Here is a 114,404-nt window from a genome sequence, read left to right on the forward strand (position 1 = left end):
AGATTTGGATGAAAATTATTGCCTCAAAGGGGTCAATTCTGGGTGACATTCAACAAGAAAACTGACTTTTGTCATTGCGGTGGCGGCGCTCATTTCCGTCGGTATCGCGTATTGGTCGACATCATTGCCCTTTGCTCACAATTTGATTCGAATCCAGGCGGAGAAGAAGCTGGCCGCAATTGACAAGCGCATCGTTGATGCTCCTTTGGAGACTCAGGCACTGCTCCTAGACTACGCTGGGGATGAAGACATAGATGCCAAGAGCCCACGTGGCGAACTTGTGCTGAAGGCCTGGATTGCGTTCTCAAAATATCCTGAGCAGTCTCCCGAAGTCTTCCGGCTGTACGGCTCAGACCCCGCCTTCCAGAAAATTCTCAGAGCATATGGAGAAGTCGTCGTTCCAATCATCAAGTATTTTTTGGACAATGATGTGACTTCCGTGCATGTCAGGGAAAGCGCAGGCAACGCGCTTCAAGCCACCAAGCAAGTTGTCCAGAGCGCCAAGAATGCATTGATGAATTTAATCGGCACGGGCCAAGGGAATCCACAGCCGCAACCCCAACCTCCTAAGCAACCTCTTGGCCCCACGGAAAGGGGGTCGTATGCCATTGGCTTCATTGGAGCAGAGGGGCACAAATTGTTAGGGCAATTTGTATTGGATTCAAAAGGACAAGTCCAGTGGAATACAACAGACAGAGTCGTGGGAGGATTGGTCAATTTCCTTGTCGGTGGCGTTAGCAACTTGGAGTCAAAATATCGACGCGATGAAGAGCTCGAAAAAAGTGACTACTTCTTCGCCGCTCTCGATGTAGTTCCCTTCGTGGCATCAGTCAAACTGCTGAAGATGGGAAAGATGGCTGCAACCTCGGAGAAGGAATTGAGCCTCGTCAGCAAGACCAGACTATATGGGGCTCGCCTGATTCCAAAAAGTGAAGCTCTTCAGAAACTGGGAAAGTACGGTGTTATCGCCGCGACCGGATATGTCATCGTCACGCATCCAAGTCTTCTCAATAGCGTATTTTCGGGAATCGCAGAAATGCTTGTACTGAACCCGATGCTCGTTAAGTTTATCGGTTGGTTCGCATTAATTTCGGTTGCACTGTATCCATTCATGGGTGCCCTCAAGCTGATTGTTCGTCTCCTGCTGTCATTCTTTTCATGGTTGCAATCATCACTAGGAGTACAGCGATGCAATATGCAGGCGAGCTAGGCGGCATTGAGCTGCTTTCGAAATTTGCAATGAACAAAGTGCAAGAGAAATAGGGAGGTTCAAATGGCTGGTAGTGAAGACTAGCGCGGGACTGGTCTACCGCAGTGGACATCCAAAGAAGAGACAAACGGTCTCGACCCCTTGGGCATGCAAACGACCAGCATTGCGCTTTACCAGCAGTTGCTGCCCGGTATAGGCAATGTGACCGTCCGAATGCGCTATTACGGGTTCTACACATGGCTTGCAGACACTTACGCCAAAGAAGTCGGCTCAATTGACGTTGAGCGGTGGTGCATCTATGTCAGGCGCGTCGAGGCTCTTTACGCTCTGGCCGCCATCCACATCACGGGGGAAACGGGTGTAGCTGGTGCTGAGTGGACTACCGCAAAACTGAGCGACTCAGATGCTGAAATCATCGAATTCCATTTGAATACCGACCGCGAAGGCGACCACCGGCAATACCTGAAGCAAAAGTTCGGCGTCTTTGGTGCTGCGTACGGGGCACAACTCGTGGAAATTGGCCTTCTGGAGTATTTGAAATACAGCCATGAAATTCCAGTGCCAACCCTTGGCGCCGCTTCCAAAGTAGTGCCTTTTGGGTGTCTCTTTAGGCGCTATTTTCTTGTCGAAAGCGATTGCAGCACTCAATGCAGTCCACCCATCTTTCACCAGTTCCGCATCTCCCCGTCTTAGGAGTTCAACGAGCATTGGCAACGCAGCTTCACGCTGAGCAATCGAGGGCGATAGTTCCGCGAGCGAAAATCCTTGCATTAAAGACTCTCGATGAGCGCCGCCATGAAACGATTTGCCTCGTTTGACGAAGCAGCCCAGTCTTACAAGGCAACTGCTTGATAACTCCTAGCGAGCAATATTTCAATGCAGCGACGGGAGACAAATAGCTGCCAGAAATGGCAAAAACCCCCATGAGTTTCTCAACTTATGGGTACAGTTTCTCAGGTTATGGTCCTGCCTACACACAAACTTAAATATCAATATTGCCAGCGCGCAAGGCATTGGTTTCAATGAAGTCGCGGCGGGGTTCCACTTCATCACCCATCAGCATGGTGAAGACCCGATCTGCTTCAATGGCATCATCGATCTGAACGCGCAACAGGCGCCGCACGGTGGGGTCCATGGTGGTTTCCCACAACTGCGAGGGATTCATCTCGCCCAAGCCTTTGTAGCGCTGGCGTGAGGTGGCGTGCTCTGCCTGCGCGATGAGCCAGGCCATGGCTTCGCGGAAATCGGAAACCTTTTCTTCCTTCTGGCGCTCACCTTCGCCACGCATCACTTTGGCCCCGTCGTTGAGCAGGCCCTTGAAAGTGCTGGCAGCCTCTGCCAGGGCGGCATAGTCGGCACCGTGCACGAAGTCCTGGGTGAGCACGCTGCTCTTGACGTTGCCGTGGTGGCGACGGCTGATGCGCAGGATCGGCTTGTCGGTGCGTACATCAAATTCGCCGGCGACTTCCGCGTCAGGCAGCTTGGCTTGCAGTGCGGCGGCCGAGGCTTCTGCATCGGCTACGGTGTCCAGATTCAGGGCGACACCGTCGGCCACCGAGCGCAGGGCTTCTGCATCCATGAAATTCTTCAGGCGTGCAATCACGTTTTGCGCCACCTGGTGCTTGCGCGCCAGTTCAGCCAGGGTGTCGCCGGAAATGGTCGTGCCGTTGTCGCCACCAGTGTGAACCGAGGCGTTGACCAGCGCAATGCGCATCAGGAAACTGTCCAGTGCAGGGGCGTCCTTCAGGTACAGCTCTTCCTTGCCCGCCTTGACTTTGTAAAGCGGCGGCTGGGCGATGTAGATATGGCCCCGCTCGACCAGCTCGGTCATCTGGCGGTAGAAGAAGGTGAGCAGCAGCGTACGGATGTGCGCACCGTCCACGTCCGCGTCGGTCATGATGATGATGCGGTGATAGCGCAGCTTGGCGACGTTGAAATCGTCATTGCCAGTGCTGCCACCCGCTTTGCCAATGCCGGTACCCAGTGCGGTGATCAGCGTCAAGATTTCGTTACTGGTCAGCAGTTTTTCATACCGTGCCTTTTCCACGTTCAAGATCTTGCCGCGCAAGGGCAGGATGGCCTGGAATTTACGGTCGCGGCCCTGCTTGGCAGAGCCGCCGGCGGAGTCACCCTCGACGATGTAGATTTCGCACATCGCCGGGTCTTTTTCCTGGCAGTCCGCCAGCTTGCCGGGCAGGCCCATGCCGTCCAGCACGCCTTTGCGGCGCGTCATGTCGCGCGCCTTGCGAGCGGCTTCGCGGGCGCGAGCGGCTTCAATGATCTTGCCGACGATGATCTTGGCATCGGCGGGGCGCTCCTGCAGGTAGTCATACAACAGCTTGCTCACGATGTCTTCCACCGGGCCGCGCACTTCGCTGGAAACCAGCTTGTCTTTGGTCTGGCTGCTGAATTTGGGTTCGGGTACTTTGACGCTCAGCACGCAGGTCAGACCTTCGCGCATGTCGTCGCCGGTGACCTCGACCTTGGCTTTTTTGGCCACTTCGGTATCGTCAATGTATTTGTTGATCACGCGCGTCATGGCGGCGCGCAGACCGGTCAGGTGGGTACCGCCGTCGCGTTGGGGAATGTTGTTGGTGAAGCACAGCACCTGCTCGTTGTAGCCGCTGTTCCACTGCATCGCCACTTCGACACCGATGTTGGTGTTCTGGTCGCTCTGACGGTCACCCATGGCGTGGAAGATGTTGGGGTTCAACACCGTCTTGCCCTTGTTGATGAAGTTGACAAAGCCCTTGACACCACCAGCGCCCGAGAAGTCGTCCTCCTTGCCGCTGCGTTCGTCCTTCAGGCGAATCTTCACGCCGTTGTTCAAAAAGCTCAGTTCGCGCAAGCGTTTGCTGAGGATCTCGTAGTGGAAGTCGTTGTTTTCCTTGAAGATATCGGTATCGGGCAAAAAGTGCACCTCGGTGCCACGCTTTTCCGTCTCGCCAATCACTTTCATGGGGGAGACTTCAACGCCGCCTTGCGTCTCCACGATGCGATTCTGGACAAAGCCCTTGCTGAATTCCATCACATGAACCTTGCCGTCGCGGCGGATGGTCAGGCGCAGCATTTTGGAGAGCGCATTCACGCAACTCACGCCCACGCCGTGCAGTCCACCGGACACCTTGTAGCTGTTCTGGTTGAACTTGCCGCCGGCGTGCAACTCGGTCAGGGCGATTTCGGCAGCCGAGCGCTTGGGCTCGTGCTTGTCGTCCATCTTGACGCCGGTCGGAATGCCGCGACCATTGTCGACAACGCTGACCGAGTTGTCGGAGTGGATGGTCACCAGAATGTCGTCGCAGTGGCCGGCCAGCGATTCGTCAATCGAATTGTCCACGACTTCGAAAACCAGATGGTGCAAGCCGGTACCGTCGGAGGTATCGCCGATGTACATGCCGGGCCGTTTGCGCACCGCTTCCAGGCCTTCCAGGATCTGGATCGATCCTTCGCCATAGGCCTCAGTGGCACCGGCCTGGTTGGTGTCGATGGTGGGCTGAAAGTTGGAGCTGTCGGAAGTTCCCTCTCCCGTGTGAACGGCATCCCCTGTATTTTCCGGGGCTTGAACTGGCTTGTTTTCTTCGGTCATGGCTAACTTCTCTAACGATTACTCAAACTCTTGAAAGACCAAACCCGCAATGAACTTTTCGTCCAGCGCGGGTTCGGGTTTTGTACTGCTACAAATATTGCGGCATCAAATTCGCATCGGCATCACGACGTATTTGAAAGTGGCGTTCTCGGGAATGGTGAACAAGGCGGAACTATTGCCATCGGACAATTCCAGCATGACCATTTCCTGGCTCATGTTGGCCAGTGCATCAATCAGGTAGGTCACATTGAAACCGATTTCGATGCTGTCACCGTTGTAGTCGATGTCCAATTCGTCCACCGCTTCTTCCTGCTCTGCATTGTTGGATGCGACCCGCAGTGTGCCGGGATCAATGTTCAGTCGGACGCCCTTGAACTTGTCGCTGGTCAGGATGGCCGTGCGTTGCAGGGTGGCAAGCAAGGCGGCTCGGCCCAGCGTGATACTGTTCTTGTGGTTTTTCGGGATGACACGGTTGTAATCGGGGAACTTGCCCTCGACCAGCTTCGTGACGAACTCCATGCCCGCAAAGCTGAACTTGGCCTGGTTGTTGGCGAATTGCATTTCAATCGCGCCCTCGGTGTCCGACAGCAGGCGCTGCAATTCGATCACCGTCTTGCGCGGCAGAATGACTTCTTGTCTGGGCACTTCAATGTCCAGTGTGGCCGAGGCGAAGGCCAGCCGGTGACCGTCGGTGGCAACCAGGCTCAGCTGCTTGCCTTCGGCCACAAACAAAATGCCATTGAGGTAATAGCGAATGTCATGCACCGCCATGGCAAACGACACCTGACCGAGCAGATCCTTCAATGTTTTTTGCGGTACGCTGAACACCGGGCCGAAGTTGGCAGCCTCCTGCACCAGGGGGAAGTCTTCTGCCGCCATGGTTTGCAGTGTGAACTTGCTTTTGCCCCCTTTGAGGATGAGCTTGGAGGCGCTTGACTCCAGGGAAACCGTTTGATCCGCCGGCATGGTGCGCAGGATGTCAATCAGCTTGCGAGCGCCTACGGTGGTGCTGAAGTTGCCGGTGTCGCCATCCAGTTCGGCGGTGGTGCGGATCTGGATTTCAAGGTCACTGGTGGTGAGTTGCAGTGATGTGCCCGTTTTGCGGATCAGCACGTTGGCCAGGATAGGCAGGGTGTGACGGCGCTCAACGATACCCGCTACCGATTGCAAAACCGATAAAACTTTGTCTTGTGTGGCCTTCAGGACGATCATGTCAACCTCTTGTGTAATGTCTTTAGTTCAAATCAGTAACGGACGGGGGCGCAATTTTTCTCAAACACGGCTATTTTCCCCTTTTTATGCTGGCTATCAGCCCTTCAACGTCTGTTCCAGCACGTGAAGTTGCTGGTTCAGCTCGGTCATTTGCTGGCGCTCGCCGCCAATTTTGCGCACGGCGTGCAACACGGTGGTGTGGTCGCGCCCGCCAAACAGCTCGCCAATTTCGGGAAGACTCTTTTGCGTCAGTTCCTTGGCCAGGTACATGGCGATCTGGCGCGGCCGGGCAATGCTGGCCGGGCGCTTCTTGGAATACATGTCCGCAATCTTGATCTTGTAGTAGTCCGCAACTGTTTTCTGGATGTTTTCCACCGAAATCTGACGATTCTGGATCGACAGCAGGTCCCGCAGGGCTTCCCGTGCCAGCAGAATTGAAATCTCTTTTTGGTTGAAGCGTGAGTACGCCAGAATTTTGCGCAATGCGCCTTCCAGCTCCCGCACGTTGGAGCGGACATTTTTGGCGACAAAAAACGCCACTTCCTCAGGCATGTCGATGCCCTCCACCCGCGCCTTGTTGATCAGGATGGCAACGCGCATTTCCAGTTCGGGCGGCTCAATCGCCACGGTGAGCCCTGAGTCGAAGCGCGATACAAGGCGTTCGTGAATATCAGTCAAACCCTTGGGGTAGGTGTCGCTGGTCATCACAATGTGTGATTTCTTGGCCAGCAAGGCTTCGAATGCATTGAAAAACTCTTCTTGCGTACGTTCCTTGTTGGCGAAAAATTGAACGTCGTCAATCAGAAGCAAGTCAAGGGAATGGTAGCGATCCTTGAACTCGTCAAAAGTCTTGCGTTGGTAAGCCTTAACCACATCTGAAACAAATTGTTCCGCATGGATGTAGAGAACTTTGGCAGACGGCCTGTCGGCCAGCAAGCGGTTGCCGACGGCATGCATCAAATGGGTTTTGCCAAGGCCGACGCCGCCGTAAATGAAAAGCGGGTTGTACAGGTGGCCCGGCATGCCCGCCACGTGCATGGCTGCTGCACGCGCCATGCGGTTGGCCGTGCCTTCAATCAGGGTGTCAAAAGTCAGGGCTGTGTTGAGACGGTTTTTGGGGCCATTTTGACCGCGCTCTTCACCCAGTTCGTTTGCCTCCTCAATTGGGATCGATTCGGTTGATCGTCTCGGCGTTTGGCTTTTCACAATGATTTCTCGCGGAGCGAGTGCTAACTCCATGTGAATGCTTTGACCTGAAATTTTTTCCAGAAGATGAGAGATCCGGCTGCTGTACTGGGCTCTGATCCAGTCGAGTTTGAACCGGTTGGCAACAAAAACGGTGACTTTCGAGAGATCATCGGTAACCTGTGCAGACAGCGGCTTGATCCAGGTGTTGAACTGTTGTTCAGGCAGCTCCTGGGCCAACTGATCGATGCAGGCCTGCCACAGGCTTTGCCCCTCGCCATGGCCCGTGGATCCAGGCTGGCTGGCGTATTGTCCCTCTGTCATTGTGGGTATCGAATTCTGTGGATAGATGCAAATTGCTGCGTTGAGAATTGTAATTTATCAAGAATTTATCCACAAGGCGAAATTCTGGCAAATCAGCGGACTATTTGCCAAGTTGGCATCCCGTTCATGCGCAAGGTATTGCCGGGACTGAGAAAGTTTGCGATAATCGCGGGTTCCCCTGATTGTGTTGGGGGAGACAAGACAAGCGGCCGGTTGTCTGTTAACTGCTGTTAACGCTGATGGGTCGTCACTGAGCTCTATAGGATTTCCAAATGAAACGCACTTACCAACCCTCCAAGATCAAACGCGCCCGCACTCATGGCTTCTTGGTCCGCATGAAAACCCGTGGCGGTCGCGCCGTGATCAATGCTCGCCGCGCCAAGGGCCGCAAACGTCTGGCTGTCTGATTCCGGCAGCCTGCTTAGCGCGCAGTTGATTGGCCGTCTTGGCGCCGCTCCAAATTGCAGCGACTGAAAACGCGAAGCCAGTTTCAGGCAGTTCTGGCTGGCGGTACCGTGGCCCGGACTGCGCATTTTGCTTTGCATCGCGTAGCGCTGGATGCGCCTGTGCCTAAACAGGACAAGTCTGAACCTTCAAGTGCGCCTTCGTTGGCGCTTTTTGTCGTGCCGGGCGTATGGATGGGGGCCATGGTGCCCAAGCGCTGGGCCAAACGCGCAGTCACGCGCAACAGCATCAAACGCCAAATCTACAGCGTGAGCAACGATTTTGAGTCAGCGCTTCCTGTCGCCGCGCACGTGGTGCGTTTGCGCGCCGGGTTTGATCGCGCGAAATTTCTCAGTGCCACCTCTGAATTGCTGAAAGCTGCTGTCCGTCAGGAGTTGCAGCAGCTGTTTGAAGGCGCGGCACGACGTCAACCTGTGGCCGGGCTGTCTGGCGGCGCGGCATGATCAAGTTCCTGTTGATTGGTTTGGTCAAGGGGTATCGCCTCTTGCTCAGTCCGTGGCTCGGCTCTTCGTGTCGTTTCGAACCTACCTGCTCCCTGTATTCACTGGAGGCGCTGCAGACCCATGGCGCTGCGGCTGGCAGCTATTTGACGCTCGCCCGGCTTGCGCGGTGCCATCCTTGGTGCGCGGGCGGGCATGATCCCGTTCCGCCTGAAAAACCCCGGCTCTTTACCCAGCTGATTCCCTCTCCCACTCAAAAGAAGTCTTCATGAACGATATTCGCCGCACCATTTTGTGGGTGATTTTTGGTTTTTCCATGGTCATGCTGTGGGATAACTGGCAGGTCCACAACGGCAATAAAGCCACCTTCTTCCCTGGCCCACCCAAAGCGGCGGCAACGGCTGGTTCGCCGGCTCCTGCTTCCAGTGTGCCCGCGACCTCCGTTGCTCCCAGTTTGGTAGCGCCGAATGCTCAGGTGCCGGGGGGCGCGGTCGTCAATGTGCCTGCACAAGCGGCACCGGCGGCACCACGCGAGCGCGTGGTCGTGGCGACAGATGTACTGAAGCTGACTTTCGACACAGAGGGGGGATCTCTGGTCAAGGCCGAATTTGTCAAGCATGTGGATATGGCCGACAAGTCCAAGAGCTTTGTCTTGCTGGATGAAAGCAAAGACCGTATTTACATGGCGCAAACGGGCCTGATCGCCGGCGCGAATGGCGGAGTCTTCCCGACACACAAGACGGTCATGAACCTGGCGAGCGCTGAGCGCACCCTTCGTGACGATGGAAAAGAGTTGGTGGTTCGGTTTGAGTCGCCCGAGTTGGGTGGCGTCAAGCTGGTGAAGACTTTCACCCTGACCCGTGGCGCTTACGCCGTAGCGGTCAAGCATGAAGTGATCAATGCCGGCACTACCGTGGTTTCGCCGCAGTTGTACCTGCAGCTGGTTCGCGATGGCAACAAACCACCGGGCGAATCATCGTTTTACTCCACATTCACGGGGCCAGCGGTTTATACCGAAGCCAAAAAATACCAGAAAGTGGAGTTCAGCGACATTGAAAAGAACAAAGTCGACATTGAAAAAGCGGCTGAAAATGGTTACGTGGCCATGGTGCAGCATTACTTCGCCAGTGCCTGGGTGCTGGGCGACGGCATCAAGCGCGACCTGTTCATGCGCAAGGTCGATACCAATTTGTACGCGGTGGGCATGATCACTGCGCTGGACAACATCGCACCGGGCACCAGTAAAACGGTGGAATCAAAATTCTTTGCCGGTCCGCAAGAGGAGAAAGTGCTCGAATCGCTGACGCCTGGCCTTGAATTGGTCAAAGACTATGGCTGGCTCACGATTCTTGCCAAGCCGCTTTACTGGCTGCTCGACAAGCTGCAAAGCTTTATCGGCAACTGGGGTTGGTCCATCATGGCCTTGGTGCTGTTGCTGAAAGCGGCCTTCTACTGGCTCAATGCCAAGGCGTACGCGAGCATGGCCAAGATGAAAGCCATCAATCCGAAAATCATGGAAATGCGGGAGCGTCTGAAGGACAGTCCGCAGCAAATGCAGCAGGAGATGATGCGCATCTACCGGGAAGAGAAGGTCAACCCGATGGGGGGCTGTTTCCCGATCATGGTTCAGATTCCGGTGTTCATAGCCTTGTACTGGGTGCTGTTGTCCAGCGTCGAAATGCGCAATGCCCCTTGGGTGCTGTGGATTCATGACTTGTCTTCACCGGATCCCTTCTATATCCTGCCACTGGTCATGACCCTGACGACCGTGCTGCAAACCGCGCTCAATCCAGCGCCACCGGACCCGATGCAGGCCAAGATGATGTGGTTCATGCCTTTGGCTTTCAGCGTGATGTTCTTCTTCTTCCCGGCCGGCCTGGTGCTTTACTGGATTACCAACAACGTCTTGTCGATTGCCCAGCAGTGGATCATCAACACCCGCATGGGCGTGCCGCCGCAATTCAACCTGCCCAAGTTCAAGTAACGAATCGGGCAACGGACTAGCTGTGTCGCTGCCGCGCCATCAGGATCCGATTGTTGCGATTGCCACCGCCCCCGGTCGGGGTGCGGTGGGGATTGTGAGGATCAGCGGGAAAAACCTGGAGGCTTGGGTCACTGCGGTTTGCGGGCGCCGACTGAAGGCCCGGGAGGCCACCTACCTTGCTTTTCTGGATTGTGCCGGGCAGGCCATAGACCGGGGCTTGGCCATCTTCTTTCCGGGCCCCCATTCATTCACCGGCGAAGATGTGCTGGAACTGCAGGCCCATGGCGGCCCGGTCGTGTTGCAACTTCTGCTGGCGCGTTGCCTGGAGGCTGCGGCGGAACTTGATCCGCAACGCCTGGCGGCACGCTTGCCGGGTCTGCGGGTTGCGTTGCCGGGAGAGTTCTCTGAGCGCGCGTTTCTCAATGACAAGATCGATCTGGCCCAGGCCGAGGCCATCGCCGACCTGATTGATGCCAGCACCGAGGCTGCCGCGCGCAGTGCCAGTCGGTCCTTGTCGGGAGCCTTTTCCAATGAAATCCATAGTCTGAGGGATGCGCTGATTCATCTGCGCATGCTGGTCGAGGCCACCCTGGATTTTCCGGAAGAAGAGATTGATTTCTTGCGCAAGGCGGACGCGCAAGGGCAGTTGTCCAGGCTGCAGAGTTCGCTTCACGCGGTGCTCGCAAGAGCCCGGCAGGGTGCATTGTTGCGTGAAGGTATCAAGGTGGTGATTGCCGGGCAGCCGAATGCCGGCAAATCGTCCTTGCTCAATGCCTTGGCTGGCGCGGAGCTGGCCATCGTGACCCCTGTGGCCGGTACTACCCGTGACAAGGTGCAACAGACCATTCAAATCGAGGGTGTGCCGGTCCATGTCATCGACACTGCTGGACTGCGTGACAGCGAAGACGAGGTCGAGAAAATTGGTATCGAACGCGCCTGGGATGCGATTGAAACTGCCGATGCCGTGCTCTTTTTGCACGATTTGACACGGCTGGATGCTATGGATTATGTAGCTGATGATGCAGATATTGCGAGGGCCTTAGCCGCAAAACTCCCATCGTCCGTTGCGGTCATCGATGTCTGGAACAAGGCGGATACCACGGCGGCACCGCCCTCGTGCGCGGACCGTGGCGTCACGCTGTCGGCCAAGACCGGTGCCGGCCTGGATGCCTTGCGTCGTACCTTGCTGCAGGTCGCCGGATGGCAATCGGTCCCGGAGGGGGTTTACATTGCCCGGGAACGTCATGTGCAAGCGCTGCATCAAGTGGAGTTGCATTTGACCGAAGCGGCAAGCCACTTGGCGGCCCATGCGCAATCGCTGGATCTGCTGGCCGAAGAGCTCCGGCTGGCCCAAAACGCACTGAGTGAGATAACCGGCGAATTTTCTTCAGATGACCTGCTGGGGGTGATATTTTCCCAATTCTGTATCGGAAAATAACAAGAGGTGACTTGACCGGGAGCAATTCTCTGGTAACACTCGCGGACTGACTGATTAAACAAGGTTGAGGTGCGCGCGTCATGATTGCAAATCCCCAGTTCTCCAACAAGCAGGATATTCAAGGCTTGATTGAGGCGTTTGTGCACAACCATGGTGAAGACGCGCTCAGCAGGTCCGTGACGCCTGCGCAGTGGGAGGCACTGGCAAATTACATGCAGCCGTTTACGCTGGCACAAAGCCAGGTCCTGATCATGCAGGGTTCGCAGGACCGTACTTTGTATTTTGTGGAATCCGGTAGCTTGAGTGTTCACTATGAGGATGCTGCAGATCGCATTCGGCTGGCGATTGTGGGTGCTGGCTCAGTGCTGGGCGAGGGTGGATTTTTCTCGCACATGCCGCGCAATGCGACGGTGCAGGCGGCTACCGAATGCCGGATGTGGAGCATCACGCCGATGCGCTTTGCCGAACTCTCTCAGCGTGTGCCCTCTGCCGCGCTGGCTTTGGCCATGGCTCTGGGCGCTATTGTTTGCAAGCGCATGCAAGACCGGCGCCGGCGTGTGGCGGTTACCTAGACATGGCCATGATTTCGCATGCTTGCAACACCGGCTGATCATTGATCTTTTGGCGAATCAATAAGTTACAAAATACCGATTTCGAGAATCCATGATTTCAAGATAATTACAACTTATGTCCATATTTAACTGGTTCACCAGCAAGCCACCCGTACAGACTGCCTCTGTGCCCGACAGTTCAGGCTTGGGGCATGTGGATGCAACGGTTCCCTTGATGCCGTCCGACAGACTTCGCGTGAAGCAGGCGCCCGTGCCCGTCAGCAACGCGGCCAATCGCAAGAATGAGCGGCTTGAGCGTCGCGAACTGCTTTACGCCGTGGTTCGCGATTCGATGATTCGTGCGGGTGTACTGGCGGCCAGTTACAAATTCAAGGTGTTGTCGCTGGATGCGCATGGGCGGCAATATCTCATCATGATGGATTTGGCCAACCAATCTGCGGGTGATACCGGTCGCCTCGCGGACATAGAGGCCATGATTGCCCAAGCCGCCAAGGCCCGGCATGACATTTTGGTGACCGCCGTTTATTGGCGAGTTAATGAGCATGTAGCGGCAGGCGCTTTGCGCACTCCCGCCAATCAGCCGGGCAGCGCGGCCAAGCCGGTGCCTGCAGAGCCAGTACAGCAACCGCCCCCGACGGCTGTCCCCGCTGTCAAGCGGGCGCAGCCGTTTGAACCCTTGCAGCAGGATGAAGTGGTCGCATTCAAGCGGGCTTTGGCGGGCACTGCACCCGCCGCAGCATTGTCGGCACCTGGTCAGATTGTTACGTCGGGGCGCCGCAATCCGGCGCCACCGGTTGAATTCGAAGAAACTCAAATGATCGATCCCGGCGACAGCGCATCCCCATTGGGCGGCACTCAGTACGGCGATTTGAACTGAATGCCCTAGGCTTTTAGTGGCCAGCAAATTCAATCAGCGTAAAAAGCGGCAGGCCTGATGCCCTGAGTTTGTCGGAGCCACCAAGTTCAGGCAGGTCCACGATGGCGGCCCCTTCCATGACCTGGGCGCCGAGTTTCTCAAGTAGTTTTTTGCCCGCCATCATGGTGCCACCGGTTGCGATCAGATCATCAATCAGCAGGACACGGTCCCCTGGTTTGACGGCATCTGTATGCAACTCCACCGTAGCGCTGCCGTATTCCAGTTCGTAGGTTTCTTCCACGGTCGTGAAGGGCAACTTGCCTTTTTTTCGCACCGGCACGAAACCAACATTCAGTTCATAGGCGATGACCGAGCCCAAAATGAAACCCCGGGCATCGAGCCCTGCCACCACATCGGGCCGCATCGGCGCTTCCATGTAGCGATGCACGAACGCATCAATCAGGACCCGGAACACCTTGGCGTTTTGCAGCAAGGGTGTGATATCCCGAAACTGGACGCCGGGCGCTGGCCAGTCGGGTACGGTGCGGATGTGATCACTGAGGTACTGGCTGACGGTGAGGTTTTGCATGGGCATCGGGTTCCGGTTTGGAGTCCTATTGTGCCTCGTACAGCTCTCAGGCTGGAACGGCGCAGGTCAGCCGCGGAGCAACTTTTGTTCGGCTGCGGCCAGCGCCTCGGCCTTGCCCGACAGGACCAGGGTATCGCCTGTTTCCAGCAGAAGCTCATCTGCAATCGTCATGACTTTGCCGCTGTTGCGTCGCAAGCTGACAATGCGAACGTTCAAGGCATGCAGTACCAGATGGCTCACTGATTTGCCAATGGACTTGGCGCCCAGGGGAAGGGTCAATGACGTGAGACGTTCCTGCTGGACTTCATCTGCCGAGCTATCGTCTGCGCCGTGGAAGTAACCGCGCAGCAGGTTATACCGCGCATCACGCTGATCCTGCACAATGCGAATCACGCGCCGCATGGGCACACCCACCAATGCCAGCGCATGGCTGGCCAGCATCAGGGAGCCCTCAATTGCCTCAGGGACCACTTCGGTGGCACCGGCTTCCTGCAGCAGTTCCAGGTCATGGTCATCCTGGGTGCGGACAATGACCGGAACCTGGGGCGCGTGGGTCCGGATATGTGCCAGTACCTTCAGTGCGCCAGGGACCTCAAGGTATGTGATGACTACAGCACTGGCACGGGCCAAGCCTGCTGCCATCAGAGCCTGTAGACGGGCGGCATCCCCAAATACGACGGAATCCCCGGCGGCGGCGGCCTGGCGCACACGGTCGGGGTCCAGGTCCAGCGCCATGTAGGGGATGTCTTCCCGCTCCAGCATGCGGGCCAGATTCTGGCCGCATCGACCGTAGCCGCAAATGATGACATGCTTGTTGACATTGATGGACTTGCGGGCGATGCTGGTCATTTGCAGGGATTGTTGCAGCCATTCGCTGCTGACCAGTTTCATCACCAGAGGGTTGCTGTACATGATGATGAACGGCGTGGCCAGCATCGAGATCACCATGCTGGCGAGTATCGGATTCAGCAGCGCAGGCGGGACCAAGGCGTTGCTCTGGGCGAGGGTCAGCAGCACGAAACCGAACTCGCCTGCTTGTGCGAGGTAAAGGCCGGTTCGCAGTGAAACACCTTCGGTGGCGCCCAGCAGGCGTGCCAGCAAGGTGACGATGGCTGCCTTGAACAGCACGGGAATCGTCACCAATATCAGGACCAGGGGCCAGCGCTCCAGGACCAGTCGCCAGTCGAGCATCATGCCAATGCTGATGAAGAAAAGACCCAGCAGGACGTCGTGAAAAGGGCGAATGTCGGTTTCAACCTGCTGCTTGTATTCCGTCTCCGAGATCAGCATGCCTGCAATGAAGGCCCCCAAGGCCAGACTCAGTCCGGCCAGCTCCGTGAGCCAGGCCAGCCCCAATGTGATGAGCAGCAAGTTCAGTACAAACAGTTCTTCACTCTTGCGTCGGGCCACCAGGGTCAACCACCATCGCATGACGGCCTGGCCACCCACCAACAGTACCGAGATCAGCGCGATCGCCTTGACCGAGGCAATCAACAGGGTTTCGAACAGTTGCTCGGCAGAGGCGCCCAGTGCTGGAATCAGGACCAGCAGCGGGACCACTGCCAAGTCCTGAAACAGCAAAACGCCCATGACGCGTTTGCCGTGCTCTGACTCCATTTCCAAGCGCTCCACCATCAGCTTGACGACGATGGCCGTGCTGCTCATGGCCAACGCCCCGGATAGCGCCAGGGCCGTCTGCCAGCTCATGATCCATTTGTCCGGCGCGATGAATGTCAAACCCAATGCCGCGGCGGTGGCGATGATCATGGTGACCAGGACCTGAAAAAATCCCAGCCCAAACACATGGTTGCGCATGGCTCGGAGCTTGGGCAGGTTGAACTCCAGACCAATGACAAACATCAGGAAAACCACGCCAAACTCCCCCAGGTGGCGAACGCCTTCTGCGTTTTTGGCCAGTGCGAGCGCATTCGGACCAATGACGACACCGACGGCCAGGTAGCCGAGCATGGGTGGCAGCTTCAGGGAGCGACAAACCACCACGCCCAGCACAGCAGCGAGCAGATAAAGAAGCGTGAGGGCAAGAGGGCTCATGCCTGCATATTAGCAAGGGATGGGCGCATCGATAAAATGCAGCGATGACATCTCAACAAACTCAGTCTGCGTCATTGGATGCGGCGCAGGCTATTCGGCTGGCACGGGACACTCTGGACATCGAGGCGGCGGCCGTCACGGGTCTGAAGCAGCACATCGGAGATGCATTTGTTCGTGCCGCCACGTTGATGCTGGGTATGCGCGGGCGCGTGGTGGTCATGGGCATGGGCAAGAGCGGACATATCGGACGCAAAATTGCCGCCACACTGGCGTCCACGGGTACGCCGGCCATGTTTGTCCATCCGGCCGAGGCCAGTCATGGCGATCTGGGCATGATCACGCCCGGCGACTTGGTGCTGGCCATTTCAAACAGCGGTGAGTCCGAGGAGTTGACTGCCATTTTGCCCGTGCTCAAGCGGATGGGAACTCCTTTGGTTGCCATGACCGGCAAGGCGGAATCGACGCTGGCACGTCATGCCAGTGTGTTTTTGGATTGCGGTGTCGAGAAAGAGGCTTGCCCCTTGAACCTGGCCCCGACGGCCAGCACGACGGCGCAACTTGCCATGGGCGACGCCCTGGCGGTGGTCCTGCTGGATGCGCGAGGATTCAAGGCCGAAGACTTTGCGCGTTCCCACCCTGGCGGAGCGTTGGGCCGCAAGTTGCTTACCCATGTGACCGATGTGATGCGATCAGGCGATGATGTGCCCAAGGTTGGGCCGAATGCCAGCTTTAGCGAATTGATGCGGGAGATGAGTGCCAAGGGCTTGGGTGCTACAGCGATCGTGGATGAGGATGCGCGCGTACTGGGTATATTTACCGATGGTGATTTGCGCCGACTGGTGGAGAAGGGCGTTGATTTGCGGTCCACGGTGGCGCAGCAGGTTATGCACCCCCGGCCCAGCACCGTAGCCCAGGATGCGCTGGCGGTGGAGGCTGCCGAGTTGATGGAGCACCGGTGTATTACCAGCGTCCTGGTGCTGGATGCACAGGGCCGGCTGTGCGGGGCGCTCAATAGCAACGATTTGATGCGTGCAAAGGTAATTTGATGACTTCGATTTCACTCAATTTTCCTGCCGAGCTGCTGCTGTCGGCGCAAGGCATTCGCGTGGCATTCTTTGATGTGGACGGCGTTTTGACCGATGGGGGTTTGTACTTCACGGAAGCGGGGGAAACGATCAAACGTTTCAATACGCTGGACGGACACGGACTCAAGCTCCTGCAGCGTGCGGGTATTACCCCGGCCGTCATCACGGGGCGCGACTCGAAGCCCTTGCGTTTGCGGCTCGCTGCTTTGGGAATTGAACATGTTCACTATGGCACGGAGGACAAGCGCCCCGCTGCGGAGCAGACACTCAAGACCCTGGGGCTGGACTGGTCGCAGGCGGCGGCCATGGGTGATGACTGGCCGGACCTACCTGTCATGCGTCGTTGCGCACTGGCTTGTGCGCCGCATAACGCCCATACGGAGGCCAAGGCGGTTTCGCATTACGTGACCACTGCACCGGGTGGCTCTGGGGCCGTGCGGGAGCTCTGTGACCTGCTGCTGGTTGCCAGTGGCAAGTACGCCGGCCTGCTGCAGGAAAGCTTGTTGTGATCAAGCTGATTCTGATTCGCGCAGCCTGGGATCGCCTCTCGCTCTATCTTCCCGTCATCCTCATGGCGGTCCTTGCCTTGGGAACCTACTGGCTGGTTCGAAGCACACCCATGCTGATGGTCCCCGAGCCGGAGGCGCCGGTGCGGCATGAGCCAGACTACTTCATGCGCAAGTTCTCGGTCAAGACCTTTGATGGTGCCGGGCGATTGAAGAGCGAAGTCTGGGGAACCGATGCCCGGCACTTCCCGGATACGGACACGCTGGAAATTGACATGGTGCGCATCCGTTCGTTCAACGAGGAAGGGCGCCTGACTACGGCGACTGCCAATCGGGCGTTGACCAACGGCGATGCCACTGAAGTGCAATTGTTTGGCAATGCGCGGGTGGTGCGTGAACCGGTGGTGGATAAATCCGGGCAGACCCAGTCGCGCATGGAGTTTCGGGGCGAGTTCCTGCATGCCTTTATGGATACTGAGCGCGTCAAGTCGCACAAGCCGGTGGAGTTGGTGCGCGGCAGCGACCAGTTCACGGCGGACACCATGGACTTTGACAATCTCGATCGGGTGATGCAACTCAAGGGGCGTGTCAAAGGCATACTGGTGCCTTCTACTGCCAAATAGTTCCTAAGGCCGGGAGGGCAAGATGTCCAGACTCGCGTTCATCACTGGTGCGTCCAGTGGTATTGGCCAGGCTTTGGCCTGGCGTTTTTACCAGGCTGGCTATTCCCTCGCGCTGGTGGCGCGGCGTACCGGGGAAATCGAAGCCTGGATGCTGTCCCGACAAATAGATCCCCGTCGCTGTCATATCTACAGCGCGGATGTGTCGATTGTGGCCAATATCGTGGCAGCCGGACAAGCCAGCATCGCGCAGCAAGGCGTGGCTGATGTTGTGATTGCCTGTGCAGGCATCAGCATTGGCGTGGACACGGCCGAGCGTGTTGATCTGGATGTGATGGCCAGGACTTTTGCGACCAACAACGTGGGTACGGCGGCAAGCTTTCATCCGTTCCTGGCGGCCATGCGTCAACGCGGCTCAGGCATTCTGGTGGGTATTGGCAGTGTGAATGGCATCCGGGGCTTTGCCGGTCATGGTGCGAACTGTCCGAGCAAGGCGGCCCTGATCAGCTATTGCGAATGTCTGCGGGGCGAGTTGCGGGGAAGCGGCGTGAAAGTGGTGACCATTTGCCCTGGTTACATTGATACGCCGTTGACGCAGAAGAATACGTATTCCATGCCGTTTCTGATGAGCCCGGATGACTTCGCGGACAAAGCCTTCAAGGCGATAGATGCGGGCGTCAGTTATCGCGTGATTCCATGGCAAATGGGTGTGGTCGCCAAAGTGCTGCGTCTTTTGCCCAATTGGCTATTTGACATGGCGTTCGCAGGGCGGCCTCGAAAGCCACGCAGCCAGGACTGAATAAATCTGAGGGCATGAAAAAAGGGCCGTGAGGCCCTTTTGTTTTCGATTGGCGCAAGGCCAATCAAGTGCTTAGTAGCTGCTACGGCCACCGCCGCCGCCGTAACCACCGCCGCCGCCACCGCCGCTACGACCACCGCCGCCGCCGCCGTAACCACCGCCGCCGCCACCGCCGCTACGGCCACCGCCGCCACCGCCGTAACCACCGCCGCCGCCAGCACCGCCACCAAAGCCGCCGCCACCAGTGCGGGGGGGGCGTGCTTCCATTGGACGAGCTTCGTTAACCACGAGACCGCGGCCACCGTATTGCTGACCATTCATGCCATTGACGGCAGCTTGCGCCTCAGCGTCACTGGCCATTTCCACAAAGCCGAAGCCCTTGGAGCGGCCGGTGTCACGTTCCATCATGACCTTGGCGCTGGTGACTGTGCCGTGCTGGGAAAATGCCTGCTGCAGGTCTTCATCACGGAAAGAATAGGGCAGGTTGCCCACGTAAAGTTTGTTGCCCATGAAAGGACTCCTCAAAATAACTCAAAACGCGATGGAGTCCAAAACCGCAAATCACCGCAATCAACAAACCAATGAAGACTTAAAGCAGACGCGAAACTGACTAAACACCGCAAACCCGTACCGCCGTTTTTTCGGCAATACAACTGCATTATGCGTCAAGTTTTATATTTGCACAATTTTTTTGCAAATTGAAGAAATCGGTGCTAGATATTCCCCGTCCGCCGGGGTCGCCTGCCCTCTCAAAGCTGGGAGGCATGTAAGAATTTTCTGGTCAGCGTGACCAACGCTCAACCAGCAAATCTGTTATTTCTGCTGGTTGGAAATTTACCATTTACCCAGGAGTTTTCAAATGAATCAACGTGCCATGATCGCTGCCGCAGCAGCTTCCCTGATGTCCCTGACCTTCGTGGCAGCGCCGGCCCACGCTGCAGACGAGAAGGAAAAATGCTTCGGTATTGCCAAGGCCGGTCAAAACGACTGCGCCAGCATTTCCGGCGTTCACTCTTGCGCCGGCCAGTCCAAGGTGGATATGGACAAAGGCGAGTGGAAGTATGTGGCCAAGGGAACCTGCAAGAGCATGATGGGTCTTTCCATGGACGAAGCCAAGGGCATGAAAAAGGGTTGAGCCAGTCAGCATGCCTGATCGATTGACGGACGCCGCCAGCGCATCGCCGCCGATGGGGATTGGCTGGCGGCATCCCCATTACCGCGAGTTGCTGGAGCGCCGCCCCGAGCTTGGTTTTCTGGAGGTGCATTCGGAAAACTTCTTTGCGCAGGGCGGCGCAGCCTTGGCGGTGTTGGAGCAGGCCCGCGCCCACTATCCTCTGAGCTTGCACGGCGTGGGCTTGTCGCTGGGGTCGGTGCAGGGGGTGGACCCCTGGCATCTGGCGCAGCTTGAACGGCTGGTGAGGCGCGTGGAGCCGGTGCGCGTGAGCGACCACGCCAGTTTCGCCCGGGGCCCGTTCAGGGGGGCCAGCGTTCATGCCGCAGATCTGTTGCCGATTCCTTTGACCCGAGAGGCGCTTGATGTGCTGTGCGCCAATGTGCAGCAGGTGCAGGAACGCCTGCAGCGGCGTTTCATGGTGGAGAATCTTTCAAGCTATTTGTCCTGGAAAGCTGATCCGGTCGATCCCCCTCTGCTGGAACCTGATTTTTTGTCACAGCTCGCGCAACGCACTGGCTGCGCCTTGCTGGTCGATGTGAACAATTTGTATGTCAACGCCTTGAATGCACGAGCAGCCGGCGCGCCCGGCGACCCGTTGCAGCGTTGTCTGAATTGGCTGGACGCCATTGCGCCGGCCCACGTAGGCGAAATTCACCTGGCCGGTCATTGCCGCGCGAGCGATGAATTCGGCGACATCGTGATTGACGACCATGGCAGCCGGGTGTGTCCGGACGTCTGGCGTCTCTACGCGTATGCCGTGGCACGGTTCGGCCCCGTGCCTACCCTGATTGAGTGGGACACCGATATTCCTGCGCTGGATGTGTTGCTGGACGAGGCCGCACGTGCCAGAGCCCTTGCTGCGTCCAGGGATGGGGTGTCTGCATGACGACTCTTGCGGCGCAGCAACAGGCCCTTCTGGAGGCGCTGTTCGCTTGGCCAACGACGGATGCTATCAATAATATAGCTAATTATGCAGATGGTTCATGGGCCAGAGGGCTAAAAGCTTACCAAAGCAACGGCCATGCGCTGGCCGAGCGGGCTATGCAGGCCACGTATCCTGTGTTGACTCAATTGTTGGGTGGCGAGAGCCTGGGTGCCTTGGCCCGGGCTTTCTGGCATGCGCATCCTCCGGTGCGGGGCGATCTGGCGCAGTGGGGCGGTGATCTGGCCGATTTTGTGCGCGCCAGTGAGCAACTGGCTGACGAGCCTTATCTGGCTGATGTGGTGCGTGTGGAGTGGGCGCTTCACTTGGGGGCGAGCGCCGCCGATGCATTCACGGACCGGGCCAGTTTCGCCCTTTTGACACAACATGACCCCGGTGCATTGCAACTGAAACTGGCGCCGGGGTGTGTCGTGGTGCAAAGCCCATGGCCCGTGGCCAGCATCATGGGCGCACATTTGTACAACCGGCCAACACTGGACGAAGCCGGCCAGAGCTTGCGCGACGCCGTGGGCGAATGTGCGTTGGTCTGGCGCCGGGGTCTGGTGTCCCAAGTGGCGCCATGCAGCCACACAGAGGCGGAGTTTCTGCAGGCCGTGCTGTCAGGGGCTTCCTTGCTGGCGGCGCTGGAGCATGTTGATGGCTTCAGTCTTGACCTATGGTTGCCATCCGCCGTGCAAAGCGGTTTGGTGCTGGGGGTCGGTCTGCTCGCCACGCCATCGGGTTTTCGGTGAAGGTATTCCGAGCAATTAAAGTCGTAAACACATTCAATTTACTGGATATCAATACGGTGTCAAGGCTGAAAAACGTATGCCCGTTTCAGGCCCAAAGGAGTCGGTCGCTGAAACAGATTGACTGTCTCAAACCGACCCAAAGCGGAATTCGATCACTTTCGACTTACTGCCTTATAGCGGACATTCGATTGCGTGGCGTGGTCGACTACTGAGGACAGCTGAGATGTAGCGGCAAACCTGCGCCGGAACGGGAAATATCCAGTCAAACGCCGTCGCATGCAGTCCGATAGCGAGGTTCGTTTTCCAATACGTGTTCACGCAGCAGCGCACAAGCAGCATCTATATCATCGTCAACGATGGCATCCACCAGAATTTGGTGGCTTGGAACCGCATTTGAGATTGGAGAACGATGGCGTAAGGCTATCAGCTGGTAGCGCAAAAGTTCGTAGCCAGAGCGCAAATAGTGGTTGTCACACGATTCGATAAATGACCAATGAAAACTCATGTCGATTTGTGCAAGAGCCTTCAGGTCTTTGGTCCGCTCAGCCGCCTTCATCTCCTTCACGCACTGAGTTAGCCGTTTGAGTAGGTCTGCTCGGTGTTCTTGCATGCCTTCACACAGAGCCGCGACCTCAATCATGGCGCGGAAGTGGCACAAGTGTGCAACTTCACTCGCAGACAGGCGAAAAACAAAAGTGCCACGTTGCGGATGAATCTCCACAAGCCCTTCTGCTTTGAGGTGCAACAGTGCCTCACGCACAGGAGTCTTGCTCACCCCCATCCGTTGGGCAAGTTGCGCCTCCGAGACTTGCTCTCCTAGCTTGAGATCACCATTGACGATCGCCTCGCGGAGGCGCTCGCCTACTACATCGGTCAGAAGTCTGGGGCGCTGCAAATCTAGGTTCTGTTTCATGGGTCACCACAAGGTTGTGCTGCGAGTATAGGGTTTACGATGATTGGAAATCTAAGATATCAGATACGATACATTCAATTAAACAAATTTACTCAACAGGAAACCAACGTGACTGAAGCAAAGCCGGAAAGCCGGCCGCATTTTCTTGAAGCCGCCTTCATCGGATTGAACCGCTGGGTGTTGATTGCTTTGCTCGCAGCCATGGCAGTTCTTGTCATCGGAAATGTTATTTCGCGGTATGTATTTGGGCATTCCTTCTCTTGGGTCGAGGAGGCGACGCGCTACATGATGATTTGGGTGGCGTTTCTGGGGGCTGGCCCCGCTTTGCGAGTGGGCGGACACATCGCGATTGACACTTTGCAAAGTGCATTACCAGTAGCTGCCGCTCGATGCTTGCGCGGTGTGATCGTGGCCATCGTCGGGATCACACTGCTCATCTTGGTGTGGCTGGGAATTGATTACGCAAGTTTTGCCTGGGAGCAGGAGTCGCCTGTATTGGGGTGGTCGCTTGGGAAGGTTTACATAGCCTTGCCTCTGGGGGCCGCATTGATGTTTGTGCATTTGCTACTGGTTGCCCGTCGATGGGTGGTAGCCGGCGAATGGGAACACATTGAGGGTTTCGACCCCCAGGCACTCTGAGGTACATGAAATGAGCGCTGTACTTGGATTGGTGTTTCTGGGGCTAATGGTGATCGGTGCCCCCATCGCGTTTGCCATGCTGATTGCCGGATTGGTAGCGGTATGGATGAAGCCTGGAATGCCTGCACTAGTGGTGATGCAGAACCTCTTTAGCGGACTGGACAGTTTCCCGTTACTGGCGATTCCGTTTTTCATCTTGGCAGCTGAACTGATGTCAGGTGGTGCCCTAACGGATGTGCTGCTGAAGTTTGCAGCTCGCTTGGTTGGCATGAGAAGAGGAGGCCTGGGTCACGCCAATATCCTTACTTTGACTTTCTTCTCAGGCATCAGTGGATCGGCCTTGGCGGATGCCGCAGGGCCTGGTTCCATGCTGATCAAGATGATGCGTCAAGCCGGATACAAGGATGCATATGCGGCAGCGCTGACTGCCAGTACAGCAATTGTGGGTCCCATCATCCCGCCTTCAATCATCATGATCGTCTACGCGCTGACAGACAACAGCGTGACCATAACCGGGCTCTTCCTCGCAGGTGTTCTGCCTGGTCTGTTAATCGCTGTGTCTTTGGCGCTGGTCAATCATTGGGTAAGTGTGCGACGCAACTACAGATCGTCGCCGGAGCTGTTGGATCCCGCGCCCATGTGGAAGCTGTTCTGGCGTGCCATCCCTGCCCTGATGCTGCCGGTCATCATCTTGGGCGGCATTCACTTCGGAGTTTTCACTCCAACAGAGGCGTCAGCTGCAGCGGTACTTTATGCACTCATTGTCGGACGCTTTGTTTACGGAACTCTGCGCATGAACATGCTGCCAGCGATTCTCTTTCGCACGGTGCTGATGACTGCCTCGATTCTGTTCATTGTGGCTACGTCAGCGGTGTTCGCTTGGGTACTGACAGTGGGGCAGATTCCTCAACTGGTTGCCACTTGGATCGCGGGCATGGGTCTGGGGCCTACCGAGTTGTTGGTTGCCATCAACGTACTACTGCTCCTGGTTGGGATTTTCATCGAACCACTGCCTGGCGTGATGATCATGGTGCCAATTCTTGCACCACTTGCCGATGCAGCAGGACTCAATCCTCTGCACTTCGCCATCGTAGTGATTGTGAACCTCACGCTCGGAATGGTGACTCCCCCGGTGGGTGGCCTTCTGTTCGTTACCTCCGTGGTGTCAGGCGTAAAGATGGGTCCTATGGTCCGCGAGATGCGTCCCATGCTGTTTGCACTGTTCATCGTTCTGATGCTTCTGACCTTCGTTCCGTCGATTTCAACCTGGCTGCCCGGCGTGCTGGGCTACCGCAATTAACCCCAAAAGGAGACAACCCGTGAAACTCAATCGTAAAAAATTTCTGACTGCAGTAGCAGCCACCGTACTGGCCTTGGGTGCTTCGTCTGCATTGGCGCAGAAAGTCATGAAGTACACCCACTTTCAGCCTGCCAAAAATGATCAACCCAAACACGTTGCGGCATTGGCATTCAAAGAGCATGTCGAAAAAGCGACCAATGGCTCAGTCAAGGTAGAGATCTATCCTGCTGGTCAATTGGGGCCAGCCCAGCAAATCATGGAAGGACTACGTCTTGGCACCGTCGAGCTTGGCGTTGTGCATGACGGTGGCATTCCCGGTGTGTACAAGACTTTCAATATCTTCGGCATGCCGTTTGTCTTCAATGGCCACGCACATGCGTATTCGGTCTTGGACGGAAAATTCGGTCAGGAACTAGCCGAAGACATGCGCAAACGCACCGGCATTCGTTTGATGGGTTATGCAGACAACGGAATCCGCCACTTCACCAATAACAAACGCGCGATCAAGTCCCCTGAAGACATGAAGGGTTTGAAGATGCGCGTGCAGCCCAGTCCTGTATTTGTGAAGCTGGTGGAATCTCTGGGTGCCAGCCCCACAGCCATCGATTGGGGTGAGTTGCCAGCTGCATTGGCCCAAGGAACTGCCGATGGTCAGGAGAACGGTGTTACCAACATCATGGCAGCCAGTCTCTATCAGCACCAAAAACATGTGACCTTGGACGGACACATCTACAGCTTGCATGCCTACTTGATCAGCGAAAAATTCTTCAACAGCCTCACGGATGCCGAGAAAAAGGCAGTCACTGAAGGCGTCGACAAAGCCAAGAAGATTCACCGCGATATGACACGTGAACAAGACCTGTCGGCCAAGAAAGTGCTTTCTGAAAAAGGCATGACTGTCACTGAGCTCACACCCGCAGAGATTGACCGTTTCCGCAAAGCGTCTCAGCCCGCTGTTCGCGCCTATTTGGAAGCTGATGTCAGCAAGGAGTGGACCGACAAGCTACTGGCAGCAGCTGCGGCCAAGTGAGTCTAGTGATGCTAACTGAGCGTTTGGTCGTGGCATTGGATGACGGTTACGCCGCCTATGACCAAGAAGAGGAGCTCTTTGCAAAAGCGGGCGCTCGTTTCTCTCTGCAGCCATGTAGACGGGATGAGGATGCAGCCTGTGTTTCGGTTCGCGATGCGGACGTTGTACTGGTTCGTGAATCGCCGGTAAGCCGACGAGTCATTGACGCTATGACACGGTGCAAAGCCATCATCCGGTATGGTATTGGTGTTGACAACATTGACCAGGTTGCCGCGAGGGAGAGGGGTATTCGCGTTGCCAACGTTCCTGACTATGGCACTGAAGAAGTCAGCTCGCAAGCCGTGGCATTGGCGTTGGCCGTATCAAGGCGCATTGGTCTTCACGATGGAGAAGTGCGAGCCGGGCGGTGGTCAACCGGGGTTCTTCAGCCCATGTACCGTTGGCGCGGGCGCACATTGGGACTCGTAGGTTTTGGGCGCATCGCCAGGATGACGCTGGAAAAGCTAGGGGGATTCGGGTTTGGTCGCGTATTGGTGAGTGATCCCATTGCAGAGCTTCCCGATGGCGTGGAGCGAGTGGATATCGACACTCTGTGCGCAGAGGCAGACCTGATCTCACTCCATGCTCCGCTAAGTGAAAAGACCCATCACCTCATCAACGCCCAGCGACTTGAAATGATGCGTTCGACTGCCATTCTGGTGAATACCGCCCGCGGTGGGCTCTTGGATACCGACGCTCTCTACGAAGCACTGAAGAGCCGACGGATTCTTGGCGCAGGGCTTGATGTCTTCGAGCAAGAGCCACCGGGAAATCATCCGATCTTCACATTGGACAACGTAACAGTTACCAATCACATGGGTTGGTACAGCGAAGAGTCCATGCGGGAGCTGCAGCGAAAAACCGCTGAAGAGGCTGTGCGAGTTCTCCATGGGGAAGTGCCGCTGCACTGGCTAAACCGCTAACAACAACTACGAAAACTGGAAAGAATTGAATGAAAGAAATAATTGAAGCCTTTGGTCTGGTCGCTGTGGCATCTGTCGCTGACGCAGTCGATAAGGTGTGTGGAAAGCGTGGGTATATGGATAGCCGTATCAAACCACGCATCAATGACAAGCGCATCTGCGGACCCGCGGCCACGGTGCTGGAGTCCGCAACTGATGAGTTCGTGCCGCCGCAACATGCACTGGATCTGATTGACGAAGCAGAGTCTGGCAGTGTCATTGTGATATCCATCATGGGTGGCGAATCCAATGTTGCTGTTTGGGGCGGTCTAATGACTGCCGGTGCAGTTGCCAACAAGCATGTCGGAGCCGTTTTGGATGGTGCTGTGCGCGACCTGACTGAAATCCGACGCGACTATGGATTCCCTGTGTATGCGCGTGATGTCAGTCCTGGCACGACCCTGGGTCGCTACCGCACTGTTGCCTCTCAAGTGCCTGTTGAAGTGGGCGGAATTGTGGTCCACCCAGGCGACATCGTGGTTGGTGATGTGGACGGAGTTGTGGTGGTCCCCAAAGCGCAGGCTGAAGAAGTACTCAAGGTAGCGCAAGAGATTGATGTGCGCGAGTTGGAGCAGGCAAAACTCATCATTGCTGAAAAGTCGTTGCGTACAGGGCTGGCCAAATATGGCCGTATCTGAGTCAGGTGCCATGAGTCAGCCGGAGATCATTGCGCTTGGAGAGCCCATGGTTGAGTTCAACCAGACGGGAGCGCGAGACGGACGTCAGTACTTGCAAGGTTTTGGTGGGGATACTTCCAACTTTGCGATTGCAGCTGCACGCCAAGGTGCCAAGGTGGGATACCTGAGTGCAGTCGGTGATGATCCTTATGGAGTGATGCTGCGCCGCCTGTGGGACGAAGAAGGTGTGGATCACTCCAGTGTCACCACGGATGTAGATGCCTTCACTGCGATTTACTTTGTGAATCATGGTGAGCGAGGCCATCAGTTCACTTTCTTCCGCAGTGGGTCCGCCGCCAGCCGCATGAAACTTGCGGACTTGCCACGCGAACGTATTGCAGCGGCGCGTGTTCTGCATCTATCTGGAATCTCACTCGCCATCTCGGATAGCGCATGTGATACCGCCTATGCCGCTATTGAGTCTGCACGATCTGCGGGTGTGCAGGTTTCATTTGACACCAATCTGCGCTTGAAACTCTGGTCAGTCCAGCGTGCACGTGCGGTCATACGAGATGTAATCTCACTATCGGACATATGCCTTCCCAGCTATGACGATGTTGTGGCCATTACAGGACTGAACGATCCTGACGCCCTAGTTGACCATTGCCTGCGTCTCGGGGCTAAAACAGTGGCGTTGAAGCTGGGAGAGAAGGGCGCCATTGTGGCTACCGCAAGTGAGAGGCATCAGATCCCGCCACATGCATGCAAGCCGGTCGACGCCACTGGCGCCGGAGACGCGTTCGGTGGGGCATTTGTCGCACGGCTCATTAGAGGAGACGGCCTTGCTGAGGCCGGGCGCTATGCCGCAGTGGTTGCGGCCCTTTCCACCGAAGGTTATGGCGCTGTTGCGCCCATTCCCAATGCTGAGCGAGTGCTCAGTGTCCTGCAGGCACGCTAGATCGCAGATTTAGCGTGCAGTTCTAACAATCTAAGAGGAGACATAAATGAAAGTTAAATGGATCAAACGGATCACTCCTATGGTGTGCGGAGTTGCTGCCTCAGTTGCTATGGCTGCCCCACCGAAATTGGAAGTTGTCGCGGAATGGACGCGTCTGTCGTATGACCTTGGTGATCCCGTTGCAGAAAAAGCCTACGAAGACCAACAGGTCTGGAAGAAAGTCTTGATGCAGGGGGCCAAAGTGGATTCTCGGGGCAACATTTATGTAAGCACCGCGCGATGGGGTGGTAAAGAGATTCCTGCTACTTTGTCCAAACTGGTGAAGAAGGGCAAAGAATGGAAACTTCAGCCCTTTCCGAGCAAGGCGATGAACAGCGTTGATGATCCCAAAGGATTGAAGGCGGTGCTCGGTTTTGAGATCGATCGCAACGATGTGATGTGGATTCTGGACCAAGGCCACGTTGCGGGAGCGCCCTCGGCCCCTGGGGATGAAAAACTAATCGGCTGGGATCTAAAGACTGGAAAAGAGGTTGCGCGTTATGAGTTCAATGACGCAGATACCGACAAGAAGTGCTCGTTCCTCAATGACGTGGCAGTCGACAATGACTCCGGTGTGGTTTACATCACCGACTCTGGGATCTTCTGCAACCCCCTTAAAGGCGGTGTTTTGGTCTATGACATCAAGAGCAACAAGGCCAAGCGGGTCTTGTCGGCTCCAGAGTGGGTCAACAACGAGAGCTACTCCTTCAAGATTCATGGACGCGATGTACTGAAGCCAAAAGACGGAAAACCAAATGGCATGCAGACCGGGGCAGATGGCATTGCACTTTCTGGCGATAAAAAGACGCTTTACTGGACGAACCTGACTGGCAATCGCTTGCTGTCACTTCCTACTGATGTCATCCGTGACTTCTCCAAGACCGAGGACGATATCAAAAAGGCCGCCAAGGTCGTAGCAACACTGCCTTCTAATACCGATGGCATGACGGCTGACCGAGACAACAACCTGTATATGACAGCGCTCTCTTTGAATGGGATCATGAAACGTGACGCGAAGACGGGTCAGGTCACCACGTTGGTTTCAAGCGATGAGGTCTCCTGGCCAGACACACTGGCTTGGGGACCCGGTGGATATATGTACCTGGTTAGCAACCACCTGCATCTCTGGGTAGACGGTGACATGGACTTTGACAAACCCAAGGTCCCCAATTTCCGTATCTACCGCATGCGTTTGGGTGCCAAGCCGTATCTGAACAAGTGAAGGAGTCGGTGACACCATGGGAAATATGCTTTCGACTCTTCAGGGTCAACACGTAGTTGTTGTGGGTGGTACCAGCGGAATTGGTAAAGGAATTGCCAATGCCTTTGTCAACCTAGGTGCCACAATCATCGCAACGGGTGGAACTCAAAAAGAAGTTGAAGCGGCTCAGTCGATTGACACACCTGGTATTGATTTCCAGTACTTGGATGTTCGAAGTGATGAGTCAGTGGATGCCTTCTTTTTTTCACTAAGTCGTCTGCACGTCCTTGTGAACTGTGCGGGAGTCATTAAGCGTGGAGAGGAGCACGATCCCAAGGTGTTTGCCAGTGTGATAGACGTGAACCTGACCGGGTCTATGCGGACGTGCTCTGCCGCCCGGCGTTTATTGAAAGAATCCAGTGGCTGCATCATTAATACAGCATCTATGTTGAGTTTTTTTGGTGGCGGTCTGGTGCCGGGGTACAGCGCCAGCAAAGGTGGGGTAGTTCAACTGACAAAGTCACTTGCCGTTGCCTATGCCGCAGATGGAATACGTGTCAATGCAGTGGCACCAGGGTGGATTGCCACGCCTTTGACACAAGCACTACAGGATGATCCGGTGCGCTCAGGTCCAATCTTGGCACGTACGCCCATGGGGCGATGGGGAACGCCAGAAGATGTGGCAGGCCCAGTCCTCTTTTTGGCCAGTACTTTGGCACGTTTCGTAACCGGTGTCGTGCTGCCTGTGGATGGTGGCTATTTAGTTTCCTGAGAGTAAAACGGAGAGAGTGATGAATCCAATTGTCCAACTGCCCGGTATCCAGCCTGAGATAGCAGTGAAAGCAATTCCTGAAGATGAGCGTGTCTGGGTACCTCAGGCTGAGAACGTTTGGTTTCGGCCGCTGTTACTCAATACGGTTACCGGTAGTTGGTGCAATCTGTTGCGCGTCCGAAAATCCGGTGTTTTGTCGCGACACATCCATCCGTCAGTGGTGGTTGGGTATGTCATTAAAGGATCGTGGCGCTATCTGGAGCACGACTGGGTTGCCAGTGAGGGCTCTTTTGTCTATGAACCACCCGGTGAGATTCATACACTGGTGGTGGATGAAGCCTCGGGTGGTGCTACAGAGATGATTACTTTCTTCAACATCTCGGGCGCTATGGTTTATGTCGATGAAAAAGGTCAACCCTCCGGTTACGAAGACGTTTTCACCAAGATAGAGATGTGTCGTAAGTACTATGCTGCCAACGGCCTTGGCGCCGAATATGTTGATCAGTTTGTTCGATAGAGACGCCTTGGCGCATCACCGAAAAGCAGTCTTATCGGAACGACCGCAATTGGCATTGGAGCCACTCGGCGGCCACTCCTGACGAGGGTCTCCAAAAAGCCACCCCCTGCAAACCCGCATGGATGCTAGGGCCCTGTTTACGACTTTAATTACCCAGAAGAGAAGGACTTACCAGTTCGCTTCGCGCTCTGGCGTGGCACTGATCTTGTGGATCGACAGGTCGGCCCCGTCGTACTCTTCTTCCTGGCTCAGGCGCAAGCCCATGGTGGCCTTGAGCAGGCCGTAAACCACCACGCCGCCGACCACCGCCCAGGCCACGCCCATGGCCGTACCAATGAGCTGACCGCCCAAGCTGATGCCGCCCAGGCCGCCAAAAGCCTTGGTGCCAAAAATCCCCGCGGCAATGCCGCCCCAGGTGCCGCACAGGCCATGCAGTGGCCATACGCCCAGCACGTCGTCGATCTTCCATTTGTTTTGCGTCAGCGTGAACATGAAGACAAAGATGCCGCCTGCCACGCCCCCCACCACCAGAGCGCCCAGCGGGTGCATCAGGTCTGAGCCGGCGCATACGGCCACCAGTCCGGCGAGTGGACCGTTGTGCACAAAGCCGGGGTCGTTCTTGCCCACCAGCAGTGCCACCAGGGTGCCGCCCACCATGGCCATCAGCGAGTTCACCGCCACCAGGCCTGAGATCTTGTCCAGCGTTTGTGCGCTCATCACGTTGAAGCCAAACCAGCCAACCGTCAGCACCCAGGCGCCCAGCGCCAAAAAGGGAATGCTTGAGGGCGGGTGGGCCGAAATGCCGCCATCCTTGCGGTAGCGGTTGGCGCGGGCGCCCAGCAGGATGACCGCAGGCAGGGCAATCCAGCCGCCTACGGCGTGTACCACCACGCTGCCGGCAAAGTCGTGAAACTCCTCGCCGGTAAGGCCTTTGATCCAGGCCTGCACCCCAAAGTGCTGGTTCCACACAATGCCTTCGAAGAAGGGGTAGATGAATCCCACAATCACGGCGGTGGCGATGAGCTGCGGCCAGAACTTGGCGCGCTCGGCAATGCCGCCGGAAATGATGGCGGGGATGGCGGCCGCGAAGGTCAGCAGGAAGAAGAACTTGACCAGGTCATAGCCATTTTTGGCCGCCAGCACCTCGGCGCCCACGAAGAAGCTGGTTCCATAAGCCACCCCGTAGCCGACGATGAAATACACGACGGTGGACACGGAAAAGTCCACCAGAATTTTGACCAGCGCGTTGACCTGGTTTTTGCGGCGCACGGTGCCGAGCTCCAAAAATGCAAAGCCTGCGTGCATGGCCAGCACCATGACTGCGCCGAGAAGGATGAACAGGGTGTCAGCGCCCTGTTTTAGTGCTTCCATGAGAACCTCTTTGAATGAAATGTGTTGTATTGGTGCGCTTATTCTGTAAAACGACAAAACGCACCAAAAGAAAGCAAAAATCGGGCCAATTGTAGGGACGGTGTCCCATATTTGTGCGATTGGGATCGACGGTCGTGCCGTGATGGCTATCGATGCCGCGTACCAGTGGTTTGAGAATTCTCAAACTTGCACCTTGGGCGCTGGGTAGTCTTGTTCATCACGCAGCACACACATGTTGAGGATTGCCATGACCACCCGATCGATTCCCGCAGCCAGCACACCGCGCAAAAACAAGTCAGCGCCCGCCAAGCCCACCCTCAAGCCCGTGGCCAGAAAGCGGCATCGGACGGGAGGTGCCGTCCCCGGTGGCGACGAGTCGGTGCTGGACGAGACACCTGCGGGGGGCTTTCTGGAAAGTGCGGGCGTGGATCGGGAGGATGTTGAGGGTGCGCAGGACTGGCTGGCCGAGCCGATCGAGACTTTGCCGGAGTTGGAACGCGAAATCGGCATTGCAGACTGGATTGACCCGCAGACTGGTGAACCCGCTGAAGGCCAGTCGCCCCCTCATCTGGAGGAAGAATGACTTCACTCAATGCCAGGAGCTGGAGTGGATAAGAAGCAGACCTGGAACCTTGCCTACTGGGTTCTTGCAATCGTGCTGTTGCTTCTGCTTCAGGACCTGTGGCGGGGCGCCAACCAGGTGCGCGTGGTTCCGTACAGCGAGTTCGAGAAGGCCCTGAGCGCGGGGCGCATCGTCGACATGACGGTTGCAGACCGCACGATACGTGGGCGGCTGAAGGCAGCCGAAGGCGACAAGACGACTCTGGTGGCCACCCTGGTGGAGCCGGACCTGGCAGCGCGACTGGACAAATTTGATGTGCCCTACACCCGGGTCGTGGAAAGTGGTTTGCTGCGGGATCTCATGTCTTGGATTCTTCCTGCCCTGGTGTTCTTTGGTGTCTGGTTTTTCCTGTTCAGAAGCTTTGCGGACAAGCAGGGCATGGGAGGCTTCCTGTCGATAGGCAAGAGCCGCGCCAGGATTTATGTTCAGACCGATACCGGCGTTACCTTTGCCGATGTGGCGGGTGTCGATGAAGCGCGAAGCGAGCTTGAAGAGGTGGTGGACTTCCTCAAACATCCCAAAGAGTACGGTCGCCTGGGGGCCCATATTCCCAAGGGTGTTCTGCTGGTGGGGCCGCCCGGGACCGGCAAGACGCTGCTGGCCAAGGCAGTGGCAGGCGAGGCGGGTGTGCCGTTTTTCTCGATATCGGGAAGCGAGTTTGTCGAGATGTTTGTGGGCGTGGGCGCGGCGCGGGTGCGCGACCTGTTCGAGCAGGCACGGGCCATGGCGCCGGCCATCATTTTCATTGATGAACTCGACGCGCTGGGCCGTGCGCGTGGTGCCTTTCCCGGCCTGGGCGGACACGACGAGAAAGAGCAGACCCTGAACCAGCTGCTCTCGGAAATGGACGGGTTCGACCCCTCGGTTGGTTTGATCATTCTCTCTGCCACCAACCGGCCTGAAATCCTCGACCCCGCCTTGCTGCGTGCGGGGCGATTCGACCGGCAGGTGCTGGTGGACCGGCCAGACCGCAAGGGCCGCACCGACATCCTCAAGGTCCACATACGCAAAGTCAAACTTGATGCGGCCTTGCGTCTTGAAGACGTGGCGGCCCTGACCCCAGGCTTCAGCGGCGCGGACTTGGCCAATCTGGTGAACGAGGCCACATTGGTGGCCACCCGGCGCAAGGCAGATCGGGTGACCATGGCGGACTTCACCGCCGCGGTGGAGCGCATCGTGGCCGGACTGGAGCGCAAGAACCGCGTGCTCAACCCCAAGGAGCGCGAGACCGTCGCCTTTCACGAGATGGGCCACGCTCTGGTGGCCCTGGCGCAGGCGGGCGCCGACCCCGTGCACAAGGTGTCCATCATCCCGCGTGGCATTGGCGCTCTGGGTTACACCATCCAGCGACCGACTGACGACCGGTACCTGATGACACGTCCCGAGCTGGAACAAAAAGTCGCGGTTCTGATGGGCGGTCGGGCTGCGGAAAAATTGATTTTCGAGGTGTTGTCCACAGGGGCTGCAGACGACCTTGCCAAAGCCACCGACATGGCCCACGACATGGTGGCCAGGTTCGGCATGGACGAGGATCTGGGTTATGTGGCCTTTGAGCCGCAGCGACAGCAGATGCTCGATATTCCTGTTGGCATTTTCCCGCGCGGCAATCCCGCATCGGAAGACACGCAGCGTCGCATTGACGAGGCGATCCGGCGCATTGTCATGAGCGGCTTCCATAAAGCCAGCGACATCCTCGGCGCCAATCGCGAGGTGTTGGTGCAGGGTGCGCACGCGCTGCTGGACAAGGAAACGCTCGACGAGGCGGCCATCCGGGCGCTGGCTGCGCAACTGCAACAGGACCAGCCGGACCACTCTTCCCAGATGAATCTGCCTCTGGGAGACGGCTTGTGAGGCCGTGTGTCAGTGCGCGCTGTCCATGGTCGCCACCATGCAGGCCATGACTCTCGCGAGGCCTGGCGAGCCCCTGCGCATGACGGAGTTGCCCATGCCGGTGCCGGGCGAGCATGACATCGTGATCCGGGTGCTCGCGTGCGGCATCTGTCGCACCGACCTGCATATCATCGATGGCGATCTGCCGCCCCGGGTGGCGGGCATCGTGCCCGGCCATGAGGTGGTTGGACGCGTGGTCACCGCCGCCTGCCGTGGCGGACGATTTCGGATTGGCGACAGGGTCGGCATTCCGTGGTTGGGGGGGACGTGTGGTCGTTGCCTCTATTGCATGGGGCACCGGGAGAATCTGTGCGACACGCCGGTGTTCACCGGCTACGACAGGCACGGCGGCTTTGCACAATACGCGTCAGCGGACGAACGCTTCTGCTTTGCCCTGCCTGACGGCTATGACGATGTGCATGCAGCGCCCCTGCTGTGCGCAGGCCTGATTGGCTACCGGGCCTACCGCCTTTGCGCTGTGTCTGGTGCCATGCGTCTGGGTTTGTATGGCTTTGGCGCGGTGGCCCAGGGGCAGCAGGTCTACGCATTCACCCGAGCGGGTGACCGGCAGAGCCAGCCTTTTGCCCTGCACCAGGCCAACGAGGCCATCGCAGCGCTCAGGGCGGGCGCGATCAATGGCGCTGCCGTGCTGCTGCCTTGATGCGAGCAGCTTGAAGTGGATGGTGCTTTTGCGATTTGTCAACTGCGCTGCCAGCGCGCTGACTACCCTGAAGCCATACACGAATCTGGATTCAAAAATGCAAACATCCCCTCTCAAAGAAGCCATTTCAGAGCACGTCTGGCATACCAAATACCAGTGGTTGGAAGGGGGGCATATGCAGGAGCCCTCCATCGAGGCCACCTGGGACCGGGTGGCACTGGCCGTGTCAGCCGTCGAAGTGCATCACCGCAATGAATGGCACGAGCGATTTCGCACCCTCCTGCGGGACTTTCGCTTCCTGCCCGGCGGACGCATACTGGCCAACGCCGGCACGACCCGTCGTGCCACCCTGTTCAACTGCTTTGTGATGGGCGCGCTGGAAGACTCGGTGCAAGGCATTTTCAACGCCTTGCGTGAAGCCATGCTGACCCTGCAGGCGGGGGGTGGGGTCGGTGTCGACTTCTCCACTTTGCGTCCGGCCGGCTCGCAGGCCGTGGCCAGCGGCGGCGTTGCCTCTGGGCCCGCGTCCTTCATGAAAGTCTGGGAGGCCGCGAATGCGGTGCTGGAGGCGGGCAATTTGCGACGCGGCGCCATGATGGCAACCTTGCGCTGTGACCACCCCGACATCGAGGCCTTCATTCAGGCCAAGATGGTTGCGGGCGTGCTGCCCCATTTCAACCTGTCCGTTCTGCTGACCGACGAATTCATGCAGGCGCTGGAGGTCGATGGCCCATGGCCGCTGGTCTTTCCTCTGGGGTCCCATCCCATTCCGCCGGGCGCTGAGGTCTGTGAGCGCGTATGGTCCGGCGCCATGGCGCCACAGCTTTGCCTGGTGCACAAGCGCATCCCCGCCCGCACCCTGTGGGACCAACTGTTGGAAGCCGAGCTCGCCAGTGCAGAGCCGGCAGCCCTGTTCATCGACCGTATCAACCGCGCCAACAACCTTTGGTACTGCGAGCGCATCTCCACCACCAATCCTTGCGGGGAAGTTCCGCTGGCGCCGTATGGCGCCTGCAACCTGGGTTCCATCAACCTGGCCCGCTTTGTGCAGCATCCATTTGGCGCTCATCCTGAACTGGACATTGCAGGTATCAAGGCGGTGGCGGCGGTGGCCACGCGTTTTCTGGACAATGTGCATGACGTTTCCGTGTTCCCGGTGAAGGCTCAGGAAAAAGCGGCGCACGCGAGTCGCCGCCTGGGCCTGGGTGTGACGGGCCTGGCCGACATGTTTGCGATGCTGGGTTTGCGCTACGGCTCGCCCGCCAGTCTTGAGCTCACGCGCGAGATCATGGGCGTGATCCGCGACACCGCCTACCGCACCTCCGTGGAACTGGCGCGAGAGAAGGGTGGCTTCCCCGACTTCGACAGGGTCCGGTATGGCGCCAGTCCTTTTGTGCTGCAACTGCCGAAGGATATCCAGGACGCCATTGCCCAGCATGGCATTCGCAACAGCCATTTGCTGGCGGTTGCACCCACTGGCTCCATCAGCTTGCTGGCCAACAATGTCTCAAGCGGCATCGAGCCCATCTTCGCCATGAAAGCCACGCGCTGGATCCGTGGCGCGGATGGACAGCCCATCAGCTTTGAGGTGCAGGATGCCGCCGTGCGTCATTACCGGGAACTGCACGGGCCAGGCGCACCGCTGCCAGCGCAGTTTGTATCGGCTGTGGAGGTGAGCGCCGAGGATCAGTTGCACATGATGGAGGCGGTGCAATCCTGCGTGGACAATGCCATCTCCAAGACCGTTCGCCTGCCTGCCAGCAGCACGGTGCATGACATGGAGATGGTGCTCTTGCGCGCCTGGGAACTCGGCCTCAAAGGCTGTGCGGTGTACCGCGAGGGCAGCATGAGCGGCGCCAGCGTGGTGACCACCGCGCAATAGTCCCCGCCCGTGTTCAATGCAACGCAGGGTGCTGCAGGTGCTGCAGGAACCAGTTGCCCGCCAGGCTGGTGGCTGCATCCAGTGCACCCGACTCCTCAAAGGAATTGTTGGCACCGGGCACAACCGTCAGGGTCTTGGTGCCGGGCAGGGAGCGCATGGCATAGCGGTTGAGTTCCAGCACGCCAAAGTTCTCGCTGCCTACGATCAGCAGCGTGGGCGCGCGCACCCGCCCCAACTGGGAACCTGCCAGGTCGGGGCGGCCACCACGCGACACCAGGGCCGCGATGCGGCTGGGCTCGCGCGCGGCCGCCAGCAGCGCCGCCGTCGCGCCCGTGCTGGCGCCAAACAGGCCCACCGGGATCTGCGCAAGATCTGTGCGTGAATCGATCCAGTGCAGCGCCTCGGTGACCCGCGATCGCAGGATGGCGATGTCCAGCACAGGATGCCGATCATGGTCTGGCGGCCCCGCCAGCAGATCGAACATCAGGGTGGCCAGCCCATAGGACTGCAGCGCGTGGGCAACGAACTGGTGCCGGGGGCTGTGCCGGTCGCCCTCGCTGGCCGGGACAATGACCACGATGCCAATCGGATTGGCCGGTATCTCCAGGTCGCCCGGCAAACCCTGAGACCCAATCAGAACACTCTCGCAATGCGTACCCATGAAGCACTCCCTGGTCGATGCCAAACTAGTTGAGAATTTGCCAGCCGCCGTCCTGTTGGCTCTGGTCATGGGTACAGGCGCGAAGAAGCGCGACTGACGCACCGGCAATCAACAGGAATCGAATTCTCGGACGGGGTGAGTGACGGGCAGGCTGGTTCATGGCTTTCTCAATGAATCGTTTTCAGGACAGGCAATTTAGGTCCTGGTGCGGCTGGGCACCTTGCGAAACCGCAATACAGGCGAAGAAGTTCGGGTACGGCGGCTTTTGCGAAATCTCAAAGCGGCAGAGGCGGAACTTTTTACATTGGTCCTCGCGCACGAATTACCACGATGGCCTGATGGCGCAAGGCCTTCAACCGAGGAACTATGGTCATGAAAACAGATGCAGAACTGAAGGCAGATTTGATGGAAAGACTCGATGCCATTCCCACCGTGAATGCATCGGACATTGATGTCATCGTCACCAACGGCATGGTGACGCTCAATGGACAGGTTGACACCCATCAAACAAGGTTTCAGGTGGAGAGAACAGCCCGGCGCATTCATGGCATGCGCGGATTGCAGATCAATATCAGACCGGGTCAGGGAGCTGCGAAGAGGCATCACCTCTAAGCGGCTCCCGGCGCGAGCGTGCCGCGAGGCGCGCTCTCTGACGCTTCATTTGACCAGCAGGACCGGCACCGGCGACTGGTGAACAACCCGTTGTGCCACCGAGCCCATGACCATGTTGCCCACAGCACCCATGCCGCGCGTGCCCATGGCGATCTGGTCCACCTGCCGGTCTGTGGCCACGCGGACAATCTCATTGGCGATGACGCCATAGGCGCGCACGGGCTCACCCACCTTCAGGCCTTGCGCCTTGGCATGTTCCGTGGCCTTGGCAAGGAGCGAGGTTTGCTGACGCTTCTGGTCTTCCTCGATTTTCAGGATGGTGCCGGCGGTGTAGTCGCCATAGAACAGCGGCTCGGGGCTGACGGCAAGAAGAATCGCCTCCAGGTCGAGTGAGGATCGGGCCATTTTGCCGATGGCCTCAATCGCGTGGTTCGCATGATCGGAGCCGTCCACGGCTATCAAAATCTTCAACATATCGGTTACTCCTTAAACGGGAGTTGATGCTAGGGTGGCCCCATTTATGGAAGTTTGACAAAACTCAATTTCCGGCGATGGCCGTCTGCGCCGCCTGCTCCACGTTGTCCAGAAAAATGAATTCCAGTTCCTGCCTGGCTGCGAGCGGCACTTCCTCCAGATCCTTGCGATTGCGCGCAGGCAGCATCACCCGCTTGATACCGGCCGCCACGGCGGCGAGTATTTTTTCCTTGATGCCACCCACCGGCAGCACCAGGCCGCGCAGACTGATTTCGCCGGTCATCGCAATGTCCTTGTGAACCGGTTTGTCAATGAAAAGGGAGTTCAGTGCAATGAACATGGCAACGCCCGCACTCGGCCCGTCCTTCGGAATGGCGCCAGCCGGTACATGAACGTGAACATCTGTTTTTTCGAATGAGGCCGGGTCCAGCGCCAGCGTTGTCGCTCGCGACTTCACCAGTGTCAGTGCGGCCTGCGCCGATTCCTTCATGACATCACCAAGCTGCCCGGTCAGGATCAGGCGACCACTGCCAGGGGTGCGACTGGCTTCGATGAAAAGGATGTCTCCGCCAACGGGTGTCCACGCCAGACCGGTTGCCACGCCCGCTGTGGCGGCCCGCAAGGCGACCTCGTTCTCAAACTTCGCCGGCCCCAGGATTTCCGCCAGATCGGATGCGTCAACGTGCACCGCCTGCGCGGCGCCCTCCGCAATGCGCATGGCGGCGCGGCGACATACCGCACCAATCTGGCGTTCCAGATGGCGCACACCGGCCTCACGGGTGTAATCGCGAATGATGCAGGCCAGGGCAGCATCGGTGATCTCAAGTTGTGCGGGCTTGAGACCACTCTCATCGCGCTGGCGCGCCACCAGGTACTTGCGGGCGATTTCACGTTTCTCGTCCTGCGTGTAGCCGGCCAGCTGCAATACCTCCATGCGGTCTCGCAGCGGGCCCGGTATAGGGTCCAGCACGTTGGCCGTGGCGACAAACAGCACCTGCGACAGGTCGTAAGGGACGGCCAGGTAGTTGTCGCGGAAGTTGTTGTTTTGTTCCGGGTCCAGCACCTCCAGCAGCGCTGCCGAGGGGTCGCCATGGATGCCCGTTCCCAGCTTGTCGATTTCGTCAAGCATCATGACGCAACCGCGTGTGGCGGATTTTTTCAAAGCCTGAATGATGTTGCCGGGCAGGGCCCCGATGTAGGTGCGCCGGTGGCCACGAATTTCGGCCTCGTCATGCACGCCACCCAACGATACCCGCACGAATTTTCGCCCCAGCGCCTTGGCGATGGATTGCCCCAGCGAAGTTTTCCCCACGCCGGGTGGACCCACCAGACACAGAATCGGACCATGCCCGTCAGGCTTGAGCTTGCGCACCGCGAGAAACTCCAGAATCCGTTTTTTGACCTGGTCGAGACCAAAATGATCGTCATCCAGAATCCGGCGTGCCTGTGCCACGTCGATGACATCGGGCTCCGGTGCTTTCCAGGGCAACTCCACCAGCCAGTCCAGGTAGGTCCGCACCATCGAATATTCCGACGAACCGTCCGACATGCGCTGCAGCCGCTTGAGTTCCTTGTCCGCCTGTTTGGCCACCTCTTCGGGCATGTTGGCCTGCGCAATCTGCTTGCGCAGCTCATCAATCTCTGCCGCATTGCTGCCGCCATCTTCGCCCAGCTCCTTCTGGATGGCCTTCATCTGCTCGCGCAGCAGAAATTCACGCTCGCGCTTTTCCAGGCTGGCCTTGGTGTGCTGGTTGATCTCGCGCGAGATCTGCATCACCGCGATGCGGTGCATCATCACCTCCAGCAGCCGGTCCAGCCGGGTGCGCAGGTCCACCTCTTCCAAAAGCGCCTGCTTCTCATGGGCCTTGATGTCCAGGTATCCCGCTACCAGATCGGCCAGTGTGCCTGGCGCCTCGATGTTGTGCACGGCATTGACCATTTCCTGCGGCACCTGTGGCAGCAGTTGCAGCACCTCTACCGCGCGCTCTTTCAGCCGGATGAAGCGAGCCTCGACTTCCTTGTCGCCCTCGCCCGATTGATCCACCACCCGTTCGATCTTCGCCACCACAAAGGGGAAACCTTCCAGATAGCTTTTCACGCGAAAGCGCTGCTGTCCCTGGCAGATGATGTGGTGCGAGCCGTCAGGCGTGGTGACATAGCGCAGGATGGACGCAATCGTGCCCATGGCGGCCAGATCATCGGCCCCCGGTGTTTCCACTTCGGGGTTGTGCTGCATCAGGATGCCCAGTGGCCGTTCCCGCTTGATCGCATACTGGGCCGCCGCGATGGAGCTCTTGCGGCCGATCGCAATCGGCACCACCAATCCCGGAAACAGCACCATGTTGCGCACCGGAACGATCACCATGGCGTCGTCCGGAATGTCCGGCGCCTGCGCAGACTGGTTGACGCCGGCGGCCTTGTCGGCACCTGGCGCGCCACCCGATGCCGTCTTGTCCTCAAGCCGGTGCGTCAAAGGGTTCATGTGATTCGCTCAAGATGAAGGCGCAGGCAGCCATGCTGCAGTGCAAAGTCGACCATTTCGTACATCCCCTCTGGCAAGGCAATGTGGCGCTCGAAGCGGCCATATGGAATTTCCAGGCGCAAAATGGCGCTGGGCCCCAGTACCGTGGCAATGGCCCGCTCGCCGCGCACCACAATCAATTGACCCTCGATCCTGACCTCAAAGTGGTCGGGCCCCACGCCCGGCAGCGCCACCAGCACGGCCAAGTCGCCATCGTCGGCGTACATGTCAATCGGTGGCTCCCAGCAAGGCGACTCCCCCATCTGGCCAAAGCGGAAAAACTGGCGTTGCAGACGGTCTGCGGCCTCCAGCAATTCAACTGCCTCCGCAAGCATCCACACCTTGGGGTCATTCCCTTGCATGGGAGAGTCCTTTCAGCGCTTGCGCGATCAGCTCCAGGGGCTGTCTCACCGGACACCCACCGAGCCAAAGAGCGCATCCTTCAGAGCTGCCTGCGTGTTGGCCGTTTTGAACAGACCCATGCTGTTCACGCTCGCATTGATAACCGTGAGGTTCTGGATGGTCTGGTTGTCCAGGCTGTTCTGGATGATGGTGCCTGAGGGAAGCTTGGCCGTGACACTTGAGTCCACAAAATTTCCCGCGCCGTTTTGCACCACGGTGACCTGCGCAATGGCGGCACTTGCCAGTTTGGCCTGCTCGTTTGTGATCTTGGTAACGTCCGGCAGGATGAAGCTGGTTGCCGCCACGACGATGCCGTTGATGGAGACGCTGCGGATGATGCCAAACGACAGCGACAACCCGGCGCCCACATCGAAGCCGCCCCGCTGGCCGCCCAGCCGCTCGTCGCTGACGGTTTTCCACTGTGCTGGCTCAAACGCTTTTCTGGCTTCCTGTCTATCCGGGAAAGGTCGCGACAAGGGGTCGCTGCCATAGCAGGCGCTTCCCGCCAGAATCAACACGCCGATGCCAGCCAGCCTGATGGATAAATGATTCATGATGGCCCATCCGTTAAAAATCACCGGGACCGAACTTGGGCATGGTCACGCCACCCAAGCCTTCCAGATTGAGCCCCGAGGCCAGCGGTGCCCGCGGCGCAACCTGCCAATCGGTGGCCAGATTGAACCTGGCGCGGTCCTGCTTGTTGTGAACCACGAACAACAGCTTGTTAACCCAGGCCGACTCGAAATATTCCCGCGACACCGCCCGGGTGCCGCTCGAAGGATCGCCGATCAGCACCCGGCCGTCGCGCAAGCCCTTGATCACCACAAAATGGTGATAACCCTTGTCCACCATCAGCACGATGGCGGGCAGGCCAGACTCCAGCAGTTTGGCGACAGGCAACTCAAACCCGTCAGCCTGAAATTGATGGGCACCCAGGTAGTTCTTGATGTCCAGCATGGAGAATCCTTCGCGGCGAATTTTGGCCTGGTCGCCGCGTGCAAACATTTCCTCAAACACCGACTGCTCGGTGACTGGATACCCGTAGTGGTAGGTGAGCAGGGTTGCCACTGCCGCCGAGCCGCAGCTGAAATCGTACTGCTGGCGCAGGGTTGCCTTGAACCGTGCGGCCTTCAGGCTGGTGACCGGAACCGCGTACCTGGCTCCCCCAATGCCTGACAACTCCAGCACGTCAGTCCGCGCGTTCGCACAGTGTGCGAACAGGGCGAAGGCAAGTGCAACAAATGTAATTCGCATGGCTTATTGAAACTGCACGTTGACGATCGTCGCGTTCTGGATCAACACGTTGGAGCCGGAGTTCTGGATCACCGTCGGCAGGCCACTGGCGTTGGCGAAGGCGCCATCGGTGATGAAATTGCTGCCGCTCATGACGTTGACCGCCGCATTGTTGGCCACCAAGCCACTCAGCTGCATGTCGTTCTTCACCATGTCAAAGCCGCCCCGGCTCTCAGCCAGGCGATGGCTTGCCATGGGTGTGCCAAAACCGGAAATCTCTGCGGGCTCCGCAGCGAAGGCGACAGAGCCTGCCAGGAAGCACAACACACCGAACCCAAGGGTCCGTGTGCAGGGAAAAAACATAGCTTGCATCTCGTACTCCATGAAAGCGCTGATCGCCGGATCACCGCAAAGGTCTTCCGGCGATCAGCCCATCTGCTTACTTGCCCAAGCCCAAATTGGCCTGGATGTTGACGCTTTGTTGCACCAGCGAACTCAACCCGCTGTTCTGGGCCGCAATCATGATGCCGGCAGCGGACTGCCCGACACTGCTCATGACGTTGGACATGTTGAAGGTGCCCGCGTCGACGTGGACCGTGCCACCTGCGCCACCCGCACCACCCACTGCGCCATTGCCTACGCCGCCTGCACCTGCTGTGCCTACGCCGCCCTGGCCGCCTTGACCGCCCTGGCCGCTTTGAGCACCGGTTGCGCCCACCGCGCCTTGTGCCGAGCCACCTGTTGCACTGCCATTGGAGGCTGTGGAAGACGCGCCGCCGTTGGTGGCCGAGCCGTTGGAGGCCGGTCCGCCGGTTCCACCAGCACCGCCGGTGTTGCTGGCTGTTCCGCCATTGCCGCCAGTGGATGTGCCCGCTGCAGCCGTCGAAGTGGCTGTGCCGCTGTTCGTGCCGCCGGTAGCCGATGTGGCACCCGATGTCACAGCGCCACCGCTGGCTGTTGTGGTGCTGGTGGCCGCACCGCCTGTGGCGGATGCAGGACCATTCGTGCCACCCGTCGAACTGGCTGAAGCGGTTCCGGTTCCTGTGCCGCCGGCTGCAGCGGTGGTGCCGGTTCCGGCGCCGCTGGTTGCGGAAGCCGGGCCGTTGGTGCCGCCGGTCGCACTTGCGGTGGAGGAGCCTGTGGCGCCGCCTGCGGTATTGCCCGCGCTGGGCTGGATGCCGCCGCTGGTGCCATTGCCGCTGGCGCTGGCCGTGCCAGACGTGGCACCGGCAGGGCCTGATGCAGCCGAGCCACCAGGTGCTGCAACAGCCTGGGTTGATGGTTCAGAGCCGGGTAGCACCATGCCAGCACCGCCAGTGGCCGCATTGCTTGCCGTCGCAGCGCCCGAGGGTGCCTTGTTGGTCATGTCAGCCGAGCCGGTGCTGGATTTCTGCCAGGAGCCGGCCGCACCACCCATTGCGCTGTCGGAGGAGCCCGCTCCGCCGCCCTTGGCCATGTTGGTTGCATCCGCACTGCCGGTCTTGAGTGTGCTGTCGGCCTCAGCACCGCCCACCTTGGTCATGTTGCCTGCCATGGACGAACTGCCCTTGGCCATGTTGGTTGCATCAGCACCGCCTGAATGGGTCATGCTGCCTGCTGTGGTGGAGCCGCCCTTGGTCATGCTGCCTGCCTGAGAGCCGCTGGCCTTTTGCAGGGTGGCAGCAGTGGAGTCGCCGCCATACGCCGAGGAGTCTCCGCCATTGGCGCCCTTGGCGTTCCTGGCGTTGCCGCCGTCGCCGCCGTTGCCAGCAGTAGCACTGCCGTTGGTGGCGCTGCCATTGGTCACGTCGCCTGCCGTAGCGCTGCCGTTGCTGGCGCTGGCAGTGCCGCCGGCACCGCCTGCACCGCCGTTGCCGCCGGCGCCGCTGTTGCCGCCGTTGCCCGCATTGCCGCCGGTGGCATTGCCGCCCGTGCCGCCATAGCCCTTGCCGCCGTTACCGCCAGCAGCGCCGTTGGCTGTGCCGCCGAAGTTGCTGGCCTGGTTGCCGATGCCGAATATCTTGTTGCCACTCACGGTGCCGTTCAACTCAACTTTGGCGATGGCCTTGTTGCTGTTGAAGGCGTTGCTGAAGTTGGCGGTCGCGCTTCCACCGTTGGTCGCGGCGGCCGTGCCATAGCCGTCGGCTTTGGACATGCCTTTGTTGTTACGGTTGTCGCCAGCGCTCTTGTTGTTGCCCTGGTCCGAATTGTTGCTGGTGGCTGTGGCGCCGTTGTTGGCCGAGGCGGCCTGGTCCTTGGCCTTGCTGTCGCCGTTGTTGGCGATGGACTTGTTGTTGGTCTCGGTTGAATTTTCGGTGTTGTTGCTGGTGTTCGCCTGCGATGCAGTCGAGTACTCATTCGCTACCGGGCCGGAGTTTTTGTGCTGGTCCGAGGTCGCAGTGGCAGATTGCGGCCCTGTGACCGCAGCCGCACCGTTCACAGTGGCACTTTCCGACGCCTGGGTTGGAGGAGCGCCGGTGCTGGTCCCGGTTCCGGTGGTGGTGTTGTTGATGACGGGATTGGCAATGGCCTGGCCCGAGATGCCGAACGCAAGCGCAATTGCCGACGCCAAGAGTGACTTCTTCATGATGATTCCTTTTAAAACAAGTTCTGACTAAGGTTTGCATGGCTCGGCGATAGACGCCAATCCGCTGAGCAATCCGCAACATTTGTGCCAGTCAAAAATTGGCAGGTGCAAGTGCTTGATTCACATGAAGAAAATTGTTTGAGGGGGCTTGTGGCGACGGCTTTTTGAGGGGCAAATTCACATGCAAAACATCTGATGGCAACAGGCTTGTCTCAAGTGCGTGACAGCGCGCTGAAGACTGCTTTCCGTGTTGCTTGCGATATCGCAAAGGGCCCCGGTTTGAGCGATGAAAATCAAGGGTTTCCGCCGTGGCAAGGTGTGTTTGCCGCACGGAGTCCGGTGTATCGCAGTTGTTGCAATAACCACCGCAGTGCAGGTACTCAGGGACTGACGCCGTGTTTTTCCATCAGGCGGTACAGCGTCATGCGGGACACGCCCAGATCGCGCGCCGCGCGCGTCACGTTGTTGCCGCTGCGTTGCAGGCAGGTGCGAATTGCGTCGCGCTCGGCGCGAACCCGTGCTTCCACCAGCACCTCGCCGTTGAAGGCGGCCGAGGGCATGGGCAGGTCAAGGTCTTCGGGGGTGATCAACCGCCCTTCGGCCATCACCATGGCGCGGCGAATCCGGTTCATCAGCTCACGCACATTGCCAGGCCAGTCGTAGCTCTTGATCGCAACAATGCCCCGGTTGCTGAAGCCCGTCAGGCGGGGGTTGCGATCGCGGGCAAACACTTCAAAGAAGTGCCGCGCCAGCAACTCCAGATCGTCCTTGCGTTCGCGCAGGGCCGGTACGGTCAATGGCAGCACGTTGAGCCGGTACAGCAGATCCTCGCGGAAGCGCCCGGCCTGAACGGCATCCTCCAGGCGCATGTGTGAGGCTGCGATGACACGCACATCGACCTCGATGCTTTGCGTGGAGCCCACCCGGCTGATGGTCCGCTCTTGCAGGAATCGCAGCAGGTTCGCCTGCAGCTCCAGGGGCAAGTCGCCAATCTCGTCCAGAAAGAGTGTGCCGCCTGCGGCCGATTCGATCAGTCCGCGCTTTTCCCGGTTGGCCCCGGTGAAGGCGCCGCGTTCATAGCCGAACAGCTCCGACTGAATCAGGCTGGCCGGAACCGCGCCGCAATTCAAGGCAACAAAGGGGCCCGCCGCGCGGGGTGAACTGGTGTGAATGGCGCGTGCGGTCAACTCCTTGCCGCTGCCGCTCTCGCCCCAAATCAGGACCGGCGCACTCGCGTGCGACACCTTGGCAATCTGTGAGCGCAGCCGTTGTATGGCCGGGCTTCGGCCCACCAGATCCATGTCCGCGCGCGCACCGCTGGCCACCAGGGGCCGCTCACTCAGCTCGGCGTAGCCGAAGGCATGACCCAGCGTGTGGTGCAGCCTGAAAGGGTCAATCGGCCAGGTGTGGAAATCAAACAAATGCTGCACGACCAGTGTGCGGTAGGACGGGCGTTTGATCATGTCAGGTGGAAACACGCCCACCCACTGCGTGTGCTGCTGCGTCTCCAGGAATTCATCCAGCGCCAGCACGTCCGAGTCCTTTGTTTCCTGCAGCAACAACAAGCCCACCGGGTAGCTTTGGCTTCTCAATGCATGGGCGGCGGCGCCCAGGTCATGAACTGCACAAACGTCCCAGGCTGACAACACAACAGACGGAACTGTATCGAGCGTGGCACTCCCCAGTATGACGCCCAACAACGGTCTTAACGGCATGTGCACTTTCCTTTGAATAGCGGTGTTTCACCTGGCTTCGAGAGGCCCGCTGCAATCTTGCAGGTGGCGGCGCCAGGAGTGGACTGATTTGGCCGGTAGCGTAAGTGGCACTGTTGCCGGGCCTGTTGATATTTGTCACTGCAAGCGCGGCAATGCCGGATGGCGCTTTGTCTGTGGTTTGAGTTTTCGCAACACGGTGCGGCGCGCGCTTTTGAATACTTGCACCACCTCTGTTGAAGCAACGGATTGTGAGTTTTTTGCTTTTTGGAATGCTATTTTTGATTCGCCGGAGAAATGCGCCATGGCACTTTTTAAAATCCCCGCCCTCAGCACAACAAGTTGTGCCGTGATGCTGTTTCTGGCCAGCGTGTCGCATGCGCAATCCCTCGTCAACACGCCGGAGGAACTGGAGGCGAAGCTGGAAATCCTGTCCCGGGAACTGGCCGAGCAAAAGACCCGGCTGGCTACCCTGGAGCTTGCGCATCGGCAGTACCAGCAGCAAAAGGAGCGGCTGGAGTTTCTGGAGCGCCAGGTCGAGGCGCAGCAGAGCAGTCTGGATGCCATGCGCGATATCGTGGCCTGGGATGTACTGGCCCTGCAGCGCGGCGCGGGGCGGGTCGGGTCGGGCGAGAGCCCGGTGGGTGGCGGCGAAACGCTGGCGCAGGCTGCCACCAGCGAACAGGCCCCGGTAGGGCGGGCGCCTGCGGCCGAAGGACGGCCACCCGAGGTGGCGCCCATTTTCGAGCAGCCGGGTGTTCTCACGGCGCCGGGACACTACGTCCTGGAGCCCTCGTTCCAGTATGGTTACTCCTCCAGCAACCGCGTGGCCCTGGTGGGTTACACCATCATTCCCGCGCTGTTGATTGGCTTGGTGGATGTGCGCGAAGTCAAGCGCAACACAGTCACGGCAGCGCTGTCGGCCCGGTTCGGCATCACCCGCCGGCTTGAGCTGGAAGTCCGCGCGCCCTACGTCTACCGGACAGACTCCACTGTGAGCCGCGAAGTGGCCAACTCCACCGCCACGGACAGCGTTTTCTCCGCCAATGGCATGGACATGGGCGACCTCGAATTCGGTGCCCGCTACCAGTTGAACGACGGTGGCATCGACAAGGCGTACTACATCGGCACCCTGCGCTTCAAGACGCGCACCGGCAAAGACCCGTTCGAAGTCGTGACCGATTGCATACAGCGTTGCCTGGGCAACGCCAATGGTTCGGGCTTGCCGCTGGACTTGCCCACCGGCTCGGGGTTTTATTCGCTTCAGGTCGGCGTGACGGCACTCTATCCGTCCGATCCGGCCGTGTTTTTTGGCAGCATCACCTACATGCACAACTTTGCGCGCGACAACGTCAGTCGCAAAGTTCGCAATGGCGAGGAGGAGTACCTGGGAACCATTGCGCCCGGAGGGGTTGTGGGTTTTAACTTCGGCATGGGCCTGGCGCTCAACGAAAAATCATCCTTCAGCATCGGCTACGACCACAGCTCGGTAGGCCGGACCGAAGTCCGTGGCGAGGTAGCGCCAGGCTCGGTCAGAACACAGCTGGCCACACTGCTGCTGGGTTATTCGTACCGCCTGAGTCCAAAGACCTCGCTCAACGTTTCGGTGGGAGCCGGGCTCACGCGTGACACACCGGACGTCTCGCTGACTGTCCGCTTGCCGATGACGTTTTGAGAGGCCTTGCATGTCAAAAATTCTGGTGGTCTACTATTCACGAACCGGGTACACGCGAACCATTGCCGGTCGCGTGGCACGGGCCTGCGGGGCGGATCTGGACCAGATTGAGGGTTACAAGACGCGGGCGGGTGCATGGGGCTACATGCGCTCGGCAGTGGGTGCGGTCATGCACCTGGATGCGCCCATACTGCGCCCCCGCAACGAGCCCGGTGGCTATGACCTGATCCTGATCGGAACGCCCGTATGGTGCAGAAACGTGCCCGGCCCGGTGCGTACCTACATCAAGGAGAACCGGCAAGCCTTCAGACGGGTGGCCTTCTTTTGCACCTATGGCGGTTCGGGTCAGAACAAGGTCTTGCGTGACCTGGAGATTCTCGCCGGCCGGCCGGCACTCGCCACATTCGCCATCACGGACAGCGAGGTGGCCAGCAAGTTGTACAACCGCCGGCTGTCCAAATTTGTTGCCAAGCTTCAGAACACCTCCAAGTTCATCGGGCAGCCCAGCCATGGTGAGCCCCTGTTTGATGACAATCTGATCGGCCTGTGAAGCGTCAATGCTGAAGCGGGCGCACGCAGCGCCCGCTTTCAACCCCCTGGACAGCGCTTACATGGTCTTGTTGCGCCTTCTGACCAGTGCCAGGCTGCCCATCGCCAGGCTCAGCAAGGCCAGGCTGCCGGGCTCGGGTACGGCGCTGATGCGCACACCCATGTCCTGGAAGTCATGGTCGCCCGAAGCCGGCAGATCGGTCAACCCCGCGTAAATCGAGGTGCCGGTTCGCAGGAACTGCGCCGCTGCCAGGTAGGGATCAACCCCCAGGAAAAAACCTGGCGCCTCGCCCAAGGCCGTATCCGGGTTGCCGTCAGTCCCGTTGTTGGTGAGGGTGACGCCCGCACCGGTGCGGTACATGAAGGGCAGCAGGCCCGCGCCAAAATGGAAGGTGAACTGGCTCACGGTATCGACACAGGCTGGTGTCGTTGCATTGGCCATGGTGCAGGGCGTCGTGCTGCCGCCGAACAGCTGCTGGTCGCCCGCATCAATCACCCAGTTATTGTTCCTGTCGATCCAGAACTCATTGGCCAGGCCCGAGTCGCCCTTGCCCACGTACTGGAAGGTCACATCGGCGGCCTTGTCCAGCGTCAGGTAAGACGAATGAAAACCCGAGGTGCCCGCACCAAGGACGGGCTCGGTGGAGAAGCCTGCGGGCGTGGGGCTGCTGGTGGGCCAGTTGCCTTCGGCGCTGGGCAAGCCGGGTCCGCTGACGCCCCCCGCTCCGTTAGGGTACAGGGTGCCGCCCGCATCACCAATGACCTCCTGATGGAAGTTATTTCCCGTGGTGCCGGTAGGCGTGCTGATTTGCAGCAACGGCGTGGCACTTGCTGTGCCCACTGTGCCCGCCACAGCACAGACCCCCCAAACTGCGCTGGCGAGCAGTCTTCGCTTGATGGTTCGTGATTTCATCGCTAACTCCTTTTTGTTGACATTCATGAATGCTTTGTTGCGCCAGGAATGCCATCGCAAACGATGCTCAAGGCCCTGACAAATCAAGTATCCAAAGCACCTTGTGCTGTGAGTTGATTTTTCTCACAGCAGCCACCTGCCAAGCGCCGTGTACCAGGTTCATTTGATCTCGCTGCAGCTTCAATTGATGCACATCACTGCGCTGCGATGCCGGTCTGGGAGCTGGCGCTGGCAAGCACGGATTCATCGCGCAATTGCCGTCGCAAAATCTTGCCCAGATTGGTTTTGGGCAGCGGTTCGGTGCGGAACTCCACAATCTTCGGGATCTTGTAGTCCGTCAGGTGCTGGCGGCAGTGCGCAAGCAGGGCTTCCCGGGTCAGGCTCTGGTCGGCCTTGACCACCACGATCTTGACCGCCTCGCCAGAGCGCTCGTCAGGCACGCCCACGGCGGCCACCTCGGCCACGCCGGGATGCATGGCCACGGCATCCTCAATCTGGTTCGGAAACACCTTGAAGCCCGAGACGATGATCATGTCTTTCTTGCGGTCCGTGATCTTGAAGTAGCCGCGCTCGTCCATGAACCCCATGTCGCCTGTGCGCAACCAGCCGTCTTTGGTAAACACCTTGGCGGTCTCGTCGGGCCGGTTCCAGTAACCCGGCATCACCTGCGGCCCGCGAATGGATAACTCGCCCACCTCGCCGCGTGGCATCTCGTTACCGTCATCATCCAGAACGGCCGCTTCTGTTGAGGGAAACGGCATGCCGATGGTGCCGGTCCAGTCCTCGATGTCAAGCGGGTTGCAGATCGCGCCAGGCGAGGTTTCGGTCAGCCCGTAGGCCTCGATGATGGGCACCCCGGTAGCCTTCTTCCAGCGCTCGGCCACCACCCGCTGCACCGCCATGCCACCGGCGTTGACCACCTTCAGGCTGTGCGACTTCACCTCGGAAAATTCCGGGGCATCCAGCAAGGCGCGGTACAACGTGTTCACGCCGATCATGGCCGTGACCGGGTATTTCTTGAGGTCATGAATGAAGGCGTCCATGTCCCGCGGGTTGGTGATCAGGATGGTGTGCGCGCCAATCTTCATGAACACCAGGGCGGAGTTCAGCGCATACACGTGGTACAGCGGCAAGGGGCAGACGAAGATTTCCTTGCCGTCAAGCAGGTCGTGTGCGATCCACGCGCCCACCTGCTGCAGGTTGGCCACCATGTTGCCGTGCGTCAGGATCACGCCCTTGGCCACACCGGTGGTGCCACCGGTGTACTGCAGGAACGCGATGTCGCTTTGCGCCAGTGGCACGTGGTTCAGCGTCACGGCCCGCCCGGCACGCAGGGCCGCGTTGAACTCGGTTACATCGGCAATGTCCCATTGCGGCACCAGCTTCTTCACGTACTTGACCATGAGGTTGGTCACCAGTTCCTTCACCATGGGGAACATGTCGCCCACTTCCGTGGTGATGACGGTCAGGCTCATGGCGGGGTTTCTGTCGAGTACCTCCTGCAATGTGTGAGCAAAGTTCTCCAGCACCACGATGGCCACCGCACCCGAGTCCTTGAGCTGGTGCTCCAGTTCGGTGGCGGTGTACTGGGGGTTCACATTCACGACCACCAGCCCGGCCCGCAACACGCCAAACAGTGCGATCGGGTACTGCAGCAGGTTGGGCAGCATCAGGGCAACCCGGTCGCCCTTGTGCAGGCCCAGCAAATTTTGCAGGTAGGCGGCAAAGTCGCGACTGTGCTCGTCCAGTTCCGCGTAGGTCATGGTCGCCCCCATGTTGCTGTAGGCGGGTAGGTCGGCGAAGCGATCGCAACTGGTTCTCAGCACATCCCTGAGCGAGGCGAACTCCTTGGTGTCGACCTCGGCAGGCATGTTCTTCGGGTAGTGATTGAGCCAGACTTTCTCCATGGTGAATCCCCTGTTTCTGCGTCCGCGAATCCCCGCCACGACGACGGCCGTGGGGTCCGCCAACCAGACCAGTTTAGAAACGGGACGCCGCCTTCATTTGAGTTTTCGCAAGGCAACCGCATGCCTGTTTGGCACAAGTTTGTGACATGGGGGAATAATCTTGTCCCCACAGATGGGGACCCCCGTCAACTTATCCGGGGCGCTGGGGCTTGCAAGCAGAGAGGCTATGGATTTGCAAGCGCATCCTCAATCACCGTACGCAGATCACATTCGGCAAATGGCTTGGTCAGATAGCCTGAGGGCTTCGCGAGCATGGCGCGTTCGCGCGTGGCATCGCCATCGAAGGCGCTCAGAAACACACAAGGCAGGTCAAACTGCGTCCGGATGGCCTGAGCTGCTGAAATTCCGTCCATCTCTCCCGCCAGATGGATGTCCATCAATATGAGGTCGGGGCGCAGATGGCCGGCAGCTTCGATGGCCCTTTCGCCCGTTTTCACAGGCCCCACCGCGTCATAGCCCAGGTCCTTCAGTTGCATGAAAATATCAAAGGCAATGATGGCTTCATCTTCAACCAGCAGAATGCGCGGGGGGTTCAGCGACATGGTGGTGACCTTTTAAAAATAAATGCCCGCGTTCCGGGCCGGCAGCTTCTGTTCATCAGGCAGGCATCACCAGCAGGCTGGGTGCCATTGCCCGGAACGTCACGGAGAATTTGGCGCCCTGCATTCTCTCGGCATCAACCTGCCACTGACCGTCGATCTGACTTGTCAATTGCGTGACGAGTTGCAGACCCAGGGAGGTTTTCTGCCTTTCCTCGAAGTTGTGGGGCAACCCTATTCCCGTGTCGCTCACGCTCAGACACCACTCCTCGGGATGGGCGCGGGATGGCTGCAATTCCAAGGTGACGTCGCCCATATGCCCTTCGGGAAAACCGTGCTTGAGACAGTTGGACAGCAATTCATTGGTCAGCAGTCCGCAGGGGATGGCCTGCTCGACGTCCACTGTGACGGACCCCATGTTGAGACGCAATTGCACGGAGTCCGCAATGATCAACTGCGTCTTGAACGCATTGATCGCCAGCTGGGTCAGATAGTCACCCAGGTCCACCGATGCGAACCTGCCGGACCGGTACAGGGACTCGTGCAGGAGCGACATGGATCGAATGCGGCCCTGCATTTCGCCCAGGACCGCCCTGGTGTCGCCTTGCGTGCTGCGCCGACTCTCCAGCCGCAGCAGGCTGGTGATGACCTGCAGATTGTTTTTGACCCGGTGGTGAACTTCCTTGAGCAGGGCTTCCTTTTCCTGGAGCGACTGGCGCATCGCGTCGGTGGTTCGCTGCCGGTCAGTGACGTCGCGCAGGATGACCGTGAAAATCTTGCCTTCCTCGTTGTCCATATGCGATATGGAGGCTTCTGCGGGGAACTCTTCCCCGTTGGCTCGCAAGCCCATCACTTGTCCGAGCTTGCCCATGCTGCGCGTGGTGCGGCTTTCCTTGCCGAAGGCTTCAACCTGGGCTTTGTGGGGTGCTCTAAAACGCGCAGGTATGAAATTTTCTATCGACTGACCGATGGCATCCTGGCTGGAAACACCAAAAATGGTGGTTGCTGAAGCATTGAAATGAACGACGCGCATCGATTCGTCAACTGAAATGATGGCGTCCATGGCGCCCTCCAGAAGACCGAGCAGCCGGCGCGACTGGCGTTGCTTGCGTTCGGTGATGTCACGGGCGATTTTGGACACCCCGACAATTTTTCCGCTTGCATCCCTGATGGGAGAGGCCGTCACGGAGACGTCCAGGAATTGCCCGGACTTCGATACACGCCGCGTCTCGAAATGTTTGACTTTTTGTCCGGCGCGGAGTTTGTCGAGAATTCGGTCTTCTTCATCCGCCAGCTCGACAGGGATCAAACGCAAGATGGACTGGCCAATCATCTCCTGCGCCGTGTAGCCAAAGATCTGTTGCGCACCCAAATTCCAGCTGGTGATGATCCCGTTCAGGTCCTTGCCCAGGATGGCGTCATCGGACGAGTCGACGATGGCGGCAAGCAGCTCACTTGCCAATGGGGATTGCTCTGGGGGGTGCGCTGTGTTTTCCTGCATTCAGGCAAGGTAACACGTGGCCTCTGAGGCCCTGCCGAAAAACCATGAAGGCAGTATGCCTTTTAGACCTGAGGTTTGTCGATTCGGCTCGCCAGGTAGTTCACCACCGTATCGAGGGAAACCAGTTGGGCATAGTCCGATTCCGGGATGTTCACGCCAAAGCGCTCATGCAAGCTCACCAGAAAATTAAGCCAGTCCATCGAGTCCAGATCCACCTGCTGGCGCAAGGACCGTGCTGGCACCAGCGTATCGGCCTCCACCTCCGGCGCGATCGCGCGCAGCAGCGTCACCACCGTTTGCATGAGGGCGTTGCGCTCCGGTGTCATGTCGGGTGCTCCTGTGAGTCCGCAGGGCTGGCGTCGCCGTCCGTGAGCAGCTGCGCTTGCTGTAGCTGCTCACGCAACTCCACCAGAAACAGCGCGCCACGGTGCCCATCGGAGGCACGATGGTCTGCTGCCAGCGTGGCGCATACCACGGGCTGCACGCCAAGCTGACCGTCCTGGACCCATGGGCGCAGGTTGATGCTGCCAAAGCCCACCAAGGCCACCTGCGGCGGGTAAATCACGCCGAACACCGACTGCGCGGATTGATCGCCCAGGTTGGTGATCGTGATTGTGGGGTCGGACATCTCCGAGCTGCGCAAGGAGCCGGCCCGGGCGCGCTTGACCAGATCGGCCAGTTCACGCATAAGTTGCTCCAGCGGCTTGTCCTGCACGTCATGCAGGGCGGGTGCTACCAGGCCGCCACCCCGCAAGGAAATGGCCACCCCGGCGTGTACCGCGGCACTGGGTATGAACTGGCCATCGCGGTAGAAGCCGTTGAGCTCGGGTGTGCGGCGCAGGGCGCGTGCCACGGCCTTGATCAGCAGCACGGCGGGCAGGATGCGCTCGGTGAGCGGCAGATTTTTGTTGCGCTCTTGCAGCCAGTTTGTGGCCGCTTGCAGCGGGATGGTTTCACTCAGGTAGTAGTGCGGGATTTCACGTTTGGAGCGGCTCATGGCCGCTGCAATGGCGCGGCGCATTTCCTTCTGGCGGTCGGGCGCTGCCGGGGGCGGGCTCGTTGGCGGCTGGGCTGCTGCTGCCGCTTCGATGTCTGCCAGGGTTACCGATCCCTCCGCCCCCGTGCCACTCAGGGCGTCGGGATCAATCCCGAGTTCCCGCGCGCGCTTGCGGGCAGAGGGCGATACCGCGTGTCTTGTGGGCGCCCGGCTGGCCTTGGCTGGCAGGGGTGCCGGCTTTGCCACGGGTGCCGCCACTTCGCCCGGCTCCAGCAGTGTCGCCAGCACCGTGCCCACGGGCACTTTTTCGCCGGGCTGCACCAGCAACTCGGACACCACGCCGTCGTGCCAGATTTCCACATCCACGGCGGCCTTGGAGGTGTCCACCACCGCCACCACCTGGCCCCGCTGGACGGTATCGCCGGGCTTCACCTGCCATGCCAGCAAAGTGCCCTCGTCCATGTCGGCTCCCAGCGAAGGCAATTCAAAACGGATCATGCTGAAACTCCCATCAAGGCGCGCGCTGCCGCCACAATTTTCGGCACCTGCGGCAGTGCCGCTTCTTCCATGTGGCGGGCGTAGGGTATGGGGACCTCTTCGCTGCACACCCGGGCCAGCGGCGCGTCCAGGTCAAAAAAAGCCTGCTCGCAAATGCGTGCCATCAGTTCGGCGGCCAGGCTGCCCGAGCGCCAGCCTTCATCCACCACCAGCGCGCGACGGCACTTGCGCACCGAAGCCATCACCGTGGCGTCATCCAGCGGACGCAACACCCGCAGGTCGATCACCTCGGCGGAAACGCCCTGCGCCCCCAGTTCCTCGGCGGCGCGCAATGCCTTGGGCAGGCAGCCGCCGTGGGTGATGAGGCTCACGTCGCTGCCGCTGCGGCGTACCCTCGCCGTGCGAATGTCCAGTGGCTGCGTGTCAGTCGCTGGCAGCTCGCCTTGCATGTTGTAAAGCTGGGCGTGCTCGAAGATCAGCACCGGGTCGGGGTCGGCCAGCGCGGGTGCCAGCATGCCGCGTGCATCTTCCACCGTCGCCGGCGCCAGCACGCGCAGGCCTGGCACGTGGGCGTACCAGCCCTCGAAGCTGTTGGAATGCTGTGCCGCCACCTGGCGCCCCGCGCCTGTGGCCATGCGGATCACCACCGGCACCGAGAATTGCCCGCCTGACATGTGGCGCAGCATGGCCGCCGTGTTCACAATGGCGTCCAGCGCCAGCAGGCTGAAGTTGACGGTCATCACCTCCACAATCGGGCGCATGCCTCCCAGTGCTGCGCCAATGCCCGCGCCAACAAAGCCCAGCTCGGACAGCGGTGTGTCGCGGATGCGCTCAGGCCCGAACTCGTCAAGCAGCCCTTTGGACACGGCATAGGTGCCGCCATAGCGGCCCACGTCTTCCCCCATCAGGAAGGCCCGGGGATCGTTTTGCAACGCCTCGCGCAGCGCTTCACGCAGGGCTTCGCGGTAACTGGTGGTTGGGGGCATCAGGCGGCTCCCGGAGGGCTGTACACGTCGCGCAGCAAATCCTCCACCGGCTCCCAGCTGCCGGCCTCGGCAAAGGCCACGGCGGCGTCCACCTCGGACTGGGCTGCTGCCTCCAGCGCCAGGAACTCGGCCTCCGTGAGGCTGCCCTGCGCCTTGAGCCGCGCGCTGTAGGTGTGAATCGGCCCGCGGGTCTTCCAGGCCTCGACCTCCTTCTTGTCGCGGTACAGGTCCGGGTCGAACATGGAGTGGGCGCGAAAGCGGTAGGTTTGAAGTTCCACAAACATCGGTCTGCCATCGCTGCGCACCCGCTGTGCGGCGTACTGCACGGCCTCATGCACCGCCACCACATCCATGCCATCGACCTGCAGGGTTTCCATGCCATAGGAGGCCGCCTTCACGCACAGGTCGGTTTGCGATTCGGAGCGGGCCAGTGCCGTGCCCATGGCGTACAGGTTGTTTTCGCAGCAATACAGCACCGGCAGCCGCCACAGCGCGGCCAGGTTCATGGCCTCATGAAAGGCCCCCTCGGCCACGGCGCCTTCGCCAAAAAAACAGGCGCTGGCAGCGCATCGCCCGCTCATCTTGTCGGCCAGCGCAAGACCCGCGGCCAGAGGCAGGCCACCGCCCACAATCGCCTGCCCGCCAAAAAAACGGTGAGCCCGGTCGAACAGGTGCATGGAGCCGCCACGCCCGCGCGAGCAGCCCTCCTGCTTGCCAAACATCTCGGCCATGATGGCGCCCATGTCCAGCCCGCGCAGCAGGGCGTGGCCATGCTCACGGTAGGTGGCCACCACGTTGTCCTCGGCCTGCAATGCCCGCAGTGCGCCGCAGGCCACCGCCTCCTCCCCGATGTAGAGGTGCAAAAAGCCGCGAATCTTTTGCTGGCCATACAGCTCGGCCGCTTTTTCTTCCATGCGGCGAATACGCAGCATGTCGGACAGCATGCTCAAGGCAAAGGGCTTGTCCCACGGCACCGGCCCAGAAGGTGGCGCAGGTGGTGCGGACGCAGATACCGCAGGGGCACGGGATGCATTCATGCACCACCCTCCAATGTGGATGTGTCACCTTCGGGCAGACCAAGTTCACGGGCCTTGAGCAGGCGGCGCATGATCTTGCCGCTGCGGGTGCGCGGCAAGCTGGGCAGAAAAGCAATCTCCTTGGGTGCCACCGCCGCGCCCAGGCGCCTGCGCGCATGGGCCGAGATGTCCATGCGCAGCGATTCGCTGGCCTGGTAGCCGTCCTTCAGGGAGATGAAGGCCTTCACCACCTCGCCCACCACGGGTTCGGGTTTGCCGATCACCCCGGCCTCGGCCACCGCCGGGTGTTCCATCAGGGCGCTTTCCACTTCGAAGGGGCCAATCAGGTGGCCCGCCGACTTGATGACGTCGTCCGCGCGCCCCACAAACCAGAAGTAGCCGTCTGCATCGCGGCGCGCCAGGTCGCCAGTCAGGTACCACGCATTGTCCGGACCGGCAAAGCATTTGCGGTAGCGCGCCTCGTTGTTCAGGTAGCCGCGAAACATGGAGGGCCATCCGGCTTTCAGCGCCAGCTCGCCTTCCACATCCGGGGTGTCAATGACCCGAACGCGTGGCGCTTCGTCCTGCGCTTCCAGGTGCTCGACGATGAAAGCATCCACGCCCGGCAGTGGGCGGCCCATGGAGCCGGGCTTGATGTCAAACGCGGGCGTGTTGGCAATCATGATGCCGCCGGTCTCGGTCTGCCACCAGTTGTCGTGAATCGGCAGGCCCAGCGCCTCCTGGCCCCACCACACCGCCTCGGGATTCAGGGGCTCGCCCACGCTGGCCACAAAGCGCAGGGCGGGGAAATGGTGCTGGCGCGCCAGATCGGCGCCGGCCTTCATCAGCATGCGGATCGCGGTGGGCGCGGTGTACCAGACGGTGATGCGCTCCTGCTCCAGCAGGGTGTACCAGCGCTCGGCGTCAAACTCCTCGCGGTCAATCAGGGAGGTGACGCCATGCAGCAGCGGCGCGATGATGCCGTAGGACGTGCCCGTGACCCAGCCCGGGTCCGCCGTGCACCAGTAGCGGTCGTCGGGGTGCAGGTCCAGCGCATAGTGTCCGGTCGCATGGTGCGTGACCACGGCGCCGTGCACATGAACGGCACCCTTGGGCGTGCCGGTGGTGCCGCTGGTGAAGTGCAGCAGGGCCGGGTCATCGGCCTGCGTCGAAACCGTGGTGAATTCGTCCGTGGCCTCGTGCATCAGCGTGGCCAGATCCAGCGTGTCCGGCTCAAAGGTGAAGCCACCATCTTCGGCGACCAGCAGCACATGGCGAAGTGAGGGCATCTGGGAGCGCATCTGCTTCACTTTTCGCTGGTAAATCAGATCGGTCGTGACCAGCACCTGGCCTGCACCGAGCTTGATGCGCGTGGCAATGGGCTCGGGGCCGAAGGCGGAAAACATGGGTGTCACCACCGTGCCGTTCTTCAGGGCGCCCAGCACGGCCACATAGAGTTCGGGAATGCGCCCGGCCAGCACAAACAGGTGATCGCCCTGGCCCACGCCAAGGCTGCGCAGCACGTTGGCAAAGCGGTTGGTTTGGCGCGCCAGTTCGGCGTAACTCAACTCAAGCGGCGTGGCGTTGCGCGCGACAAAACGCAGGGCCACGCGATCGCGCAAGGCGCCACCGGCGTGCCGGTCAACCGCTTCAAACCCGATGTTGATGCCGCCCCCGGGCAGGCCCTGCAAGGCATCGCGCGCCAGGTCCCATGAGAAGTTGCGGCGCGCGCCCTCAAAGTCACTCCAGTGCGGTGCTGGCCGAAGGTTTGCCGGGGTCTTGTGAATGACAGTGGTTCGTTCCATGTGCATCAGCCTCTTTGCGTGATTTCCCGGTCTCTTGCGCCCGTTACGCCGGTCACCAGCGTAGCCAGCTCGCGGGTCAGCAGCACCAGCAGATCCTCCATGGTGACAATGCCCACCAGCCGCCCCTGCTCGTCGGCAATGGCAAGACGGCGCAAGCGGTGCGCGTTCATCAGCTGCACGGCATCCATCGCGTCCATGTCGGGCCGGGCCAGCACCAGGTTCACCGACATGATGTCGCCCGCGGTGAACACCTCGGGGTCCAGGCCCTCGGCCATCAGGCCCAGCACCAGATCGCGGTCCGTGACAATGCCGATGGGGCGACTCTTCTCCTGGGCGTCCACCACCACCAGCGCGCCAATGTGGTGCTTGCGCATGACCTGGGCTACCACCAGCGCGGGTGTATCGGGCTCCACCACGGCCACCACCGCCGTGGCAAAGTCCTTCAGTTGTGTGGCCATGGCTGTTCTCCCTGCGAATCCAAATCGGTTTAACCTTCGATCGTCAGCTCGTTCTTCACGCGGCTCACCCCCGGTGCCGACCACGTGGCGCCTTCGGCGGCATTGCTTTCCGCCCAGGAATGGACCCGTCCCCGCAGAGTGGCAACGCTGCCATCCATCAGGATTTCGATGCGCTTGGCTTCGCGCACGGCCTGGCGAATCAGTGCGTCCTGGATGCGATTGCTGACATTGGCCGGAATCGGCAAGGCCTTGAGCCGGATGTTGTCTGTAATGCCCAGCACTCCTTTGAGCGGGCGGATCATGCGCTCCACAGCGCGGCGCTGCTGGTTCGTGTCCAACTCGCCCGCCAGAGTCACCCAACCTTTCTCCACGGTCACCTTGATCCGATCCGGCGGCACTACCGTGCTCCAGCTCAGTGCGTGCTCCACCGCAAGCGCAATTTCGGTATCGCTGCGTTGGTGAATGCCCAACGGAATCACATCAAGCTCAAGTGCGACGGCCTTAACGCCACTGACCCGCTCCGCAGCGCGTTTGGCGGCCACTTTTTGGGCGTAGGAATCCAGGTGCCCGGTCAGGGTCACCACACTTTCGCTGACGGCCACGCCCACCCGGGCTTCCGGTACCAGCGGGTCCCATGCCAACTCGGCCAGCACATCGCGCTTGAGGTCTGAATCTGTTTTCATAGTTGCTCCTGACAAGTGAAAAAACTGATTTCTTTTTTCCAGAATAGACCGGCGGATTGCTCCAGCCTTGAGAAAAGTCAAGAGAGCCGGCAGTCTGCGCGGCGCGTTTGTCGTGGAGATGGTGTAGGGAAATGCTTTTGAAAAATACCTGAATCCCGGTAGTCAATTTCGGCACATCCGAGTATTTGTCGGCAGCCCATCGTTCTTTACGCTTGGCTTGTACTTTTTCAAATGGTCCCCATCAAACAGGGGCTGGTTTTCAATCCATCCGACACTGGCAAGGAAGAGCAATGTTGACTAAATTTGAGCGCACGATGTCCGACGTGGGCGCTGTGCCAACGCACCATGCAGCACTGAAACTGGACGCGCATGGACGCATCACGGAGGCGAACCCTGCTGCGAGCGAGCTGCTCGGCTGCGCCTGTGGCGAACTAGCGGGGCAAGCGGTGTCTGCGGTCATTGCGGGCCTGCCGCTTTCCCCCACCACCCCTGGCTACAACATGGCCTACGCCGTGTTTCACGCAGCCGATGGCGCCTGGGTCCGCAGGACCGCCCGCTTGCCGGATGGGCAACGGATTCCCATTGAGACGGCCTTCTCTGTGAGAGAGGTGGAGGGTCAACGCCCCATCACATTGAGCTTGCGGGCACAGCGGCACAACGTGGTCGAACTCGCATTCGCTCCACTGGCGTCGGCTCCCTGCCTCTGATGCTGAATCCCACTCAAAACCAATACCCACTTGAAACAACCTGGAGAACAAGATGACCGCGCCTTTCAATCCACAGCAGCTTCACGCTACAGACGCTTCCCTTGGACGCGAACCCATCCGCATAGAGCGTTACGACACCCGCAGCCGCGACCTTCGGGCGCTGACCCCCGGGGCCTCCGGCACATTGGGGGCGCCCGTTCCACGGGGTCGCCGGGCGCGTTCGTTCTGGCGCGAGTCGCTGACCCTGATGGAGCAGTATGTGGAGTTTGGAAGGCGCAAGGTGCGCACCGATGACCAGATCTACCAATGCGGTGAGACCTTCGAGACGCTGTACCTGATCAGCTCAGGGCTGTTCAAGATCGTGAACCTGGCGCCCGATGGACGCGAGCAGCCGGCCGGGCTGTTCTTCAAAGGCGACTGGCTCGGATTTGATGGCATCCCTTCCGGGCGTTATGGCTGCTCTGCGATTGCCCTGGACACCGGCGAGTTATGGACCATCCGCTACGACACCTTGTTGCAAGCCAGCGCCAAAGAGCCGCTGCTGATGCGCCTGGTGCTGGCCGCAGTCAGTGCCCAGTTGGCCCGCAACCGCGACGCGACCTTGTCTATGGGAACGCTCTCGGCTGACGCACGGGTTGCGGACTTTCTGTTGCAGTGGGCCAATTCCCTGGCCGAGCGCGGTATGCGCACCGATCAGATCAATGTGCACATGTCCCGTGCCGAAATCGGCAATTACCTGGGCTTGCGGCTGGAGTCTGTGAGCCGGGCGTTGTCGCGCCTGGCACGTTGTGGCGTCATCCATTTCAATGAGCGGGGTCGGCGTGACATCAGCATTCCCGATCTCGATGCCCTGAGTGCGTTCATTCAAAGCAGCAACGATTCTGCCGCTTCCGGTTTGCACTGAGCGCCCTGGCCTGCTTGAGCGGCGGGCTAGAACGCGTCTCTCGCTTCACTGGTCAGTACATCGCTGGTCGGCGGGCGCTTGGGTACGCTGGCAATCATGCAATCGGTGGTCAGGATCAGGCTGGCGATGGACCCCGCGTTTTGCAGCGCCAGGCGTGTCACCTTGGCCGGGTCGATCACACCCATGGCCAGCAGGTCACCGTATTCCCGGGTCGCCGCGTTGTAGCCAAAGGCATGCTGCGTGGATTCATCCACACGGTGCACCACGATGGAAGGCTCGTCCGCGGCATTGATGACAATGCGCCGCAAGGGCTCTTCGAGTGCGCGAATGACGATCTTGACCCCTGAGTCCTGGTCCAGGGTGCTCAGTCGAAGATTCGCCAGCACCTTGCGCGCGCGCAGCAAAGCCACGCCGCCGCCGGGCACGATGCCTTCTTCCACGGCGGCGCGGGTGGCATGCAGCGCATCTTCCACCCGCAACTTGCGCTCCTTCAGTTCGGTTTCGGTGGCTGCACCCACCTTGACCAGGGCCACGCCGCCGGCCAGCTTGGCAAGTCGCTCGTCGAGCTGCTTGCGGTCGTATTCGCTGGTGCTGGACTCGCGCTCTTTGCGGATCAGGGCGACACGTGCCTCAATGGCGCTGCTGCTCCCTGCGCCGCCGATGAGGGTGGTGCTGTCCTTGTCCACCTCCACGCGCTTGGCGTGTCCCAGGTCTTCGAGCTTCACCTTGGTCAGTGTCATGCCCAGTTCCTCGGTGATCACGCTGCCGCCCGTCAGGGCAGCAATGTCCTGCAGCAGGGCACGGCGGCGGTCGCCAAAGCCGGGGGCCTTGACGGCGCAGGTCTTGATCACGCCGCGCACACTGTTGATCACCAGCGTGGCCAATGCATCGCTGTCAATATCTTCCGCCACGACCAACAGGGGGCTGCCGGACTTGGCCACCAGCTCCAGCAGTGGCACCAGATCGGCGATCGAGGACAGGCGCCGGTCGCACAAAAGAATGTGCACGTTCTCCAGCACCGCCGCGCCGCGCTCCACGTTGTTCACGAAGTAGGGGGAGAGGTAGCCCCGGTCAAACTGCATGCCCTCCACCACCTCCAGTTCACTCACCATGCCGGAGCCGTCCTCAATGGACACAGCACCCTCCCGGCCGACCTTGTTCATGGCTTGCGAGATCAGGTCACCGATGGAGCGGTCATTGTTGGCCGAGATAGCCGCCACATGGGCAATCTCCTGCGGGGTGGCGCAGGGCTGTGCCATCTTCTTCAGCTCTGCCACCACCTGTTCGATGGCCTGGTCCATGCCGCGTTTGAGGTCCATGGGGTTCATGCCGGCCGCCAGGTATTTGAGCCCCTCGTTGATCATGCTGTGGGCCAGCACGGTGGCAGTGGTGGTTCCGTCGCCAGCCATCTCGCTGGTGCGGGCCGACACCTCGCGCAGCATCTGGGCGCCCATGTTCTCGAAGTGATCCTCCAGCTCGATGGACTTGGCCACCACCACCCCGGAATTGACAATCTGCGGCGGCCCGAACTCGCGTTCGATGATCACCGTGCGGCCACGCGGCCCCAGCGTCACCTTCACGGCGTCGGCCAGCGCATCCACGCCGCGGCGGATTTTGTCCCGTGCATCTTCCCGGTAAATGATTTTTTTCGCAGTCATGGTCAGTCCTTTCAAGCCAGCTTTTTGCAGATGTTTCAAATGTGCCGGGCACGTGTTTGTCTGCGTTGACAAATCTCAAAACTGGCGTGGCACTGGCGACTAATCTTGACATCGACTCATTCGCATGCACATGGGAATGAGCCAAAGCTTTCATCCATTTTTTCTTATTGAGGTACCTACCATGAGCAACCTGCGTTTGTTTGAGCCACGTCTGTTTGAGCCGGCATTGAGCGACTCCTTCGAGTCCATGTTCCGCCGCTTTATGGCGCCGATGCGCATGGATCTTGAGGGGCCCGTCATGGACATGCGTGTCGATGTGACCGAGGTCGATGGCCTCTACAAGGTCCGTGCCGATCTGCCGGGCGTGAAGAAGGACGACATCAATGTCCGCATTGACGGCAACATTGTCCAGATTGATGCCGAAGTCAAGGAAGAAAAGGAGACCAAGGATCGCGGCGGCAAGGTGCTGCGCAGCGAGCGCTACCACGGCGCGATTTCGCGGGCCTTCTCGGTCGCGCAAGACGTGGACGATGCCAAGGTCTCGGCCAAGTTTGAAGACGGCGTGCTGACCCTGGAGTTGCCCAAGAAGGCCACCGTGGCGTCCAAGAAGATCGCGATTCAGTGACGCCGGTTGCGTGATCGCAGAGCGGGTGTTGCTTTGTGATCACGCATCAATGCTATATTAACAATAGCTAAATGTCCTTTTGATGAAGGGACTTAGGACACATTTGTCATAAAAATGTCAACAGAACAATGCTTGTCCGGATTGACGTTTTGAAAGAATCGTGTTGCCAAATTGAAGTGGATCGACTTAGCATGCGGCGATAGTTACAAATTATCATGAACCCGTCCACAGCCCCATCGGTCAACGGTATTGGCTTGTCGCCAGGGCGTGGCGTCACCTCTCACACCAGTGAGTCGCTGGCATTGCGCCACCGTGCCGAGGCACGCTTTCGGGAGATCGCCTCCCTGTTGCCGCCACGGTCGGGTGAGATCCTGTCGGAGACCGCGCGTGAGATGTTGCACGAGCTGCAGGTTCATCAGATCGAACTGGAGATGCAGAACGAGGAGCTGCGTCGGGCTCAGGGCGAACTGGAGCTTGCGCGGGAGAAGTATTTCGATTTGTATGAGCTGGCGCCGGTGGGCTATTGTTCGGTCGGTCAGTCTGGTGTGATCGTCAAGGCCAACCTCACACTGGCTACGCTGCTGGGTGTGCCGCGCAGCGTGCTGACCCAACGTTTGCTGAGCCAGTTCATCGGTAAGGATGATCAGGGCCTCTACTACCGGCTGCGCCGAAAGCTCATGGCGGCTGGTGAGCCTCAGTCCTGCGATGTGCGGCTGGTCAGGGGCGACACCACGGAGGTTTGGGCCAGTCTGGTCGCCACCGTTTCGCAAGATGAAAAGGGGGCGCCTGTCATGCTGGTGGCCCTGAGCGATGCCAGCGAGCGCAAACGCGCCGATGAACTGGAGCGCAGCAACGCCGTGCTGCTCAGCGCCGAGGCCTTCAATCGCTCGATCATGGACTCTCTCGGGGCCGAGATTGCCGTGCTGGACCGTGACGGGGTGATCGTGGCCGTGAACGAGCCCTGGCGCAGTTTTGGCCGCAGGAATGGCATCGTGGCCGGCAAGATGTCGACCCGAACCGATGTGGGCGCCAATTACCTGTCGGCCTGCCATGTGGACAGCGACTCCCCGGACCATGAGGATGCTGTGAAGGCCAGCCGGGGTATCCAGGCGGTACTGGATGGGCGCTCAACCGGGTTCAGGCAGGAATACCGCTGCCCTTCGCCCTTGCGACCGCACCAGTGGTTCCTGATGAATGTCAGCCCGTTGACGGCGACGGGTGGTGGCGCGGTGATTTTGCACAAGGACATCAGCGAACGCAAGCTGGTTGAGCGCAAGCTGCGCGAGGCCCTGCTGTTGCAGGAAACCATTCTGAATGGCGCAACGCATCCGATCATTGTCACCAGCAACACGGGCGTGATTCGCCTGGTCAACGCCGCTGCTGTGCGCGCCCTGGGCTATGGCCGCCAGGAGTTGGTGAGTCAGCGCTTTGTCACCTGCCTGTTTGATCCTCAGGAACTTCTGGAGCGGGCACAAGAACTGGGCAGGCGGGGGCCTTTGCCGCCGCAGGATGAGTTTTCCCTGCTGATCGGCAAGGCCAAGGCGGGGGAGGCCAATGAGCAGGAGTGGACCCTGATGCGCCAGGACGGCAGCCGCTTTCCCGCCCTGGTGGTCCAGGTTGGTCTGCGCAACGAGGGCGGCCTGGATGGCTATGTGTTTGTCGCGATTGACATCACCGAGCGCAGGCGCAGCAAGCTGGCGGTGATGAACGCCATGCAGGCGGCAGAGAGTGCCAACCTTGCCAAGTCCCGTTTCATGGCGGCGGCCAGCCATGACCTGCGCCAGCCGCTGGCCGCGCTCTCCCTGTATGTCGGGCTGCTCAAGCAGCGCCTGCTGCCGGGCAACGACGAATTGCTGGCCAGCTTGCAGAGCTGCGTTGACAGCCTGAGCGAATTGATGGGCGATCTGCTGGATGTGAGTAAGCTCAGTGCCGGGGTTGTCACGCCCAAGCTGGCCGACTTTGCGGTGGATGCGATGCTGGAGAGCGTGGTCGCCATCAGCTCCGCCGAGGCGCGTCTGAAGGGCCTGGACCTGCGCTTGCGGGGCAAAGGCTGGTTCACCCGCTCGGACCGGGTGCTGTTGCAGCGCATTGTCAGCAATTTTGTCGCCAATGCGATCAGCTACACCGACCAGGGTGGCATCTTGATTGCCTGCCGGCTCCATCAGGGGCGTCAGTGGATCGAGGTCTGGGATACTGGGCACGGCGTCCCGGCGGACAAGAAGGCGCATATTTTCGAGGAGTTCACGCAACTGGAAGACAGCGTGCAGCACCGCGGTAGCGGCCTGGGTCTGGCCATTGCCGCCAAGATGGCCGCAGTGCTGGGTTTGCGTATCCGCATGAGTTCCAGGCCGGGTCGCGGATCGATGTTTGCCGTGGAGCTGCCCGCCGGTCAGATGGTGGTACCTGCCGCAGCCCCGCCCCCGCAGGCCTTGCCAAGGGCGCTGGTGATTGGTGTGGTGGACGACGACACCCAGGTGCTGCCGGCATTGGTTCTGGCGCTGCAAGCCATGGGGCACGAGGTGGTTTCCGCGACAAATACCAAGGACTTCATGGCCTGTCTGGCAGGGCGCAAGCTCGACATCGTGCTGTCGGACTATCGTCTGGCCTCGGCCGGGACCGGGTTTGGGGTGATCGAGGTGGCGCGCTCGCTGTTTGGCGCGGACCTGCCCGCCATCATCATCACCGGCGACACCGATCCGGCGCTCATTCGCAGCATGGCCGATCGCGGCATTGCGGTGCATTTCAAGCCGCTCAAGATGGATGTGCTGCAAGCGCTCATCGCGGATGCAACCCGGACGCGCAAACCATGACGCTGCGTGTGCTGCTGGCCGACGACCATCTGCTGTTCAGAAGTGCCCTGCGCATGAGCCTGGAGGCCATCCCCGGCATTGAAGTCGTTGCCGAGGCCGCCAATGGACGCGCCGCCATTGACGCTGTGGGTCTGAGCCGGGCCGAGGTGGTGTGCATGGACATCAACATGCCCGGGCTTGATGGCATCGAGGCCACGAGTGCGATTCTGGCGGTACACCCGGGGGTGAAGGTGATCGGTTTGTCCGCTCATGTGGACCCGGTCCGGGTGGCGGACATGTTCCGTGCCGGCGCCCTGGGTTATGTGCACAAGAGCCATGCCGGCACCGAATTGCCCGAGGCGATTCTCAGGGTGAACCAGGGGCTTGGCTACCTCAGCCCCGAGCTGGGCGTCGGGGACATGGATGAACTGATGCGCTATGTCGGACCGGCCCACGGTGCCGCCTGAGGCGATGCGGGTGCTGCACGGGGATGTCACTACCGGTATCCGCGTATTCGCACTACCTGTTTTCAGGTAATTTGATCGCCGTAGCAGGGCGTGGCCTCCTGCACCGGCTAAACTAAAAAAATGGCAGCCCATGGCGCTGCACCCGAGGAGATTCTGTTTGTCTGTCAAACCCGCTGTCAGGCGTCGTCCCAAGGCCGATGTTCCCCAAACCATTGCCGCCGCAGACATGCCCGTGGGCCTGTGTATTGCGGGCATAGGGGCCTCGGCAGGGGGCTACGACGCCATTCGCAAGTTCTTTCGTGCCATGCCCGAAGACAGCGGTGTGGCCTTTGTGGTGGTGCAGCATCTGGACCCAACGCACACCAGCCTGGCGGCCGAGCTGTTTGCCAAATGCACCAGCATGCCCGTGTCCGAGGCCCGCGAGGGCGAGCGGATAGAAGCCAATCATGTCTACACCTCGCCCTCCGACAAGGAAGTGGCGGTGAAGAACGGTTGCCTGCGCCTGACGCCGCGCCCCCCGGTGAAGCAGTTGCATTTGCCGATCGATCATTTCTTCAGTTCGCTGGGCCTGGATTGCGGCGCGCGGGCCATTGGCATCGTTTTGTCGGGTACCGGCACCGATGGCACGCTGGGCCTGAAGGAAATCGCGGCGCAGGGCGGTATTGTGCTGGTGCAGGAGCCTGTGTCGGCCCAGTTTGACGGCATGCCCAACAGTGCCATTGCCGCGGCCATTGCCAATTACGTGCTGCCGGTGGAGGAGATGCCCGCCGTCATTGCCGGCTACGTGCGTCACCCCTACGTCGGCGGCCCGGATGAAGCCGATCCCGGTCTGATCGATCCCAAGACGCTTCAAAGCCTGTTCAGTATCGTTCAAGCCCGGCGCGGCCACGATTTTTCCGGCTACAAGCCCGGCACGATGTTTCGCCGCATCCAGCGACGCATGGGTTTGCACAACCTCCTGAAAAGCAAGGACTATCTGGCCCTGCTCCAGACAGACCCGAACGAGGTGGACGCCCTGTTTCGCGATCTGCTGATTGGCGTGACCGAGTTTTTCCGTGATCCGCTGGCCTGGGACACACTGGATGCCGACGTGATCATCCCCCTGGTCGGCGAAAAGGAGCGCGACGAGCCCATCCGTATCTGGATTCCCGGCTGCTCCACGGGTGAAGAGGCCTACACCATGGCCATGGTGGTGCTGGAGCGCTTGCGCCGGGTCCGCAAGCATTGCCCGGTCCAGATATTTGCCACCGACACCAACAACGATGCGCTGGAAGTGGGGCGCCTGGGTCGTTACCCGGTGGGCATCGCCGCGCGCATACCGGCCTCCTGGCTGGGGCGGAATTTTTGTCGGGGGTGTTGAGCAGCAGAGTTACACAGTGAATGAAACGCTGCGTTCGTCGGTCATCTTCGGGGTGCAAAACCTTTTTTCCGATCCGCCTTTTGGCCGGGTGGATCTGATCAGTTGCCGCAACGTGCTGATTTACCTTGAGTCGGCGGTGCAGAAACGGGTGCTCAATATCTTTCACTTTGCCTTGCGACCCAAAGCCTACCTTTTTCTGGGCAGCGCCGAGTCCAATGGCGGGCGCGATGACATGTTCAAGCCGCTCTCCAAAAAGTGGCGCATTTACCAGCGCAACGGGGTGACGCAAGGTGGCTTGCTGGCCTTGCCGCGGCGTGTGGGCGAGTTGTCCGGTGGCCTGGCGGTGACCTCGACACGGGTCGGACCGCCTTTGAGTCAGGTGGCCGGCATTGCCCAGAAGCTGATCCTGGACCGCTTTGCACCGGCCTCGGTGTTGATCAACAGCCGCTGTGAGACGCTTTATTTTTGTGGCCCGACGGATGATTTCCTGCTGCGACCCCGCGGTGTACCGAGCCAGGATCTCCTGGCGATGGTGCGCGAGGGGCTGCGCTCCAGGGTGCGTGCGGCCCTGCGTGAGGCTGAAAGCAGCGGGTTGACGGTGAACGTCACCGGCGCCCGCATGCGAGGTCCGCAGGGCTTTGTGCCGGTGCGGATCACGGTGGCGCCCAGCACGGGTGATGAGCTGGGGCGCCTGTTTCTGGTGGTGTTCCGGCAAGACAATGTGCCGGTCATCGTGCCCGCAGATTCAAGTGCCGAAGGGGCGTTGGTGCGTCACCTGGAAGAAGAGCTTAAAGTCACGCGGGATGACTTGCAGAGCACGATCGAGCGCTTCGAATCGGCCAACGAAAACCTCAAGGTGTCCAACGAAGAAGTCGTGACCAGCAACGAGGAATTGCGCTCGCTCAATGAGGAGCTGGAGAGCTCCAAGGAGGAGCTGCAGTCGCTCAACGAGGAGTTATCGGCCGCCAACCAGCAACTCGAAGGCAAGGTGCGCGAGCTGGAGATCGCCAACAACGATCTTCGCAACCTGCTCAACAGCAGCGACATTGCCACCATCTGTCTTGACCGGGCCTGCCGGATCAAGTGGTTCACGCCGGCCACGCAGACGCAGTTCAAGTTCATGGCCAGCGACGTGGGGCGTCCGATCACCGATTTTTCCCTGGCCTGGAGCGGCGGCGGTTTGATTGACGCAGCCGAGGCCGTGCTGGCCGGCCAGGCGGTGCCCCCGCATGCGTTTCAAACCGAAGATGCCCGTCGTTACCTGCGCCGTATGCTGGCCTATCGGAGCGAACGCAATGAGATCAGTGGCGTCATCGTGACCTTTACCGACATCACCGACAGCCAGTTGGCACTGGACGCGGCCAGCCTGGCGCGCCAGGACCTGAGCGAGTCCCGGGCCATGAATGAGAAGCTGCGTCTGCTGTCGGTGGCACTGGCCACGGCAGAGGCGCGTGAGCGGCGCAAGCTGGCGCAGGATCTGCACGATGACCTGGGACAGCTGCTGGCGGTGATCGGCATCAAGGCGGCAGCGCTGAAAAAGGAAGAAATGCCGGAGTCGCTCCAGAAAGCGCTGGGCGACTGCATGGTGGCGCTGGACCAGGCCAGCCGCAAGGTGCGTGCGATGGCGTTCGATCTGAATCCGCCGATGCTGGAGCAGCTCGGCTTTGGACCCGCGCTGGAATGGCTGGTGCATGAAATTCAGCAGTTGTACAAGCTGGAGGTCACGGTTCACGATGATGGCAAGGCCAAGCCCATGGACCCTGGCGTGAGTGCCACGCTGTTTCGTGCGGTGCGCGAGCTGCTGATCAACGTGGCCAAGCATGCCAGGGTGGGTGCTGCGTCGGTTGTCTATGCCAGCGGCGATGGCGACACCCTGACCGTGACGGTCAGCGATGCCGGTGCCGGTTTTGATCCCCGATTTGTGGGGGTGAGCGACGGCAAGAGTGGCTTCGGCTTGCTCAGTGTGCGTGAACGCATCGGGCTGCTCGGTGGCAGCGTGGCCATCCAGAGCAGCCCTGGCAACGGAACCCGGGTGGTGCTCAAAGTCCCCTTGCTGAATACCGATGGCGAGGTGCCCCAGGCCGGGCACGCGGGCACGCCATGACTATTCGCGTGTTGCTGGTGGACGATCACACCATGCTCCGGCAGGCCCTGCGCATCATGCTGGACAAGGAGCCCGGCATTGAAGTGGTGGGCGAGTTGGGTGATGGCGCGCTGGTGACGCGCGCCGTGGGCGAATTGAAACCCGACGTGGTCGTGATGGACATCAGCATGCCCACGGTCAATGGCATTGAGGCCACGCGCGCTTTGCTGGACCAGCATCCCGAGGTGCGTGTGGTGGTGCTGTCGGCCTATAACTACAAGCAGTTCGTCATGGAAATGATGGATGCGGGCGCCACGGCGTATGTGGTCAAGTCGGCGGCGGGGGAGCAGTTGGTGAATGCCATCAACAGTGCCGCGCAGGGCAAGACTTTTCTGTGCCCCGAAGCCACTGCTACGCTGGTGGCCGCGAGCCGCCGGGGTGGCCCGGGTGCCGCCGACGGGGCGGAACAAAAGCGTCTGGGGCGGCGCGAGAAAGAGGTGTTGCGCCTTCTGGCCGAGGGGCATAGCTCACCGCAAATTGCCAAGGAGTTGCATATTGCCGCCAGTACGGTCGATGTGCATCGGCGCAACATCATGGACAAGCTGCAGTTGCACAGCGTGGCCGAGCTGACCAAGTACGCGATCCGGGTCGGGCTGACCCGCATGTAAGTTTGCCTTCGCTACTACCGGATATTGAGTAGCAATTTTCAGCACATCCGGGTATTTGTTGCGCGGGGTTCCTTCGGTACGCTTACAGGTCCAGATCAGAAAGACCGTCAGCCGCTGGGCTCACGGTGTCTACCCCGCAGGGGCAAAGGGACGGAAATGAAGGATACCGGGTTGACGGCGGGGAAGGTGCTCATGCCCTCGTGGCAGGCCGCTTCGGCGCGGGTGCATGGAACGTTCAAGGAGGTGTGGGCTCGGGCGCAGGGTGAGAAAGCGGCAGCGCTTGCGCAGCAGAGCCGGGAGGTGGAGGGGCGCCCGGATGCCATGTCGGCATTGCAGTTGCTGGCCTCCAGCCTGGAGATGCTGGATGTGGGGCTGCAAATCTGGGACGAGCAGGACCGCCTGGTGTTCTACAACAAAAAAATTAACCAGATGCACGTGGGTTTTCATACGCCGGCCGATATTGGGCAGACCTTCGAGACCTTGATGCGCGCCAACCTGCGCCGACACCTCATCACAGAAGCCATCGGCCACGAAGAAGAGTGGCTGGCGCAGTGCCTGGCCCAGCGCGGCAAGCATGAGACACCGATCCTGCAGGAGTTGTCGGGCAACCAGTGGGTCAACACCTACGAGACGCGAACACCCGAGGGCTACTTGGTGAGCGCTCGCGTGGATGTGACGGAACTGGTGAACAAGGGCAAGGTGCTGGAGGCCAGCAACCATCAGCTCGCACAGCAGTCCGCAACCGATGACCTGACGGGGCTGGCGAACCGCCGGCGCTTTGACGAAGTGCTGGCCACCGAGTGGCTGCGCTGCGCCCGCAGTGATGCGCCGCTGAGTTTTCTGATGGTCGATATCGATCACTTCAAGCGCTACAACGACCACTATGGGCACCTCGCCGGGGATGAATGCCTGCGCCGTGTGGCTGCGGTGCTGGGGCAGTGCGTGCGCCGTGCCGGCGAGCTGGTAGCGCGCTACGGCGGTGAAGAGTTTGTGATGCTGCTACCCGGCGCCGACATGGCGCACGCCTGCGACACGGCCCAGAAGTGCCTGGAGCTGATGCAGGAGGCGGGGCTGCTGCACGCGTCCTCGCCCACCTCAGACTGGGTCACCTTGAGCATTGGTGTGGCGTGTCTGCAGCCGGACGCGGCGCAGGAGGCCACCACCATGGTCAATGCGGCGGATGCCGCCATGTACCGCGCCAAATCCAACGGACGGGCGCGCTATGAGGTCGCTGAACGGGGGGACTGGGAGATCGACAAGGACACTCCCCGTACCCGGCCCGCTCCCTTGTGCTGAAGCGGCCCGGACGCCCCGATGGTGATCGGGGATGGTGGCATTCCTCATCTCATCGGGCGTCTGGCCTGTTTGCCCGGTTCAGTGGAGCTTGATATACTGCCAGGGCGCCGATTTGCTACAGCTTGCGGGCGCTTAATAAGTTCAGCTAAAGACGCCTGCCAACCCGGTCTCGCCTTTAGCGACGCCGGGTTTTCTGTTTTTTGGGCCAGCACTGTCTGCAACCGTATTTGAAATGAACGCTACGCCACAGTCCATGCACTTTGCCGCCGTTTTGCCTTTGCAAAGCGGTGCGACGCTTCGCGACTACTCCCTGAGTTATGAAACCTATGGCACGCTCAACGCCGATCGCTCCAATGCGGTGCTGATCTGCCATGCGCTCAATGCCTCACACCATGTGGCGGGGGTCTACGAGGGGCAGGACAAATCCGAGGGCTGGTGGGACAACATGATTGGCCCGGGCAAGCCGCTCGATACCCGCAAATTCTTCGTCATCGGCGTCAACAACCTGGGTTCCTGTTTTGGCTCCACCGGACCCATGCACGTGAACCCCGACACCGGGCGTGTGTACGGTGCCGATTTCCCGGTGGTCACGGTGGAAGACTGGGTCAACGCGCAGGCTCTGCTGCTGGACGCCATGGGCATCCAGACCCTGGCGGCGGTCATGGGCGGCTCGCTGGGCGGCATGCAGGCCCTGAGCTGGACCCTGCAGTACCCCAGCCGGGTGCGCCATGCCGTGGTGGTGGCCAGTGCGCCCAACCTGACGGCCGAAAACATTGCCTTCAACGAAGTGGCGCGGCGCGCCATCGTGACCGACCCTGATTTTCATGGCGGACATTTCTACGAGCACGGCACCGTGCCCAAACGGGGCCTGCGCATTGCCCGCATGATCGGGCATATCACCTACCTCAGTGACGACGTGATGAACGAGAAGTTCGGACGCAAGCTGCGGGCCGCCGCGCTGGATGCTGCGCGCCAGCCGGGGGACGCACTGCCCCCGTATCAATATTCAACGCAAGAGGTGGAGTTCCAGATCGAAAGCTATCTGCGCTACCAAGGCGACAAGTTTGCCGAGTACTTTGATGCCAACACCTACCTGCTGATCACGCGTGCACTCGATTACTTTGACCCGGCCCGCACCTATGGTGGCGACCTGAGCCACGCCCTGGCGCGCGCCACCTGCAAGTTCCTGCTGGTGAGCTTCACCACCGACTGGCGCTTCTCGCCCAAACGCAGCCGCGAGATTGTCAAGGCGCTGCTCGACAACAAGCGCGATGTCAGTTATGCCGAGATCGACGCGCCGCACGGGCATGATGCTTTTTTGCTTGATGACCCGCGTTATATGGGCGTCGTCAGCTCTTATTTTGATAGCGTTGCAAGTGCGGCGGGGGTACAGTCATGACCGATATCTCTACCATGCGGGCCATTGCCCAACTGGTGCCCGAGGGCTCGCGGGTGCTTGACCTGGGTTGTGGCGACGGCGCCATGCTGGCGCACCTGCAGACGACACGTGGCTGCAGCGGCTACGGCGTGGAGATTGCGGATGGCAATGTGCTGGCCTGCGTCAGGCGTGGCGTCAATGTCATCCAGCTCAATCTGGACGAGGGCCTGGCCATGTTTGGCGACGCCTCATTCGACGTGGTGCTGCAGATCGACACCCTGCAGCACCTGCGCAATGCCGAGGTGATGTTGCGTGAAACCGTGCGCGTGGGGCGCGTCGGCATTGTGGCTTTTCCCAACTTTGCGCACTGGCCGAATCGCCTGAGCGTGTTGACGGGCCGCATGCCCGTGACCCGGCGCTTGCCTTACCAGTGGTACGACACGCCCAACATCCGTGTCGGCACCCATGCCGATCTGGGCGCACTGGCCCTGCGCAGCCATTTGCGCGTGCTCGACAGCTTTGGCATTCAGGCCGGGAAAACAGTGCGCTTGTGCCCCAATCTGCTGGCGGGCACTTCGGTTTACACGCTGTCGCGTTAAGCCGCTGCGGCTATGAGCCGGTCCTGGCTTCGCTGGCGACGTCGGCCAGAAAGTCCGCGCCCTGCAGGCTGCTGGTGGTCTCGCCGCCAGGCAGCCAACTGGCATAGATCTCTCGGAACGTGACCATGATCTCGTCCAGCGGCAGGTCGTTGAAACTGCCGCGCTGGCGGATGTATTCCATGTGCCGGTTACCGGCCAGATCGAACGGGTGGTAGATCGAGTCGCTGAGGCCATCAAATTCAAGTGGCAGCAGACCAAATTTCTCGCACAACTGCACATTGAAGGCCGGCGTGGCCTTGCGCCAGGCGCCATCGAGCCAGATGTCGGTGTAACCATGCCAGGCAAACACATCGGTTTTCATGGTCTCGCGCATGCGCTCGGTGGACAGGTGGTTGCGCACGTCGGCAAATCCCAGCCGCGCCGGAATGCCCGCTGCGCGGCACACGGCGGTGAGCAGCGTGGCCTTGGGCACACACCAGCCGTAGCCCGAGGCTAGCACCGCGCTGGCCTTCATGCCGGCAGGCGACAGGTCGATGCGGTAGGGGTCGTAGCGAAAGCCGTCGCGCACGGCGTAGTACAGCGCAACAGCCCGTTCCCGGTCGGTGGCCCCGGTGGCGTGTTGTTGGGCAAAGGCCTGCACGGCAGGGTGCTCGCTGTCGATCAGTGCAGTGGCCTGGAGGGTTTCAGATGCGGGCATGGACGTGCTTGAGGTTGGTGGTTTGGACTGAATTGGCTATGCTACATTGTGCTCGTCGGGGTTCCAGCTCCCCGGCATCAGGCTCTTCGGGCCTCAAGACGGTGTCCCGTCCAAACGCTGCAATTTTATTGGACTTGCCATGGACACCCCCAATCCGTCTGTGATTCCCCTGCATCCTCAGGTGACCCCTGTCGTTTCATTTTTGGAAGCCCTGAAGTTCTGGCTGCGTCTGGGCTTCATCAGTTTTGGCGGGCCTGCCGGCCAGATTGCCATCATGCACCGCGAGCTGGTGGAGGAAAAGCGCTGGATCTCGGAGGGGCGTTTCCTGCATGCCTTGAACTACTGCATGTTGCTGCCCGGCCCCGAAGCGCAGCAACTGGCTACCTACATCGGCTGGCTGATGCACCGCACCTGGGGCGGCGTGGTGGCGGGGGCGCTGTTCGTGCTGCCTTCGTTGTTTATCCTGATCGGCCTGAGCTGGATTTACGTGGCCTTTGGCGGCGTGCCCTGGGTGGCGGGGATGCTGTATGGCATCAAGCCGGCGGTGGCCGCGCTGGTGCTGCAGGCGGTTCATCGCATGGGTTCCAAAACATTGAAAAAACCGAGCGTGGCCCCCGTGTTATGGATGATTTCAGCTATTAGTTTTATAGCGGTTGCATTATTGAACGTGCCGTTCCCCTGGGTGGTTTTGGGCGCGGCACTCACGGGTTGGCTGGGTCAGCGTCTGGTGCCCCGGCAGTTCGCCAGCGCTGGCGGGCACGGCTCGGCCAGGGCGCATGCCGGCACCCATCGCCCGGCCCTCATCGACGACGACACCCCGACACCGGCGCATGCCCGCTTCAAAAAATCGCGCCTGGCCAAGGTGCTGGCGGTAGGTGCTTTGCTCTGGCTACTGCCAATGAGCGTGCTCATGGCGTGGCAGGGCTGGAGTGGCGCTGTCACCCAGATGGGGTGGTTCTTTACCAAGGCCGCATTGCTGACCTTTGGCGGGGCCTATGCCGTGCTGCCTTATGTGTACCAGGGGGCGGTGGAGCATTTCGGGTGGCTGAGCGGCTTGCAGATGATGGATGGCCTGGCCCTGGGCGAGACCACGCCCGGCCCATTGATCATGGTGGTGGCTTTTGTCGGTTTTGTTGGCGGATGGTCCAGGCAAGTGCTCGGACCCGACGCGCTGTTCCTGGGGGCTGCGCTGGCGGCCGTGGTGGTGACCTGGTTCACCTTTTTGCCGTCCTTCCTGTTCATTCTGGCGGGTGGCCCTGTGGTGGAGTCGACCCACGGCAAACTGCAGTTCACCGCCCCCCTGACCGCGATCACCGCGGCCGTGGTGGGCGTGATTGCAAGCCTTGCTTTGTTTTTCATCGTGCATGTGGCCTACAGGGCGGGGGCAGAGGGCTCATTTGTGTCGAAAATCGACTTCGGTGCGTTGATCCTCACGACCCTGGCCGCCCTGGCTTTGCTGCGCTACAAGCTGGGTGTTGTGACGGTCATTGCCGTTTGTGCGCTGGCGGGGCTGGCGCTGAGGCTGGCCGGATTGGGCTGACACTTAACACGGTTGACGCTGTGCGACACTGCGCTCGTTTTGAACCACCGGAGTGAACGATGCCCCGCTTTGCCGCCAACCTGTCCCTGATGTACCCGGAGCTGCCTTTTCTGGATCGCTTTGAGGCGGCCGCCCAAGATGGTTTCAAGGCGGTGGAGTACTTGTTTCCCTACGCCTGGGCGCCTGAGGAGCTGGCCACCCGGCTCTCGGCCCATGGCTTGCAGCAGGTCCTGTTCAATGCGCCGCCGGGCGGCACCGACGCGCTGTCTGCGCAGCAGGCCTGGGATGCAGGCAGCCGGGGCCTGGCCTGCCTGCCGGGGCGCGAGTCCGAGTTTCGCGCCGGCGTGGAACTGGCGCTCAGCTACGCCCAGGCGCTGGCTTGCCCACGCATCCACGTGATGGCCGGGTTGGCGCCGGTGGATGCAGACTCCGCTGTCCTGCGCGCCACCTACCTGGACAATTTGCGCTGGGCGGCAACGCAGGCTGCCCGCCAGGGTGTGGATGTGTTGATTGAGCCGATCAACACGCGGGATATACCGCGCTTCTTCCTGAACCGGCAGGACCATGCGCACGAGATCGTGCAGGATGTCGACGCCCCCAACCTCAAGGTTCAGATGGACCTGTACCACTGCCAGATCGTGGAGGGCGATGTGGCCATGAAGCTGCGCAAATACCTGCCAAGCGGGCGGGTTGCCCATGTCCAGATTGCAGGGGTGCCCGAGCGGCATGAGCCCGATGTGGGCGAGTTGAATTACCCCTACCTGTTCGCTGTGCTGGACGAACTGGGCTACGACGGCTGGGTGGGCTGCGAATACCGGCCCGCGCGAGGCGGGCAGCCTGCTGGCACCTCGGCAGGACTGGGCTGGCTCAAACCGTATCTGTTGAATCAGGACGCATAGCAGCCGCAAGTGACGACCATGTTGTCAAATTTTTCCACGTAGACGGCCTTGGTCTTGATCTCTTGTGTGACGGGGTGCGCAAACTTGTAATGAAGACCGCCTGAGCCCCGGTCCATGCCGATGGCAATCATGTCGCGGATGAAGAGCTTGCCGTCCTGGTCCTTGGTGTTGATGGCGTCAGAGCCGATGAAATGCCGATTCGCTCCGTGTGCCGTGACAGTGCCGTCATCGCTGTAGATGCCAAGGTACAGATCCTTGTAAACAAACTGGCCTTTGTTCAGTTTGTTGACGTCTTCGATCAGGCTGGCCAGTCCGTTTGCGGTCGCAAAAGCAATGCCCTTTTTGACCAGTGCCTTGGCTTCCTCGGCGGTGCCGACTTCCGAGCCCAGCTTGAAATGTTCGACCGACTGCGAGAGCGTGGAGGCATTGCCGGCCAGCGAGATGGCTGACTTCAGGGCCTGCTCCACCAAGGCGGCATTTTCTTCGGTCATGCTTTCAAAGTGGGCAATGGTTTCATTGACCTGCGCAATGCCCACACTTTGTTCCCGGCTGCTGGTGGCAATGTCGGACATGAAGCCGGCCACCTCATTGACCGAGTTCACGATCTCTTCCATGGTTTGGCCCGCGTTGCCCACCAACTTGCTGCCCGAGTCCACTTTTTCCACCGAGTCGGTGATCAGGGACTTGATTTCCTTGGCCGCATTGGCCGAGCGCTGTGACAGGCTGCGCACCTCGGCGGCCACAACGGCAAAGCCACGTCCCTGCTCACCGGCGCGCGCAGCTTCCACCGCGGCGTTGAGCGCCAGAATATTGGTCTGGAATGCAATGCCGTCAATCACACTGATGATGTCGACGATTTTGTGGGAACTGTGCTTGATGGCGTCCATCGTGCTCACCACGTCTTTCACCAGGCCGCCGCCCTTGAGGGCCAGGTGCGAGGTGGATGCCACCAACTGGTTGGCGCGCACCACTTTGTCATCGTTGTTCTTCACCGTGGAGGTGAGCTCTTCCATGGAGGCTGCGGCTGTCTGCAAGGATCCGGCCTGGGTCTCGTTGCGCACCGACAGCGTCGTGGTGTCGTTCTTGACGCGGCCCGCCGTGGTGTCGATCGCAATCGAGCCGCTGCGCACATCGCGCACGATGTTGAACAGTGAATCCTTGATGGCCGTCAAAACGCGCTGGATGTCAGCAAGCTCGCCGCTGGCCGGTCCCTTGAACGAGGAGGTCAGATTGCCCTCCGAAATTTGCTGACCCAGTGCCGCAATGTCCTGAAGCGGCTGGGCCAGGCGGCTGTGGAGCCACCAGGCACCGAAACAGTTGAGTCCCAGCGCCAGCATCCCCAGGCCAATCACCAGGCCGCGCAGCTCGCCGGTGAGGTTGACGACAGCGATCAGCGCGATGGCACTGATCATCAGGAAAATCATGCTGGCATTGAGCAGCAGCAGGGGGCCAATTTTGAGATTGGTCATACGATTGAGCATAGATGCAAGTCCTCCGCAGGTGCTGATCAAGGCCACACGTTAGCGGATGACGGCCGGGAGCGCAAATGGTAATTGCCCCTATTGTTTGCTGCTTTTCAGTGCGTCACATAGCCCATGCTTTGCGGCAGCCACAACACAATTTGCGGGAACAGCGTCATCATCAAGAGGGCCAGCATCAGCAGCGCGGTGAAAGGCCAGCCCTCACGCACCATGTCCTTGAGCGGGATGCCCGTCAGTGCATTGGTCACAAACAGCAGCATGCCAAAGGGCGGGGTCACCAGCCCGATCATCATGTTGACGACAATCACCACGCCAAAGTGAACCAGATCGATACCCAGCAGCTTGGCCGCGGGGATCAGCATGGGCACAAACACCAGCAGCATGACCGAGACATCAAGGAAGCACCCCAGCACCAGAAACACCGCGTTGACCAGCAACAGAAATTCCAGCTGCCCCAGATTCAGACCGCTCACCCACTGCGCCAGTTGCCCGGGCACGCCCTCCGCGGTGAAGGCGTAGTTCAGCAGGTAGGCCGAGGCGATGATCATGGTGATGACGGCGCTGGAGCGCAACGACTCCAGTGTCACCGCAAACAGTGCCTGGGGCGAGAAGGCGCGGTAGACCCCGGCGGCCAGCACCAGGGCATGCAGGGCGGCCACGGCTGCGGCTTCCGTGGGGGTGAATGCACCTGAATAAATGCCCGCCAGCAGCACCACCGGCAGACTCAAAGGCAAAAGACCGCGCATCAAAATACCCGGCAGATGGCGCCGCGCAATGGGGTCGTCCTGGGGCATCTTGCGCCGCGTGGCGATCACATGCACCCCCACCATCAGCAGGGCGGCCATCAGCAGCCCGGGGACCACGCCGGCCAGGAAGAGGGCGCCGACCGAGGTGCCCGACACCAGCGCATAAATCACCATCGGAATGGACGGTGGAATGATGGGTCCGATGGTTGCGCTGGCCACCACCACGGCACCGGCAAAGCCGGGGGTGTATTCGGGTTTCTTAAGCATCTGCTTGATGGTCACCAGGCCGGGCCCGGCTGCATCCGCAATGGCGCTGCCGCTCATGCCGGAGAAGATCACGCTGACCAGAATATCCACTTGCGCCAGGCCCCCGCGCATGCGTCCCACCAGCACGCGGGACAGGTCGAACAAGCGTTCGCTGATGGTGCCGGCATTCATCAGGTTGGCCGCAAATACAAACAGCGGAACGGCCAGCAACACGTAGCCGTTGTACAGGCCATTGAGCACTTGCTCGGCAGCCAGACCGAGGTCCTGACCCTTGACGATCAGGTAGGCGATGCCGCTGGCCAGCATGGCAAAGGCAATGGGCGCGCGCAGCAACATGGCCACGACCAGCACCGCGAGCAAGGTGATCAGTGCGGAGCTCATAAATGTGCCCGCCAGTTCTTGCCCAGCAGGCGGTAGATGCGCAGGGCGTAGCGCACCGCCAGGGCCAGCAGCAACAAGCCAAAGGGCGCAAACACCCAGTCCATGGGCAGGCCCATCACCGGGGTGGACTCACGCCGCATGAAATGAATGTAGTCCAGCGAGCCGGGCAGGCCCCAGGCTGCCAGGCCGCCGATCAGGGCGCATCCGGCCAGCGCCATCGCCCGTTTCACTGGCGGGGGTGCCTTCTGGTAGAGCAGGTCAAAAGCCACGTTTTCACGGTCCTTGCACACCAGTGCCGAGCCCCACAGGATGGCCCACAGGTACAACACGACGGCGGCCTCGTCGGTCCATGCCAGCGGCTGGTTGAATCCGAAGCGCGCCGTGACCTGGACCACAAACACCAGGAACAGCGAAGCAAACAGCACAACCCCGATGGCATTTGCCCCGCGCTGAAGAAGCCGTGACATGATGCCGCTCACCGGGTGGCGTTGATGCGGTCCAGCAGCCCCTTGGGCCAGGCCCGGGCCTGCTCTGACTGCAGGTAGGTGGCCTGCACCGATTTGCGAAACGCGTCCACATCGGGTTTCGTGACGGTCAGGCCCTGGCGCTTGAGGAAGTCCAGCATCTGCTCCTCATCGGCCAGTCGCTGTTCATTGTTGTACCTGGCGGCAGCCTGGGCCGCGCTCCTGAGCTTGTGCTTCTGGTCCGGGTTCAACCCGTTCCACAGCTTGTTGGACACCGCAATGAACAGAACATCCACCAGATGGCTGGTGAGGGTGAGCTGTTTGGTCACTTCGTGGAATTTGGCGCTTTTGACGGTCGGCAGGGGGTTGTCCTGGGCGTCAATGGTGCCGGTTTTCAGGCCCAGGTAGACCTCGCCAAAAGCCAGCGGTGTCGGCGTGGCGCCCAGCGCCGCGCCCAGGAACAGCCAGTCCTTGCTGCCCGGCGGCATGCGCAGCTTGAGCCCCTTGAGGTCGGCCGGGGTCTTGATGCTGCGGGGTTCGCGCAGACCGAGCTGGCGCGTACCGTAGTAAATGGGCGCGAGCACGGTCAAGTCCATCTTGTCGCTCACGCGTTTGAATAGCTCCTCGCCAATAGGCCCATTGAACACGTTCATCAAATGGACAGGATCGCGGATGACGTAGCCCGCCGTGAAAATCGAAAATTCGGGAACCAGCTTGGCCATGTCAAAAGCAGACAGCGTTGCCAATTCCAGGTTGCCGCGCGCCATAGCAACCGGCTCGGTCCCCTGTTTGAACAGGGCCGCGTTCAGGTTGATCTGCATGTCGAACTGGCCGGGGGCCGATTTTTCCAGTTGCTCCTTCATGACGGTCCACATCCTGGCGTGCCAGTCACTGGAAACCGCTGGCGTGGACACCCTCAGCAGAGTCCGGGCCTGTGCCATGACGTGCCGTGTTGCCAGGCTGAGCGCCATCACCGCAGCCAGGCAGACGCGGCGACGAACGGGTTGACTAGGGGAGATGGACATAGGCCGGTATTTCACAGAAATGGGGTGTTGCCAAGGTTGGAACTATCTCACGATATTGCCCGGGCGATTGTCCGCCCTGCGGCGTGGTTCGGCGCGGCACACGTACAATCTTTTCAACCATCCTCCACCGAGTGACTTATGACTACCGACACCACGCTTTCAACCTTTGTTGCAGCCGATGGCGACAACGTTGCGATTCAGGACTGGCCGCTGGAACAGGGGTCAAGGTTGCGCGGTGTGGTGATCCTGGTGCATGGCCTGGGTGAACACGCCGGCCGGTATGACCATGTGGCGCGCAAGCTCAATGACTGGGGCTTTGCCGTGCGCGGCTATGACCAGTATGGCCACGGCGAGTCGGGTGGTCCTCGTGGCGGCCTGCCCACGGACAACCGCCTGCTTGACGACCTGGCCGACGTGGTGGACAGCACCCGTGCCCGCATGGACCCTGAAACCCCTCTGATACTGCTGGGCCACAGCATGGGTGGTCTGGTGGTCGGACGTTTTGTGTCGCTGGCGATGCGCCCTGTCGAGGCGCTGATCATGTCTTCCCCGGCGCTGGACCCCGGGCTCAGCGCCGTGCAGAAGCTGCTGGTGTCGGTGTTGCCGAAAATCGCCCCCAACCTGCGCGTGGGCAACGGACTGGATGCCTCCCTCATATCGCATGATCCCGCCGTGGTTGCTGCCTACCAGAGCGACCGACTGGTGCATGACCGCATTTCAGGGCGGCTTGCCCGGTTCATTGCCCAGGAAGGGGCCGCCACAGTGGCATTGGCGCCCCGATGGAAGGTGCCCACCTTGCTGATCTATGCCGGCTCCGACAAGCTGGTGAATCCGGCCGGTAGCCGGGCCTTTGCGGCCGCAGCGCCCAAAGAAGTTGTGAACGCCCATTGTTTTGAATCTCTCTACCACGAGATCTTCAACGAGCTCAATGCCGAGCCGGTTTTTGCCGAGCTCAAGCGTTGGCTGGATGCCCGGTTTTAAGTTTTAGCGCGTGCTCCGAAAGACCTGACTCACACTGAATCGTTGCTGCGGCGACGGTGCTCCGTGGCACCCTCTCCCTCGGCCGCCAAAGGCAGTTCAAACCAGAAGGTGCTGCCGTGGCCTGGTTGGCTGCTTGCGCCAATGTCGCCGTGCATGGCCAAAACCAGTTTCTTGGAAAGTGCCAGTCCGATACCGGTACCTTCCACCACCTCATCACCCGACGTGATGCGCTCGAAGGCCTGGAACAGGCGTGGCAGAGCGTCGGCCGCAATGCCCTTGCCGGTGTCGCGCACGCTGATGCGCAACCGATGCCCGGCAGTCGGCACGCAAGTCAGCGCAATGTGGCCGTCTTCACGGTTGTACTTGATCGCGTTGGACAGAAGATTGAGCAGCACCTGGTCCAGGCGAAGATGGTCCGCCTGGACCCTATAGGCCTGCTTCACGTCCAGCTCAATGTTGATCCTGCGTTTTGCGGCCAGAGGCAGGACTTGTGCGATGCACTTTTCAAGCGTTGGAACGATTGGGATCGACGTCAGGTGGACTTCCAGTTTGCCGCTTTCCACCCGGCTCAGGTCCAGGACCTCGTTGATGAGTTCCAGCAAATGACGGCCCGCATGCAGGATCTCATGCACGTTGTCGACCTGGATCTCCGTCAATGGATTCTGCGGGTCGGTTTCCAGCAACTGACCAAAGCCGATGACCGCATTCAACGGTGTGCGCAATTCGTGACTCATGCGTGAGAGAAACTCTGATTTGGCCAGGTTGGCGCGTTCCGCTTCGTCTTTGGCCTGGATCAGGGTCTGCTCGGCCTGCTTCCGGTCGGTGATGTCGTACAGGCTGACAAGATATTCGCCGGAATGCCCGCCTTCCAGCGGCGTGGCACTGACCATGAAGGTGCGCATCGCATCATCTTTGCATCGGACAGCGATCTCGATGGGAACAAAGGGCTGACCTGTGCGCGTTGAATCATCCAGATGTTGCTGCCAAGTCTGCATCACCCATTGACGGTAGTGCGGATCCGGGTAGGCCAGTGGCCACCATGCCTGCAGTGTCGGAATGTCCTGCAGGGTGTAGCCCAATGTTTTTAGAAAAGCGCTATTTAGAAGGGTGATGCGTCCCTGATCATCGTTGACGGCCAGTGGCATGGGGGAGGCGTTGATGATGGTGCGGGAGCGGCGCTCGCTCTCCTGCCACGCTTCCTGAGCCCTCAATGCCTGCTCGTTGCGCCTGCGCTCGGTGATGTCGGAAAAGGACACTGCTGCGGCCACAGGCAACGGATCGCCGTCCTTGAAAATCGGTTGGGAATTCACAGCGATCCACCGCAAATCATCATCGGGCGTGTGAATCCCGTAGATGACATTGAACTGCGGTTGGCCCGTTCGCAGTGTGACAGGCCCGGGATGCATATCACCCGGAAAAGGGGTGCCATCCTCGTAGATTGTCCGCCAGCGTGGGTGAATCGAAGCCAAGCCGCGCATCTGGTCCTCGCTCAAGCCAAGAATGGCTTCAGCGGCCGGGTTGGAGGTGATCGACTTGCCATTTCGGCCTATCAGCACGACGCCCTCCGTCAGTGCAGAGACGACCGAGTGGTAGCGGTCCTCGCTTTCGCGCAAGGTTTCCTCCAGTTGCTTCTGATCGCTGATATCCTGTACCGTGCCTCGTGATTCGACAGGTTTTCCTGTTGCATCAAAATCCGTTTCACAACGCTCGCGCACCCACTTGATGCGGCCATCACTCATCAGCAGTCGATGGGTGATTTCGTAGGCCTGGCGGGTTTCAAGTGAGCGCGTGTAGGCCTGATTCACGGCTTCGCGGTCATCGGGGTGAATGGCGTTGAGGAATGCTTCGTAGGTTGCGTCGAATAGGACTCTATCGATCTCAAACAAGCGAAATATTTGGTCCGACCAGATCAACTCGCCTGTCAGCAAGTTCAATTCCCAACTGCCGACTTGGGCGACACGCTGCGCTTGGTCTAGTCGCTGGGCGTTCAATCGCAGCGCAGCCTCCCTCTGTTCCACTATGGCCATCAATCTATTCAGGCCGGAAATCAGATCCCCAAGTTCATCGGGGCGTCCAACGGGCAAGGGCTTTTGCAGGGATTCTGACGGGATGGTTCCGGCGAGCAAGCGCGATGTTGCGCGCAAGGGCAAGAATTCGTGGTGCATCATCCACCCTATTGCCACTGCTGCCAGCAGCGTCAGAAATGCCGTCGCCGCCGCGATGCGCAACTGCAAGCTGCGTATGGGTTCGAAGGCATCCTGGGTGGGAAGGGTAATCCACACAAGCCAGCCTGCTACGGGTACCTTTTTCACGGAGCCCAATACTTCCAGGCCATACGAGGTTTTGTAGACCGCGGTTCCTTCGTAGCCTTGAAGAAAACGGTCCAGCTTCTGATTGACGCCAGTAGCCGGAAGGGATTCCATGGTGCGACTTTTGTCGGTAGCGATGATGACTCGTCGAAGCTGCGGCGCAACAAGAACAAAACTACCACTCTTTGCGTACTGGTGCCCCGAAATGCGGTCAAAAAAGTTGGGTTGAGCCAAATCAGTGGTGCCGACCACGGCACCGATGGCCTTGCCCTGTGAGTCGAAAATGGGGGTGACGATAGAAAAACGAGGAAACTTTTGAGACTTCCCCATGACCGGCAGTCCGATGGTTGATTTCTTCTCGTTGATGGCCGTTTTCAGGGCGTCGGTGTCGATTTCATCTGCCAAAGTGGTTGGCTGCTGAGTCCTGGCACGCACTTGCCCATCCAATCCAAGGACCACTACGCCATCATTGAACCCGTCATCAAGGGCCGGGTGTTGCTGCCGCAGATCGACCTGCAGTGTCGCAATATCGAAGGATGGCAGCGCACTCAGTCGCTGTGCGAATGATTGCAATGTGTGCGTTCGGTCAAGTAGTTCTTGTTGAATGTCTGCAGCGACCAAAGACGCTGTTGAGAATTGCTGATCGCCCATTCGGGCTTGCAGATCGTCACGCAGCGTACTGCCGGCGAATAGCGCCACACTCCAAATGCTCACCAGGAAAATGCCGATGGTGAATACCGTTACTCTGGCTCGGAGTGACTTCTGGAGATACTTCCTTGGATTGATCCGCATAATTTATCGACTGTGACCTTGCTTCAGCCCATCATTCAAGTGGCGATCTATCGTTTTCATGAATCGGTCGATGTCCAGCGGCTTGGTCAGATACTCGGCAAAACCTGATGCCATGCCGCGTTCCACGTCCCGCGGCATGGCATTGGCTGTGACGGCGATGACCGGGACGTTTTCAAGCTTGCTTTCCCTCTTCAGAATGTCAAGGACCTGGTAGCCGTCCATGCCGGGCATATTGATGTCAACAAGGATCAAGTCAGGGCAATTCGCCAGCGCCAGTGCGATCCCCTGCTCGGGAGTGGCGGCTGCCAGCATTTCAATGTCTGGACGGCGTCCCAGGATTTGAGTCACCAGTTTCAAATTGGAGGCGTTGTCTTCGATGTAAATAACCTTATGGCGCATGGCTTCCTCGTTGTATTTGCGGTGCTTTGGCATCGGTGGATTCCTGCGGCATTGGCAGGTTGTCGGACTTTGCATTTCCCAGGTTCAGCAATTCATTGATGAGTTTAAGCAGATGGTGACCGACTGTGAGAATTTCCTGCACGCTGTCCCGGCCTCCGCTGGCAGTGCCTTCATTGCGTTCGAGCAGCTGCGCGAAGCCCAGAATTGCATTCATTGGAATGGGCAACTCGTGGCTCATGTGGGCGAGGAATTCCGATTTGGCTGCGTTGGCGCGTTCGGCTTCCTGTTGGGCTGCCACGCATTGGGTCTGTGCTGATTTGACGAGGGTGATGTGGGTGCGAATGGAGACATATTGGTAGATTTTCCCTTCGCTATCGAGAAACGGCGTGATCGTGGACTCGACCCAGAAAAGGGTGCCGTCGCGACGGCGATTGCAGATCTCGTCCTGTCATATCCCTCCACTGGAGATGGTGTGCCACAAGTCATGATAGAACTCTGGATGATATCGCCAGCAAGATCCGCAATAGACACCAGCGCATGACGGTCCACTGCCTCCATCAGTGCCTGGGAGTAGCGCAGTACGCCGCTGGGCTGGACGGAGGCGCTGTCGGCGTGCGCCTCCTGCTGGGACATGGGGACTTCCATGGGTGCTCCGTCTTTGATCGTCGGGTCTGCTGCGATATTACTGTCCCGGGGTTGTGCGGTCAAACAGTGAGCAAATCACGCGCAACGAATCCTTGTGCAAGGGCCTCGAAAGCGGGCAGCGGCAAGGGGCAGCTGAACAAGTAGCCTTGGTAGGCATGGCAGCCATGGCCGGCAAGAAAGTCGCGTTGCGCCTGGGTTTCTACCCCTTCGGCAATCACCCCCAGACCGAGACTGTCGGCGAGTGCCACGATGGTTTTGGCAATGGCCGCGTCGTTGGGGTCACTCAAGACATCCCGGACGAACGATTGATCGATTTTCAATTGGTCAAGTGGAAGGCGCTTAAGGTAGGCGAGTGATGAGTAGCCGGTACCAAAATCATCCAGCGAGAAGCTCACGCCCCTGGCCTTGAGTGCAATCATTTTACTGATGGTTTCTTCGACGTTGGTCACCAGCAGGCTCTCGGTCAACTCAAGTTTGAGCCGTTTGGGGTTGGCGCCGGTTCTGTCGAGCACGGCCATCACTTGATCGACAAAGTCACCTTGATGGAACTGCCGGGCGCTGACATTCACGGCAATGGTGAGGTGGGACATTTCCGGGACGGACGCCCACAGGGCCAGCTGGAAGCAGGCGGTTTCGAGCACCCAGAGGCCCAGCGGAAGTATCAAGCCGGTTTCTTCAGCCAGGGGAATAAAGTCGGCTGGCGACACCATGCCGCGTTGCGGATGACGCCAGCGAAGCAGCACTTCAGCCCCGGTCAAGCCGTCGCTGTCCTGAACCTGCGCCTGGTAGTACAGCAGAAACTGATTTTGAGTTACCGCCTCGCGCAAATCCTTCTCCATCCCGACGCGCTGCAAGACCGCAGTTTCCATCTCGGGGTTAAAAAATCGCAGTGCATTGCGGCCGCCTTCCTTGCTTCGGTACATGGCGAGGTCGGCCTGCTTCATCAGGTCGTCGGCGCTGGCGCCCTGTCCCAGAAAAAGAGTAGCGCCAATGCTGGCGGTGCTGTGGTGTGCCGTGATGCCGAGTTGGTGGCTCTGGTTGAGCGCGGTGAGGATCTTCCGGGCGACGATTTTGGTCCCGGTGCCCGCGTCGACCTCGCTCGTGCCCAGGCTGGGCAAAATCACCACAAACTCGTCGCCCCCGAGTCGGGCAACGGTATCGACCTCGCGAACGCACTCGGTGAGTCGCTGTGCGACTTTCTTGAGCAGCAAATCACCGACGTCATGACCCAGTGTGTCGTTCAGGGACTTGAAGTTGTCCAGATCAATGAACAGCACGGCACCATACACCCCCGTGCGTTCGCTGACCGTCATGGCCTGTTTCAGACGGTCAAGCAAAAGAGTGCGATTGGGCAGGCCAGTCAATTGGTCAAAGAATGCCAGTTCTGCAATCTTTTCTTGCGCTTTCTTGCGCTCGGTGATGTCGTAATGCGTGCCAATGTAGTGGGTCACCGCACCGTCATCGCCTTTGACCGCCGAGATGGTGAGCCACTTGGGATAGACCTGCCCGTTCTTGCGGCGATCCCAGATTTCCCCTTGCCATCCACCGGTGCGCTGGATGGATTCCCACATATCGCGGAAAAAGGCGACGTCGTGACGATCCGACTTCAGCAAACGTGGAGTTTGCCCCACCGCCTCGTCAGCAGAGTAGCCGGTGCTCTGGGTGAAGGCTTGGTTGACCCGCAAAATGACGCCATTGACATCGGTCACGATCATGCCCTCTTGTGATTCAAAGGCGGCGGCGGCAATTCGCTGTTGCTCATCGGCTTGCCTGCGTTCGATGGCAATGCTGGCCAGGCGTGCGGATTGATCGATGATGGCAATGTCCGAGGCACACGGTGCTTGCGCTTGCGGGTGATAGACGGCAAAGGTCCCAAGCACGCGGCCAGTGCTGGAAAGCACTGGCCGAGACCAGCACGCACTCAGGCCTGCCTGGTTTGCCAGTGCCTTGTTAGCTTGCCCGTAGGGGTGTGATGCGACGCCCTCCAGTGCCGAACTGTCGAAGTCCGGCAGCGAGACGCTGCACCGCATTCGCGGGTTCACCTTTCCAACGCCCAGGCAAATGGCTTGCAGGACCTCGTTGAGCGGCTTCCCGCTGGCCAGCAGCTCCAGCGTTTGGCTGCGAAATTGTTCGAATTTTTCAGCGCGCTGACGCTCCGAGATGTCAATGTAAACGGTGACAAAGCCGCCGCCGGGCAGTGGCGTGCCGCAGATCTCCAGCACAGTGCCGTTGGGGCGGGTCCGTTCCAGGGTGTGTGCTTCCAATTTTCGCGCCCGAGTGACGATGGCCTGGACCTGCTCCTCCCGGTTGCCGGGGCCGTATTCGCCGCGCGTGGCGTTATAGCGGATGAAGTCTTCGAAGTGGACGACGGGGCCGGCCAGCAAGGACTCGGGGAATTCCATCATGTCCATGAAAAGCTGGTTGTGTGCGACAAGCTGCAGATCGGGGCCGAACACGGAGATGCCGCTGGGGAAATTCTGGATGATGCTGGAGAGGGTGGTGTTTTGGCGCAGCAGTTGGTTTTCAAAGTTTTTCCGTTCGCTGACGTCCCGCAAGGCGCTGACAAAGAGGCTGCCACCGGGCGTTTCGATTCGACTCAGCCGGATTTCCACCGCACACTCGCTGCCATCTTTGCGCTGGGCCATGACCTCTCGACCCAGGCCCATCTGCCTTGCCTTCGGCTTTTCGGCGAAATCGGCTCGCTGCGCGGGATGGTGGCCTCGAAAACGCTGAGGCATCAGGATTTCGATGGGTTGGCCGATCAGTTCGTTGGCGCTGTAGCCTAGCAGGCGCTCGATCTGACGATTGGCATGCGTGATTGTGCCCTGGGCATCGCTGATCAGTTGGGCGTCAGGACTGGCGTCGAAAATCGCGTTTTGCCGCGCCTCGATGGCTTGCAAGTTAGCCTGGTGCGCGGCTTTGAGGCTTTCGAAATTGCTTTCACTGGTCTGATCGCGTGCCACACTGAACACGACCGGAAGCAGCAGAACGCCCAGGAGCATGATCGCATCGATCCGAATGTAGTCTTGGTACTTCACATGGAAGATGTGCTCCCCCAACAGCAGCAGGACGCCTGCCACGCAGAGCCAAGCAGCAATGTGATGGCGCTGGCGGAGGTGGAGGTGGAGGTGGAGTTTTGAAGCGTGCATGGTGATTCTCCCCAACTCGTTTCAATGCTTACACCGAGAAGACCTTGACCGCATCCACCAGCCGCTGGGCTTGATCGCCCATGCTGATGGCCGAAGCGCTGCTTTGCTCCACCATGGCGGCATTTTGGTGTGTCATTTCGTCGAGCTGCGTGAGCGCCAGGCCGATATGGGAAATCCCAAGCGTCTGCTCACGCGAGGCCGCAGTGATCGCTGCAATCAGATCATTGACGCGTTTTACCTGACCGACCACATGGGTCATGGTCTGACCGGCATCGGCCACTAACCGGGACCCGTTGTCGACCTGGTCAACCGAGTTTTCAATCAGGCTCTTGATTTCCTTGGCTGCTGCTGCGGTCCGCCCGGCCAGACTGCGTACCTCGCTGGCCACCACCGCAAATCCGCGTCCCTGCTCGCCAGCGCGGGCCGCTTCCACGGCGGCATTCAAGGCCAGGATATTGGTTTGAAACGCGATGCCGTCAATCACGCTGATGATGTCGGAGATTTTCCGGCTTGAGGCGGAGATTTGCGACATCGTGGCGACGACTCGGGCCACGGCCGCACCGCCTTCTGCGGCCACTTGACTGGCGTCACCCGCCACCTGAATGGCTTCTTGTGCCGTGTCGGAATTCTGGCGCACGGTTTCCGTTTGCTGCGCCATGGCGGCGGCGGTCTGCTCCAGATTGGACGCGGTCTGCTCTGTGCGGCTGGACAGGTCGATGGTTGCAGCGCCAATTTCCATGCAGGTGACCTGGACGCCGGAGGCCTGCTCATGCACATCGCCTACCAGCGACTGCAGATTGAGCCCGGATTGATTGACGGCTCGCGCGATGAGTCCAATGTCGTCACAACGGTTCAAGCGCAGGTCCTGAGCGGCTTCCCCACTGGCAACATGCTGTGCGACTTCGAGAATCTTGTGCAAAGGCGATGTCACTTGCGCCTCAATGAACCAGCCGACGAGCAGCAGGCTGGTGATCAGCGCCGCCGCCACGGGAGCCAGGGCGGTGGAAGCCAGCCCCGCCTCCGCCAGGGTAAGACCCATGACCAGCCCCATGGCTATGAGCGGCAGGCGCACCCGCCAAACGGTGGGCAGCAGTTGGAGCGCACTGAGCACGCGCAAGAGACCTGTGCGCACGATCAGACCGCGGTGAAAGGCAATGCCGGATGCGCGTCCTTCATTGAAGCGACGGTACAGGGATTCGGCGGCGTCTATCTCCGCTCGCGATGGCTTGGTGCGAACCGAGAGGTAGCCGGTGACTGTTCCGTTTCGGCGCATGGGTGTGGCGTTGGCGCGCACCCAGTAGTGGTCGCCGTTCTTGCGCCGGTTCTTGACCAGTGCAGTCCACGACTGGCCCTCCTTCAGGCTGCGCCACATGTCGGCAAAGGCTGCTTTTGGCATGTCGGGATGGCGCACGATGTTGTGGGGCTGCCCGAGCATCTCTTCGATCGTGAAGCCGCAGGCTCTTACAAACGCGGCGTTGGCATAGGTGATTTGGCTGGATGTGTCAGTGGTCGATAGCAGCGTTTCGCTGTCCGGAAACTCGTACTCTTGCTGCGTGACGGGAATGTTGTTTTTCATTTCAAATTTCTCTGACGGGTATGGATGGACTGTGTTGTTAGTGATCGATGGAGCCTTGAGGGCGCTCAGTCAGCGCGGGGAGTCCAAGGTCGTCAGTGAGCGGCGGAAAGCAGTCTTCTGCTGTGTGATGGCTGTTGGAATGAAGGCCACAGCAGCATGTGTCCAACTCTTCTTTGCGTTTGTACAAGGCGATTTCCATCACCGTGCGCATTTCCCATTGTGAAAAGGGCTTCACGATGTACCCGTAAGGTTTGACGAGTCTGGCGCGAGCCATGACCTCATGTTCAGAGAAGGCCGACAGAAATACGACGGGTATCGCATAGAGGGTTTGAATGGCTTGGGCCGCGGCAACGCCATCTATCGAGTCGGCCAATTTAATGTCCATCAGCACCAGGTCTGGTCGCAGTTGCCCGGCGAGATGGACCGCCCGCCCGCCGCGCATGGTCTGGCCGACGGGCTCATAGCCCAGTTCGACAAGTTGCAGCCGGATGTCCAGCGCTACGATGGCCTCGTTTTCAACGACCAGCACCCTGGGCTTGTGAATAAGCGAATTCATGGTGGATTCCTTTGATCAATAGGGGCGAGAGTTGGATGCGATAGCTCGTTTTTCCGGGCCGGTGTACGGCGCACGCTGTGGCGTGGTCGAGCGAACTTCCACTGAATTCCCCCTGAGATCATTGGCAGCACCCGATGTGATTTTGAACACTGACACCGTGCTGACCAGGTCTTGCGCCTGGCTCTTGAGACTGTTGGCTGCGGCGGACATTTCTTCAACCAGCGCGGCGTTTTGCTGCGTTACCTGATCCATGTGTGTGACGGCTTCGCCCACCTGTGAGACGCCCTGGCTTTGCTCCCTGCTGGCTGCACTGATCTCGCCCATGAGATCGGTGACGCGCTTAATGCCATTGACAACTTCGTTCATGGTGGCGCCGGCCTGATCGACCAGGTTGCTGCCAACAGTGACTTTTTGCACGCTGGCGTCGATCAGGTTTTTGATATTCCGGGCCGCTGCGGCGGAGCGTCCGGCGAGGTTGCGCACCTCACTGGCCACCACCGCAAAGCCGCGGCCCTGCTCGCCGGCACGGGCCGCTTCCACGGCCGCGTTCAGGGCCAGGATGTTGGTTTGAAAGGCGATGCCATCAATGACGCCGATGATGTCGGCAATCTCGCGGGAGCTTTCGTTGATGCCCTTCATGGTGTCGACCACCTGGGCGACAACCTTGCCACCCTGAACTGCTGTTGTGCTGGCGGCCAGGGCCAACTGGTTGGCCTGGCCCGCGCTGTCGGCGTTTTGTTTCACAGTGGCGCTGAACTCTTCCATGGACGCAGCGGTTTGCTCCAGTGCGCTGGCTTGCTGTTCGGTGCGGGTGGCAAGGTCTTCGTTGCTGGATGCAATTTGTGCGCTGGCGGTGGCCACGGTCTGGGAGCCTTCGCGCACCTCAGAGACAACCCGCTCCAAGTTCTGCTGCATGGCAGACAGGGCCCTGAGAAGCTGCGCGACTTCGTCCTTGCCGTTGGTTGGAATGGACTGGTTCAGGTCTCCCTGGGCAATGGCGTTGGCGGCGTCTACCGCGCACTGGAGTGATCGGGAGATATTTCGAATCAATGCCAAGCCGAAGACAAAGGCAAAAAGAACGCCGACGACAATGGCGCCAATGCAGACTGCGCGGATGACGGTGTAGCGTGCGAGCGCTTCGTCGTATTCTTCCCTGGCAACGTCGAGCTGGAGCTTGAGCAGCGCTTGAATACCGGCACTGACGGCAACGTTGAGTGGGCGAATCTTTTCCATGACCAGGCGTCTGGCTGTGTCGGTGTCGTTGGCGCGCAGCGCTGCGACAGTGGGGAGGAGGCCCTCCTGCACAAAGCGGGCACGATCAGCCGCGAATTGGGCGGCAATTCTTGCTTCCTGCGGGGTGAGTGTGGTGGCCATGTAGGCAGACCAGACTTTGCCGATGGTGGCAATGTTGGCGTCTACTTCGGCCACGCTCTCGGCAATCGTTTCCGGCGTGGGCGTGACCAGCGCGACAGCAATGGCCAGACGGTTGCGCAACAGCTGGCGTTGGATTTCGGCAATCTGCCCCGTTGGGATCGTGCGGTCTTCATACACAGTTTGCAAGGCATCGTTGGACTTGACGATGCCAACCAGTCCGATGGCGCCAATGGCGATCAGTAGCGCTGCGAGCGCGCCAATCAGCAAGGTCAAACGGGTAGAAATTTTCAGATGGTTCATGGTGGTTTCTTATTGACGCGGCGTTCAGGGCACCATCGACCGTGGAATGTCGTTTTGTGCTGCCAGGTCTTGAAAAATTCTCAGCAGCGCTTCAAACTCGTTGGATTTATCAAGGAACCAGTCCGCACCCGCCCGCAGGCACTTCTTGCGGTTGAAGTCGCAGGCGGCGTTGGTGAGTACGGCGATGAGCATGCCGGGCACCATCTCTTTCAAAAGCGTGATGATCGCGCTGCCATTTCCGTCTGGCAGGTTAAGGTCCAGAATGACGAAGTTCGGCAGAGTGCGGCGCACGCAGTTCAGCGCCTGAGTCAAGGTGCTGGCGGTGTCAATTGACTGGATGCCCTGAATGCCTTCGAACAGCCCCAGTAGAGCGGTCTGGATCAGTGCTGAGTCATCCACGATTAAAAGTTTTCGGTCCATGGGGCAATGATGCCCAGACGAACGCGATGGCACCATCGGGCGGTGCCGGTTTTGATGTCAGGAAGCAGGCTGGGGCGGGTAGGGAACGCCCTACAACTGAGGAAGCTTCGCTGGGTTCCGCGTCAACCCGAATCTATTTCACGGTAGCTCGCTGCATGAGAAAACCAAAGTTGATTTGAGGCAGTTGTGCTTTAAGCGGGATTGACTTTGATAAGGACGGCAATCGGGTTGCGTTCGGCTTGGCGGTCGAGAATTTGGCGCAATGCCATTGGTCAGAATCATGCAGGGCCGGCTCAGCCTGCGGATTCCATCGGATCGGCATGAAACTCGATGATGGCGAGGATCTCCGGCAACCGGAGCAGGAAATGTTTGACCACCTCGGGATCAAAGTGCTTACCGGCATTTTCCTCGATAAACGTGGTCGCGTCATCCACTGGCCACGCCTTCTTGTAGGGACGGCTAGAGGTTAGCGCGTCAAATACATCAGCCACTGCAACGATGCGACCCTCCAGCGGAATACTCTCGCCAGCCAAACCATTGGGGTAGCCACTGCCGTCCCACTTTTCATGATGGGTCAGTGCAATGATCCGCGCGAGTTTCAGCAACTCCGAGTTGTCCCCGAGCAGCATGTCTGCACCAATCGATGCGTGGGTCTTCATGATTTCAAACTCTTGCGGCGTCAGCCGGCCCGGCTTGAGCAATATGTCATCGCGGATACCAATTTTTCCGATGTCGTGCATGGGGCTGGCATGCAGCATCAATTCGCACATGTCCTCGGTATGACCAAGGCTACGAGACAGCAGTGCCGACACCTGGCTCATCCGGACGATATGCAGCCCGGTTTCATTGTCACGGTATTCCGCTGCACGACCAAGTTGTCTTACCACTTGAAGACGTGTCTCCCTCAGCTCCATGGTGCGGATGCGCACCAAATCCGCCAATACCGATTTTTGGTCATGCACCAGGCGATGGGCGAGCTGGGCATCCAGCAAGTTGCGCACGCGCATCAGCAATTCGATGCGGTCAAAGGGCTTGCCAACGAAATCGCGCGCGCCCAAGGCCAGAGCCCTGAGCATATGGTCATGCCCACGCTGGGCCGTGAGGATGACAATGGGTGGCATGAGCGGGTCATCCAACGCTTTCAGCTGCTCCATGACCTGATAGCCATCCAGATACGGCATGTTGATGTCGAGCAGTATGACGTCGGGGCGAGTCTCCCGGTAACGGTCAAGCACCTCGCGCGGGTCTTGCACCAGCACAAGCTGTGTGTAGCCTTGGCTGGTCAGCAGCTTGTCTAGCAGCTTGAGGTTGGCGGGCTCATCGTCGACGATCAGAATCCGGGACTGGGCTGAGTTGGGTTCGGTCATGATTTCAGGTTTTCCTGGTTTGTGGCCATCGGCCTGCGCGACAGATGGGCATCAATGATTTGGATGAACTTACTCAGATCGACTGGCTTGGTGAGGTATGCGGCGAAACCGGCAGCGCGGCCGCGTTCAATCTCGCGAGGCAGGGCATTGGCCGTAATGGCGACGACAGGAATTACTCTCAGGTGTTCATGGGCCTTGAAGATATCCAGCACCTGGTAGCCATTCATACCCGGCATATTGATGTCCAGCAGGATTACCTCGGGGCGGCGCGACAGCGCCAGTTCGATGCCCAGTTGCGGCGTGTGGGCAGTGAGCAGGTGGATATGTGGACGCGTGCCAAGCATCTGTGCGATGAGCTTGAGATTCATCGGGTTATCGTCGATGCACAGGATCATATGTTCGCGTGTATGGGAAGCAGTCGGCGGCGTGCCACTTGCGCTCGTTGCCTCTACCTTCATGTCAGTTGCCACCAAAGTTTCGGAGGGCAGCTCAATCCAGAAGGTGCTCCCAGCACCGATTTGGCTCTCAACGCCCACTATTCCGCCCATCAATTCCACCAGTTGCCGGGTAATGGTCAGTCCAATACCCGTGCCTTCCACTTCACTGTATCCCGCATCCAGGCGATTGAAGGGCTGGAACAGTTCAACCAGTCGATCAGCGGGGATGCCAGGCCCGGTGTCTGACACCGCGATACGCAGGCGACCGCCGTCAACAGAGTGCACGCTCAGGCAAATACTTCCCGCTTCAGAGTTGTATTTGACAGCATTCGACAGCAAATTCAACAACACCTGCTTCAAGCGAAAACGATCGGCGCGTACCGCCGCACCCTGTGATATCTCCAGATCAAATACCAACCTGCGAGCTTCCGCCAAGGGCATGATCATCTGTCGACAATCCTCGATCAAGTCAGTCAAATCCACCGCTTCGATCGACAGATCGACACGGCCAGCTTCGATCTTGGCCAAATCGAGCACTTCGTCAATAAGCGCCAGTAAATGCCGACCCCCCTTGAGGATTTCATCCACATTCTCCAACTGGTCTGGACTCAGGGATGAGTCGTATTCCAGCATCTGTGCAAAACCGAGGATGGCATTCATCGGCGTGCGCAGTTCGTGGCTCATACTGGACAGAAAGTCAGACTTGGCCTTGTTGGCCCGTTCGGCGCTCTCTCGAGCAACCTCCAGTTCGGCTTGGACCTCTTTTTGCCTGTCAATGTCACTGTGAATGCCGATCATGCGCTCGGGCTGACCCTCGCCATTGCGAGCCACCACCGTACCACGGCAAAGGATCCACTTGTAGCCGCCATCCTTGCAGCGTAGGCGCAGTTCAACTACGTAGAGCGGCAGCTTGCCTTCCAGGTAATCCCGCAAGTTCTGCTGTACCCGAGTGATGTCATCAGCATGAATACTGCTAACCCAGGCATCAACGGTCGGAGTCAATTCGCCTTTGCTATAGCCCAGCATCGCCTCATAATGCCCGGACAGCGGCATTTCACCGGTGTTCATATTCCAGTCCCAGATGCCGTCTCCGGCGCCCTCGACGGCAAAGGCAAAACGCTCCTCGCTTTGCCGGAGATTCTCTTTGGCCTCCATGAATTCGGTCGTATCCTGGACTGTGCCCGATAGGCGAAGCAGCCGGCCATCAGCGCTCCGTTCAGCATGCGCAAGTTCATGCACATAGCGCACCGTGCCGTCAGGCCGCACGATGCGATGCACCACATCATGGATGCCTGTCTGCTCGGCCCGTCTCTCGCTATTGCTGACCAGCGCCAGGTCGTCAGGGTGTACAGCATCTTTGAATGCCCCAACACTGGGGTTGAAGGTTGCCGGGTCGCGACCAAAGATGTGAAAAATTTCTTGAGACCAGAAAAGTTCACCGCTTTCTAGGACCGCTTCCCAATGACCCAGACGCGCCAATGACTGCGCCTCTTTCAGACGTTTCTCACTCTCGATCAGCGCTAGCTCCGCCTGCTTGCGGCTATGAATATCCTGCACGACGCCCAGCATATGACTGGCCTTGCCGGACGCGTCGCGCGTTACGGCGCCGCGTTCCATCAGCCAGCGCACGGCACCATCCGGCCACACCACGCGGTGCTCGATTTGGTAGGGCGTATCGTGCTCGACGCACGCGGTGACGGCGTCGGCCACCGCCTGACGGTCATCTGGGTGGATGGCGTTGACGAAGTTTTCGTAGGTGGTTTCCAGTTCGCCGTTGGTATCACCAAACAAAGGTGCGATGCGTTCTGACCAGTACAGTGCACCGGTTTGGATATTCCAGTCCCAAGTTCCGATATTGGCATACGCTTGGCCACGCCGCAGGCGCTCCTCACTGATGCGCAGGTTTTTCTCGATTTGCTTCAGTTCCGTGATGTCGGTGCGAATGGAAATGTACTGGTAGGGCAGGCCAGCAGCATCTACGAAAGGAACAATGCTGGATTCAACCCAGTAATGCCGACCGTCTTTGCGCTGGTTGCAAACTTCACCCGACCAGATTTCGCCGCGACTGATCGTGTGCCACATATCGTTGTAGAACGCGGGTGGGTGCTCCCCCGACTTGAGAATGCGGTGGTTATGGCTCAGCAGCTCATCCCGGCTATAGCCGCTTACCTCGCAAAACTTGTCATTGATGTAGGTGATGTTGCCCGCAGAATCCGCGACGCTAACGATGGCGTGCGCGTTGACGGCTTGCAGATGGCGGTCCCGCTCATAGCGGGCTGCACGCGCAGATGCAGACGCCTCCTGAGCCTGGCGAAAGCGCCGGGCATGCAGCGCCACCACCGCCACCAAATGGAGTGAATCTACGGGTTTGGTCAGAAAATGATCGCCACCCCGCCCCAATGCCAGCAGTTGCCGTGAGACATCGGTCTCTGCTGACAGATAAACAATCGGTGTCTCGGCATATTGCTGGTCATCGCGCAATATGGCGGCTAATTCCGGCCCGGAGCACTGCGGCATGTAAATGTCAAGCACCAACGCCTCGGCCGAAAAATTTGTCAGAATTTCAGGCACCCGCAACGGGTTGTCGGTTGTCAGTACCGTCATGCCCGCTTGCCGCAAAAATGCAGAGTGAAGCTGCAACAGGATGGGGTCGTCGTCAACCAGCAGCACACGGTAGGGCTGTGTGGGAGTCAGCGCCACGGTTTCAGCCATCACCCGCAGCAGACCATCAGGATCAACTGGCTTGGTCAAATAACTGGTGGCACCCGCGCGGTAGGCTGCTAGCTTGGACTCGATGTCCTTGCGCGCGGACAAGAAGATGACAGGCGTCTGGCTCAGCCAATTTGCCTTCAGTTCTGCGATGGTCTGGGCGCCCGCATCGTCACCCGCTGAAAACACCATGTCCATGACCACTGCAGAGGGGGGCTCGCAATCTTGGCAGGCCGCCCGGAAGGCGGCAAGTTCGAAAAATAGCTCGACTTGATAACCAGCCGGCTCCAGCATCGAGCGCAGCCACAGGCCTTGATCGGCGTCATCGTCCACTACCATGATCCGGGGGGGGGTTGCGCGACCGACGGACAGTGGCGGCAATGGATTGACGCCGGGGTTGGAAACTGCCTCTGTCAATATGTTCATTGCCGCGCGTAAGGTGTCCAGCTGCTCTGTGGCGACCTCAATACCTGGTGGCAAAGCAGCCACAATGCGCGACACAGTGCGCGCCGCATCGCTCACACCCAACAGGCGGTGCGTACCAGCCGCCCCCACCAGACTGTGAGCCATGCGATGCAGGACTTCGATGGATTCGGGCTCTCCGCGCGTCAGCGCCACCCATTGCGCATCCAGCACGGCCAGTCTTTCTGGCAAACACGCTATGAATTCGTCTCGCAGGCGGGTCATGATGCTCTCAACGTTGTTGCTCATGTTATGTATCCAAGTCCCACTGTCAATTTCATTTTATGGGCCAATAATGTCTAGGCGAACACGATAGCACCATCGGGCGGTGCCGGTTTTGATGTCAGGAAACAGGGTGAGGTGGGTAGGGAGCGCCCTACACCAAGGGATCGATGCGCTGTGCCGAGCGCTAGCTCAAAAGATTGTTTTGCATCGCATAGCGCATCAGATCGGCCATGCTGCTGAGATTCAACTTTTCAAACAGGCGGGCCTTGTGGGTGCTGACGGTCTTGTTGCTGATGGCAAGCTGCGTGGCAATCTCATTGACGCCCATGCCGGTGGTCAGCAGACGAAACACTTCCAGTTCACGGTCCGATAGCTGGTGGTGGGGTGCCTGGGAGGCTAAGGAAGTGACATCGAAGACCATTTTCTCTGCGAGTTCGGGGGCAATGTACTTGCCGTGGGCGGCTACCTTGCGGATGGCATGCAAAAGGACATCGGGTTCGCAATCCTTGGTGATATAGCCATTTGCGCCGGCCTTCAGCACGCGTGCAGCAACTTGCGGCTCGTTGTGCATGCTGAGCACAAGAATGGGCAACTCGGGTTTGTGACTCTTGACCCGGACGATCAAATCCGCGCCACTGATGCCTGGCATGTTCAGGTCAAGCAGCAGAAGATCGCAGGGGATGCTGCGGACGCTTTCCATGACCTCGCTGCCGTCCACAGCCTCGCCAACCACCTGAATATCAGCGGCGAGTAGAAAAATCTGTTTCAAACCCCCGCGAACGATGGCATGGTCATCAGCAAGAAGCAGTCGTATCACGCAAGCGGCCTTTCTGTCAGGGGATCAAGGGGAATTGACAGGTTGACGAGGGTACCCTGCCCAGGTGCGCTGCGGATGTCAAGCCGTCCGCCCAGCGCGAGAGCCCGTTCGCGCATGCCGAGCAATCCGAAAGATTTTTTGCCCGTCACCTCCGGTACATGAAATCCTTGCCCATTGTCGGCGACCTCGACGCACAATGCGTCGCTGCTGCGAGCAATGTGAACGTTCACTTGACTGGCGTTGGCATAGCGGGCTATGTTGGTCAGCGACTCCTGCACGATGCGGAAGACCACGACCGCTCGCGCTTCATCGAGTTCAACGCCGTGTTCTGTGGTGTTGATCAAGCAGGGCACGCCGGTGCGCTCCGAAAATTCGGCACATAACCACTCAATGGCAGCCAGAAAGCCCATGTCCAGCGCCGACGGCCGAAGGTTCCTGGCGACGTTGCGCACCCCCTCGATGGCTCGATCCGCCAGCCCCTTCATGCTGAGGACCTTTGCGGCCAAGGCGGGGTCAAGCGCTCCGAAACGCAGGCCCAACAGAGATATGTCCATGCGCAGCGCCGTCAGGACTTGGCCCAACTCGTCGTGCACTTCCCGCGCAATATGCTTTCTTTCGCCTTCTCTGGCTGCTTCATTCTGCGCTGCTAGTGCTCGCAGATGCTGGCGCGAGTCGGCTAGCTCTTGGGCAGCCTGCTGGCGCGCCGTGACGTCCCGCACCACGGCCATCAGCAGGTTTCCATGATCGGTTTCGAGCGGGCTTAAACTGATTTCGCCAATGAATTCGGTACCGTCTTTGCGCAAACAAGGTACGCCAGCGGTGAGCATCCGGTGCTGTCGCGCCATGTAGTCTTGGCGATGCTGCGCGTGAATGCTGCGCAGGCGCTTTGGCATAAGGGTTTCGACGGGCAGGCCGATCAGCTCGTCCCGCCGGTATCCGAATAAGTCCTCAGTTTGTGCATTGATACGGACGATGGCACCCTGTGAGTCGATCAAAATGAAAGCGTCCGGTGCAAATTCAATGACGTCCCGAAACATGCCTTCCAGATGCTGTTGCCTGCTGCGCAAAGCCAGATGCGCTTTGACACGGGCGAGCACGGTGGGCACTGAAATGGGTTTTGTAATGAAGTCGGCAGCACCTGAGGCAAAGCCCTCGGCCTCTGCGCTGGGATCGCTTCTGGCTGTTACAAAGATGACCGGAATGTTCCGGGTCGTTTCGATGGCCTTGAGGCGTTGGCATACCGCGTAGCCATCCATGACCGGCATCGTGATGTCGAGCAGGATCAAGTCGGGTGATTCCGCCACTGTCATTTCAATTGCCGAGGGTCCGTCGGTTGCAATCAAGACTTCGTAATCGGCCAATGTCAGGACCGATCGCATCAACTTGATGTTTGCCGGAACATCGTCAACGATCAGGATCACCGATTTTTCGTTCTGGCTCATGCGCTGGGTTTTCGGGTCATGGAGTTGATGAGGCTTAAGGCTGATAGGCACATGATATAGCCAAGAGTGACCGGTTCAGCCGACGCGTTTCAGTCCTTGCAATCGCGCCAGCCACAAGAGAGATGCCGCTGTGATGGCAACTGGTACCAGCGAGCCGTAGTTCAGCAGCGCCCAGCCACGGGTGGTGACCAGCACGCCCGATGCAAATGAGCTCAAGGCCAGCGTGGCAAAGACAAAGAAGTTGAGCGCACCTTGTGCCCGGTCTTTTTCTTCTGGAGAATAGGTTTGCAGGGACAGTGTGGTGCTGCCGGTGAACAGAAAATTCCATCCCACCCCCAGCAAAAACAGAGCCAGCAAAAACTGGTGCAGGTCGACGCCCGACAGCGCGACGATGATGCAGGCTGCGTTGAGTGCAACGCCCACCCCCATGATGGACAGTGCGCCAAAACGCTTGATCAGATGCCCGGTAAAAAACCCTGGTGCAAACATGCCAATCACATGCCACTCCAGTACCAGCGCCACATCAGAAAATGGCAGGTTGCACTGCTGCATGGCAATGGGGGTGGCGGCCATCAGCAGGTTCATCACGCCATAGCCCAGCGCACCTGTGGCCGCCGCGACGATGAAGGCGGGCTGCGCCATGATCTCGCGCAAGGGGCGGCCGCCTTCCCCGGTTTTTTTGGGCAAGGGCGGCGGGAAATCAATGAAGCTGAGCGTGGCCATCGAAAGCAGGGCGACCACCGCCAGCGCGATGTAGGCGCCAGCAAACGGCACGCTCATCATGGTGCGAGTTTGCTGGGCGAGGTTGGGGCCCAACACGGCGCCAATCAATCCGCCGGCCATGACCAGGGACACCGCTTTTTCGCGCCAGGCGGTCTGCGCCAACTCGGCAGCGGCGAAGCGGTACAGGCCTGCATTGGCGTTGTAATACCCGGCCACCACCGTAGCGGCGCACAGCAACCAGAAATCCTTGTGGACCGCGGCATACGCGCACAGCAAGGCTGAGCCCAGTGCGACGGCCAATCCCAATTGGAAAGAAGCCTTGCGCCCAAATCGGTGCTGCGTTTGAGCCACCAGTCCGGTGGACAAGGCGCCTCCCACCACATAGCCCATGACGGGCAGGGTGGCCATCCAGCCCAGGGGGGCCAGACTCAAACCCACCAACCCGTTGATGGCAATGAAGGTCACGTTATTGGTCAGGAAGAGTCCCTGGCAGATGGCCAGCAGCCAGAGGTGTCGATTCATGGAGTTTGTCTGATGTAGCTCAAGAAGTTGCTGACATTTTCCCCGCTTTGACGGTTATATTAAACAGGCATCAACAATACATCTTTAAAAGGTTGACCCATGTCTGCAATGCTCGCCAACGTTCTTGACCTCCGCCAGATCGCGCCGCCACAGCGGCACACCTTGATTTTCAGCGCCTTCGAGGCCCTGGCGCCCGGGCAGGTGTTGGAACTGGTCAACGACCATGACCCGCGTCCCCTGAATGAGCAGTTCCAGATGCGCTCACCCGGTCAGTTCAGTTGGAGCTATCTGGAAAAAGGGCCACAGACGTGGCGTGTCCAGATCGGCAAAAGTGGCAAGGCGGCCGGCGGCACATGCTGCGGTGGTTGCTGCGGCGGGTAATCACGCCATGGAGTTGGTATGCCCCGCAGGCAGTCTGCCTGCACTCAAGGCTGCAGTGGACCACGGCGCCGACTGCGTGTACCTGGGCTTTCGTGATGCTACCAATGCACGCAACTTTGCCGGCCTGAATTTTGACGAGGCGGCCATCGCCACCGGCATCCGTTACGCCCATGACCGGGGTCGCAAGGTGCTCTTGGCGCTCAATACCTACCCGCAGGCGGCCAGTCCGCAGGTGTGGCGCAGCGCCATTGACCGTGCGGCGCAGAGCGGCGTGAACGCCGTGATTTTGGCCGACCCCGGACTGATGGCCTACGCGCTGAAGCACTACCCGGACCTGCGCTTGCATTTGTCAGTGCAAGGCTCTGCCACCAATTTCGAAGCCATCAATTTTTACCATCAGCACTTTGGCATTGCCCGTGCAGTGTTGCCGCGGGTGCTCTCGCTCACGCAGGTGGAGCAGGTGCTGGAAAAGACGCCGGTGGAAATTGAAGTGTTCGGCTTTGGCAGCCTGTGTGTGATGGTGGAAGGCCGCTGCGCGCTGTCCAGTTATGTGACCGGTGAGGCGCCCAATACCCATGGTGTCTGCTCACCGCCCAAAGCCGTGCGCTGGCAGGAAACCCCGCAAGGTCGTGAATCGCGCTTGAATGGTGTGCTGATCGACCGCTATGCACCGGGTGAAAATGCGGGCTACCCCACCCTGTGCAAAGGGCGCTTTGATGTGGATGAGGAGCAGAACTACTACGCCATCGAGGAGCCGACCAGCCTCAACACGCTTTCGTTGTTGCCCCAGTTGATGAAGATCGGTGTGCGCGCCATCAAGATCGAAGGGCGCCAACGCAGCCCCGCTTATGTGGCGCAAGTCACCAAAGTGTGGCGCGAGGCCATTGACAACTGCCAAGAGAACCCGCACCGCTATTCGCCCAAACCGGTGTGGATGAGCGATCTGGACAAGGTGGCCGAAGGCCAGCAGCACACGCTGGGTGCCTACCATCGGCCCTGGAAATGAGCAACGCGATGAAACTTGCATTGGGGCCTTTGCTGTACTACTGGCAGCGCGACGCGGTGATGCGCTTCTACGATGCCATCGCGGCTTCGCCCGTGGACATCGTGTACCTGGGTGAGACCGTGTGCTCGCGCCGCCACGAGTTGCGCCTGGCGGACTGGCTCAGCATTGCAGGGCGTTTGCGTGATGCCGGCAAAGAGGTGGTGTTGTCCACACAGGTCTTGATCGAGTCGGGCGCCGATGTCACGGTGCTGCACAAGATTGCCGCCAATGGTGAGTTCATGGTTGAGGCCAATGATATGGGGGCCGTTCGTTGTCTGGAGGGGAAGGCTGCATTTGTGGCCGGACCCCATCTGAATATCTACAACCTGCCGACGCTGCAATGGATGGCGGCTCTGGGGCTGCAGCGTTGGGTGATGCCGCTGGAGATGGGGCGTGACGATCTGGCGATTCTGCAGCAGGGGCGACCTGCGGGTGTCCAGACCGAGGTCTTCGTATATGGGCGCATGCCGCTGGCGTTTTCCGCGCGCTGCTTCACCGCGCGTCATCGCAATTTGCCCAAGGATGATTGCCAATTCAGCTGCCTGGAACACCCCGATGGCTTGACCATGCAAACCCGCGAGGGCGAGGCCTTTCTGGTCCTGAACGGCACGCAGACTCAATCGGCCAAGGTCTACAACCTGCTGCCTGAACTGCAAGCCATGCGGGACATGGGTGTGGATGTGGTGCGCATCAGTCCGCAGTCTTTGCACACGCCCGAGATTGTGGGTTTCTTCCATGGGGTGATGGCGCATCAACTGTCGGTGGCGGATGCCATGCAGGCGCTGGAGAAGTTGATGCCAGAGCAGGCCTGCAACGGCTATTGGTACGGCAAGCCGGGGCTGGAGCAGCGGGCAGCCGCGTTTGAGCCCGCTCTCTGACGGCCACGAGCGCAAGGAGTTCACCATGCATGCAAATCCATTCCTGTTACCTGCGCCTGTGGGGCACGTGCTGGCCCGTCTGCCCGCCTACCCAGGCTCGCTGCTGTTTGTGACCGGCTTGAATCTGGCCCTGGCCAGGAACCTGGCGCCGGATGTGACGCAACTCTTGCAGGGCAAGAAACTCCGGCTGCGCGTGATGGATGCGCAGTTGACGTTTGACTTCCAGTGGCTCAAGGGGCGGTTTGTGGCGTGCCAGCACAAGGGCGATGCCGATCTGAAAATCAGCGCCAGTGCCCACGATTTCATGTTGCTGGCACGGCGCCAGGAAGATCCCGATACGCTCTTCTTCAGTCGTCGCCTCTCGATGGAGGGGGACACCGAGCTGGGTCTGCTGGTGAAAAATACGCTCGATGCCATTGAGTTGCCGCTGCTGGATATGGAGCAGTTCAAGCCCCTGCAGTTGCTGGCGCGGATCAGGGCGCGCATGGCGCATCGCTGAGGGGCATTGGAGCATGGCCATGCACGCTGTCGAACCCAATCTTCCGCTGGTCTATTCCTGCTCGGGCTGTTCCAGCGCGGCGCAGCTGGCCAACCATGTTGCCCTGCAACTGGACCGGCGGGGTGTGGCAGAGATGTCCTGCATTGCCGGTGTCGGCGGTGATGTGCCGTACTTATTGAAGATTGCCCATGCCGGTCGCCCGATCATCGCGCTGGACGGCTGCCCGCTGGTGTGCGTCAAGAGCTGCCTGTCCCGTCACGGCATAGAGGCTGATCGACACTACCAGCTGAACCAGTACGGCGTCAAAAAGCGCTTCCACGCCGACTTCGACCTGGCTCAGGCCGAGACGGTGATTGCGCAGGTGATGGCCGATCTGCAAGCATCCGGCGAGACGGCTGCCCTGACCGCGCAGCGGCATTGCGGATAGCGCCCATGCATCTGGCCCAGACATTGCCACAGAAGCGAATCATTGTGGCCATCTCCGGCGCCAGTGGCGCTGTGTACGGTGTGCGCTTGTTGCAGGTGCTGCGTGAACTGGGCTGCGTACAAACGCATCTCACGGTGTCTGTCGCGGGGCTGTTGAATTTGCAGCAGGAGCTCGACATGGGTCGCGCTCAAGTCGAGGCGCTGGCCGATGTCGTGCATCCAGTGCACAACGTGGGTGCGGCCATTGCCAGTGGTTCTTTTGCCTGCGATGGCATGGTGGTGGCGCCGTGCTCCATGCGCACATTGGCCGCCGTGGCGCATGGCCTGTCTGACAACCTGATTGCGCGGGCTGCCGATGTGATGCTGAAAGAGCGCCGCCGCTTGATCCTGATGGTGCGCGAGACCCCGCTGAACCTGGCGCATCTGCGCAATATGACCAGTGTCACCGAGATGGGGGGCATCATTTTCCCGCCGGTACCAGGCTTCTACCACCGTCCGCAAACCCTGGAGGAGATGATCGACCATACCGTCAGCCGTGTGGTCGATATGCTGGGGCTGCCCCAGGTGGATGCGCCACGCTGGAACGGCCTTCAGGCGGTCGCCCAGACCTCCGCTCAGCCCCCCGGCTAGCGTGCCATGGCGTACCGTGACCTGCGGGAATTTATCGCTCAACTGGAGCAGTTGGGTGAGCTGAAGCGGGTCAGCGCTGCGGTTTCGCCCTACCTTGAGATGACCGCCTTGTGTGACCGCTCCCTGCGGGCCGGTGGCCCCGCCCTGTTGTTTGAAAACCCGACTGGCCAGCGCATGCCGGTGCTGGGCAACCTGTTTGGCACCACGCGCCGCGTCGCTTTGGGCATGGGGGTGGCAGATGTGAGCGAGGTGCGCAAGTTTGGCCATGTGCTGGCCATGCTCAAGGAGCCCGAGGCACCCAAAGGCTTCAAAGACCTGATGGGCCTGAGCGGCATGCTCAAAACGCTGTGGAACATGGCGCCCAGGGAGCTGCGCGGTGCTGCCTGCCAGGATGTGGTGTGGGAAGGTGTCGACGTGGATTTGGCCCGGCTGCCAGTGCAGCATTGCTGGCCCGGTGATGTGGCGCCGCTGATCACCTGGGGCTTGGTCATTACCAAGGGGCCGCACAAGGAACGGCAAAATCTGGGCATCTATCGGCAGCAAGTGCTGGCGCACAACAAGGTCATCATGCGCTGGTTGCCGCACCGCGGCGGCGCACTGGATTTCAAGGAGCATGGCGCCCAGAATCCTGGCCAACCCTATCCGGTGTGTGTGGCGCTGGGCGCGGACCCGGCCACCATTCTGGGCGCAGTGACGCCAGTGCCCGACAGCCTGTCCGAGTACCAGTTTGCCGGCTTGCTGCGCGGCAGTCGAACCGAACTGGTGAAGGCCGTGGGCAGCGAATTGAGAGTGCCCGCGTCGGCCGAGATTGTGCTGGAAGGCCACATCTACCCGGATGCCCGGCACATCAGCGGTTTCGAACATGCGCTGGAAGGCCCGTACGGTGATCACACCGGCTACTACAACGAGAAGGCGGAGTTTCCGGTACTCACCATCGACCGCATCACGCTCAAACGCGAGCCCATTTACCACTCCACCTACACGGGCAAGCCGCCGGATGAGCCCGCCATGCTCGGCCTGGCTTTGAACGAATTGTTTGTGCCGCTCTTGCAGCGCCAGTACCCCGAGATCACCGACTTCTATTTGCCGCCGGAGGGCTGCAGTTACCGCATGGCGGTGGTGAGCATCAAGAAGTCATATCCGGGTCATGCACGGCGCATCATGTTTGGCATCTGGAGCTTCTTGCGTCAGTTCATGTACACCAAGTTCATCGTGGTGGTGGACGAAGACATCAACATCCGCGACTGGGCGGACGTGATCTGGGCTGTCACCACCCGCATGGACCCCACACGCGACACCCTGCTGGTGGACAGCACGCCCATCGACTACCTGGACTTCGCCTCGCCAGTCAGCGGCCTGGGCAGCAAGATGGGACTGGACGCCACCAACAAATGGCCGGGCGAAACCAGCCGCGAATGGGGTCGCACCATGGCGATGAGTCCGGATGTCACTGCCAGGATGGAGCTGGTCTGGCGGACCTTGGGTCTTTAGGGGGGAGTTAGCTTCACGCGACGACAAAGCGTGCAATTTCGTCCGTGAGCTTGTCGGCCTGCTCGCTGAGCGAGGCGGATGCCGCGCTGGTTTCTTCCACCAGGGCTGCGTTCTGCTGGGTGTGGGCGTCCAGCTGATGGATCGCGGTGACCACTTCCTTCACGCCTGCGGATTGCTCGCGTGCAGCATTGGCAATTTCACCCAGGAACTGGTTGATCTTGTTGGCGTTATCCACCATCTCGGTCATGGTGCGTCCAGCGCCCTCCACCACCTGCGTGCCGGCCTCTACCTGCACCACGCTGGCAGAAATGAGGGCCTTGATTTCCCGGGCTGCCTCTGCACTGCGCTGGGCCAGGCTGCGCACTTCAGACGCCACCACGGCAAAACCACGCCCGGATTCGCCGGCGCGAGCCGCTTCCACCGCCGCATTGAGCGCCAGGATGTTGGTCTGGAAAGCGATGCCATCGATGGTGCTGATGATGTCGTGGATCTTGGCCGACGAGGTGTGGATGCCATGCATGGTCTTCACAACCTCTGCAATGATTTCGCCGCCCTTTTCAGCCACGGCAGAGTTTTCATTGGCCACCACTGCTGCATCCTGGGTGCGCTGTGCTGTTTCGCCAACCTGGGCGCCAATCTGCTCGACAGCGGATGCCTGTTGTCCCAGGTTGGATGCGGCGTCTTCCGTTCTGGATGACAGGTCCAGACTGGCGCGGGATACCTCTGCGCTGGTCATGGCCAGTTCACGCGCCGAGTGGCGGACCCTTCGGATCAGGTCGTGCATGGAGTCATAGACTTTGCTCAAGCCCACGATCAGCATGGCCGGCTCATCAGCCCCCCAGGGTTGAATGGGTTTGTTGCGCAGGTCGCCGGTGCTCAACTCATCCAGATGGCGACTGACCAATGCCAATCCCCCCTGATTCACCTTGTAAAAGGCAATGAAGACATACCCCGCAATCAGCAGGGCGGCCGATATCAGGGCCGCAGCCAGCCAGGTGCGCTGTATTTGCTCGGCACGCAGGTCGTCCACGTAAATGCCAGAGCCAACCACCCATCCCCAGGGCTCAAAGCCCTTGACGTACGAAACCTTGTCTACCGGCTTGTCGAAACCCGGCTTGGGCCACTGGTAAGGGACAAAACCGGCGCCATTGCGGCGAACCATGTCCACAAAGCCATTGAACAGCGCAAAGCCGTTGGGGTCCTTCATGTCGCCGACATCTTTGCCGTTCAATTCCGGCTTGATCGGATGCATGACGACTTTGGGCGCCATGTCGTTGATCCAGAAATACTCCACGCTGTTGTAGCGGAGTTGGGAGATTGACTGCTTGGCCAGCGCTTGTGCGTCTTCACGGCTCAGCTTGTCACTCGCTTCGCGACTGTGGGCCCAGGCGATGACGCCATGCGCTATTTCCACGTGTTGCCGGGTGGAATTCATTCGCTCCTGCATCGCGTTGTTGGTTTGACTGATCAAGAGCCAACCCACAAGGGACAGCAGCGGGACCAGAAATGCGACGGTGATGAGCACGGCTTTCGCTTTGAAGCCCAGGTTGCGCATCAGGATAACGCCGGGGGTCCATATGCCATGAGCCTGGATGGGGGATTTGATGTTCATGTTTTATTATTACAATTTGTAACTAATTTAGCACTTCAGCAATTCAGTTTACTGACAAATTCATCGGAACTTGAGCACACGGGTCATTTCAACCTGCAATTGTTCAATATCGATGGGTTTCGCGACATAGCCATCGGCACCGGCGGCAATGAATCGCTCTCTGTCTCCGGGAAGGTCATGGGCGGTCGCCATGACGATGGGCATATGTTTGCCACTGGTCCGCTCGCCATCCCGAATGGAGGCAAGTGCCTGCATGCCATCCATGTGGGGCATCGAGACATCCATCAGGATCAAATCGAAATCGCGCTGGGCCAGACAGCGAATGGCCTTCTCCCCGTCGGCCACAACCACGCCACGGTGCCCCAAATGCACCAAAGCAGCGATCGCAACTCTTTGGTTGATGGGGTTGTCCTCGGCGACGAGCACCTGTAAAACATGGCGGATACTCATTTCACTCTCGGCTTTCATCGGCGTGCAGCCCGTGGCGCATGCGGGACAGAGGCTCGGACTTGGCCTGATTGGCGCGCTCGGCCTCGTCACGGGCGCAGATCAGGGCCTGTTCGGTTTGCTTGATTCGGGTGATGTCCTGCACCATGCCTCGTGACATGAGCGGTTTGCCTGCAGCGTCGAAGTCTGACGTGCATTTTTCGTGCACCCATTTGACGCGTCCGTCGTTCATGAGCAAGCGATGGGATATTTCATACGGTGTTCGGTTGACCAGTGAGTCCGAATAGGCCTGATTCACCGCATCACGGTCATCCGGGTGGATCGCGTTGAGGAATATTTCGTAACTGGCGTCAACCTGTTCCGGGTCGATCTCGAACATGCGGAATATTTCGTCTGACCATGTCAGTTCCCCAGTGAGCAGATCCAGAGCCCAGTTGCCGATGTGCGCCATATCCTGCGCCTCGCTAAGGCGATCTTTGGCTGCGAGCAAGGCTTGCTCAACCCGCTTGCGGTCGGTGATGTCGTGCAGGATGATCAGGTGAGTCTTGGCCAAGCCGTCCTCAAAGGCCGACGCGCTGGCCAGGCAGGTGCGTATTTCGCCATTTTTGCAGCGGATGTCTATTTCCATCGGCGTGAAAGCCTGATTGCTGCGCATCGCTTCTTCCATGTTCTGGGCCCATTTGGCGGCGACCCACTGCCGGTATTGCGGGTCAGGATAGGCGCGTGGCCACCATGCTTCCAGCGTCGGAATGTCGGTCAGGGTGTAGCCCAGTGTCTGGATGAATGCGCGGTTGAGATAAGTGATGTTGCCATGCTCGTCGTTGATTGCAAGCGGCACGGGCGAGGCGGCGATGATGGTGCTGTAGCGTTCATCGCTTTGCTTGAGGGCCTGCGCACGTTGCGCCAGAGTTGCCAGCAAACGATTGAAGCTTCCGATCAATGTGCCGATCTCGTCCTGGCTGGACACCGGCAATGCATGCGGGGCCTGATTGATATCCCTATCCGACAGGGCTTTGATCGTGTTGATGGCATCCAGCATGGGAGAGAACTGGCGTCTCAGCATCCACCAGGTCAGGGCACCGGCCAGCACAGTGAGAAGCAGTGTGGCCAGCAGCATGCGCTGTTGCATGGCGTGTATCGGGGCGAATGCTTCCGATGTGGGCAAGGTGGCCCCCATGATCCAGTTTGCACTGGGGATTTTTCTTCCGGAACCCAGGACTTCCACGCCAAACGGGTTGACGTAAACGGAAGAGCCTTCGTAGCCGTCAATGTAGCGGTCCAGCGCGGGATTGATGCCGGGATCCGGAAAAGGCTGCATGACCCGCTTCTTGTCGGTTGACGTGATGATCAGCCGGTGCTGGGCCGAGACCAGAAAATACCCGCCGTTTGTTCCGTATTTGTTGTCGGTAATCCGGTCCAGAAAACTGGACTTGCCCAGGTCGGTGACGCCAGACACGGATCCGATCACTTTGCCACGGGTGTCGCGTATCGGTATGCCTATGGCGAACAGGGGGGGCTGCGTCTGCTTGCCGATGACGGGGCGACCAATCGTCGATTTCCCCTGGGTGAGCGCGGCAAGGATATGGTCCCGGTCCATGTAGTTGACGCCGATCCGTTCGGCCGAGTGCGGCAGTGAAGCGACGGCTATGCCGTCAGTGCGGGTGACCCATACGCCAGCGTTGAACAGGGTGGGCAGCGATGTGCGATCTTCCAGAAATGCCTGCAAGGCAGCGTCGTTGCCAAGAAGGGCTGGGGAGATTCTGTCGGCAACCTGCCTCAGCAATCCCAGCCGTTCCTGCAGTTCGCTATTGACCTCCTCGGCGATGAACGTCACCGTCGAGAGTTGCTGTTCGCCCAGGAGGCGTTGCATATCTTCCTGCAACATCCGGCTGACGTAAAACGAAAGCGACCAGATGCCGGATACAAATATGGCCAGCGTAAATAGCGTGATTCGGGTTTTAAGCGCCGACCGGGAGATATTCAAATCCATCGTAAAAGCCCACCCTTTGTCACTTTATATGCGAAAAACAGGGTGACTCCCAAGGCCGGCGCTTTGTCGGAGATCCCGGGTGCCTGTCGATGGGGTCGTTTGACCTGCATCAACGAAAGATGCAATGGGCGCTCCGGACGGTCCCCAAGCGCGCCCAGGTGACAGCTGTGGGGGTTCGAGTTTGGCAGACTGACGTTCAGTGGCGGCTATCGTCGCCTCTGCGAAAGGGACTCATGGATTTCGAATACTCGCCCAAAGTACAGGCGCTGCGTCAGCGACTGGAGGATTTCATCGACCGCTATGTGCTGCCTTACAACGGCGCGTGGCATCACTCTGTGGCGCAAGGCATCTTTCCGCCGCCTTTCATGGAAGATCTCAAGGCGCTGGCGAAAGCCGAAGGTTTGTGGAATCTGTTTTTGCCAGGCTTGCATGACGACGAACCCGGCGAGCGTTTGACCAACATGGAGTACGCGCCCCTGGCTGAGATCATGGGGCGTCTGCCCTGGGCTTCCGAGGTATTCAACTGCAGCGCGCCCGATACCGGCAATATGGAGCTCTTGCATTTGTTTGCCACCCCCGAGCAAAACCAGCAATGGCTGCGACCTTTGCTCGCCGGTGAGATGCGCTCGGCGTTTGCCATGTCCGAGCCGGACGTGGCCTCGTCCGACCCCACCAACCTGCAGACCTGTGTGCGCCATGAGGGCGGGCAGCTGGTGCTCAATGGCCGTAAATGGTTTATCACCGGCGCGGCCCACCCCGACTGCAAGCTGTTGATTGTGATGTGCCGCGGCGGCGAGGAAGGGACCGACAAGCA

At 59.6% G+C, this 114,404-nt stretch carries 106 protein-coding genes (1 of these 106 running past the window's edge); 54 read left to right on the forward strand and 52 right to left on the reverse strand.

Annotation, left to right across the window (positions count from 1 at the left end):
- Positions 1-79: 79 nt before the first annotated feature.
- Together IV109_RS00435 and IV109_RS00440 are read left to right on the forward strand one after the other, a co-directional pair.
- Complete coding sequence (locus tag IV109_RS00435; protein ID WP_296690810.1) at positions 80-1,210, forward strand: hypothetical protein; 1,131 nt, start codon at positions 80-82, stop codon at positions 1,208-1,210.
- A 147-nt stretch (positions 1,211-1,357) separates the two neighbouring features.
- Positions 1,358-1,903 (forward strand): hypothetical protein, encoded by a 546-nt coding sequence (locus IV109_RS00440; protein ID WP_296690813.1) that lies wholly within the window; start codon positions 1,358-1,360, stop codon positions 1,901-1,903.
- 289 nt (positions 1,904-2,192) lie between these two features.
- On the opposite strand, the gene gyrB is transcribed toward IV109_RS00440, so the two are convergent.
- The 3 genes from gyrB to dnaA form a co-directional block, all read right to left on the reverse strand.
- Entirely contained in the window at positions 2,193-4,796 is a 2,604-nt protein-coding gene (gene gyrB, locus IV109_RS00445; RefSeq protein ID WP_296690814.1) for a DNA topoisomerase (ATP-hydrolyzing) subunit B, read from the reverse strand.
- A 105-nt stretch (positions 4,797-4,901) separates the two neighbouring features.
- Positions 4,902-6,008 carry a DNA polymerase III subunit beta gene (gene dnaN / locus IV109_RS00450; RefSeq protein WP_296690815.1) on the reverse strand — a complete coding sequence of 369 codons (1,107 nt, stop codon included), beginning with the start codon at positions 6,006-6,008 and terminating at the stop codon, positions 4,902-4,904.
- 96 nt (positions 6,009-6,104) lie between these two features.
- Positions 6,105-7,517: a chromosomal replication initiator protein DnaA gene (dnaA, locus tag IV109_RS00455; RefSeq protein ID WP_296690816.1), complete on the reverse strand. Its 1,413-nt coding sequence runs from the start codon at positions 7,515-7,517 to the stop codon at positions 6,105-6,107.
- Positions 7,518-7,789: 272 nt separating this feature from the next.
- On the opposite strand from dnaA, the gene rpmH reads away from it, so the two are divergent.
- The 7 genes from rpmH to IV109_RS00490 all read left to right on the forward strand — a co-directional run bounded on the left by rpmH (position 7,790) and on the right by IV109_RS00490 (position 13,293).
- Positions 7,790-7,924 (forward strand): 50S ribosomal protein L34, encoded by a 135-nt coding sequence (rpmH, locus tag IV109_RS00460; protein ID WP_066096666.1) that lies wholly within the window; start codon positions 7,790-7,792, stop codon positions 7,922-7,924.
- A gap of 54 nt (positions 7,925-7,978) precedes the next feature.
- A complete protein-coding gene (locus IV109_RS00465; protein ID WP_296690817.1) occupies positions 7,979-8,425 on the forward strand; it encodes a ribonuclease P protein component in 447 nt (148 codons plus the stop codon).
- Entirely contained in the window at positions 8,422-8,694 is a 273-nt protein-coding gene (yidD, locus tag IV109_RS00470; RefSeq protein ID WP_296690819.1) for a membrane protein insertion efficiency factor YidD, read from the forward strand. Before IV109_RS00465 ends, yidD begins: the two co-directional genes overlap by 4 nt.
- Positions 8,691-10,406: a membrane protein insertase YidC gene (yidC, locus tag IV109_RS00475; RefSeq protein WP_296690821.1), complete on the forward strand. Its 1,716-nt coding sequence runs from the start codon at positions 8,691-8,693 to the stop codon at positions 10,404-10,406. Before yidD ends, yidC begins: the two co-directional genes overlap by 4 nt.
- Before the next feature lie 22 nt (positions 10,407-10,428).
- On the forward strand, positions 10,429-11,844 hold the full coding sequence (gene mnmE, locus IV109_RS00480) for a tRNA uridine-5-carboxymethylaminomethyl(34) synthesis GTPase MnmE (protein WP_296690823.1): 1,416 nt from the start codon (positions 10,429-10,431) through the stop codon (positions 11,842-11,844).
- Positions 11,845-11,924: 80 nt separating this feature from the next.
- A complete protein-coding gene (locus tag IV109_RS00485) occupies positions 11,925-12,416 on the forward strand; it encodes a cyclic nucleotide-binding domain-containing protein (RefSeq protein ID WP_296690825.1) in 492 nt (163 codons plus the stop codon).
- 115 nt (positions 12,417-12,531) lie between these two features.
- Positions 12,532-13,293, forward strand: a complete 762-nt coding sequence (locus IV109_RS00490; RefSeq protein WP_296690826.1) for a hypothetical protein — start codon at positions 12,532-12,534, stop codon at positions 13,291-13,293.
- Between the two features lie 13 nt (positions 13,294-13,306).
- Here the strand turns inward: IV109_RS00490 and IV109_RS00495 are convergent, their stop codons facing one another.
- Together IV109_RS00495 and IV109_RS00500 are read right to left on the reverse strand one after the other, a co-directional pair.
- Entirely contained in the window at positions 13,307-13,861 is a 555-nt protein-coding gene (locus tag IV109_RS00495; RefSeq protein ID WP_296690828.1) for an adenine phosphoribosyltransferase, read from the reverse strand.
- Between the two features lie 66 nt (positions 13,862-13,927).
- Positions 13,928-15,913, reverse strand: a complete 1,986-nt coding sequence (locus IV109_RS00500) for a cation:proton antiporter (RefSeq protein WP_296690830.1) — start codon at positions 15,911-15,913, stop codon at positions 13,928-13,930.
- Between the two features lie 44 nt (positions 15,914-15,957).
- On the opposite strand from IV109_RS00500, the gene IV109_RS00505 reads away from it, so the two are divergent.
- The 4 genes from IV109_RS00505 to IV109_RS00520 are packed head-to-tail and all read left to right on the forward strand — an operon-like array spanning position 15,958 to position 18,923.
- Complete coding sequence (locus tag IV109_RS00505; protein ID WP_296690832.1) at positions 15,958-16,959, forward strand: KpsF/GutQ family sugar-phosphate isomerase; 1,002 nt, start codon at positions 15,958-15,960, stop codon at positions 16,957-16,959.
- Positions 16,959-17,507, forward strand: coding sequence for an HAD hydrolase family protein (locus IV109_RS00510; protein ID WP_296690833.1), 549 nt, complete (start codon positions 16,959-16,961; stop codon positions 17,505-17,507). Before IV109_RS00505 ends, IV109_RS00510 begins: the two co-directional genes overlap by 1 nt.
- Entirely contained in the window at positions 17,507-18,127 is a 621-nt protein-coding gene (gene lptC, locus IV109_RS00515) for an LPS export ABC transporter periplasmic protein LptC (protein WP_296692467.1), read from the forward strand. The genes IV109_RS00510 and lptC overlap by 1 nt, the downstream gene beginning before the upstream one ends.
- Before the next feature lie 22 nt (positions 18,128-18,149).
- The gene (locus tag IV109_RS00520) at positions 18,150-18,923 is read left to right on the forward strand and encodes an SDR family oxidoreductase (protein ID WP_296690835.1); all 774 of its coding nucleotides are present in this window, start codon (positions 18,150-18,152) and stop codon (positions 18,921-18,923) included.
- A 72-nt stretch (positions 18,924-18,995) separates the two neighbouring features.
- On the opposite strand, the gene IV109_RS00525 is transcribed toward IV109_RS00520, so the two are convergent.
- Positions 18,996-19,433 carry an RNA-binding protein gene (locus IV109_RS00525; RefSeq protein ID WP_296690837.1) on the reverse strand — a complete coding sequence of 146 codons (438 nt, stop codon included), beginning with the start codon at positions 19,431-19,433 and terminating at the stop codon, positions 18,996-18,998.
- Between the two features lie 349 nt (positions 19,434-19,782).
- Between IV109_RS00525 and IV109_RS00530 the strand changes: the two genes are divergently transcribed.
- Genes IV109_RS00530 through IV109_RS00540 form a run of 3 tightly spaced genes read left to right on the forward strand, consistent with a single transcriptional unit; the run spans position 19,783 to position 21,771 of the window.
- Positions 19,783-20,058 (forward strand): DUF2282 domain-containing protein, encoded by a 276-nt coding sequence (locus IV109_RS00530; RefSeq protein ID WP_296690838.1) that lies wholly within the window; start codon positions 19,783-19,785, stop codon positions 20,056-20,058.
- Positions 20,059-20,068: 10 nt separating this feature from the next.
- Entirely contained in the window at positions 20,069-20,983 is a 915-nt protein-coding gene (locus IV109_RS00535) for a DUF692 domain-containing protein (protein WP_296690840.1), read from the forward strand.
- Positions 20,980-21,771, forward strand: a complete 792-nt coding sequence (locus IV109_RS00540; RefSeq protein ID WP_296690842.1) for a DNA-binding domain-containing protein — start codon at positions 20,980-20,982, stop codon at positions 21,769-21,771. Before IV109_RS00535 ends, IV109_RS00540 begins: the two co-directional genes overlap by 4 nt.
- 262 nt (positions 21,772-22,033) lie before the next feature.
- Here the strand turns inward: IV109_RS00540 and IV109_RS00545 are convergent, their stop codons facing one another.
- Positions 22,034-22,684, reverse strand: coding sequence for a GntR family transcriptional regulator (locus tag IV109_RS00545; RefSeq protein ID WP_296690845.1), 651 nt, complete (start codon positions 22,682-22,684; stop codon positions 22,034-22,036).
- Positions 22,685-22,792: 108 nt separating this feature from the next.
- Between IV109_RS00545 and IV109_RS00550 the strand changes: the two genes are divergently transcribed.
- Genes IV109_RS00550 through IV109_RS00590 form a run of 9 tightly spaced genes read left to right on the forward strand, consistent with a single transcriptional unit; the run spans position 22,793 to position 30,758 of the window.
- A complete protein-coding gene (locus IV109_RS00550) occupies positions 22,793-23,323 on the forward strand; it encodes a TRAP transporter small permease (RefSeq protein WP_296690847.1) in 531 nt (176 codons plus the stop codon).
- A 10-nt stretch (positions 23,324-23,333) separates the two neighbouring features.
- Positions 23,334-24,623, forward strand: coding sequence for a TRAP transporter large permease (locus tag IV109_RS00555; RefSeq protein WP_296690849.1), 1,290 nt, complete (start codon positions 23,334-23,336; stop codon positions 24,621-24,623).
- A gap of 19 nt (positions 24,624-24,642) precedes the next feature.
- Positions 24,643-25,653 (forward strand): DctP family TRAP transporter solute-binding subunit, encoded by a 1,011-nt coding sequence (locus IV109_RS00560; protein WP_296690851.1) that lies wholly within the window; start codon positions 24,643-24,645, stop codon positions 25,651-25,653.
- A gap of 8 nt (positions 25,654-25,661) precedes the next feature.
- Positions 25,662-26,615 carry a C-terminal binding protein gene (locus tag IV109_RS00565; RefSeq protein ID WP_296690853.1) on the forward strand — a complete coding sequence of 318 codons (954 nt, stop codon included), beginning with the start codon at positions 25,662-25,664 and terminating at the stop codon, positions 26,613-26,615.
- Positions 26,616-26,644: 29 nt separating this feature from the next.
- Positions 26,645-27,292 carry an RraA family protein gene (locus IV109_RS00570; protein ID WP_296690855.1) on the forward strand — a complete coding sequence of 216 codons (648 nt, stop codon included), beginning with the start codon at positions 26,645-26,647 and terminating at the stop codon, positions 27,290-27,292.
- Positions 27,279-28,229: a sugar kinase gene (locus tag IV109_RS00575; RefSeq protein WP_296690858.1), complete on the forward strand. Its 951-nt coding sequence runs from the start codon at positions 27,279-27,281 to the stop codon at positions 28,227-28,229. The genes IV109_RS00570 and IV109_RS00575 overlap by 14 nt, the downstream gene beginning before the upstream one ends.
- A gap of 46 nt (positions 28,230-28,275) precedes the next feature.
- Positions 28,276-29,490 carry an L-dopachrome tautomerase-related protein gene (locus IV109_RS00580; RefSeq protein WP_296690861.1) on the forward strand — a complete coding sequence of 405 codons (1,215 nt, stop codon included), beginning with the start codon at positions 28,276-28,278 and terminating at the stop codon, positions 29,488-29,490.
- A 16-nt stretch (positions 29,491-29,506) separates the two neighbouring features.
- On the forward strand, positions 29,507-30,241 hold the full coding sequence (locus tag IV109_RS00585) for an SDR family oxidoreductase (RefSeq protein ID WP_296690862.1): 735 nt from the start codon (positions 29,507-29,509) through the stop codon (positions 30,239-30,241).
- Between the two features lie 19 nt (positions 30,242-30,260).
- The gene (locus IV109_RS00590) at positions 30,261-30,758 is read left to right on the forward strand and encodes a 2,4'-dihydroxyacetophenone dioxygenase family protein (RefSeq protein ID WP_296690863.1); all 498 of its coding nucleotides are present in this window, start codon (positions 30,261-30,263) and stop codon (positions 30,756-30,758) included.
- A gap of 168 nt (positions 30,759-30,926) precedes the next feature.
- Here IV109_RS00590 and IV109_RS00595 read toward each other — a convergent pair whose 3' ends face one another.
- Positions 30,927-32,129 carry an ammonium transporter gene (locus tag IV109_RS00595; RefSeq protein WP_296690865.1) on the reverse strand — a complete coding sequence of 401 codons (1,203 nt, stop codon included), beginning with the start codon at positions 32,127-32,129 and terminating at the stop codon, positions 30,927-30,929.
- A gap of 247 nt (positions 32,130-32,376) precedes the next feature.
- On the opposite strand from IV109_RS00595, the gene IV109_RS00600 reads away from it, so the two are divergent.
- From IV109_RS00600 to IV109_RS00615, 4 genes are all read left to right on the forward strand, one after another.
- On the forward strand, positions 32,377-32,712 hold the full coding sequence (locus tag IV109_RS00600; protein WP_296690867.1) for a hypothetical protein: 336 nt from the start codon (positions 32,377-32,379) through the stop codon (positions 32,710-32,712).
- 24 nt (positions 32,713-32,736) lie between these two features.
- Complete coding sequence (gene ftsH, locus IV109_RS00605; RefSeq protein WP_296690868.1) at positions 32,737-34,602, forward strand: ATP-dependent zinc metalloprotease FtsH; 1,866 nt, start codon at positions 32,737-32,739, stop codon at positions 34,600-34,602.
- 37 nt (positions 34,603-34,639) lie between these two features.
- A complete protein-coding gene (locus IV109_RS00610; protein ID WP_296690871.1) occupies positions 34,640-35,302 on the forward strand; it encodes an alcohol dehydrogenase catalytic domain-containing protein in 663 nt (220 codons plus the stop codon).
- Between the two features lie 97 nt (positions 35,303-35,399).
- Entirely contained in the window at positions 35,400-37,184 is a 1,785-nt protein-coding gene (locus IV109_RS00615) for an adenosylcobalamin-dependent ribonucleoside-diphosphate reductase (RefSeq protein ID WP_296690873.1), read from the forward strand.
- Between the two features lie 13 nt (positions 37,185-37,197).
- Here the strand turns inward: IV109_RS00615 and IV109_RS00620 are convergent, their stop codons facing one another.
- Complete coding sequence (locus IV109_RS00620) at positions 37,198-37,845, reverse strand: alpha/beta hydrolase (protein ID WP_296690876.1); 648 nt, start codon at positions 37,843-37,845, stop codon at positions 37,198-37,200.
- Positions 37,846-37,870: 25 nt separating this feature from the next.
- The gene (locus IV109_RS00625) at positions 37,871-38,005 is read right to left on the reverse strand and encodes a hypothetical protein (protein ID WP_296690879.1); all 135 of its coding nucleotides are present in this window, start codon (positions 38,003-38,005) and stop codon (positions 37,871-37,873) included.
- A 212-nt stretch (positions 38,006-38,217) separates the two neighbouring features.
- Between IV109_RS00625 and IV109_RS00630 the strand changes: the two genes are divergently transcribed.
- Positions 38,218-38,457 carry a BON domain-containing protein gene (locus tag IV109_RS00630; RefSeq protein ID WP_296690880.1) on the forward strand — a complete coding sequence of 80 codons (240 nt, stop codon included), beginning with the start codon at positions 38,218-38,220 and terminating at the stop codon, positions 38,455-38,457.
- Positions 38,458-38,502: 45 nt separating this feature from the next.
- Here IV109_RS00630 and IV109_RS00635 read toward each other — a convergent pair whose 3' ends face one another.
- The 9 genes from IV109_RS00635 to IV109_RS00675 all read right to left on the reverse strand — a co-directional run bounded on the left by IV109_RS00635 (position 38,503) and on the right by IV109_RS00675 (position 47,671).
- A complete protein-coding gene (locus IV109_RS00635; protein WP_296690881.1) occupies positions 38,503-38,931 on the reverse strand; it encodes a universal stress protein in 429 nt (142 codons plus the stop codon).
- A 64-nt stretch (positions 38,932-38,995) separates the two neighbouring features.
- On the reverse strand, positions 38,996-41,413 hold the full coding sequence (gene lon / locus IV109_RS00640; RefSeq protein ID WP_296690883.1) for an endopeptidase La: 2,418 nt from the start codon (positions 41,411-41,413) through the stop codon (positions 38,996-38,998).
- Complete coding sequence (locus IV109_RS00645; protein ID WP_296690885.1) at positions 41,410-41,814, reverse strand: Hsp20/alpha crystallin family protein; 405 nt, start codon at positions 41,812-41,814, stop codon at positions 41,410-41,412. Before IV109_RS00645 ends, lon begins: the two co-directional genes overlap by 4 nt.
- A 45-nt stretch (positions 41,815-41,859) precedes the next feature.
- Complete coding sequence (locus IV109_RS00650) at positions 41,860-42,408, reverse strand: hypothetical protein (protein WP_296690886.1); 549 nt, start codon at positions 42,406-42,408, stop codon at positions 41,860-41,862.
- Between the two features lie 13 nt (positions 42,409-42,421).
- Positions 42,422-43,108, reverse strand: coding sequence for a C39 family peptidase (locus IV109_RS00655; protein WP_296690887.1), 687 nt, complete (start codon positions 43,106-43,108; stop codon positions 42,422-42,424).
- Between the two features lie 3 nt (positions 43,109-43,111).
- Entirely contained in the window at positions 43,112-43,459 is a 348-nt protein-coding gene (locus IV109_RS00660) for a hypothetical protein (RefSeq protein ID WP_296690889.1), read from the reverse strand.
- A gap of 67 nt (positions 43,460-43,526) precedes the next feature.
- Positions 43,527-45,653 (reverse strand): hypothetical protein, encoded by a 2,127-nt coding sequence (locus tag IV109_RS00665; protein ID WP_296690892.1) that lies wholly within the window; start codon positions 45,651-45,653, stop codon positions 43,527-43,529.
- A 380-nt stretch (positions 45,654-46,033) separates the two neighbouring features.
- Positions 46,034-47,368 carry a sigma-54 dependent transcriptional regulator gene (locus IV109_RS00670; protein ID WP_296690894.1) on the reverse strand — a complete coding sequence of 445 codons (1,335 nt, stop codon included), beginning with the start codon at positions 47,366-47,368 and terminating at the stop codon, positions 46,034-46,036.
- A gap of 135 nt (positions 47,369-47,503) precedes the next feature.
- On the reverse strand, positions 47,504-47,671 hold the full coding sequence (locus IV109_RS00675) for a hypothetical protein (RefSeq protein ID WP_296690896.1): 168 nt from the start codon (positions 47,669-47,671) through the stop codon (positions 47,504-47,506).
- Here IV109_RS00675 and IV109_RS00680 point away from each other — a divergent pair.
- Together IV109_RS00680 and IV109_RS00685 are read left to right on the forward strand one after the other, a co-directional pair.
- Positions 47,670-49,040 (forward strand): acetate kinase, encoded by a 1,371-nt coding sequence (locus IV109_RS00680; protein WP_296690897.1) that lies wholly within the window; start codon positions 47,670-47,672, stop codon positions 49,038-49,040. The genes IV109_RS00675 and IV109_RS00680 overlap by 2 nt on opposite strands.
- A gap of 10 nt (positions 49,041-49,050) precedes the next feature.
- Positions 49,051-49,590 (forward strand): flavodoxin, encoded by a 540-nt coding sequence (locus IV109_RS00685; protein WP_296690898.1) that lies wholly within the window; start codon positions 49,051-49,053, stop codon positions 49,588-49,590.
- A 57-nt stretch (positions 49,591-49,647) separates the two neighbouring features.
- On the opposite strand, the gene IV109_RS00690 is transcribed toward IV109_RS00685, so the two are convergent.
- The 11 genes from IV109_RS00690 to IV109_RS00740 form a co-directional block, all read right to left on the reverse strand.
- Entirely contained in the window at positions 49,648-50,502 is an 855-nt protein-coding gene (locus tag IV109_RS00690) for a PEP-CTERM sorting domain-containing protein (RefSeq protein WP_296690900.1), read from the reverse strand.
- A gap of 194 nt (positions 50,503-50,696) precedes the next feature.
- On the reverse strand, positions 50,697-52,409 hold the full coding sequence (locus IV109_RS00695) for an AMP-binding protein (RefSeq protein ID WP_296690902.1): 1,713 nt from the start codon (positions 52,407-52,409) through the stop codon (positions 50,697-50,699).
- Between the two features lie 224 nt (positions 52,410-52,633).
- The gene (locus tag IV109_RS00700; protein ID WP_296690903.1) at positions 52,634-53,011 is read right to left on the reverse strand and encodes a response regulator; all 378 of its coding nucleotides are present in this window, start codon (positions 53,009-53,011) and stop codon (positions 52,634-52,636) included.
- A gap of 55 nt (positions 53,012-53,066) precedes the next feature.
- On the reverse strand, positions 53,067-54,509 hold the full coding sequence (locus IV109_RS00705) for a sensor histidine kinase (protein WP_296690906.1): 1,443 nt from the start codon (positions 54,507-54,509) through the stop codon (positions 53,067-53,069).
- Positions 54,510-54,571: 62 nt separating this feature from the next.
- Complete coding sequence (locus IV109_RS00710; RefSeq protein WP_296690908.1) at positions 54,572-54,835, reverse strand: phosphopantetheine-binding protein; 264 nt, start codon at positions 54,833-54,835, stop codon at positions 54,572-54,574.
- Entirely contained in the window at positions 54,832-56,004 is a 1,173-nt protein-coding gene (locus tag IV109_RS00715) for a dihydrolipoamide acetyltransferase family protein (RefSeq protein ID WP_296690910.1), read from the reverse strand. Before IV109_RS00715 ends, IV109_RS00710 begins: the two co-directional genes overlap by 4 nt.
- On the reverse strand, positions 56,001-56,990 hold the full coding sequence (locus IV109_RS00720) for an alpha-ketoacid dehydrogenase subunit beta (protein WP_296690912.1): 990 nt from the start codon (positions 56,988-56,990) through the stop codon (positions 56,001-56,003). Before IV109_RS00720 ends, IV109_RS00715 begins: the two co-directional genes overlap by 4 nt.
- Positions 56,990-58,027 (reverse strand): pyruvate dehydrogenase (acetyl-transferring) E1 component subunit alpha, encoded by a 1,038-nt coding sequence (gene pdhA / locus IV109_RS00725; RefSeq protein WP_296690913.1) that lies wholly within the window; start codon positions 58,025-58,027, stop codon positions 56,990-56,992. Before pdhA ends, IV109_RS00720 begins: the two co-directional genes overlap by 1 nt.
- Entirely contained in the window at positions 58,024-59,811 is a 1,788-nt protein-coding gene (acsA, locus tag IV109_RS00730; RefSeq protein ID WP_296690915.1) for an acetate--CoA ligase, read from the reverse strand. The genes pdhA and acsA overlap by 4 nt, the downstream gene beginning before the upstream one ends.
- A 5-nt stretch (positions 59,812-59,816) precedes the next feature.
- Positions 59,817-60,269, reverse strand: a complete 453-nt coding sequence (locus IV109_RS00735; RefSeq protein WP_296690917.1) for a CBS domain-containing protein — start codon at positions 60,267-60,269, stop codon at positions 59,817-59,819.
- A 29-nt stretch (positions 60,270-60,298) separates the two neighbouring features.
- Positions 60,299-60,952 carry a BON domain-containing protein gene (locus IV109_RS00740; RefSeq protein ID WP_296690919.1) on the reverse strand — a complete coding sequence of 218 codons (654 nt, stop codon included), beginning with the start codon at positions 60,950-60,952 and terminating at the stop codon, positions 60,299-60,301.
- Positions 60,953-61,242: 290 nt separating this feature from the next.
- Between IV109_RS00740 and IV109_RS00745 the strand changes: the two genes are divergently transcribed.
- Both IV109_RS00745 and IV109_RS00750 read left to right on the forward strand, forming a co-directional pair.
- Positions 61,243-61,659 (forward strand): PAS domain-containing protein, encoded by a 417-nt coding sequence (locus IV109_RS00745; protein WP_296690921.1) that lies wholly within the window; start codon positions 61,243-61,245, stop codon positions 61,657-61,659.
- Between the two features lie 52 nt (positions 61,660-61,711).
- Positions 61,712-62,563 carry a Crp/Fnr family transcriptional regulator gene (locus IV109_RS00750; protein ID WP_296690922.1) on the forward strand — a complete coding sequence of 284 codons (852 nt, stop codon included), beginning with the start codon at positions 61,712-61,714 and terminating at the stop codon, positions 62,561-62,563.
- 26 nt (positions 62,564-62,589) lie between these two features.
- On the opposite strand, the gene groL is transcribed toward IV109_RS00750, so the two are convergent.
- Positions 62,590-64,221, reverse strand: a complete 1,632-nt coding sequence (gene groL, locus IV109_RS00755; RefSeq protein WP_296690923.1) for a chaperonin GroEL — start codon at positions 64,219-64,221, stop codon at positions 62,590-62,592.
- 181 nt (positions 64,222-64,402) lie between these two features.
- Between groL and IV109_RS00760 the strand changes: the two genes are divergently transcribed.
- The 9 genes from IV109_RS00760 to metW all read left to right on the forward strand — a co-directional run bounded on the left by IV109_RS00760 (position 64,403) and on the right by metW (position 75,486).
- On the forward strand, positions 64,403-64,846 hold the full coding sequence (locus IV109_RS00760) for an Hsp20/alpha crystallin family protein (RefSeq protein ID WP_296690925.1): 444 nt from the start codon (positions 64,403-64,405) through the stop codon (positions 64,844-64,846).
- Between the two features lie 215 nt (positions 64,847-65,061).
- Positions 65,062-67,656, forward strand: coding sequence for a PAS domain S-box protein (locus IV109_RS00765; RefSeq protein ID WP_296690926.1), 2,595 nt, complete (start codon positions 65,062-65,064; stop codon positions 67,654-67,656).
- Complete coding sequence (locus IV109_RS00770) at positions 67,653-68,102, forward strand: response regulator transcription factor (protein WP_296690928.1); 450 nt, start codon at positions 67,653-67,655, stop codon at positions 68,100-68,102. The genes IV109_RS00765 and IV109_RS00770 overlap by 4 nt, the downstream gene beginning before the upstream one ends.
- Before the next feature lie 157 nt (positions 68,103-68,259).
- Positions 68,260-69,462 (forward strand): chemotaxis protein CheB, encoded by a 1,203-nt coding sequence (locus IV109_RS00775; RefSeq protein WP_296690932.1) that lies wholly within the window; start codon positions 68,260-68,262, stop codon positions 69,460-69,462.
- The gene (locus IV109_RS00780; RefSeq protein WP_296690934.1) at positions 69,365-71,566 is read left to right on the forward strand and encodes a PAS domain-containing protein; all 2,202 of its coding nucleotides are present in this window, start codon (positions 69,365-69,367) and stop codon (positions 71,564-71,566) included. The genes IV109_RS00775 and IV109_RS00780 overlap by 98 nt, the downstream gene beginning before the upstream one ends.
- On the forward strand, positions 71,563-72,213 hold the full coding sequence (locus IV109_RS00785) for a response regulator transcription factor (RefSeq protein WP_296690936.1): 651 nt from the start codon (positions 71,563-71,565) through the stop codon (positions 72,211-72,213). The genes IV109_RS00780 and IV109_RS00785 overlap by 4 nt, the downstream gene beginning before the upstream one ends.
- Before the next feature lie 156 nt (positions 72,214-72,369).
- Entirely contained in the window at positions 72,370-73,509 is a 1,140-nt protein-coding gene (locus IV109_RS00790; RefSeq protein WP_296690938.1) for a sensor domain-containing diguanylate cyclase, read from the forward strand.
- 232 nt (positions 73,510-73,741) lie between these two features.
- Complete coding sequence (locus IV109_RS00795; protein WP_296690939.1) at positions 73,742-74,908, forward strand: homoserine O-acetyltransferase; 1,167 nt, start codon at positions 73,742-73,744, stop codon at positions 74,906-74,908.
- Entirely contained in the window at positions 74,905-75,486 is a 582-nt protein-coding gene (gene metW / locus IV109_RS00800) for a methionine biosynthesis protein MetW (protein ID WP_296690942.1), read from the forward strand. The genes IV109_RS00795 and metW overlap by 4 nt, the downstream gene beginning before the upstream one ends.
- A 10-nt stretch (positions 75,487-75,496) precedes the next feature.
- On the opposite strand, the gene IV109_RS00805 is transcribed toward metW, so the two are convergent.
- Entirely contained in the window at positions 75,497-76,183 is a 687-nt protein-coding gene (locus tag IV109_RS00805; RefSeq protein WP_296690944.1) for a transglutaminase family protein, read from the reverse strand.
- 139 nt (positions 76,184-76,322) lie between these two features.
- Here IV109_RS00805 and chrA point away from each other — a divergent pair, with 139 nt between their 5' ends.
- Entirely contained in the window at positions 76,323-77,723 is a 1,401-nt protein-coding gene (gene chrA / locus IV109_RS00810; protein WP_296690946.1) for a chromate efflux transporter, read from the forward strand.
- Between the two features lie 59 nt (positions 77,724-77,782).
- Complete coding sequence (otnI, locus tag IV109_RS00815; RefSeq protein WP_296690948.1) at positions 77,783-78,622, forward strand: 2-oxo-tetronate isomerase; 840 nt, start codon at positions 77,783-77,785, stop codon at positions 78,620-78,622.
- Here the strand turns inward: otnI and IV109_RS00820 are convergent.
- The 4 genes from IV109_RS00820 to IV109_RS00835 form a co-directional block, all read right to left on the reverse strand.
- A complete protein-coding gene (locus tag IV109_RS00820; RefSeq protein WP_296690950.1) occupies positions 78,610-80,103 on the reverse strand; it encodes a methyl-accepting chemotaxis protein in 1,494 nt (497 codons plus the stop codon). The two genes, otnI and IV109_RS00820, sit on opposite strands and share 13 nt — an antisense overlap.
- Before the next feature lie 95 nt (positions 80,104-80,198).
- Positions 80,199-81,497, reverse strand: coding sequence for a TRAP transporter large permease (locus IV109_RS00825; protein ID WP_296690951.1), 1,299 nt, complete (start codon positions 81,495-81,497; stop codon positions 80,199-80,201).
- Entirely contained in the window at positions 81,494-81,964 is a 471-nt protein-coding gene (locus tag IV109_RS00830) for a TRAP transporter small permease (protein WP_296690953.1), read from the reverse strand. The genes IV109_RS00825 and IV109_RS00830 overlap by 4 nt, the downstream gene beginning before the upstream one ends.
- 8 nt (positions 81,965-81,972) lie before the next feature.
- The gene (locus IV109_RS00835) at positions 81,973-82,986 is read right to left on the reverse strand and encodes a sialic acid TRAP transporter substrate-binding protein SiaP (protein WP_296690956.1); all 1,014 of its coding nucleotides are present in this window, start codon (positions 82,984-82,986) and stop codon (positions 81,973-81,975) included.
- A gap of 138 nt (positions 82,987-83,124) precedes the next feature.
- Here IV109_RS00835 and IV109_RS00840 point away from each other — a divergent pair, with 138 nt between their 5' ends.
- Entirely contained in the window at positions 83,125-83,967 is an 843-nt protein-coding gene (locus tag IV109_RS00840; protein ID WP_296690957.1) for an alpha/beta hydrolase, read from the forward strand.
- Positions 83,968-83,996: 29 nt separating this feature from the next.
- On the opposite strand, the gene IV109_RS00845 is transcribed toward IV109_RS00840, so the two are convergent.
- The 13 genes from IV109_RS00845 to IV109_RS00905 form a co-directional block, all read right to left on the reverse strand.
- Positions 83,997-86,990 carry a PAS domain S-box protein gene (locus tag IV109_RS00845; protein ID WP_296690959.1) on the reverse strand — a complete coding sequence of 998 codons (2,994 nt, stop codon included), beginning with the start codon at positions 86,988-86,990 and terminating at the stop codon, positions 83,997-83,999.
- Positions 86,991-87,071: 81 nt separating this feature from the next.
- Positions 87,072-87,500: a response regulator gene (locus tag IV109_RS00850; RefSeq protein ID WP_296690960.1), complete on the reverse strand. Its 429-nt coding sequence runs from the start codon at positions 87,498-87,500 to the stop codon at positions 87,072-87,074.
- Complete coding sequence (locus IV109_RS00855; RefSeq protein WP_296690962.1) at positions 87,457-87,765, reverse strand: histidine kinase dimerization/phospho-acceptor domain-containing protein; 309 nt, start codon at positions 87,763-87,765, stop codon at positions 87,457-87,459. The genes IV109_RS00850 and IV109_RS00855 overlap by 44 nt, the downstream gene beginning before the upstream one ends.
- Positions 87,766-88,171: 406 nt before the next feature.
- Entirely contained in the window at positions 88,172-91,150 is a 2,979-nt protein-coding gene (locus tag IV109_RS00860) for an EAL domain-containing protein (RefSeq protein WP_296690964.1), read from the reverse strand.
- Positions 91,151-91,289: 139 nt separating this feature from the next.
- Entirely contained in the window at positions 91,290-92,837 is a 1,548-nt protein-coding gene (locus IV109_RS00865; RefSeq protein WP_296690966.1) for a PAS domain-containing methyl-accepting chemotaxis protein, read from the reverse strand.
- 37 nt (positions 92,838-92,874) lie between these two features.
- The gene (locus tag IV109_RS00870) at positions 92,875-93,393 is read right to left on the reverse strand and encodes a response regulator (protein WP_296690967.1); all 519 of its coding nucleotides are present in this window, start codon (positions 93,391-93,393) and stop codon (positions 92,875-92,877) included.
- A 15-nt stretch (positions 93,394-93,408) separates the two neighbouring features.
- Complete coding sequence (locus tag IV109_RS00875; RefSeq protein WP_296690969.1) at positions 93,409-95,067, reverse strand: methyl-accepting chemotaxis protein; 1,659 nt, start codon at positions 95,065-95,067, stop codon at positions 93,409-93,411.
- A gap of 24 nt (positions 95,068-95,091) precedes the next feature.
- The gene (locus IV109_RS00880; protein ID WP_296690971.1) at positions 95,092-95,487 is read right to left on the reverse strand and encodes a response regulator; all 396 of its coding nucleotides are present in this window, start codon (positions 95,485-95,487) and stop codon (positions 95,092-95,094) included.
- Between the two features lie 293 nt (positions 95,488-95,780).
- A complete protein-coding gene (locus IV109_RS00885) occupies positions 95,781-96,854 on the reverse strand; it encodes an HD domain-containing phosphohydrolase (RefSeq protein WP_296690973.1) in 1,074 nt (357 codons plus the stop codon).
- A complete protein-coding gene (locus tag IV109_RS00890; protein ID WP_296690974.1) occupies positions 96,851-100,711 on the reverse strand; it encodes a PAS domain-containing protein in 3,861 nt (1,286 codons plus the stop codon). Before IV109_RS00890 ends, IV109_RS00885 begins: the two co-directional genes overlap by 4 nt.
- A 160-nt stretch (positions 100,712-100,871) precedes the next feature.
- A complete protein-coding gene (locus tag IV109_RS00895) occupies positions 100,872-101,504 on the reverse strand; it encodes a response regulator transcription factor (protein ID WP_296690976.1) in 633 nt (210 codons plus the stop codon).
- Positions 101,501-102,946, reverse strand: a complete 1,446-nt coding sequence (locus tag IV109_RS00900; RefSeq protein ID WP_296690977.1) for a response regulator — start codon at positions 102,944-102,946, stop codon at positions 101,501-101,503. Before IV109_RS00900 ends, IV109_RS00895 begins: the two co-directional genes overlap by 4 nt.
- A 75-nt stretch (positions 102,947-103,021) precedes the next feature.
- Entirely contained in the window at positions 103,022-104,191 is a 1,170-nt protein-coding gene (locus tag IV109_RS00905) for an MFS transporter (RefSeq protein ID WP_296690980.1), read from the reverse strand.
- Positions 104,192-104,290: 99 nt separating this feature from the next.
- Here IV109_RS00905 and IV109_RS00910 point away from each other — a divergent pair, with 99 nt between their 5' ends.
- The 7 genes from IV109_RS00910 to ubiD are packed head-to-tail and all read left to right on the forward strand — an operon-like array spanning position 104,291 to position 109,541.
- Positions 104,291-104,572, forward strand: coding sequence for a DUF2249 domain-containing protein (locus tag IV109_RS00910; RefSeq protein ID WP_296690983.1), 282 nt, complete (start codon positions 104,291-104,293; stop codon positions 104,570-104,572).
- A gap of 7 nt (positions 104,573-104,579) precedes the next feature.
- The gene (locus IV109_RS00915) at positions 104,580-105,578 is read left to right on the forward strand and encodes a peptidase U32 family protein (RefSeq protein WP_296690985.1); all 999 of its coding nucleotides are present in this window, start codon (positions 104,580-104,582) and stop codon (positions 105,576-105,578) included.
- Positions 105,579-105,586: 8 nt separating this feature from the next.
- Positions 105,587-106,495: a U32 family peptidase gene (locus IV109_RS00920; protein ID WP_296690988.1), complete on the forward strand. Its 909-nt coding sequence runs from the start codon at positions 105,587-105,589 to the stop codon at positions 106,493-106,495.
- A gap of 25 nt (positions 106,496-106,520) precedes the next feature.
- On the forward strand, positions 106,521-106,994 hold the full coding sequence (locus IV109_RS00925; protein ID WP_296690990.1) for an SCP2 sterol-binding domain-containing protein: 474 nt from the start codon (positions 106,521-106,523) through the stop codon (positions 106,992-106,994).
- Positions 106,995-107,013: 19 nt separating this feature from the next.
- Complete coding sequence (locus IV109_RS00930) at positions 107,014-107,421, forward strand: putative zinc-binding protein (protein WP_296690991.1); 408 nt, start codon at positions 107,014-107,016, stop codon at positions 107,419-107,421.
- A 5-nt stretch (positions 107,422-107,426) separates the two neighbouring features.
- Positions 107,427-108,050 carry a UbiX family flavin prenyltransferase gene (locus IV109_RS00935; protein ID WP_296690995.1) on the forward strand — a complete coding sequence of 208 codons (624 nt, stop codon included), beginning with the start codon at positions 107,427-107,429 and terminating at the stop codon, positions 108,048-108,050.
- A gap of 6 nt (positions 108,051-108,056) precedes the next feature.
- A complete protein-coding gene (gene ubiD, locus IV109_RS00940; protein WP_296690997.1) occupies positions 108,057-109,541 on the forward strand; it encodes a 4-hydroxy-3-polyprenylbenzoate decarboxylase in 1,485 nt (494 codons plus the stop codon).
- Positions 109,542-109,554: 13 nt separating this feature from the next.
- Here ubiD and IV109_RS00945 read toward each other — a convergent pair whose 3' ends face one another.
- The 3 genes from IV109_RS00945 to IV109_RS00955 are packed head-to-tail and all read right to left on the reverse strand — an operon-like array spanning position 109,555 to position 113,590.
- Positions 109,555-111,153 (reverse strand): methyl-accepting chemotaxis protein, encoded by a 1,599-nt coding sequence (locus IV109_RS00945; protein WP_296691000.1) that lies wholly within the window; start codon positions 111,151-111,153, stop codon positions 109,555-109,557.
- Positions 111,154-111,213: 60 nt separating this feature from the next.
- Complete coding sequence (locus IV109_RS00950) at positions 111,214-111,603, reverse strand: response regulator (protein ID WP_296691003.1); 390 nt, start codon at positions 111,601-111,603, stop codon at positions 111,214-111,216.
- A gap of 1 nt (position 111,604) precedes the next feature.
- The gene (locus IV109_RS00955; protein WP_296691005.1) at positions 111,605-113,590 is read right to left on the reverse strand and encodes a PAS domain S-box protein; all 1,986 of its coding nucleotides are present in this window, start codon (positions 113,588-113,590) and stop codon (positions 111,605-111,607) included.
- 233 nt (positions 113,591-113,823) lie between these two features.
- Here IV109_RS00955 and IV109_RS00960 point away from each other — a divergent pair, with 233 nt between their 5' ends.
- On the forward strand, positions 113,824-114,404 hold the 5' portion of the coding sequence (locus IV109_RS00960; protein ID WP_296691007.1) for an acyl-CoA dehydrogenase family protein. 694 nt of this gene lie beyond the right edge of the window; only the first 581 of its 1,275 coding nucleotides appear in the window; it begins with the start codon at positions 113,824-113,826; its stop codon lies beyond the right edge, outside the window.

Origin of the sequence: Rhodoferax sp. (assembly GCF_018780565.1) — a bacterium.
In the GTDB taxonomy this organism is placed as follows: Bacteria; Pseudomonadota; Gammaproteobacteria; order Burkholderiales; family Burkholderiaceae_C; genus Rhodoferax.

Bases quoted from the DNA above. Each gene is read 5' to 3' on its own strand.
- IV109_RS00440 (WP_296690813.1), top strand. From the start codon at position 1,358: ATGCAAACGACCAGCATTGCGCTTTACCAGCAGTTGCTGCCCGGTATA.
- gyrB (WP_296690814.1), bottom strand. From the start codon at position 4,796: ATGACCGAAGAAAACAAGCCAGTTCAAGCCCCGGAAAATACAGGGGAT.
- dnaN (WP_296690815.1), bottom strand. From the start codon at position 6,008: ATGATCGTCCTGAAGGCCACACAAGACAAAGTTTTATCGGTTTTGCAA.
- dnaA (WP_296690816.1), bottom strand. From the start codon at position 7,517: ATGACAGAGGGACAATACGCCAGCCAGCCTGGATCCACGGGCCATGGC.
- rpmH (WP_066096666.1), top strand. From the start codon at position 7,790: ATGAAACGCACTTACCAACCCTCCAAGATCAAACGCGCCCGCACTCAT.
- yidD (WP_296690819.1), top strand. From the start codon at position 8,422: ATGATCAAGTTCCTGTTGATTGGTTTGGTCAAGGGGTATCGCCTCTTG.
- yidC (WP_296690821.1), top strand. From the start codon at position 8,691: ATGAACGATATTCGCCGCACCATTTTGTGGGTGATTTTTGGTTTTTCC.
- IV109_RS00485 (WP_296690825.1), top strand. From the start codon at position 11,925: ATGATTGCAAATCCCCAGTTCTCCAACAAGCAGGATATTCAAGGCTTG.
- IV109_RS00490 (WP_296690826.1), top strand. From the start codon at position 12,532: ATGTCCATATTTAACTGGTTCACCAGCAAGCCACCCGTACAGACTGCC.
- IV109_RS00495 (WP_296690828.1), bottom strand. From the start codon at position 13,861: ATGCAAAACCTCACCGTCAGCCAGTACCTCAGTGATCACATCCGCACC.
- IV109_RS00500 (WP_296690830.1), bottom strand. From the start codon at position 15,913: ATGAGCCCTCTTGCCCTCACGCTTCTTTATCTGCTCGCTGCTGTGCTG.
- IV109_RS00505 (WP_296690832.1), top strand. From the start codon at position 15,958: ATGACATCTCAACAAACTCAGTCTGCGTCATTGGATGCGGCGCAGGCT.
- IV109_RS00510 (WP_296690833.1), top strand. From the start codon at position 16,959: ATGACTTCGATTTCACTCAATTTTCCTGCCGAGCTGCTGCTGTCGGCG.
- IV109_RS00520 (WP_296690835.1), top strand. From the start codon at position 18,150: ATGTCCAGACTCGCGTTCATCACTGGTGCGTCCAGTGGTATTGGCCAG.
- IV109_RS00525 (WP_296690837.1), bottom strand. From the start codon at position 19,433: ATGGGCAACAAACTTTACGTGGGCAACCTGCCCTATTCTTTCCGTGAT.
- IV109_RS00530 (WP_296690838.1), top strand. From the start codon at position 19,783: ATGAATCAACGTGCCATGATCGCTGCCGCAGCAGCTTCCCTGATGTCC.
- IV109_RS00535 (WP_296690840.1), top strand. From the start codon at position 20,069: ATGCCTGATCGATTGACGGACGCCGCCAGCGCATCGCCGCCGATGGGG.
- IV109_RS00540 (WP_296690842.1), top strand. From the start codon at position 20,980: ATGACGACTCTTGCGGCGCAGCAACAGGCCCTTCTGGAGGCGCTGTTC.
- IV109_RS00545 (WP_296690845.1), bottom strand. From the start codon at position 22,684: ATGAAACAGAACCTAGATTTGCAGCGCCCCAGACTTCTGACCGATGTA.
- IV109_RS00555 (WP_296690849.1), top strand. From the start codon at position 23,334: ATGAGCGCTGTACTTGGATTGGTGTTTCTGGGGCTAATGGTGATCGGT.
- IV109_RS00565 (WP_296690853.1), top strand. From the start codon at position 25,662: ATGCTAACTGAGCGTTTGGTCGTGGCATTGGATGACGGTTACGCCGCC.
- IV109_RS00570 (WP_296690855.1), top strand. From the start codon at position 26,645: ATGAAAGAAATAATTGAAGCCTTTGGTCTGGTCGCTGTGGCATCTGTC.
- IV109_RS00575 (WP_296690858.1), top strand. From the start codon at position 27,279: ATGGCCGTATCTGAGTCAGGTGCCATGAGTCAGCCGGAGATCATTGCG.
- IV109_RS00580 (WP_296690861.1), top strand. From the start codon at position 28,276: ATGAAAGTTAAATGGATCAAACGGATCACTCCTATGGTGTGCGGAGTT.
- IV109_RS00585 (WP_296690862.1), top strand. From the start codon at position 29,507: ATGGGAAATATGCTTTCGACTCTTCAGGGTCAACACGTAGTTGTTGTG.
- IV109_RS00590 (WP_296690863.1), top strand. From the start codon at position 30,261: ATGAATCCAATTGTCCAACTGCCCGGTATCCAGCCTGAGATAGCAGTG.
- IV109_RS00595 (WP_296690865.1), bottom strand. From the start codon at position 32,129: ATGGAAGCACTAAAACAGGGCGCTGACACCCTGTTCATCCTTCTCGGC.
- IV109_RS00600 (WP_296690867.1), top strand. From the start codon at position 32,377: ATGACCACCCGATCGATTCCCGCAGCCAGCACACCGCGCAAAAACAAG.
- IV109_RS00610 (WP_296690871.1), top strand. From the start codon at position 34,640: ATGCAGGCCATGACTCTCGCGAGGCCTGGCGAGCCCCTGCGCATGACG.
- IV109_RS00615 (WP_296690873.1), top strand. From the start codon at position 35,400: ATGCAAACATCCCCTCTCAAAGAAGCCATTTCAGAGCACGTCTGGCAT.
- IV109_RS00620 (WP_296690876.1), bottom strand. From the start codon at position 37,845: ATGGGTACGCATTGCGAGAGTGTTCTGATTGGGTCTCAGGGTTTGCCG.
- IV109_RS00625 (WP_296690879.1), bottom strand. From the start codon at position 38,005: ATGAACCAGCCTGCCCGTCACTCACCCCGTCCGAGAATTCGATTCCTG.
- IV109_RS00630 (WP_296690880.1), top strand. From the start codon at position 38,218: ATGAAAACAGATGCAGAACTGAAGGCAGATTTGATGGAAAGACTCGAT.
- IV109_RS00635 (WP_296690881.1), bottom strand. From the start codon at position 38,931: ATGTTGAAGATTTTGATAGCCGTGGACGGCTCCGATCATGCGAACCAC.
- lon (WP_296690883.1), bottom strand. From the start codon at position 41,413: ATGAACCCTTTGACGCACCGGCTTGAGGACAAGACGGCATCGGGTGGC.
- IV109_RS00645 (WP_296690885.1), bottom strand. From the start codon at position 41,814: ATGCAAGGGAATGACCCCAAGGTGTGGATGCTTGCGGAGGCAGTTGAA.
- IV109_RS00650 (WP_296690886.1), bottom strand. From the start codon at position 42,408: ATGAATCATTTATCCATCAGGCTGGCTGGCATCGGCGTGTTGATTCTG.
- IV109_RS00655 (WP_296690887.1), bottom strand. From the start codon at position 43,108: ATGCGAATTACATTTGTTGCACTTGCCTTCGCCCTGTTCGCACACTGT.
- IV109_RS00660 (WP_296690889.1), bottom strand. From the start codon at position 43,459: ATGCAAGCTATGTTTTTTCCCTGCACACGGACCCTTGGGTTCGGTGTG.
- IV109_RS00665 (WP_296690892.1), bottom strand. From the start codon at position 45,653: ATGAAGAAGTCACTCTTGGCGTCGGCAATTGCGCTTGCGTTCGGCATC.
- IV109_RS00670 (WP_296690894.1), bottom strand. From the start codon at position 47,368: ATGCCGTTAAGACCGTTGTTGGGCGTCATACTGGGGAGTGCCACGCTC.
- IV109_RS00680 (WP_296690897.1), top strand. From the start codon at position 47,670: ATGGCACTTTTTAAAATCCCCGCCCTCAGCACAACAAGTTGTGCCGTG.
- IV109_RS00675 (WP_296690896.1), bottom strand. From the start codon at position 47,671: ATGGCGCATTTCTCCGGCGAATCAAAAATAGCATTCCAAAAAGCAAAA.
- IV109_RS00685 (WP_296690898.1), top strand. From the start codon at position 49,051: ATGTCAAAAATTCTGGTGGTCTACTATTCACGAACCGGGTACACGCGA.
- IV109_RS00690 (WP_296690900.1), bottom strand. From the start codon at position 50,502: ATGAAATCACGAACCATCAAGCGAAGACTGCTCGCCAGCGCAGTTTGG.
- IV109_RS00695 (WP_296690902.1), bottom strand. From the start codon at position 52,409: ATGGAGAAAGTCTGGCTCAATCACTACCCGAAGAACATGCCTGCCGAG.
- IV109_RS00700 (WP_296690903.1), bottom strand. From the start codon at position 53,011: ATGTCGCTGAACCCCCCGCGCATTCTGCTGGTTGAAGATGAAGCCATC.
- IV109_RS00705 (WP_296690906.1), bottom strand. From the start codon at position 54,509: ATGCAGGAAAACACAGCGCACCCCCCAGAGCAATCCCCATTGGCAAGT.
- IV109_RS00710 (WP_296690908.1), bottom strand. From the start codon at position 54,835: ATGACACCGGAGCGCAACGCCCTCATGCAAACGGTGGTGACGCTGCTG.
- IV109_RS00715 (WP_296690910.1), bottom strand. From the start codon at position 56,004: ATGATCCGTTTTGAATTGCCTTCGCTGGGAGCCGACATGGACGAGGGC.
- IV109_RS00720 (WP_296690912.1), bottom strand. From the start codon at position 56,990: ATGCCCCCAACCACCAGTTACCGCGAAGCCCTGCGTGAAGCGCTGCGC.
- pdhA (WP_296690913.1), bottom strand. From the start codon at position 58,027: ATGAATGCATCCCGTGCCCCTGCGGTATCTGCGTCCGCACCACCTGCG.
- acsA (WP_296690915.1), bottom strand. From the start codon at position 59,811: ATGGAACGAACCACTGTCATTCACAAGACCCCGGCAAACCTTCGGCCA.
- IV109_RS00735 (WP_296690917.1), bottom strand. From the start codon at position 60,269: ATGGCCACACAACTGAAGGACTTTGCCACGGCGGTGGTGGCCGTGGTG.
- IV109_RS00740 (WP_296690919.1), bottom strand. From the start codon at position 60,952: ATGAAAACAGATTCAGACCTCAAGCGCGATGTGCTGGCCGAGTTGGCA.
- IV109_RS00745 (WP_296690921.1), top strand. From the start codon at position 61,243: ATGTTGACTAAATTTGAGCGCACGATGTCCGACGTGGGCGCTGTGCCA.
- IV109_RS00750 (WP_296690922.1), top strand. From the start codon at position 61,712: ATGACCGCGCCTTTCAATCCACAGCAGCTTCACGCTACAGACGCTTCC.
- groL (WP_296690923.1), bottom strand. From the start codon at position 64,221: ATGACTGCGAAAAAAATCATTTACCGGGAAGATGCACGGGACAAAATC.
- IV109_RS00760 (WP_296690925.1), top strand. From the start codon at position 64,403: ATGAGCAACCTGCGTTTGTTTGAGCCACGTCTGTTTGAGCCGGCATTG.
- IV109_RS00765 (WP_296690926.1), top strand. From the start codon at position 65,062: ATGAACCCGTCCACAGCCCCATCGGTCAACGGTATTGGCTTGTCGCCA.
- IV109_RS00770 (WP_296690928.1), top strand. From the start codon at position 67,653: ATGACGCTGCGTGTGCTGCTGGCCGACGACCATCTGCTGTTCAGAAGT.
- IV109_RS00780 (WP_296690934.1), top strand. From the start codon at position 69,365: ATGCGCTGGAAGTGGGGCGCCTGGGTCGTTACCCGGTGGGCATCGCCG.
- IV109_RS00785 (WP_296690936.1), top strand. From the start codon at position 71,563: ATGACTATTCGCGTGTTGCTGGTGGACGATCACACCATGCTCCGGCAG.
- IV109_RS00790 (WP_296690938.1), top strand. From the start codon at position 72,370: ATGAAGGATACCGGGTTGACGGCGGGGAAGGTGCTCATGCCCTCGTGG.
- IV109_RS00795 (WP_296690939.1), top strand. From the start codon at position 73,742: ATGAACGCTACGCCACAGTCCATGCACTTTGCCGCCGTTTTGCCTTTG.
- metW (WP_296690942.1), top strand. From the start codon at position 74,905: ATGACCGATATCTCTACCATGCGGGCCATTGCCCAACTGGTGCCCGAG.
- IV109_RS00805 (WP_296690944.1), bottom strand. From the start codon at position 76,183: ATGCCCGCATCTGAAACCCTCCAGGCCACTGCACTGATCGACAGCGAG.
- chrA (WP_296690946.1), top strand. From the start codon at position 76,323: ATGGACACCCCCAATCCGTCTGTGATTCCCCTGCATCCTCAGGTGACC.
- otnI (WP_296690948.1), top strand. From the start codon at position 77,783: ATGCCCCGCTTTGCCGCCAACCTGTCCCTGATGTACCCGGAGCTGCCT.
- IV109_RS00820 (WP_296690950.1), bottom strand. From the start codon at position 80,103: ATGCTCAATCGTATGACCAATCTCAAAATTGGCCCCCTGCTGCTGCTC.
- IV109_RS00825 (WP_296690951.1), bottom strand. From the start codon at position 81,497: ATGAGCTCCGCACTGATCACCTTGCTCGCGGTGCTGGTCGTGGCCATG.
- IV109_RS00830 (WP_296690953.1), bottom strand. From the start codon at position 81,964: ATGTCACGGCTTCTTCAGCGCGGGGCAAATGCCATCGGGGTTGTGCTG.
- IV109_RS00835 (WP_296690956.1), bottom strand. From the start codon at position 82,986: ATGTCCATCTCCCCTAGTCAACCCGTTCGTCGCCGCGTCTGCCTGGCT.
- IV109_RS00840 (WP_296690957.1), top strand. From the start codon at position 83,125: ATGACTACCGACACCACGCTTTCAACCTTTGTTGCAGCCGATGGCGAC.
- IV109_RS00850 (WP_296690960.1), bottom strand. From the start codon at position 87,500: ATGCCAAAGCACCGCAAATACAACGAGGAAGCCATGCGCCATAAGGTT.
- IV109_RS00865 (WP_296690966.1), bottom strand. From the start codon at position 92,837: ATGAAAAACAACATTCCCGTCACGCAGCAAGAGTACGAGTTTCCGGAC.
- IV109_RS00870 (WP_296690967.1), bottom strand. From the start codon at position 93,393: ATGAATTCGCTTATTCACAAGCCCAGGGTGCTGGTCGTTGAAAACGAG.
- IV109_RS00875 (WP_296690969.1), bottom strand. From the start codon at position 95,067: ATGAACCATCTGAAAATTTCTACCCGTTTGACCTTGCTGATTGGCGCG.
- IV109_RS00880 (WP_296690971.1), bottom strand. From the start codon at position 95,487: ATGGACCGAAAACTTTTAATCGTGGATGACTCAGCACTGATCCAGACC.
- IV109_RS00885 (WP_296690973.1), bottom strand. From the start codon at position 96,854: ATGACCGAACCCAACTCAGCCCAGTCCCGGATTCTGATCGTCGACGAT.
- IV109_RS00890 (WP_296690974.1), bottom strand. From the start codon at position 100,711: ATGAGCAACAACGTTGAGAGCATCATGACCCGCCTGCGAGACGAATTC.
- IV109_RS00900 (WP_296690977.1), bottom strand. From the start codon at position 102,946: ATGAGCCAGAACGAAAAATCGGTGATCCTGATCGTTGACGATGTTCCG.
- IV109_RS00905 (WP_296690980.1), bottom strand. From the start codon at position 104,191: ATGAATCGACACCTCTGGCTGCTGGCCATCTGCCAGGGACTCTTCCTG.
- IV109_RS00910 (WP_296690983.1), top strand. From the start codon at position 104,291: ATGTCTGCAATGCTCGCCAACGTTCTTGACCTCCGCCAGATCGCGCCG.
- IV109_RS00915 (WP_296690985.1), top strand. From the start codon at position 104,580: ATGGAGTTGGTATGCCCCGCAGGCAGTCTGCCTGCACTCAAGGCTGCA.
- IV109_RS00920 (WP_296690988.1), top strand. From the start codon at position 105,587: ATGAAACTTGCATTGGGGCCTTTGCTGTACTACTGGCAGCGCGACGCG.
- IV109_RS00925 (WP_296690990.1), top strand. From the start codon at position 106,521: ATGCATGCAAATCCATTCCTGTTACCTGCGCCTGTGGGGCACGTGCTG.
- IV109_RS00930 (WP_296690991.1), top strand. From the start codon at position 107,014: ATGCACGCTGTCGAACCCAATCTTCCGCTGGTCTATTCCTGCTCGGGC.
- IV109_RS00935 (WP_296690995.1), top strand. From the start codon at position 107,427: ATGCATCTGGCCCAGACATTGCCACAGAAGCGAATCATTGTGGCCATC.
- ubiD (WP_296690997.1), top strand. From the start codon at position 108,057: ATGGCGTACCGTGACCTGCGGGAATTTATCGCTCAACTGGAGCAGTTG.
- IV109_RS00945 (WP_296691000.1), bottom strand. From the start codon at position 111,153: ATGAACATCAAATCCCCCATCCAGGCTCATGGCATATGGACCCCCGGC.
- IV109_RS00950 (WP_296691003.1), bottom strand. From the start codon at position 111,603: ATGAGTATCCGCCATGTTTTACAGGTGCTCGTCGCCGAGGACAACCCC.
- IV109_RS00955 (WP_296691005.1), bottom strand. From the start codon at position 113,590: ATGGATTTGAATATCTCCCGGTCGGCGCTTAAAACCCGAATCACGCTA.